Origin of the sequence: Candidatus Chloroploca mongolica, assembly GCF_004762035.2 — a bacterium.
GTDB classification, from domain to species: Bacteria; Chloroflexota; Chloroflexia; order Chloroflexales; family Chloroflexaceae; genus Chloroploca; species Chloroploca mongolica.
Genome location: NZ_SIJK02000014.1, coordinates 1 through 115,343 on the forward strand (window position 1 = coordinate 1; position 115,343 = coordinate 115,343).

Below are 115,343 nucleotides of genomic sequence, written 5' to 3' on the forward strand. Positions count from 1 at the left end.
CCGCCTGCACGAGGATGCGTATGATCACCTGACTACTGTGATGGCCACTCACCCCAACCCCACTCACCCCATCATAGTCCTCATCCAATCACATCAATCCTAGTCCAGACAACCCGCCTACACGAGAGGGCATCTGCACAGCAACAAACGCCAGCTTCGCTGGCGTTTGTTGCCCAACTCCCTAACGCCTCACGCAGGGCAAATAGACCATGGGAGTCAGCACGTAGGGTTCGACCTCTAGCGGAACCTCCACTATCGTGGCTGAAACACGCCGAGGACGTTCACGCAGCGGATCATCAAGCCCCAGCAGATACACCACCTGGGCCAGAGCTTCAGTCTGCACGAGACTCGTCGGGGTGGCAACACTAGTCACCGTGACGATATAAGAGCCTGGCAGCGCATCGGCCACTGTTTTGAGCAATACGCGGAACTGCCCATCGCCACCAACGATGATCGTCTCGCTCAGCAACTCACCGTTGATCTGCAGCCGTATCGTGTGCCCCACCGGGAACGACGTGCCCGTCAGCAGAAAGTAGCTGTCAGGAGCACCGTCAGGATAGTTGAGCGTCAGGGTTACGCCAGGCTCAGGGGTGCTAGTCGGTTGTGCGGTCGGTTGCGCGGTCGGTTGCGCGGTCGGCTGCACGGTCGGCTGTACGGTCGGCTGCACGGTCGGCTGTACGGTCGGCTGCACGGTCGGCTGTACGGTCGGCTGTACGGTCGGCTGTACGGTCGGCGTTGGTGTGCCACCCGGCGAAGGTGGGGTGATACGGATCGTACTGGCACGCGCCGCCGTGAATGTCCCCATCGGAGCAGCAATGTCTTGCCATGAGCCACTGCTATCAACGCCTTCATAGGTCCAACCCATCGCCCCGGCATAGCAGTTGGCGTAGATCGACTCGAGCAATTGCAGTGGCGTCATCCCCGAACCATCGGCATTCGCGGGAAACTCGCCAATCACGACCGGCTTATCAAAGCCACCTTCCTGCCAACCCAACCGCATCGGCGAGAAAGTCCAGTTATCATCACCATTAGCCCAGGGGTAATAGTGGATCTGATAATAATCCAGATAGCCCTCAGCATCATAGCGGGTCAGCGCAGCATCACTGTACCAGTTGCCCTCGGCCCCGGGAATAGTATCGCTATTCCACTTCATTGCTGCAGCCCCAACCGTAATCAACTGGTTCGAGTTGCGCCGGATCGCCCCCGTCACTTCGGCAATAAAACGCTGCATCTCAGCAAGCGACACCGGGTTGTCAATATTCCAATGGATCGACCCCGACTCCCGAATGCCCCACTCGGGCTCATTGATAATCTCCCAGGTGATCACATTGGGATGCGTCCCAATGGTATAGGAGGTGCCAGCGATCGGGTAGCGCAGCATGGGAATGACGGCGTTGTCAATGAAGGCCTGGCGTTTGGTCGTATCAACCACCAGGTCACGCTGATTCTGGATAATTCCATTGGGGCGGGCCAACATATCGAATGACCAGAGGGTAAAGACAATATAGATGTCATGTTTGGCGGCAAGTTTGATCGCATCAGCCATGCTCGGGAGCGTATCGTCATCAAACCCGGTCGTCATGCCATTGGCAATCTCAGGGGCACCACGCCCATCCGCAAAGACCCACCAACGCACACTGTTGACCCCCCGTGCTTTCAAGGCAGCAAACATCTGATCAGCACTCTCGGTCGTGTACGTGTGCTGCCACCATTCCTCCACCGTGCCAAAATCAGCGCCGAAGCCCCCATCAAGCCAGGGCACATTCATTCCCGCCAAAAACCAGTGCCCATCAAGCCAGGGCACCAGATGGCTCTGATCAGCTGGACACGCAGTAGCAGCACGGGCTGTGCGTGTGACAGGACTCACTCCTGGGCTCAGGCTCACGATCAGAAGCGCAAGCATCATGCAACATGACAGGCCGAGCATGACGGTACGGGTTGTACCAGAAGGGCTACGGCTCAACATATTCTTACCTCCTCGTTTGAAAGATCATAAATGACATTTTTGTCATCGAGAGACAGTAGATCAGGCTTGTTCATCCGTCAAGTATGACAATCCTGTAATATTTGCAGAGTAGCACGCTGCAATTACGAGCGTATTACCAGTCGTTCCCCCCCAAGAGCCCTCAACCTGAACATGTTGTGGCGAAAAGCTAAGTTTGTGATCGTAATTTTCCATCTTGTGGAAAGCTAAACCACCAGGTGGATTTTGTAACCCTGATGTAACTAAAACGGTATATAATAGGTTTCGGCGGGGTTGTGAATGACCCTCATTGATGGTGACAGGTTGTCGAGTGGAGTTGGGAAAGTAGTTGCGGACTCATCGTCGAGGAAAGGATCTGAACGTATGAATCGTGAGCAGCAGATCGCTCAAATTGCCGAGGTTTGGAATTCGCCACGTTTTGCCGGAATTGCACGTGGCTACAGCGCCGAGGAAGTCTATCGTCTACAGGGTTCGGTACAGCCCGAGTCAACCCTGGCCCGCATGGGTGCCGAACGCCTCTGGAATCTTTTGCATAGCGAGCCCTTTGTCAATACCCTTGGTGCGCTCACCGGCAATCAGGCCGTGCAGCAGGTCAAGGCCGGGCTCAAGGCGATCTATCTGTCAGGGTGGCAGGTTGCCGCTGATGCCAACCTCGCCGGCCAGATGTACCCCGACCAGAGCCTCTATCCCGCCAATAGTGTGCCGATGGTCGTCAAGCGGATCAATCAGGCGCTACAGCGCGCTGACCAGATCCAGCATTCCGAGGGCACCGGCGATACCTACTGGTTCGCGCCGGTTATTGCCGATGGTGAGGCTGGCTTTGGTGGCCCGCTCAATGTCTTTGAGTTGACCAAGGCGATGATCGAGGCGGGTGCCGCTGGTGTCCACTTCGAAGACCAGCTCGCCTCTGAGAAGAAGTGTGGGCACATGGGCGGCAAGGTGCTCTTGCCAACCCAGCAGGCCGTCCGTAATCTCGTGGCCGCCCGGCTCGCCGCTGATGTGATGGGTGTGCCAACCCTCATTATTGCCCGCACTGATGCCAATGCCGCCAATTTGATCACCAGTGATGTGGATGAGCGCGACCATCCCTTCCTCACCGGCCAGCGCTCCCCTGAAGGCTTCTATTATGTCAATCCAGGCCTCGACCAGGCAATCTCACGCGGTCTGGCCTATGCTGAATATGCCGATATGGTCTGGTGTGAGACGGCTGAACCGAGCATCGAGGAGGCGCAGCGCTTTGCCGATGCGATCCATGCGAAGTATCCCGGTAAGCTGCTCGCCTATAACTGCTCACCAAGCTTCAATTGGAAGAAGAAATTGAGTGATGCCGATATCGCTCGCTTCCAGCGTGCGATTGGCGAGATGGGCTATAAGTTCCAGTTTGTGACCCTCGCTGGCTTCCATAGCCTCAATTACAGCATGTTTACCCTCGCCCACGGCTATAAGGATCGTGGCATGGCTGCGTACTCTGAGTTGCAGCAGGCCGAGTTCGCCGCCGAAGATCAGGGCTATACCGCCACCCGCCATCAGCGCGAAGTCGGAACCGGCTACTTCGATGAGGTGAGCATGGTGATTTCTGGAGGTACCTCCTCCACCACTGCCCTCGCTGGCTCAACCGAGGCCGAGCAGTTCCACTAGGCTCGGAAGAAGCCGCACAGCCCTCAAGAAAAGATTTCTGCTGACGCACGATGCAAGCAATGCTTGCATCGTGCGTCAGCAGAAATTTGAAAACTATTTCCGTATCATGAAAAATGAAAGGACGGATCAATGGCCGATCTGAAATTGCCCGCCGGGATGCAGATCACCGGGCATGTGACACCGGAGTACACTGAGATTCTGACTCCCGAGGCACTTGAATTGGTTGCCCTGCTCCATCGCCGTTTCAATGGGCGCCGCACGGCGTTGCTGGCCCAGCGCGCCACGCGCCAGGCTGACCTCGATGCCGGCAAGTTGCCCGATTTTCTGCCCGAGACCGCTGATCTCCGCGCTGGCGACTGGAAGATTGCCCCCTTCCCTGCCCATATCAATGATCGCCGCGTCGAAATTACTGGCCCCGTTGAACGCAAAATGGTGATCAATGCCCTCAATTCCGGCGCAAAGGTCTTTATGGCCGATTTCGAGGACGCCAATACCCCCAACTGGGATAATCAGGTTCAAGGTCAGATTAATCTCCGCGATGCCCTGCGCCGTACCATTGCTTTTACCTCACCCGAAGGCAAGGCCTATGCGCTGAATGACAATCCGGCCATCCTCTTTGTCCGCCCCCGCGGTTGGCACCTCAACGAGAAGCACGTCCTCGTTGATGGCGAGGTCGTTTCCGGTGGTATCTTCGATTTTGCCCTCTATTTCTTCCACAATGCCCGCCAGGCGATCGAAATCCAGGGCGGACCCTATTTCTATCTGCCCAAGCTCGAAAGCCACCTCGAAGCGCGCCTCTGGAATGAGATCTTTCTCGCTGCCCAAGAGTATGTCGGCCTCCCCGTAGGCACCATCAAGGCGACCGTCCTGATCGAGACGATCCTCGCCGCCTTCGAGATGGACGAGATCCTCTATGAACTGCGCGAACACTCCGCCGGGCTCAATTGTGGTCGCTGGGACTATATCTTCTCGTGTATCAAGAAGTTCCGTACCAATCCCGATTTCTGCCTCGCTGACCGTGCGCTGGTTACGATGACGACCCACTTTATGCGTTCGTACTCGTTGCTCGCAATCAAGACCTGTCACCACCGGGGCGCCCACGCGATGGGCGGTATGGCGGCCCAGATTCCGATCAAAAATGATCCCGAGGCCAACGAGGCGGCTATGTCCAAGGTGCGCACCGATAAAGAGCGCGAGGCGACCGATGGGCACGATGGAACATGGGTTGCGCACCCTGGGTTGGTGCCCATTGCCCTCGATGCATTCGATACCGTCATGAAGACGCCGAATCAGATTAGCCGCACGCGTGATGACATTGCGGTCACTGCCGCCGATCTGCTGACGTTCCAACCAGAAGCCCCCATCACCGAGCAGGGCCTGCGCCTCAATATCAATGTCGGTATTCAGTACCTCGGTTCGTGGCTGGCTGGCAATGGCTGTGTGCCGGTCTTTAATCTGATGGAAGATGCCGCCACCGCCGAGATTTCACGGGCGCAGATCTGGCAGTGGATCCGGAGTCCCAAGGGGGTTCTTCAAGATGGACGCAACGTGACCGTCGAGCTCTTCCGGACGATGTTGCCCGAAGAGTTGGCGAAGATCAAGGAACTGCTTGGCCCGGCATATGCCGATGGCAAGTACGAGGAGGCTGCCGAACTCTTTGATCTGATTACCACCAGCGATGACTTTGTCGAGTTCCTGACGCTGCCGGCCTACGATCATATTGATTAAGGCATCCCTATGAAGACCGAAAACATGCTTTTGCTGGTCTACAGTTTCACAAGCGCCAGTCGGGCCGAAGCAGTTCGCTATGTCATCGAAACCCTCGATCGGCAAATTGGTGAACGCACCGGGCACTTTGCCGTGGTGATGAAGCGTGAGGATGGCTCGATCAGCCTGCGCGAGCCACGCGATTTCGGTGAGGAACTGGCCGATTTGACCACGTCATTGGTCGGCGGTCTCGCTTGGTTTGCCTATACGTTCGTTGGCCTGATGGGCACCCAGCCTGCTGCGTTTGTGGAACGCGTGACCAGTGAGGCAACCCGCCGGATGGTGCGCGAGACGGGCTTTCCCGAGCAGTCGCTTTATGAGATCGGGGCGGAACTTGATACCGGCTCAGCCGCGATTGTTGGTCTGATCCCGGCTGAAGAACGCGATGTCCTTGTCGCTGAACTCGAACGACTCGGCGGCAAGCTCTGGGAACATCCAATCCCACCCACTATTGCCGCTGAATTACACAGCGCTACGTAGCCATGAATCACCCCGGGGGGCCACTGGCCCCCCGGAAGCATCAGGCCCGGTCGTACGCCCGGACTCAGACACGCGCCTGGTGTTCGCGATGTGTGTGAACGAGCGAGCAGATTGCATGCGCTGCACAACGCGGGCATGTCTCACTCATCAGCACCGGTGCGGCACCACCCTCCGACGCAATCGCGCCAAAATCAAGGGCGAGTACGCGCTGCACGGTTACCCCCCTGATCTTCGCCAGCGCATGATCAACCTGTTCCATCAATGACTCATCCAGCGTCCCCGCTACCGTGATGCCGTCAAGGGCAAGCACCAGTTCAATCACCGCTTGATCAAGCGCACCACACCCTACCGTCGATAGATCAAGGGCAACGCGACGAGCAAGAGCAGCAAAACTCCGAATGGCGGCAAGACTCCACGCCCCACCCGCAATCGACTCCCACGCGACGGCGATCGACCGAAAGGCTTCCACCGAGCGGTAGAGATCGTTGATCTGTGCCTGACGAAAGCCTTGGTCTTGATTGGTTGCAGAGGTTATTCTGCGAACTGCCATAATTCGCCTCCACGCTGGGCTTCTGCACTCAGTCAAGCTGTTGCGACCGATGTAACCATTGTCAGCAGCTCGCCAAAGCAACAGGAACGATGTCACTAGTTCTGGCAGAAGAACTGTCAGCCCCATTGCAGACAGTTCTTCCACTCATAGCCCTAGCATACCATGCGACAAATCCGAGCGCACTACGTAGCAATACGGAATGGTGCTCTGTAGCAATGCGGAGATGTGTGCGCCACGTTAGCTATCGAGGCTCACGATGCCACGGCGCACGGCATAGCGGATGAGATCAAGTGGGGTATGCAAGCCCAGTTTGCGCATCATGCTGGCACGATGGGTGTCAACGGTGCGCACGCCAATCATCAGGCGCTCGGCAATTTCGGCGCTGGTCATGCCCTGGGCCGCCAGGTAGAGGATTTCGCGTTCACGGGCAGTCAGCGTTTCATAGAGATCCAGCGTCGTCTCGGCTGTCTGCGAGGCATAGGCATCCAGGGCTTTCTCTGACAACGGTGGGCTTAGATAGCGCCGACCGGAAGCAGCCTGGTGCAAGGCATAGAGAAAATCATTCGAGAGGGCTTCTTTGAGCACATACGCGGTCACGCCGACCCGTAAGGCCTCACGGACATACGATTCATCAGAATGCATCGAGAGAATAATAATCCGTGTGCCTGATGAGATCTGACGCGCCTGACGGGCGACTTCAAGGCCGCTCAACCCCGGCATCATCAAATCAACCACCAGCAGGCTCGGTTGCAAGCGCTCAACGAGCGCGAGCGCCTCGGGGCCATTGCCAGCCTCGCCGACCACCGAACAATCCATTTCATTCTCTAACAAGGCTCGCAAGCCTGCCCGTACGACTGCATGGTCATCGGCAAGCACAATGGTCAACACACCCATCAAAAGCGCTCCTCTGGCGGCGTGAGTGGAATCTCAGCCAGTACCCGAACACCCTCGCCCGGTGCCGATTCAACCGTCAGGTAGCCACCCGCGAGGCGCACTCGTTCTTGCATGCCGATCAGTCCACTTGAGCTATACGCGGTCAAGGCAAGCTCCACATCAAAGCCAACCCCTTCATCCATCACCTGCACCGCGAGGATCGCATCGGTCGCCCAGACTTGCACCAGCGCCCGCGTCACCTTGGCGTGACGCGCCACATTCGTCAGGGCTTCTTGTACGACACGATACGCGGTGGCCCCGACCGAGGGGGTGATCACCTGTTGATCGAGCCCGGCATGCTGCAATTGCACCTGAATGCCAGTCTGATCGCCATAACGCCGGGTAAACCAGACCAGCGCCGGTAAGAGCCCCAGATCGTCAAGCATCGCGGGCCGCAGATTCAACGAGAGCGTCCGCACCTGGGTGGTGAGTTGATTCACCTGTCGTTGTACCTGGGCGATCCGTTCGCGCAGCATCTCGACCGGCATCCGATCCGACACGGTCAACGCAAGGCTCAGACTCGTCAACATCTGGCCGATCTCATCATGGAGTTCGCGGGCCAGATGGGCGCGCTCGGTCTCTTGCACCGCCACGAGGCGTTCAGAAAGAGCCCGCATCCGTGCCCGTCCACTAGTCACCTCGCCAAAGAGCCGCGCATTTTGCAACGCAATCGCCGCAGGCATCGCCAGCAATTCGGCCATGTCAACGTGTTCCGGGGTAAAGAAGTTGGCTTCGGCCTTATCAAGACAAAAGACCCCGATCACCGTTTCGCCCGCCAGCAATGGGACGCCAAACCAGTTGCGGATATGCCCAAACCCCGGACGAACCTGCCAGCGGGTTGCATTGGCCGTGTCCATCACCAGAAAACTCCGCCGACGTTCAACAATTGGCTTGAGCACGGGATCAGCCCCAACATCCACCGACAAGCCGACGATGCCTTCGGCCGTCCCAAAGCGTTCATAGCCTCGGGCAGCGCGAAAGACGAGCCGATCATCGCCTTCCAGCAAGAGCACCGCCGCACTATCGTAGGGAACCAGGCTACTCAGATGCTCAAGCAGGGCGGCCATCACATGATCGGCATCGAGACTCCGCGTCAGTGCAAGATTCGCCGAGTGCAGCACTTCGGCAACATGGCGCGCATGGCGTTCTGCCTCCAGCGCCTGGATCAAGGCCTCTTCGGTACGACGACGATCCGTTACATCGCGCGCAATACCCTCGATCGCGACCGGTCGCCCAAGCGTATCGCGGATCAGGCGGTTCCGTTGCTCGGTCCAGACCAGGTTTCCATTGCGGTGCTGCCAGCGCAGCATGACTGGATGTCCGCTATGAGCCCCCGACAAAATGGTCTGCAACAAGAGCCGATCACTCGGATGGACGATCTTGCTGCTCAGATGAGGATCGTGATAATGCTCTTCAGGGGTATAGCCGAGCATCGTAGTTGCTGCCGGGCTGACATACTCGAACCCCGGATCAGGCGTAATCCGGTAGCGATAGATCATATCAACCGCATTTTCGGCGAGCAGACGAAAGCGCTCTTCACTATTGATCAGAACCGAGGGGGCCTCACTCTCGGCGGTGCGTCTGCTTTCCGTTGCCAACAGGCCATATCCAGGCACGGTCTGCCCATCAAACAAGGGGTAGGCATGCAAGACCCAACGGTGTGAGTGCCCTGGCACCAGGATATCGAACTGGACTTCGCGTTTGCTCACCCCAGACGAGGCGGCCTGGGCAAGCAACTCAAGCACAACCGGGGCGTGCTCCCGAAAGACCTCACTCGCATGGTGCCGCACATACTCCAGTGACGTTAACCCGATGAGTTCGGCCATCAGGCTATTGAGCTTCAACACTCGCATTTCGGGATCGAGCAACGCAATGCCCACTGGCGCATCCAATAACAGTGTCCAGAGCATCGGCATCGTCTCGGTCGAGCCACCCTGTGGCAGGTGCGAGTTCATGAGGGTCCCTTCCTTGAAGCTTATGGCTGGACTATAGTATACGATACTCTACGAGCGTACGTACAGTGTATAATACATGTATGACACTCTCGATTGACTATCTCTGGTGGGCCGAATGCCCATCACACGAAGAAGGGCTGGCGCTCCTCCGCGCTGTGATTGCCGCCGAAGGGATTGATGCGGTCATCCGTCGCGTTGAGGTGTGCGACGAAAGCGACGCACAACGCCTGCATTTCATTGGTTCGCCTACAATTCTGGTCAATGGACAGGACATTGACCCCCATCCCGTTGCAAGTGGTGCGGCCTCGATCTATGCGCTTACCTGTCGTGCCTACCAACGCGACGATGGACGCATGGCACCCTTGCCAACTCGTGAATGGTTGCGCAGACGCCTGTCTGCGCTCAATACCTCCTGAGACGATCCATGTGATCTTTATCATCGGGAGCATTGCAAAGGAGCAACAACTATATGAGTCGACTGCCAATTGGAGCCAGCGCCATCCCCTTTGAATTGCCTGGTATTGATGGACGCCACTATAGTCTCGAAACGTTCGCCGACCATCAGGTGCTTGGCCTGATCTTTAGTTGCAATCACTGCCCCTATGTGCAGGCCTGGGAAGAACGTATGATCGATGTGCAGCATGAGTATGCCGAGCGTGGGGTGGCTCTGGTCTTGATTAATGCCAATGACCCGCAGAAGTATCCGGTGGATAGTTTCGAGGCAATGCAACAACGGGCACAAACGTTCAAGTATCCGTTCCCGTATCTGCATGATCAGCCGCAAACAACCGCACGCGCCTATGGGGCCGAACGCACCCCGGAGGTGTTTCTCTTCAATCAGGCCAGAGAACTCGTCTATCACGGGGCCGTCGACGACAACCGCGAGCCCGAGCATGTGCAGCAGCACTATCTGCGCAACGCCATTGAGGCAGTGCTGGCTAATCAGCCACCGCCAATCAGTGAAACGCCCGCAGTTGGCTGCACGATCAAGTGGTCAGTCTAGGTTTGGAGTGGCGGGGAGAGGGAGATTCGAACTCCCGAGGGCTTTTTACACCCTACTCGTTTTCGAGACGAGCACGTTCAACCGCTCCGTCATCTCCCCGAGTGTCTGCTGTATTATACGCTGATGTGCGAATGCGTCAAGTAAAGGATGAGTACGATGTCACACCAACAAGAACGAGGACTCTTCTTACAAGGTGAAGATCTTGGCCGTGCGCTGGTCTTTTCGAGTTTCTGGGGTTCGATCTTTTATCTGCTTGCCTTTGTGAGCCAGTTGCTCGCCTTTCGTCGGCCACCAGCCGAGGTGCAGAGCAAGCCGACACTCACAGGGGCGGGCATCTTTGTGGGTGGCTTTGTTGGGTTGGGCACGCTTGGCATCGCTATCGTCTCCCTCCTCAAAGGGAAATCGCCCGCCGAACAGGCCCGTGAGCAGCTTGGCACCGCCGGTGAAGGCGGAAGCAATAGTGTGTTTGGGACGGCCCTCGGGGCAGGCCTCGGCTCGGTTGTGCCGTTCAGTGTTGCCGTCGGCAGCATGCGCCTCGCCGAGCGAATCACCGGTGTACCCGCAGTGGGGCCGCAGGAACATGTGGATCTGCCGCGTGCCGCTGCGGTGAATGCGCTGCTAACCGCCCTGATCGCTGCCGCAGTAACCCGGATTACTGGCTGGGTCGCTCGCGATGCCCGGGCCGCCGAACGGACACGGATGTAACCATCTCGGGCTGGCTGTGGCCCCGCCTGGCCAGCCCTCTTGCCTTGATGTTGATGTTGTTGAGGAGTGACCAATGACCTGGGATCAGGGCCTGCACAAAGGTGTAACCACCCTCGCCGCCGAGGACGGCACCCAAACCGTGCGCGAATTGACCTATCTCGAAGCGATCCGTGATGGCTTGCGTTTTGCCCTGCAACACGATCCGTCAGTGGTGTTACTCGGTGAAGATATCGGGGCGTATGGCGGTGCGTTCAAAGTGACCCAGGGCTTGCTTGATGAATTTGGGGCCGACCGGGTCATTGATACGCCGATGGCCGAACTGGCGATGATCTATGCCGCCGTCGGGATGAGTTTCCAGGGTTTTCATCCGGTGGTTGAGATGCAGTTCGCCGATTTTATCTCGACTGGCTTTGATGCGATTGTCCAGTTTGCGGCGACAAACCATTATCGCTGGGGGCAATCTGTCCCGATCACGATCCGCGCCCCTGGTGCGGGTGGTCTTCGGGCTGGCCCCTTCCATTCGCAGAGTAACGAGGCCTGGTTTGTCCACACGCCCGGCCTCAAGGTGGTTGCCCCGGCAACGCCTGCTGATGCGCGTGGCCTCTTGCTCAGCGCGATCCGCGATCCTAATCCGGTGATCTACTATGAAACCAAGTACCTCTATCGTTCGCTGAAGGGTGCCGTGCCCGAAGGCGAGGTGACGATTCCGCTTGGTGAGGCGGCGCTCCGTCATCCAGGTGAAGAGTTGTCGATCATTACCTATGGCGCCATGGTACACGAAGCGATCGCCGCCGCCACGCACCTCGAGCGTGAAGGCCACAGCATCGAGGTGCTCGATCTTCGTACCCTCAAACCCCTCGATGAAGCGGCGATCCTCGCGACGGCTCGCCGTACCGGCAAAGTGCTCATTGTCCACGAAGCGAACCGTACCTGCGGCGTCGGGGCCGAAGTCGCGGCGCTGATTGCCAATGAGGCCTTTGCGTACCTCGATGGCCCGATTAGCCGCCTCGCTGGCCCCGATACCCCCGTCCCCTATAGTCCACCGCTCGAAGACGCCCATCGCCCCGGGGCTAGTGCCATCATCACCGCTGCCCGTGAATTATTGGCGTATTAGCAGGGGTAGCCCCCCAGACTACACGGGTTGCGTTCGGGCACACGGCACGTGTGCCCGAACCAACCCGCAAGAGAACGTAACCAGACTGTCACGCTCAAGCTCTTGACGAAAACGAACCCACTGTGCTAGCATCACCATAACCGCGAAAAGCGCCGTGCCTCGGGAGCCACCATTGTGCGTTATCTGCTTGCAATCCTCTGTCTCGTGAGTCTGCTGGTGAGCCTGGTGACGCCTGGAGAGGTCGCCGCCCAACCCGGCGATGGCGGTGTCCAGCGTCTCCTTGAGGCGCAGCCCGGTCCGCTCAAGCAACTGCGAGAAGATGGACGTACGGCGGCAACCATCATCGAGAGTGCGGCCTTCTACTATGGCCTGAGCCCGCAGATCCACCTCGCCCTGCTCGAAACAACCGCTGGCTTGCTCAGCCAGACCGCTCCCGGCGATGAGGCATTGCAGTTCCCTTTTGGACGCACTGGGCCTCCGGGCTTTGCGGCTCAGATTGATTGGGCCACCCGCGAGTTGCGGGCCGGCCTTGGCCCCTACAGCCGCCCGCCCACCCTGCGCTTTACTGATGGTGTTACCCTGACGCTCACCCTTGACCAATCCCCCGAGGGGGTCGCTGTCCAACGCTTTCTCGCCAATGGCCGCACCTCAACCGAATGGCGCACAGCCGTGGAACGGTTCGGTGAGGTCTTTGCTGCCTACTTTGACAACCAACTGGTGCAGAGCGACCCCTCGCGTCCCCCTGGACAAAACCTCCCGGCACCGACCGAGAGCACGCGCTATGGGTTCCTTTTGCAACCCTGGCCTGCCGGAACACGGGTCGAGCATCTCGCCTATTTTGACCATGTCTATCCTACAGTTGATGCCGGCTTACCCGGCAATGGCTATGTAGTGAATTATCTGGGGCAGGGGGGTGTACAGTATGATGGGCACGACGGGCACGATTACCATTTCCCTGATCAGCCCATTGGCTCACCAATCCTTGCGGCAGCCTCGGGGATCGCCTATGCGCGTACCCATCGCGGCAATGGGGTCGTTATCCTCCACGACCATGGCTACGAGACGGTCTACTGGCATCTCGACGGCTTTGCCGAGATCTTTGCTGATCTGATTGATCGCAATACCGGCGTTCCCGTCCAGGCCGGTGATTTCATTGGGACAAGTGGGCGGAGTGGGTTTGTCCGCGGCACGCCGCACCTGCATTTTGAAGTGCGCCGCTATGGGCGCCAGGTCGACCCCTATGGCTGGTATGGCCCTGGCCCCGATCCTTGCACTGCGTATGCCGGCTGTCTGCCGAGTGTCTGGTTATGGCATGCTTCGCTCATCGGCACCTACAATTTCACGCCGCCCGATCTCCGCTCTGCCGTGCCACAACCGATGCAGGCGAACCACGAGCAGCATGGCCCACCGGCAACCGTGACGCTCAATCCTCCCGCCGACCTGCTCTTCGCCGCGACGTTTGATGGTCACATTGTGCAGGAGGTTGGGCGAGGGTTCGCCGCCACCACGGGCACAGCCCGGTTTGAGCAAGGACGGGGGAACGATCAGGCGCTGCTACTCAATCGGTTCGAGCTCGACTATCCCACCGAAGGCAACCTGAACCTCGCCCAGGGCACCATGAGCCTCTGGGTCAACGTGCCAGACAGTTACCCTCAGGGCACCATCCCGCGGCACTATCTGCTGGCGACGAGTGCCAACCCCGGCACAGCCCCGGTCTACCCAGGCACCCTGGCCCTCCGGCGTGATCAGGTTGGGCCCGAAGGCGAGCCGGCCTGGATCTTCTGGACAACAGCCGACGACGAGGCGAGCCGCGATCTCCTGACCGCCCCAGATACACTGGCCCCAGGGTGGCACCATCTGGCCATCACCTGGGATGCCACGACGGGCAGCAAGGCGCTCTATCTCGATGGAACGCTTGCTGCCGCCACAACCGGCATCACCCTGCCGACCCAGGTTGGCTCACGGCTCCACATGGGTCGCTTCACAAATGGTGGCGGCCCGAGCAATATGATCCTCGACGAACTACAGATCTTTGACCACGCAATGGAAGCTGAGGCGATCGAGCACATGGCAACGGCGCTGCCTGAAGACCGGACAATGCCCGTCGTGCTCTCCGAACGCACGATCCGGCTTGACACCAACGCCCTGTCCGCTGATGGCGGCATCGTCGCCGTTCAGCTCGGGCTCAATGACCAGTTGGAAGACCCGCAGCCCTACTACGACGCCTATCGCTGGACGCTCGAAGCCGAACCTGGCCTGCATGAACTCTCGGTACGCTATACCGACCGGCTGAATCGCACGACAATAATCACGCGCACGGTGCTGATCGAAGCCGAAAATCGCTATCGTATCTTGATCCCGCTGATCGTGTGGTAGGATACGGTAGCTTTGGCATTGAGGGCAAAAGGAACACCGTGAATATCGCATATCTGCAGCGCATTCTGACCAGCCGGGTCTATGACGTCGCCATTGAAACACCACTCCAGGCCGCACCCCGGCTAAAGGCCCGCCTCGGCAATGAGGTCTTTTTCAAACGCGAAGATCTGCAGCCGATCTTCTCGTTCAAACTCCGCGGAGCCTATAATCGCATGGCGCATCTCTCGCCCGCCGAGCGCGAGCGGGGCGTCATCACGGCGTCGGCGGGCAACCACGCCCAGGGGGTTGCGTTCTCGGGGCAGCATCTCGACGTACGAACGGTCATTGTGATGCCCGTGACGACGCCTGAAATCAAGATCCAGGCGTGTCGCGCACGTGGGGCCGAGGTGGTACTGCACGGCGACAGCTATAGTGATGCCGAAGCGCACGCCTATCTGCTACAGGCCGAGCTTGGCCTCACCTTTATCCATCCCTACGACGACCCGCTAGTCATTGCGGGGCAGGGCACGATTGGGCTGGAGATCTCGCAGCAGATGCGCGCTGAAAACTATTATGTTTTTGTCCCCATCGGTGGCGGCGGCCTGGCTGCTGGCATCGCGGTCTTTCTCAAGAGCATCAACCCAGCCATTCGCGTGATTGGGGTTGAGCCCGACGATGCCGATGCGATGTATCAGAGCGTGCAAGCTGGCACGCGGGTGACCCTGAGCCAGGTTGGTATTTTTGTTGATGGCGTCGCCGTGCGGCGCGTTGGTGAACACACCTTCAAGATCGTGCAAACCTATGTTGACGAAATTGTGCGCGTCACCACCGACGAAGTCTGTGCCGCCATCAAAGATGTCTTTGACGACACACGAGCAATCCAGGAGCCAGCCGGGGCGCTCGCCGTCGCCGGCATGAAGCATTATGTCAACGAACGAGGCGTCCGCAACGAGCATCTCGTCGCCTTGACGTGCGGGGCCAACGTGAATTTCGGGCGACTGCGCCATGTTGCCGAGCGAGCCGAGCTTGGCGAGCAGCGCGAAGCCCTGATTGCAATCACCATCCCTGAGCGTCCGGGCTCTTTCAAGCGTTTCTGTCGTGATCTGGGCAACTACAACATCACCGAATTCAACTACCGCTATGCCCCGCGCACCGATGCCCGCATCTTCGTCGGCATTGAACTGGCGCATCCCGAGCAACGCCTTGCAATCATCGAGCACCTTACCGAGGCGGGCTACGAACTCTTTGACCTGACGAACAACGAACTGGCGATCGTTCACCTGCGCCACATGGTCGGAGGGCGCGCCCCAGAAGCCCTCAATGAACGGCTCTTCAGCTTTGAATTCCCCGAACGGCCCGGCGCCCTGCTTCAGTTTCTCGAAGCGCTCGATGCGTCGTGGAACATCAGCCTCTTTCACTATCGCAACCACGGCAGCGCCCACGGGCGCGTGCTCGCCGGCATCCAGGTACCCGACAGCGACCTCGCGCGCTTCCGTGCTTCCCTCGCCCAACTCGGCTACCGTCATGCTGATGAGAGTGAGAATCCGGCCTATCGGGCCTTTCTGACGTAAGGATGGGTGCTCTGCTTCATTGACAAAAAAGCCAGCTACGCTGGCTTTTTTGTCAATGAAGCAATGACACTCACCCAAAGGCAGAATAATGGCGTTGCGAGAAGATCGTATCCACCGACACCCCACTATGAATGCGCTGGATCACTTCGGCAAGCATCGTACTTACACTCAGCACCGTCAAGCCGGGCCAGCGCTGCTCGGGGGTCAGGGGCAGGGTATCAGTGGTCACCAGTTCGCGGAGACCACTCTGACGGAGGCGCTGAACGGCGTTGGCGGCAAAGACCGGGTGGACACAGCACGCATAGATTTCGCTCGCTCCTTCGCGGTTGAGCAGGTCAACGACTTCGAGGATCGAGCCACCCGTCGCGATTTCGTCGTCAACAATGATGCAGCGTTTGCCAACCACATCACCGATCAGGTTCATAATCTCGGGTGAAGAGTAATTCCCATTATTGTCCCGGCTCGCGAGGTGTTGCACCCGGCGCTTCTCGGCAATCGCCAGGGGCGCACCAATTGCCTCGGCAAAGTTGCGCCCACGCTTGGCAAAGCCCACATCAGGCGAGACGACAATCACATTGTCCCAGCCCTTCTCAGACCAGTAACGCACCAGCAGATGCATCGCCGTCAATTCGTCCATCGGGATGTTGAAGAAACCCTGGATTTGCCCGGCGTGCAAATCAATCGTCAAGACCTGTTGCGCCCCGGCAGCCTGGATCATATCGGCGAGCAAACGCGCCGTAATCGGCACCCGCGGCTGATCCTTCTTATCGGTACGCCCATACGCATAGTATGGAATAACTGCGGTCACGCGCCCGGCGGAAGCACGGCGGCAGGCATCAAGCAGGATCAGCAACTCCATAATCCGGTCACTCAGGTTTGGTGTAGAGAGCGACTGGACGACAAAAACGTCCTTCTCACGCACGCTCTCGTTCAGTTTGGCAAAGATGTTCTCGTTGCTGAACTTGACAATCGTTGCGTCACCAAGCGGGACGTTTAAGCGGTCACAGATCAGTTCAGAGAGCGCATGATTGCCATTCCCTGAAAAGATCCGCATTTCGTCGAAGCGACTCCCCACAGCAAACTCCTTTCAATCACGAGGCAAGACTCGTCAGACGTTCAATCAATTCGGCCCGTTCAATCCGAATCCCAAGGGGCAACGCACTGCCACGGAGGGCTTCCTGGTCTTCACTGGCGATCAACAGCATGCTGATCCCAGGGCGTTGCATGAGGGCAGCCAGCATCTGGCTTAACGTCAGCGCTACCAGGCGTGGTGAACGGCCAAGGCCATGGGTCTGTGCAAAGACCAGCGCCGAATCAGCACTCTGGAAGGCTACGAGCACCCGGGGGCGCGTCGTCTGAGGGACTGGCGTCTTGTCACGTTCAGGAACCGCAGGATCGCCAGTACGATAGAGGTAGAAACGATGCGTCTGATACCGGGCTTCCTGCAGCCGTGTACGCACCATCTCAAGGGTATCCTCGGCAGCCTCGCTGCGATACCCCTCCTGTCGAGCTACGTCAATGAAGAGTGTTTCGCGCATCTTGATCGCTCCTTTTCACGGCAAGGGTACCGGGGTAGGCACAGGCTGAAGCGTTGTCGGACGAGCCGCATTACTCAGCAAGGCCGAGCCAAGCAAACCTAGCTGGACTTCATACGGGGAACCAGCATACTGCGGATGGTACTCCATGCGCACGCGCTCGAAGTATTGTACTCGATAGGCCAGACCATCAGGCATCACCTCATCAAACTCTTCGCTAATCGGCAGACCAAAGGCCATTCGATCGCCATTCTCCTCCCAAAAGCGTAAAAATCGTCCGCCAACTCCATAGCCAGTCTCAGGAAAGTAGCGCAGATCGGGGCGGCTGACAAAAAACTGCTGCCGGGCAAAGGCACGGCCCTGGGTAAATTCGACTCCAAGCAAGCCCAATTGAACCTCAAAGGGCGTCCCGGTATGTTCAGGCCAATGTTCGAGGCGCGCCCGTTCAAACCACTGGATTTCGCGCCCATTGACCCAAACCGGCCCGGTGATGGGCAAGCCGAGGATGCGCAGGCCACCAGCGCGTTCATACGTCTGCGCAAAGGTCGCACCAGGCACCAGCGCTGGATCACCCGGCACCCCCAGCGGCGGGATGTTACCGCCTGGATCAAGGTTTCCAGGGAGCCACCCCGATCTCCCGGTATCGCCAAGCGGCGTAGAACTCAGGATCAATTCACGCGTTGGGATAGCCCCAGGCGAGCCAGGTAAGTGCCAGAGCCCCAGGGTGCTGTTGAGCAGCGCCAGAATGAGTAGGGCCAGAAAGCCAAGCAGGATCAGCAAGGGAAGGTGCCAGTGGCGAACATCTTGGGAAGCATCGTCGGCATCAATGACTGTCTGAGACGGTTCCAGGCGAATCGTTTCCAACGTGTCATCACCTGCAACAGCGGCCCGCGCAGCCGTACCTGCCGGGGAACCCTGGTGGGCACCTGGCACCTGATCAACGACCGTACCTTCGACAACCTCTGATGGTGACGCGGGAGCTTCTGGCGATAGGGCGGCGTCTGCTGCCTCGGGGGTCGGCGTAGCGGCAGAACCTTGCCTAGGAGATGACACGGCATCGTGCCCAGCCTCTGATGATGGCACAACAACCTGAACCGCCTCGTTCGGCTCAGCCGCAGATGATGGCACGCCGGATTGGACAGCAACCTGCGCATCTGCAGCGGGATCCACCGCACCATTGGCAGGCGGCCCATCATCTACAATCGCATGAGCTTCAGTTTCATCACCAGAGCGACCGTCGCTCATTGTCATTCCTTGCTAACCTGAGCCGCAATGAGGGCAGCCGTGTCACGGAGATCAGACGGTGACGCCGAACCAGGGTGCCACGGGGTCAATACCCGATCACTATTCCAACGCGGGATAATATGGACATGGTAATGAAACACCACCTGACCGGCGGCACTTCCATTATTTTGCAAAATATTGAAGCCATCGGGCTCAAGGGCAGCCATCAGCGCCCTGGCTACCAGTTGGGTGGTGCGAGTTGTTGCGAGCAAGAGATCCGGGGAAAGATCGAGCAAGCTCGGGAGCTCTGGCTTGCAAATAACGAGGGTGTGACCAAGTGAGGCCGGATTAATATCCAGAAAAGCAAGCGTCAGGTCATCCTCATACACCTTGGCCGACGGAATTTCGCCATTGACGATTTTCGTAAAAATTGATGTCATCCTGAGCCCTTTCAGCTATGCAACACTACCCACACTTGCTTCGTGGTCGTGAGCAGGATAACGGCGGCCAAACCATGCGAGCGCCAGGATACCGAGCAAGACACCAAACCAGAGCGTCCCAAAACGGATCAGTAGCGTCGCCGTTGTTGCCGTTGCCACACTCACCCCAACAAGCGCAACCAGCAGACCAACACTGGTCACCTCACTCACCCCAAGCCCACCAGGCAAAAACGAGACCAGCCCAAAAAGCGTGCTGGCCGCAAAAATAAATGTGGCCTGAAGCAAGAGTAACCAGGTACCCTCAACACCCAGACCCACAAGCACATAGTAAAACGCAAGACACTCAAACCCCCACGAGACGACACTGATCAGGGTCGCGATCAGCAATACACGCCAGTCAAGCAACTGGATCGTGCTCTCATAGATCGTCGCCAGGCGAGGCGCGATGCGTTCGCCCATGGGCAAACGACCAATGAACGCAATGAGCCACAAAGACCAGGTGCGTTGCTGCAAAATCAGGATCCCTACGAGCGTGCCAACCACCAGCAAGGCAAAGACCGGGCGGGCAGGCGGATAGAGCGTCAGGCCAAGGCCCATCAGCAAAAGCATCGCCAGGCCATCGGTGAGCCGCTCGGCAAGCACAATCGGGGCCGAACGCGAGACGGCCGTACCATTGACGCGGCGTAACAGATACGACTTAAAGACCTCACCAAGCTTGCCAGGGGTGACGGCCATCACCATGCCTGAGGTAAAGATCAGCCCGCTATCAAATGCATTAACCCCATCACCACAGCGCAAGAAACGCAGGTAATACTCCCACTTCGCCCAGCGAAGGAGATAATTCAAGAGGGTGAGCCCAAGAATAAGGGGCATCAGCGCCCACTGAAAACTACCCAGATCGCGGGCAACCTCACGCACATCGCTCACCAGGCCAATCACGATCATCACCGCGAGGCCGATCAGCAACGATGCAAGCAATTTGCCCTGGAGCGTTTTAAGTGACATGGAGAATATAACCTGCGTGAAACAAGATCCTATGGCGATTATACTCTTCTCATCGCATCTCTGCAATTGAGCTTTGTTCACCCACAGCGTAGCCGCAAGCGGCACGTTCTTGTACATATGCACCCCACCAGGGCACCCGCAAGGGGTGCCCCTACACCGGATGCGGCCTGGCCCCGGTAGGGGCACCCCTTGCGGGTGCCCGCCCGTACACCGGATGCGGCCTGGCCCCGGTACGGGCACCCCTTGCGGGTGCCCGCCCGTACACCGGATTCTGGCCCCGGTACGGGCACCCCTTGCGGGTGCCCGCCCGTACACCGGATTCTGGCCCCGGTACGGGCACCCCTTGCGGGTGCCCGCCCGTACACCGGATTCGGCCCCGCCCCGGTACGGGCACCCCTTGCGGGCACCCCGTTGTATCCGATTTCGTATGATGCAATCGCCCTGGGCATAAGCCCTCACCGTGAAGCACAGACGCAGAAAAGTGGTAAGATAACCCCAATTTCTCTGCCTAATGGATGGGAGACCGTAATGGGTTTGATGGATGGTAAACGGGGGCTCATTCTCGGCGTGGCGAACGAGCGTTCAATTGCGTGGGGCATTGCGCAAGCACTCCACCGCGAAGGGGCCGAGCTCGGGATCACCTATGTTGGTGAGACCCTGGAAAAACGGGTGCGCCCTCTTGCCGAGAGTCTGGGGGCACCACTGATCGAGTCATGCGATGTCAATCGTGATGAAGACATTGAGGCCCTGATGGCCAGGACGACCGAGGTGTTTGGCAAGATTGATTTCTTGATCCACGCGATTGCTTTTGCCAATAAAGAAGAGTTGAGTGGCCCTTATCTCAATACGACGCGGGCGGGGTTCCTCCTGGCGATGGAGGTGAGTGCCTATTCGTTGACGGCACTGGTCAAAGCCGCCGATCCGTTGCTCAATCCGGGGGCTTCGATTATCACCTTGAGCTACCACGGCGCACAGAAGGTAATGTCCAATTACAATGTGATGGGTGTCGCCAAGGCGGCCCTCGAAGCAAGTGTACGCTATCTGGCTGCCGACCTCGGGCCGCGTGGCATCAAGGTCAACGCGATTAGCGCAGGCCCCATTCGTACACTCGCCGCAAGTGGCATCACCGGGTTTCGTCAGTTGCACAAAGCCTTCGCCGAAGTTTCGCCAATGCGTCGCCATATCACCATCGAAGAGGTCGGCAATACCGCCCTCTGGCTCTGCAGTGATTTGAGCTCTGCCGTGACTGGCGACATTATTTATGTTGATGGCGGCTTCCACGTGATGGGTGCCCCCTCACAAGAGGATTGAACTGTCCTGACGAAAACGACCATTTCTCCTGGTCGTTTTCGTCAGGACGAGCAATCGGCTAGCGGGGGACTTCGACGCGGGCGAGGACGCGAGGACGAGCAATCGGCTAGCGGGGGACTTCGACACGGGCGAGGATGCGCCCGAGCGCGGTATCGGGGCTCATGCCTTCGATTTCGGCTTCGGGGCGCAAGATGATGCGGTGCCGGTAGACGGGCCGCACCAGGGCTTTGATATCGTCGGGGGTGACATAGGTGCGCCCTTGCGCAGCAGCATAGGCTTTGGCGGTGAGCAAGAGGGCAATGCTCGCCCGCGTCGAACCACCCATGATCAGATCCGGGCTGCGCCGACTCTCCAGCGTGATGGCCCCGATATAGCTAATAATGCCGTCTTCAACCGTGACCGCCCCGATCTCTTCGCGGCACGAGGCAAGATCCGCCGGGGCGATCACGGGTTGCAGATGGGCTGCTTCGAGCCGCCGGGCATCAAAGCCACGATGGTAGCGCCGTAGGATCTCCAACTCTTGCTCGCCCGGCGGATAGTCAATCACCAGCTTGAAGAGAAAGCGGTCAAGCTGCGCCTCGGGCAGCGGGTAGGTGCCCTCGTATTCAATCGGGTTCTGCGTGGCAATCACAAAGAAGGGATCGGGCAAGGCCAGCCGTTCACCCTCAATCGTCACCTGGCGCTCTTCCATCGCCTCAAGCAACGCACTCTGGGTTTTGGCCGGGGCACGGTTGATCTCGTCGCCGAGCAGCACCTGGGTAAAGACCGGGCCACGACGCAGGCGAAATTGACCGGTCGACGGCTCGAAGATCTGCGTCCCAATCACATCCGAGGGCATCAAGTCGGGGGTAAACTGCACCCGCTTGTACTCGGCCCGTACGAGCAGGGCCAGCGTTTTTGCCATCAACGTCTTGGCTGTGCCCGGCACACCCTCGATCAAGACATGCCCGCCAGCGAGCAAGGCAACAATCAACAGCGTAAAGGGTTCTTCCTGGCCAACCAGCACTTTACGGGCTTCAGCACGGACAGCTTCGACCACGGACTGCGTTTTCAAAACGGACTCCTCAATTTGCAGGGAGGGACGAGCAAGGGATGACGCCCTACGGCCCAATTAGGATCGCAAGGGCAGCGGTCAGGGCGAAGGTCTCGCGTGTTGGGCGCAGAGGTGAGCCCGCCCCACTCACCACAGCCCCATCAGTATCACCACCAATTGTCTGGCGCCCCGGCAGATCTTCGCCGCGTATGCCAGCGGCCAGGGTGACGTCACGGGCGAGCGCCGCAGCGTCATTGTGATCGCAGGGCTTGCCCGCGAGTACCTGCAACGCAAGCACTACAGCCGCACCTGGTTCACTACGGGCCGCCAACCAGGCGAGCGTACGCGTCAACTGGGGCCGAAAATCTCCGGTACGTGGCGTATGCCCGGCCAGGACAAACGCAATCGCCGTCAGCGCCGTCACAACCTCGTCGCCGGCCCAGGCCCCATTGACCTCCTGCGTACGGGCAAGGAACCGCAACGCTGCCTCACGACGCATGGCCGGGCTAAGCGGCGGTGCAGGTTGCCCCACCGAGGTCGCGTGCGCACCGGCTCGTTGCGCGGTACGGCTAGGCCGAGGGGGTGCGGCCTTCATCTGGAAATACGGTGACGCGCCCAACGACAATGGCTGTATGCTTCCTAACGCTCCCCCAAAAGTATGGGCCCCGCCGAGCATCGCATCAACTGGCTCAAAGGCTTCACGCCGGGTTCCCGCCGGGAGGTGGACAGGTACCAGGACACGCGCCGTAGCGCGGCGACCTTCGGCATCAACTGGTGCCTCTTCCTCGGCGAGAAAGGCCGTATGGGCAGAAAGCAAGCCATACTCTACTGCCAACGCACGTGCCTGGGCGTCGAGCGCTGGTGCCCGCCGTGGATCGAGCCGGGCCTGGCTCGCGAGGCGGGCAAGGTAGGCGCGTGCCCAGAGGCGCGGCAAGGCCTTCCAGACCCCTGTGCGCTCGGGGGTCGCCGCCGAAAGATCAAGCTCAAGACGCTCACTAAAGAGCCCTCGGGGCGTACGCCCGCGCACCGTCACCGTCACCTGCTGTGTCCGTGGGCCATGGTAGCGGAGCATCAAGATCAGTGGCTGGCCGGCATACAGATCGGGAAAAGGATCGGGAAAAAGATCGTCAATTTGAGCACCACCCCAATCAATGCTCAGATCACAGATCAGTGGCAGAGCCGCACGGCGCTGAAAGCGCTGCACGGCTGGCTCAATCGCCTCACCAGGCACAATATACTCAACACTGCCCCGCCCCACAGAGGCCAGTTCATCAAGGAGAAAACGATTGACGGCACTGCCCACGCCAAACGCAAAGACCCGCGCCTCATTGAGCCGACTGGTAAGACTGCGTAACACCTGATCCTCATTGCCCACCGCACCATCGGTGAGAAAGACAACGATCCGCAGGCGTAACGGATCACGCGGCTGATCGAGCGCCGCAGTGAGTGCGGCCACAATCTCGGTGCCGCCACGCGCCTGGATACCCGCAATGAAGGCATCGGCGGCATCAACCGAAGCCTGGGTAAACGGCAGAGGCACGGGGGCAAGCCGTTCGACATGATCATCAAAGGGAAAAATATTGAACGTATCACCAGCATTGAGGGCACGCAAACATGCCCGTAACGCATTGCGAGCCTGTACAATGCTATCCCCCCCCATCGAGCCGCTTCGATCAAAAACAAAGAGGAGTTCGCGAGGTAAAACCTCATCTGGGGCCGGGGCAACCTGCGGCGTCAACATGATCAATGCCGCACCAGGATGCCCAGCCTCGCGATAGGCAAAAGCTGCTGCACGATATTGCTCACCAGTGGGCCGATAGCGGATTACCAGATCGCGATCAGGCACCGCCGTAGCGGCCTGCAAGCTCGCCATCACCCGGCCACCAGGCTCATGCGTCAGGACAAACTTTGCCCCCTGGGTCTCAACCTCAGCAAGACGGCCAACATCAAGGCTGATGCGCAGATCGAGCGTATGATCGGCCCCTCCTTCAGGCAACAGCGGCAAGACCCCATCCTGCGGACGGGCCATGTGACCCGTCGGCACATAGCGGGGCAAGACAACCGTTGGCATCGCCAGGCTAAACCAGCCATCATCAAAAGGCACCTGGCTAAAAAAGACAAGGCAAGCCTCGACAAGCTCACCCGGCTGCAGATTCGCCAGTTCAATCGTAAAGAGATTTGGCCGCTCCTGAGTCAGTAGCGCCGCATCGTCCCCGCGTGCTGCTGCGGCACGATACGCAGCCTCGGCCTCGGCCCGTTCATGCACCATACTCCGAATAATGCGCTCACCAATGCGCAACTCAAAGCTGCTCACCGCAGCCTCGGTGGGCAAAGGAAAGACGTAGAGTGCATCAAGGGGCGACGTATGACGATTACGGAAGCGTTGTGCCACCTTCGTCTCAGCCAGAGGACCAACCACATCAATCATGATCGTCGTATGCTCAAGGGGGACAGGCAACATGTCAGGATCGCGGGGTAACAGCATCCCACCACGAACAGGCGCATCAGGAGCAAGCTCAGGGCGAACCATCGCAGACCTCCTCTCCATCTTGCCAGGCAGGCTTCCACTGCATTATTGCACGTCAGGACGATCGTTTCAAGAGCGAGAAATTCACGGTACAATAGGGCCTATGTTGCCAACACCACGCCTACTCACGCTGCTGTTGCTTGCCGCTCTGCCGATTGCGCTGAGCGCATTTGCGCCAGGGTTGCTCTGGATTGCGATGCTCTACCTGGGGGTCGTTGGGGTCGTCGCGATCAGCGATCTGGTGCTCATGGCGCGGCCACAGCAGATCGAAGTAGAACGCCTGCACGATCCACAACTCTCACTAGGGGCCGAAAACCTGATCACCCTGTTGCTCGCCAATGCTACACCGCGACCAATTGTCTTTACCTTACGGGATGAAAGTCCGCACGAGTTTCCTGCGGATACACCGTTTCTCAGGGGAACAATCCCGCCCTACGATATCCACGAGGCACGCTACCATGTGCGGCCCCTGCGGCGTGGTGACTACCAGTTTGGGGCGGCAGTGATGCGGATCACCGGGCCAATGGGAATGCTCGTGCGCCAGATCCGCTATCCGCTCGCAGCAACGGTGCGCGTCTACCCGAACGTGCTCGAACTCAAAAAATATGACTTGCTGGCCCGCAAAGGGCTGTTGCACGAACTCGGTTTACGGGTCTCGCGGGTACGCGGGCACGGGGGCGAATTCGAGCGGCTACGTGATTACACGACCGACGACGAATTTCGGCGGATCAACTGGAAAGCCAGCGCACGGCGGGGCAAACTGATCGCTGCCGAGTATGAAATCGAACGCAGTCAACACGTTGTCTGCGTCATTGACTGTGGACGGCTCATGGCCCCGCCTGTCGGCGAACTGATGCGCCTCGACTATGCTGTCAACACCGCGCTGATGTTGAGTTATGTCGCAGGCCTCCGCGGGGATCAAGTCGGCCTACTTGCCTTTGCCGACCAGGTACGCAAGTACGTGGCCCCGCGACGGGGCAAACCCCACTTTCAGCAGATCCTCGAAGCGCTCTACAACCTCCAGCCTGAACCAGTCGAGGCCGATCACGGGGTTGCCTTGAACTACCTGGCACGGCGGCAGCGGCGCCGTGCCCTGATTGTGGTCTTTACCGATCTTGCCACCCCCGAAGCGACCGGGCCACTGGTGACGCACCTGACCCGCCTGGCGCGCCACCACCTGCCCCTCTGTGTCACCGTCAGTGACCCCTTCATCACCGGGGCAGCCGGACGCCCGGCGAACGACAGCAGCGCCCTCTACGAACGCGCCGTCGCCGAGGGCTTGCTCGACGAACGGCGCGCTCTGCTTGATCGCCTCCAGCGCAGTGGCGTGCTGACCGTTGATGTCCCTGCTGATCGTCTCAGCGCCGGGGTGATCAACACCTACCTGCGCCTAAAAGCCCAGGGACGCCTCTAAGACGGGATATTTGACGCAAAAGCGCAGAGGCGCAAAGGTTTGATGGATCTGTATGCGCAGCTTTGCGCCTCTGCGCCTTTGCGTCAGCCCTACCGTTTGAGCGCCTCGAGTTGCTGCTTCTGCAGATCACGAATCTCGGTCAAGAGCACAACGTCAGCCGGGGTTGGGGCCGGCGGAGGCGGGGCAGCGGCAACCCGTGCGGCAAGGGCCGAGAACGGACGCACAATAAAGAAATAGATGACAGCAGCTTTGAGAATAAAGGTAATAACTGCTGAAAGAAAGACACCAACTGGAAAAACCCCAAACTGGATCAACGCAAGATCATCCCCTGCACTGCCGAGGATGATCGCCAGTAGGGGATCAACAAACGCAACAATGAACCCATCCACCACACTGTTAAATGCCGCTCCGATCACCACTGCAACCGCCAGATCAATGACATTGCCCCGCAACAAAAAATTCCGAAACCCCTGCCACATAGCGTATCATCCTCCCAAACAGCTTCGCCTCGCTGGCTTGTGCGACCAGCGAGGCACCGGGCACCCTAACGTCCATGAGTGGCCTGTCGTATGGGCCGCAGGCCCAATGCTCATCATATGTCCAATCTCGCAAGCAAGCAAACGCAGAGCGAACAAATCTTAACGCATGGTTGTGGGCAGTTTTCACCGTAGTGACCTTGCTTCTGGTATTATGAGCATAGTTTCACAATCTCAAAGTGTGAGAGCAATCCTGGACGGAAAGGCAGTTTCATGGCCCGCCCGAAACGACCGCCACACCCAATGCTTAAAGTGGCACGTGACCATCTCGACAAGCTCGACGGCGAGCTACGTGATGAACCTATCCACTTGCGGATGCTTGACGGCCCCCCTGGTGCGCCACGCTATGCTGTCTACGTTGGTGCTTGCGAGCGCGAAGGCCCTTGTCCCTTCGGTGTTGAACATCAACATCCCTGCCCGGTACTTGATTGTAGTTTGCGTCACTCGCTGCGGATGCTCCTTGATCGCGAAGGCAATCTGGTGGAAGTGTTACGCAGCGGTGTGCAGTGGACCGCGTGATCGGAGAAAGTACATATGGACAGCGTTCGCGTCTGGATGAGTGCGCCCCCGGTGCTTGCCCGTGATACCATGACCCTGCCGGAAGCACGACAGTTGTTGACTGAACTCAATATTCGGCGACTTCCCGTTGTTGATAGCGAGGGTGATCTGCTGGGGATTGTGACGGAAGGGGATATCAACCGTATTTCCGATTCGGCTGAGGGCGATCTCGCCGAGTACAGTATTTACTACCGCGTCAAGGATCTACCGGTACGTGAGTTTATGCGCCGCCCGGTGTTGACCGTGACACCCGATACCTGTTTACGTGATGCTGCGGAATTGATGATTACGCACCATATTCATGGGGTTCCCGTGGTCTTGGGCAAACGGGTGATTGGGGTCATTACGGTGTCCGATCTGCTGCGGTGGATGGTCAACTCCGAAGAAGATTGCGACACACCACCGCTGACTCCGAAGTCGCACGGACGTGACTAGATCGTCTGTGCTGCGCCATCCTCGCTAATGACAATGAGGGTGGTGTAAAGAGGTCTATTATGTATAACCACATTCTCGTTCCACTTGATGGCTCACCCCTGGCCGCGCAGGTGCTTCCGCATGTTCACGAACTGGCCGCCAATACGGGCGCAACCAGAATTACCCTGCTCCGAGCCGTTCCGCCTATCTTTACCACCAGCGTTGATTATAGCGGTATGCTCGCTACGACCACCACCGATACCCTCGAAACAATGGAGAACGAAGCCCGCGATTATCTCGAGCGCATTGCCACTCAGTTTCGCGCCGAGGGCTATAAGGTACAGATCGAGCTTAGCTCACTGCCCGCCGCCGAGGCGATCCTTGACTATGTCGAGAATCAACACGTCGATCTGATTACCATTGCGACCCATGGCCGCAGTGGGCTTAGCCGCTGGGTCTTTGGAAGCGTGACCCAGAAGGTTGTGCAGGTCTGTCCTGCGCCGGTGTTTGTCTTCCGTCCCCAACACGACGATTAGACCTGGCTCTTTGATGATCACCGTGAAGCGGCCCCTGGCGTATGCCAGGGGCCGCTTCACGGTGATCATCAATATTTACCGACGCAGTTTGGGGGCCTGCGACAAAACGTCGCATCCGCCATCGGTGATGAGAACCAGATCCTCGATCCTCACACCACCCCAACCTTCCAGATAGATGCCTGGTTCAATGCTCGTAACCATCCCCGGGCGCAGCGGTTGGCTGGGCACCAGCGGATTTTCGCGCCGCAACCCCGGACCTTCGTGAATATCCAGGCCAACCCCATGGCCGAGGCCATGCCCGAAATGATCGCCATAGCCTGCTTCCACAATAAGATCCCGGGCAAGGGCATCGGCCTCGTGAGTCAAGAGCCCTGGACGAAGGCCCAGAAGGGCCGCTTCCTGCGCTTTCAGTACCGTCTCGTAGATCTCCCAGAAGCGCGCATCAGGCTCACCAAGCACAATCGTCCGGGTCAGATCAGCGTGGTAGCCATCGATCCGTGCCCCCATATCAATCACAATCGGCTGACCAGTGCCCAACGGGGCGTCACCGGGGGTTGCATGGGGCAGGGCGGCGTTGGGGCCAGCCGCGACAATGATCGGGAACGAGACCGCCTCGGCCCCGCCCACCCGCATCGCCATCTCGAGCATCCAGGCTGCCTGACGCTCGGTGGTGTCAGGCGTGAGCCGCTCGATCACGGCCGTAATGGCCGCATCGGTCAACGCAATCGCCCGCTTCAGCGTATTGATCTCGGCACTATCTTTGATCTCGCGCAGCGTCTCAACCATCCCTTCAACGGGCACCAGTTCACACGCAGCCCCAACTTCTTTCTGCAGACTCCGGTATTCAGCCACATGCATGTGCGCAGCCTCGACACCGAGTTGCGTCAAGCCAAGCTCAACGATGGCATCACGCAACAGCGTTGGAAACGGGCTGCCAGGATTAACGACTTGACGTACCGCAAAGGCCGGGGCCTGCTGCCCAGCTTGCAAAAGATACCGGCTATCGGTAAACAAGAGCGCCGTGGTTGGTGTGACCAGCAACCAGCCGTACGTTCCCGTGAAACCACTGAGATAGCGCCGATTCGTTGGCGCACTGATGAGCAATGCTGGCAGCTTCCGTTCTACAACCATCGCCCGCACACGTTCGAGGCGGTGCTGCATACAACCTCCGTTGATAGCGTGCTGATGGTGCGCAAACGACCAGCATTGCTGGTCGTTTGCGCACCATCAGCACGCTTGTTTGTCATCGATAGCGTTAGGGGGTGAATGGATTGGACTCAGGGATCTGATCGGTCAGCAGATCGCCACTCGCCGGATCAACCCCCGTATTCAGGCTGCCGTCGGCCAGTGACGCAAAAATCTCGTCGAGCTTGGTCTGCATCGCCGGGGTCACCGAGTCAGCTGCCATGTGGAAATCAGCCAGGCCCACACCATCGCCAGCGGCATCGAAGAGTGCGATACCGTTACCCTCGAAGGTCCCGTCCACCACCGCCTTGACTTCATTGTAGACTGCTACGTCCACACGCTTGATCGCACTCGAGAGGATGCGGTCAGCCCCAGGCGACGCGCCGTTGGCAAACGTGGTCACAAACTCGTCCTGGTCAACGCCGATCACATATGCGCCACGCTCAGCCGCAGCCTTGATGGCACCCGTTCCCGTCGGGCCACCGGCACCAAAGATGACGTCGGCGTCATCACTGATCATCTGCTCGGCCGTCGAAGCGCCAAGCGCCGGGTCAATAAAGGTGGGCAGATAGACACCCAGCAAGTTGATGTCGGGGCGGACATAGCGGGCACCATTGTCAAACCCGTGGCGGAACTTCTTGACTGGAGGAATCTCCTGGCCAGCCACGATGCCAATCGTGCCACTCTCGCTCACCATCGCCGCCAGGGCGCCGGCCAGGAAGCCGGCCTGGTCTTCACGGAACTGCAGACCAACCAGGTTGTCCGTCACGCTCCCAGGGACATAGAACTGGTCAACCCCGATGAAGACAATCTCGGGGTGGGCCGCTGCCGCCGCCTGGGTTGCATCGGCAATCAAGAAGCCAACGGTGATGATGACATCAAAACCCTCATCAACAAAGGTCTGAATGTTGGCTTCGTAATCAGCCTGCGCCTGAGTCTCGATAAAGCGATACTCAAGCCCAAACTCCTGAGCAGCTTGCTCAGCACCCTTGTGGGCAAACTCGTTGAAGGTACCGTCGTTGACTTTGCCCAGGTCAGTGACGAGAGCAATCCGTAGAGAATCTGCTGGGGGCTCAGGGGCAGTCGCTTCGGTCGCAGTCGGCGGAACGGCCGTGGGTTGCGTGGCAGTCTGACCACCACATGCAGCGAGCAAGGGAATGATCAAGAACAGCACTGCCAGCATCGAAACAAACGATTTACGCATGGTTTTTTGTGCCTCCTACATTATCAACGATGGCAAGAACAGTGCCTTGCCTGCCCGATTATAGCATACCCTCACGACCCGCACATCATGCGGCCTGTGGCTCTTCTTCCCCGTGGAACTGGCTCATATAGAGCGCATAGTAGTCACCACGCAAGGCAAGCAGTTGTTCGTGCGTGCCTCGTTCCACAATCTGGCCGTCTTTGACCATCAAGACCAGGTCGGCGTTGCGGATCGTGCTGAGGCGGTGAGCGATGACAAAGCTGGTGCGGCCTTCCAACAATTGGTCAAAGGCCCGCTGGATCATCCGCTCGGTGCGTGTATCAACACTGCTCGTCGCTTCGTCTAGAATCAGGATGCGCGGATTGGCAAGCGCCGCACGGGCAATCGCGATCAACTGGCGCTGCCCCTGACTCAAGCCGCCCCCTCGCTCGCCAAGCACGGTCTGATAGCCATCGGGCAGGCGTTCGATAAAGGTGTGGGCCGAGGCAAGTTGTGCCGCTGCGATCACCTCTTCATCAGTCGCTTCAAGGCGCCCGTAGCGAATATTATTCATCACCGTGTCCGAGAAGAGAAAGGCATCCTGCAACACAATGCCAATCTGCGAACGCAGACTCGCTGCGGTCACGTTGCGGACATCGTATCCATCAATCGTCACCCGCCCCTTCAGCACATCATAGAAACGCGGAATGAGATTGATGATCGTCGTTTTGCCTGCGCCTGTTGGCCCGACAATCGCGACCATCTGCCCCGGTTTGGTCACAAAACTGACCCCTTTGAGTACCAGGGTATCGGCTTGATAGGCAACCTGCACATCTTCAAAGACGACCCGTCCCTCGATCGGCGGCAAAACAACGGCATCAGGGGCATCAACAATCTCAGGTTGTTCATCAAGCAGGCCAAAGATGCGCTCACCACCAGCAATCGCACTCTGGATATTCGTCCAGAGCACGGCAATCTGTTGGATGGGCTGGTTGAAGCGTTGCACATACTGGATAAAAGCAAAGATCAGGCCTACCGAGATGATCGTCGTACCAAAAAGGGGCTGGTTGCGGAGCAAACTGAGGCTGCCGACAACAACAACAATCGCAATCGCGACATAGCCGAGGGCCTCAAGTACCGGGTTGAGGGCGCTGGTGAAACTCGCGGCACGAACATTGGCATCACGGTTGGCCGCGTTGGCCCGCCGAAACGCCTCGATGCTCTCGGCTTCACGACTGAACGCCTGTACCTCACGTGCCCCCGAAATGCTCTCTTGCAGCCCGGCATTGACACTGCCCATCTCGCGGCGGCTCTTCCGAAACGCCTTGCGCGCCTCACCCGAGAAGTAGAAGGTCGCCCAGGCCATCAACGGCACAATGCTCAGGCTGACCAGCGCATACGGCACATTTGCGAACAGCATTGCGCTCATCGTAAAGACAATGCCCATGATGCCGCTCACCACGCTCAAGAGGGCAAAGCCAAGCACCTGCTGGATCGTGTCGGTATCGCTCGTGATCCGGCTCATGATATTGCCCGCTTCGTTGCGCGTGTAGAAGCCAAGAGAGAGCCGGTGAATCTGGGCGAAGGTGTCCTCACGCAGGCGGCGCAGGGCGCGCTGCCCCGCCCAGTTCATCGAGTAGAAGGCCAAGCCCTGTAGCAACGAACCACCGACAAAGAGCCCGGTCAGCAACAACACGATCACGCCCAACCCTGCCGCACGGTCTTCGAATGTCGCCGCCGGATCGACGGTGCCATACCAACACGCGGTTGCATTGGGCAGCAAATAGCAATCAACCGCCTGCCCAATCAGGCCAGGCGTCAACACCTGCATCACCGTGCTGAGCACCAGCAGGATCATGGTCAAAACCACCGCATACCACCAGGGCCGAAAATAGACCCAGAAACGTGCCAGGGTGACGCCAACCCGTTTTGGTCTCTCGGTTTCGGTATTGAGCATCCGTCCAGGGCCACCTGGTCCACCCATCATCATAGGTTTGTTTCCTTGACCAGCTGCGAATGATAAATCTCAGCGTAGATCGGGCTATGTTCCATTAATTCGGCATGCGTGCCAGCCGCAGCAATGCGCCCCTGGTCAAGCACCAGGATCTGATCGGCACGCAAGACCGTGCTGATGCGCTGGGCAATCACAACGCTCGTGCGACCTTCCATCAGCGTATCCAGCGCCTGCTGGATCGTTGCCTCGGTTTGGAGATCGACACTGCTCGTCGAGTCATCCAGAATCAAGAGGCGCGGATCGAGCAACAGCGCACGCGCAATCGCAATGCGTTGCTTCTGACCACCCGAAAGCGTCACGCCCCGCTCGCCAACCTTCGTTTGATACCCTTCAGGCATCGCCGCAATAAAGCTATGCGCCGCCGCTGCACGCGCTGCCGCTTCAACTTCGGCCTCAGTCGCCTCAGGCCGTCCAAAGGCGATGTTATCGCGCACCGTCCCGCTAAAGAGGTTCGTCTCTTGCAGTACAATGCCAATCTGCGAACGCAGACTATCAAGCGTTACGTCACGCACATCGTGGCCGTCAATGAGCACCGCCCCCTCAGAGGCATCGTAAAAACGCGGCAACAGGTTGATAATCGTCGTCTTGCCGCTGCCCGTTGCCCCAAGCAGCGCAATCGTCTGCCCAGGTTCCGCCACAAAACTGACCTCCTTGAGCACCGGATCACCTGTCCCAAGATAACGAAAGGTCACGTTGCGAAACTCCACCCGCCCGTTGAGCAGCGGCAACGGCAGGGCACCTGGTTTATCTTCAATCTCGCTCTGCGCATCAAGCACTTCGAAAATGCGCCTCGCCGAGGCACTCGCCTGCGCAACAAGCGTAATAATGAACCCAAGCTGACCGAGCGGGACAAAGACGTAGGTCAGGTAGAGGCTGAACTTCTGATACCCCCCCAGTTCAAGCGTTCCTCCCAGAATCTGACGCCCTCCAAAGTAGAGAATCGCCACCTGCCCAAGTTGCGCCACCAAAAAAATAACTGGAAAGAGAAAAGAAAAGACCTGGTTAATCCGCAACTGCTGTGCCATCAAATTCGTGGCTGCAACATCAAAGCGCTGCTCTTCATACGGCTCACGGGCAAAGGCCCTGACCACCTTCAAGCCCGCGAGATTCTCTTGCAGGATCGTATTGAGGGCCGATAACCGCTCTTGCACGACCGCAAAGAGTGGCTGGCTCACCCGCCCAAAAAAGATAAAGAGGGCCAGGGCAATCGGCAGCAGGGGCATCACCACAAAGGTCAAGCGCAGATTGGCAAAGGCCAGGATGATCAACGCCCCGGTGAGCAACAGAAACGACGAGGCAGCCAGCACAAGGCCTTGGGCAATGAAGGTACGGAGGCGTTCGACATCATCAGTCGCCCGAATCATCAACTGACCAGTTTGATTGCGATCGTAGTAGCTAAACGATAGTCGCTGGATCTTGGCAAAGATCGCGTTACGCAAATCAAAAGCCAGCCCCTGCGACGTTGTCTCAGCCATGAACGCCTGCACAAACGAAAAAGCCCCGCGCAAGAGGGCAAAGAGCAAGATCAAGCCCGCTGCATTAAAGACGAGACGCTCAGCAGTACCAATATCGCCTCCCGTCTGGCTGGCCAGGGTCACCGTATCAATCATGTTTTGAACCAGCACAGGCACGACGAGTTGGGCCAGCGTTGCCACAATCAAGGCACTATAGGCAATGGCGGTTGTCCGTTTATGTCCGCCAAGAAAGCGGATGGCACGCATCAATGCCCCCGGTGCTCGTGGACGAGCAGGGGAGCCCTGTTTCATCATCTGGCCTTGCACACAAAATCTTTCTTGACCGTGGTGATGCGATCAATCACAACTGTCATCAGCGAAGGTACGGCCCGAAGTCGCTTGCTTCGAGAACTATCTAACATGCCATTGTAGCACAACAACGCATGTAGAAATAGTGGTATGCTGCATATATGGCCTCTTGCTCGGAGCCTGGGGCGATACACACCTATGCTGGATGCTGGCTGTTTGCGCCAGCCTAGAGAACACCTGCTCTATGTCCCCTCTCTTGTGGCGCACGTCGCTGCGCTATTTGCTCCGCCATCCGTGGCAATTCGGGCTCTGCCTGCTCGGGGTGGCCCTGGGCGTCGCGGTGGTGGTTGCCATCGATCTGGCCAATGCCAGTGCCTCACGCGCTTTTGCGTTGAGCACCGAGAGTGTCACCGGGCGGGCTAGCCATCAGATTATCGGTGGCCCCTCAGGGCTTGACGATGAGCTCTATCGGCAACTCAGGGTTGACCTTGGCATCCGCACCTCGGCACCGGTCGTCGAGGGCTATGCTCAGTTACCTGCGCTGGACGATCAGACGGTGCAATTGCTGGGGATTGATCCGCTGGCCGAGGCCCCCTTTCGGTCGTATCTGGCCCCTGACGGCGGGACTGCGGGCGATGGCACGTCACTGGTGGGCTTGCTTGCGACGCCCAACGGCGTACTGCTCGCGGCAGAAACAGCCCAACGCGCCGGCCTTTCCCCCGGTGACACCCTGGTCATGCGCATTGGGTCGCGTACGGTCGATCTTCAGTTGGTCGGTGTCCTTGAACCTTCCGATGACCTAAGCCGTCGGGCGCTCGAGGGTCTTGTTGTGGCTGATCTTGCGACGGCCCAGGAATTGCTCGGTGTCGTGGGTCAACTCAGTCGGATTGATCTGATTCTGGGTGAAGAAGATCCGGCCTTCGCACGCATCGAAGCTATTCTGCCACCAGGGGCCGATCTGGTGCCCGCAGCCTCCCGAACCAACGCCCTCGAACAGATGACCCGCGCTTTTGAACTCAACCTGACGGCGTTGAGTCTGCTGGCCCTGATTGTTGGAATGTTCCTGATCTACAATACGATCACCTTTAGTGTTGTCCAGCGCCGGATGCTCTTGGGTACGCTACGGTGCGTCGGCGTCACACGGGGCCAGGTCGCGACCCTGGTGCTCGGCGAGGCGTTTGCGATCAGCATCATCGGCTCGCTCGCTGGCCTGGTGCTGGGCACCATCCTGGGGCGTGGTCTGGTCGGCCTAGTGACCCAGACGATCAATGATCTCTATTTTGTGGTGACGGTACGCAGCCTCAGCCTTGATCCGCTGGTGCTGCTCAAGGGATTTGTGCTCGGCGTTGTTGCGACGCTTGCGTCGGCGGCGGTGCCTGCCTTCGAGGCGATGCTGACCCCGCCACGCACCGTCTTGCGTCGCTCAAGCGTCGAAGAGCGCGCCCGTCGCATGGTGCCCCTGCTCGCCCTGATTGGCCTGGTGATGCTTGCCCTTGGCACAGCTTTGCTCTTCTGGCCTGCCGGGATCAATCAGCAACTTGGCGGGCTCTATCTCGCCTTTGCCGCCCTCTTTACGATCATCATTGGCACGGCCCTGTTGACCCCCTTGCTGACGGTAGCAATGATGCGGCTCGTGCGTCCTGCACTCGGCAGGGTCTTTGGCTTGCTCGGGCGGATGGCCGCCCGCGATGTAGAGGCAACGCTCTCGCGTACCGCAGTGGCCGTGGCAGCGTTGATGATTGCCGTCAGCGTAACCATCGGGGTCGGTCTGATGGTCGGCAGCTTTCGCCAAACTGTCATCGTCTGGCTCGAGCAGAGCCTCGGGGCGGATATCTACGTGGCCGCCCCAGGTGCCACCGCCAATCGGGTTGATACGGCGCTCGAGCCAGCCCAGATTGCCTTGCTGACTAGCGTCGAAGGGGTCGGAGCAGCGACGCGGATGCGTAGTGTGCAAATTGACACCCCAACCGGGCCGACGACGGTGATCGCGATTGATGCTGAAGGTGAGCGCGGACGCGACTACCTGCGCTTCAAAGTCGGGGGCGATGCCGCGACCTGGTTCGCCTGGGAAAACGGGGCCATCCTGATCTCTGAGCCACTCGCATTTCGGACGGGCCTGAACCGCGGCGATCAACTGAGCCTCCGCACGGATCGTGGGCTACGCGACTTTCCGATTGCCGGCGTCTACTATGACTACACCTCGGATCGTGGCGTCATTCGGATGCACTACGCAACCTATCAAGCCAACTGGGACGATACGACCATCTCGTCGCTAGCGCTCTACGCCGCACCGGGCGTACCGGTTGACGAACTGGTAACCCGGCTCCGCGCGGCCGTCGCCACACCCAATCCCGATGGTACGGCACCGCCCTTACTCAATATTGGCTCAAACGTGAGCCTGCGCGAAGGCACGCTCGCCATTTTCGACCGCACCTTTGCGATCACCGCCGTGCTGCAAGTACTCGCCACAATTGTCGCCTTTATTGGCATTTTGAGCTCGCTGATGGCCTTGCAACTCGAACGCGCCCGTGAACTGGCCGTCTTGCGCGCCAACGGCCTGACCCCAGGGCAACTCTGGGGGGTCGTTTTGGGGCAAACCAGCCTGATGGGCCTCACCGCGGGCCTCTTTGCCGCCCCGCTTGGGTTTATCCTGGCGTTGATCCTTGTCTATGTCATCAACCAGCGTTCCTTTGGCTGGACGCTTGATCTCGCGGTCGACCCGGCCTTATTTCTCCAAGCCCTCTTCGTCTCACTGATCGCCGCCATCCTGGCCGGAATCTACCCCGCACATAAAATGAGTCGTACCAACCCGGCTCTCGCCCTCCGTGAAGAGTAGCAAGTCTGGCCCATCCTGCTATAATGCAGGGTGGGCCTCCGGCCCCCAAGGATTGCTTGTACGTTGGTGCTATTGGCCAGTTTCGCTGGCCAATAGCACCAACGTGACAACCCGGTTGAAGGGCTGCCGCCCTAAAAAGGCCGGTCTTAGTTGGAGCAGAACGTATGACCACATCCACCACCATCCGTATGTTCGTGCTGACGTTGCTTGTGCTGGGTTTGCTCACAGGCTGTGGGCAGACGGCCACGCCTGCGAGCAACCCAACAACCCCTTCGCGAAGTCAGGGGGCGATGGTACCAGTCCTGGCGCTGTCAGAACTAGCCCCCGGGCCAAACCGTATCGCTGTGGGAGTGTTGCAGGATGGCAGCCCGATCAACGATCCCGAACTGAGCCTTCCGATGCGGTTCTTCTACCTCGATGGCGACAACTCGGCGGAAGTGCGCAGCGAGTCAACCGCTGTCTATCGTGGCGAGGGCCTCCCCTTTGGTCTCTATGTAGGCTACGCGACCTTTGATCAGCCCGGAGCATGGGGCGTCGAGATTACGCTACCTCAGGCTGAAGGTGAGCCGATTGTCTCACGGTTACGCCTCGATGTGCTCGCCCAACCACAGGTACCTGCGGTCGGCATGGCAGCTATCCCGACCAACAACCTGACGATCCGCGATCAACCCGATCTCACCCGCTTGACGTCAGATGCGCGACCTGACGCCGATCTCTACCAGATGACGATCAGTGAGGCGATTGCAGCCGGACAACCCTTTGTCGTCGCCTTTTCGACCCCTGGTTATTGCCAGACAGCCGTCTGTGCGCCCAATCAGATGGTGCTCAAGCAACTGAAAGACCAGTATAAAGGCAGCATCAATTTCATTCACGTCGAAGTGTATGCCTATCCGTTTGGCGAAAACTTCCAGGCCCAACGGTTTGTCCCATCGATGCGCGACTGGAAGCTGCGTACCGAGCCGTGGACGTTCCTGGTTGATGCCAATGGCATCATTCAAGCCCGGTATGAAGGTGGCCTCACGTTTGCCGAACTGGAACCCGCCCTGGCTCAGCTTGTTGCTGGAGAACCGATTACCCCTCCTAGTGAATAGTCGCCCTGTGAAGAACGCAGCCTGAGGTAGCGGCGTTTTTCAGGTAGCCCAAGAAAAGAAGAGAATCCCTATGATCGACCTGCGGAGCGATACCGTCACCCTGCCCAGTCCTGCGATGCGTGCCGCGATGAACGTCGCCGAGCTTGGTGATGATGTCTATGGTGAAGACCCGACGGTGAACCAGCTTGAGACGCTAGCTGCCGAGATGGTCGGCAAAGAAGCGGCCATGCTGGTGCCCAGCGGAACAATGGGCAACCTGGCCGCGCTGCTTGCGCATGCGCAGCGCGGTCAGCGGGTGATTTGCGGCGATGAGAGCCATATTTACTACTACGAAGCTGGCGGGGCCTCGGCACTCGGCGGGCTTATCTATCATACCCTGCCAACAGCACACGACGGCAGTCTGCCGCTCGACGCCGTTCAGAAGGCCCTGGTCACGCTCAACGATCCCCACCGTGCCCCGCCCGGCGTCTTTTGCCTGGAAAATACGCACAATCGCTGTGGAGGCACGGTTGTACCAGTCCATGCTATGGAAGCCGCATACCAGGCCGCACAGGCGGCTGAAGTCCCTTTGCATCTTGATGGTGCTCGTATCTTTAATGCCGCCATTGCGCTAGGTGTTGAAGTTCGTACACTTACCCGCTATACTGATAGCGTACAATTCTGCCTTTCAAAAGGTCTTGCGGCACCGGTTGGCTCAGTTCTTGCGGGAACAACCTCTTTCATCAGCAAGGCACGCCGGGTACGAAAAATACTGGGAGGCGGTATGCGTCAGGCAGGGGTCATTGCCGCCGCCGGGCTAGTTGCGTTGACCGAGATGGTCGATCGCCTTGCCGAAGATCATGCCAATGCCCGCCTCCTGGCCGAAGGTCTTGCTGATCTCCCCGGGCTGACACTTGATCGCAGCCTGGTTCAGACCGCGATTGTGCGCTTTGAAGTGACGGCGATGGATGCGAGTAGCTTCCTGAAGAGCCTGCGTAGCCATGGTGTGTTGATGATCAGTATGGGTGGCACGACCATTCGTGCCGTCACCCATTATGGTATTGGCGAGGAAGATATACACACAGCGATCAACGCTGTTCGTGCCGTACTCAAACCGTAACCCAGGGTGTATATCGATGACCATGACAGGTTCCGCCCAGATCTGGGCTCCCGTTGTCGCGCAACTCTCCGAGGCTGCGCTGCTACTTGATGCTGACGATTGCCTGATCACGGCAAGTGGCGTAATCCAGACAGCACTCGACCCTGACAGCCTCTTGCCTGGTCGGCCCGTGCGTCAGATCCTCGGGTTGCCCGAACAAGCAACCCTGAGCGGAACCATCACCTTTTCATTTGGTGATTGCGAGTGTGAATTAGCGCTCCAGCCAGTACCACTCTATGATACTCAGGGTAACTTTGACGGCACCCTGCTGATCCTCAAGGGATGGCTGGTCGAGCAAGCAGTCTATGCCCGTGAGCATAACCTTCGTGAAGTCTCACTTATTATCAGTAGCGCCCTCGATATAGACCAGATCCTCGAACAGGTTGTCTGCCTCTCGATTGATCTGCTCAAGGCTGATGCAGGCTCGATGCCGATCTATGATCGCCAGCGCGATCGGCTATTGCCAAGCTATGTCTTTGGCATCACGGCACCTATTCTCAAGCAACCGGTGCATCGTGGCACCGGGATCATCTGGGAGATGATTGATACGGGCCAGCCCTTCCTCAATAATAGATATGCCGCCGAGCCGCGAGCTATTCCTGAATTGCTCGCCCAGGGCGTCTGGAGCGTGATTGCAGTGCCCATTATAGCCAGCAATCAGATCATGGGCACCCTAAACCTTTATCGGACGACCAATAAAACTCCTTTCAACGAACGTGATCTCGAACTACTCGAGATTATTAGCCGCCAGGCAGGGGTTGCGCTGCAAAATGCACGCCGCTACCATGCCGTGGTGCGCGAGTCCGAGCGGCGTGCCCTGCTCTACAAGGCAAGTCTCAGTTTCGGCGCAGCCGCCGATCTTGAACAACTCTATGTTGCCATCCACGAAGCGATCACCGAGCTGGTTGCCTGTGATATCTGTACCATCGTGCACTTTGATCGGGCCACACGCGAACTAGAGTATGTCTATCTTGTCCAGCAAGAGGAACGAGTAGCGGTCTTTCGCCAATGCCTCGACCAGAGTCTGCTCAGCTATATCGTGCAAACCGGCATGGCCTTGCGCATTACCAGCAGTGCCGCGATGACCGAGCAGGTACCGCTCACCGAGCCAAGAACGGTCATTGAGCATCCCTCGGGTTCGTTGCTTGCGGTGGCCTTGCAGGTTGGGGAAACAACCATTGGGGCCCTGAGTATTCGTTCACTCGAGCCCAATATGTATGATGCGAGTGACCTGACCACCATCGAGACACTGGCCGCCACTGCCGCCATCGCGATGCAAAAGGCCTATCTCTTCAACCAGGTGGAAGCGCTCGCCACCATTGATGAATTGACCGGGATCGCGAATCGACGTTACTTTTTTGAAGAGGCTCGCTACGAGCTTGAACGAGCGATGCGCTATAAACGCCCGGTGAGCCTGCTGATGCTTGACGCCGATTATTTCAAGCAGATCAACGACACCTATGGCCATAGCATAGGCGACGAGGTGTTGCAACATATTGCGGCACGCTGCAAAACAACCCTGCGCGAGGTTGATGTCTTTGGACGCTATGGCGGCGAAGAGTTTCTTGTGCTGATGCCCGAAACGGATCTCGCCCATGCGGGCATCGCCGGTGACCGCTTGCGCCAGGTTATCGCCAGCCAACCCATTCTGACCGCAGCCGGGCCAGTCGCAACCAGTATCAGTGTCGGCGTCGCCTCATTTGACGTTGGCATCACCGGAACCATTGAACTCTTGCTTGACCAAGCCGATAAAGCCCTCTATGAAGCCAAAAATGCCGGGCGCAACCAGACCTACTATTACCGCGACGCCTGATCGTACGTGTTCACCCTTCTCCAAGGAAACGCAAGGTGTCCGTATCATCCATCAGGTTCGTAGACCTTCATTCAACGTAAGCAGATCTTCACCGAACAACGCGCTGTAGGTCGTATAATCACTGCCAGTGTGTCGCCTACCGAACGTGTTACGACATCATATCTTTACGTGCCGTAGTGTGCGGCATAACAGATGATCAGGAGTTGCAACGATGCACAATTTTCTTCGCAAAGCTGGCTATGTCCTCGCGAATATGGTCGTCATGGTCATTTTGCATGGCAACAGCAAGCAGTTCTGGCCAAAAATTCCCTACCTCAGCCTCCGCAACGAGGGTACTCCCGAGCATATGCGGCTCCTCTTGCATACTACGACTATCGTTACCGCAGGCGAAGCCCTGATCGGCCAGATGCCACGCGAGCGGTGGCTCCCACGCGCAATTGTGCTCGGGTTGATCCCCGCTTCACTCCCCCTCTTGCTCTTCTTTGGGCAAAAGGTTCTGCGCCTGCAGGGTCAGGCCGCCGAGGTCTACAATCTAGCCCTGGTGCCGATCCTGCCCATTGCTTCAACCCTCCTCGAAGATGCGATCACTGGCTCGCTCGCCACGATTGACCACGCCCCCGAAGATCAGGCTGATTATTCACACCTCGTATAAGCTATGGCGGTTCAGATCACAGAAGGACAGCAGGGCTGTCCTTCTGTGATCTGAACATCTGTGATCTGCGGTAGCCCTGCTCAAGTCGAGACCGCCGCCTGCACGGCGGCAATGATCTTGCGATACCCGGTGCAGCGACACAGATTGCCACTCAACGCGGCCTGGATCTGCGCCAGATCCGGGGTAGGATGTTCGTTGAGGAGTTTCGCCCCGGCCATCAGCATCCCCGGGATACAGTAGCCACACTGAACCGCACCCTCGGCAATAAAGCTCGCTTGCAAGGGGTGAAAAAGCTGGCCGTCAGGGGCTGTCGCCGCCAACCCTTCGATCGTCGTGACGTGACGCCCATGCGACTGACCGGCAGGCACCAGGCAACTCATCACCGCTTGCCCGTCAAGCCAGACGGTACACGCACCACATTCGCCTTCGGCACACCCCTCTTTGGTGCCTGTTTGCTGCATATCTTCCCGCAAGGCGTCAAGCAGGGTTTTGTGCGGCGAGAAGCGCACCGCTCTTCCGTTCACGATCGCCTCGACCTGCGCAAGCGGAACCAGCGGTTCCCCGCTGGTCGCCACTGGTTCTGGGGCCACGGTGCTCAACAAAACCGGCGAGGCAGGCCAGTCAGCCGCATGCGTACCGGTCGCTAGCCGCTCCAGCGCACGCTCAACGAGGCCGACCACGACGGTGCGGCGATACGCAGCCGAACCACGGACATCGTCAATCGGAGCCATCGCCTGCAAGGTCAGCCGAGCCACGCCTGGCATCTGGTCACGCTGCAATGGTTGACCCGCAAGCGCTGCTTCGGCGGCAGTGGCCCGCACAATCGTCGGGGCGACACAGCCGAGCGCGATCTTCGCGCTGGTAACAACTAGCCCTTGCTCATCAAGCGGGGCCACCAGGTCAAGCACAACCGCCACATTGACCACGGCTATCGCTTGCGCACGCCGCAACCCAAGCTTGAGAAACACGCCCCGCTGATGCGGCGCGAGCATCGGCACGCGCACTTCGCGCAGCAGTTCACCGGGACGCAACACGGTGCGTCGGACACCGGTATAAAACGCCTCGATTGGGATCAGACGCTCGCCATCACGTCCACATACCACCAACTCAGCCCCAAGGGCCGTCAGCGCCGTAATCGTATCATTGGCCGGCGAAGCCGTGACCAGATTGCCGACAACCGTCCCACGCGCCCGGATCTGCGGCGCACCAACCTCAAGACACGCCTGCGCCAGCGGCAACGCCCTGTGCACACAAAGCGCCGAAGCCACAATATCGTTGTGCGTCGCCAGGGCACCGATCCGCACCTGGCCCGCCTCTTCGCGCACGTAACGCAGCGCCTCGATCCGGGTCAAATCAACCAAAGTTGTCGTCGGGCGCACCCCGTGATCCAGTTCAACCAGAACATCGGTGCCACCGGCAATCACCCGTGCCTCGGGCAGCGAGGCGACCAGGGCCAGCGCCTCATCAAGCGTGTGCGGCTGATAGTAGGTCTTCCACATAAGCTTTGTCTCTACGCATGGCTGAGGGCAGCCAGGCTATGGGCAAGCACCGCCACGCCCTGGCCAATCTGATCAAGATCGCTATACTCGTCAGAACGATGGCTAATACCGCCACGACTCGGAATAAAGATCATCGCCGTCGGGCAGATGCGGGCCATAAAGAGGCTATCATGATAGGCACGACTGATCATGATCAGCCGGGGGAGACCGATGCGATCACACACCTTGATGATCGTCTCGACCACCGCCGGATCACAGGTAGCAGGCGGGTCGGCATTGAGTTCAATCAGATCATAGGTGACGTGACGACGGGCACAGATTGCTTCGGTCGAAGCCTTGATCGCCTGCAATACCTGGTCGCGGCGTTCAAGGTCAATATCGCGCACATCAATCTCAAGGGTCGCCACATTCGGGATCGCATTGACGGCACCAGGACCAATCGTAAAAATGCCAGTGGTTGCAACCGTATCGCGGCTTCCCGTGCCAAGGGCGGCAGCTTCAACCGCCAGCGCCAGTTCAGCCCCGGCCAGCAGCGCATCGCGCCGCTCGAGCATCAGGACAGATCCGGCATGACCACTCTGCCCTCTAATCACGACGCGCAGCGCTGCTGGTGCGGCGATCGCCCGTACCACCCCGATCGGCAGGCCCTCAACTTCCAACAAAGGCCCCTGCTCAATATGCAATTCAACAAACGCACCATAAGCCCCAGGTGCCAGCGCAACCACTTCGAGCGGTGCTGTAAAACCAGCGCTGGTTCGCCATTCATCGAGGCTCCGTCCCTGCCCATCACGCAACTGGCGCAACTGGTCAGGCGTAAGCGCCCCGATCATCGCCCGACTGCCCAGACATCCCAAGCCAAACCGGGTCGGTTCTTCACTCGTAAAGAGGATCATTTCCAGCGAGCGCCGAGGCTGAAAGCCCGCCCGCCGCAGCGCGCGCAAAGCTTCAAGCGCCCCAACGACGCCCACGGTACCATCAAAACGGCCTGCATGGGGCAGCGCATCAATATGCGAACCACTCGCGACCGCAGGCAAGTCGGGGTCACTCCCGGGCCAGCGGGCAAAGAGATTGCCCAGGCCATCTTCGCGCACAACCAGACCGGCCTCGTCACACTGCTGACGCAGATAGGCCCGCGCACGCAGATCAGCCGGGCCATAGACCAGACGGGTCACACCCGGAGGTTCATCATCTGAATAGGCCGCCAGCGCGTCGAGATCAGCCCCGAGCGCCTGTGCATCAATAATCAGTTCCATATGGCTACTCGAAAAAAGGTGATGCCAGCGCTATTGTAACACAGGCTTCTACTTTGACCTAGCGCACCGCATCGGTTCCCAGCACCACCACCACCGGCGCAGTGCTCGCCACACCTTCGGGCAGTGGCCCATTCACCAGACGCGCCTTGAGCGTCTGAGCCACACGACGGCTTGTTGTCGGCGCACCGCCTGTATGATACACCCTGGTCTGTTCACCAACAAGGGGGGCATTTGCTGCGGGAAGCATACGGAAGCCCGCTTGCTCGAGATCGAGGCTGACCAGACGAGCCAGGCCAGGCACATCAGTGCCATTAAAGACCTGCACATCGACTTCTTCGACCACTTCAACTGGGCGTTGCTGCCAGGCATCAAGCAAACCTTGAACCGCCGCCTGATCCCAGATCAGGTTCGTCCCATTGGTTGCGGCAAGGTGCGCAGGGCCAAGCCCAAACTGCCCAATTGCGCCAGGCTCAACCGTCGCCGCCAGACTCGCCAGCGCAAACAATACATCGAGGCGCGCCACCGGCAACGTTGTCACCACTGGCGGAATCCCATCACCGCTGCCATCAACCGCGCGCACCAGGGCCGGCAACGTCACGACCTGCCCAAGCACACCGCGCTCACGCACTTCCTGCAGGATCGCCTGCACAACCTGCTGTTGGCGCTGCGCCCGGCCAAAGTCGCTATCCTGATGGCGCGTACGCGCATAGATCAGCGCCGTGGCTCCATCCATCTTTTGCGGCCCCGGGGCAAACTCGACGCGCATCACCCCAAAATCATCAGTTGGATACGCTTCATCAACCAGGCGCGCAGGGACATCAATCATGACCCCACCGAGCGCATCAATGATCTGGGCAAAGCCAGCAAAGTTGACCGTCGCCACAAAATCAACCCGCATGTTGCGCTCACGCAACTGCAACAACGCCTCGACTGTCTCGGCGGCCAGTGCCATCCCGCCCTGCTGCGGCGTGGTGGCGTCACCGTAGAGACGGGTCGCCCCGGCGTAGCCCTGTCCATAAGCGGCATTGATCTTGGTGACATCGAGGCCCACCGCCGGAATGGCAACCTGACTATCACGCGGTATCGAGAGCAATGATACCCAGCGCCCCGCCGGATCAAGCCGAGCCAGCATCAAGGTATCGCCACGAACCCCCTCTTGCGGGAAGCCTGGGCGCTCGTCGGTGCCAATGATCAGCAGATTCGCCCCCATCAGCGGTGAGGCAAGCGGCGCATTGGGGCGGGCATCGGGCACCGTTATCGCCTGCGACAGGCTGAAAATCTGCCAGTAGATCACCCCGACCACCAGCAGCACCAACCCAAGCCCCAGACCGAGCCACAGCCGCACACGCGACCAGAAGGTAGGGCGAGGTGGACGCGACTGCGCCGGTTGAGCGACACGTTGCTGGCGTTCGGGTAACACTGTTGTTTGCTTGCTCATAGGTGCTATTGTAGCAGATCCATGCTGAAGGCAAGCCAACAATCAGGTGATAGTGCCCTGCAGAGCCTGCGCAACATCAATCGTTTCGCCCCAGATACGCCACAGGGCCGGGCGGATCAAGGCGGGGTCACCAGTGGTAAAGGCCTGCACCCGCCCCGAACCAGGCGCAAGATCGAGCTTTGCCACCACACGGGCCGTCTGGGCTGCCACGGCCGGGCCAGTATCAATCAGCGTAGCCTCAGGGGCCACCGTCGCGATCACCGGGGCCAGCGGCGGAAAGTGGGTACACCCGAGGACAAACGTATCCACCCCATCAGCAAGCAAAGGGGCCACATAGCCGCGCACAACTGCCTCGGCATCATCGCCGCGTAATAACCCTGCCTCGACCAGATCAACCATCGCCGGACACGCGACGGTACGCACCGTTACCCCATGCGCAAATTGCTCGACGAGGCGGCCAAAACGGTCGCCCTGCAGCGTCCCACTCGTCGCCAGCACAGCCACCTTGCCCGTCCGGGTAGCCGCAACCGCCGGCTTGATCCCCGGTTCCATGCCCACAACCGGCACCTCAAGGGTCGTGCGCAACACGTCGAGGGCCGCCGAACTCGCCGTATTGCATGCCACAACGATGACTGCCGCCCCGTGGGCAACAAGCCAGCGGGCACAAAACAACGCCCGTTCGCGCACCTGCGCGGTGGCAAGCGGACCATACGGGCAATAGGCACTATCGGCGAGATAAATGAGATCGTGCCTCGGCAGCACCGCACGCACCGCACGAGCCACCGACAGGCCACCCAGACCCGAGTCAAAGAGACCAATCATCGCCATCAGTTCTGACAGGCAGCCACAAAACCCTCAAAGAGACGCAACCAACGTGGCTCGGCCTGCTGCCAGAGATGCTCGGGATGGCACTGCACACCAACAACAAAAGGCTCACCGACCCCTTCGACCGCTTCGATCACCCCATCAGGCGCATGCCCAACGATCCGCAGGTCAGGCGGCACGACCTTCAACGCCTGATGATGCATCGTATTTGCAAGGACCTCGGTCGTTTGCAATTGCCGGGCCAGCCAGCTATCGGTGGCAAGGTGCAACGGATGTCCAAGGACATCATAGGTTCGCAGGTGGGTATTGTAGCGATGGTCAAGGCTAGCGGGCAACTGACTCGGGATATCCTGGTAGAGCGAGCCGCCAAAGGCCACGTTCAAGACCTGAATGCCCCGGCAGATCCCCAACAGCGGTTTGCCATCTTCGCGGCACCACCCGGCGAGCGCGAGTTCCACCGCATCACGCTGCACATCGACCAGGCCAAGCTCGGGGAGCGGCGACTCACCGTAGCGCATGGGGGCGACATCCTCCCCACCCGGCAACAGAATGCCGATACACTGCTCGTAGAGTATCCGCACCAGATCAAGGTTATCGGTGAGATGAATCAGCAATGGCACGGCCCCGGCAGCCTCCAGCGAACGGAGGTACTGTGGGCGCACGGCCATCAGCGGGCCACCACTGGCAGCCGTATCATTCATACATGTGACGCCAATGATTGGTCGTCTCATACCATGCAATCCTTATGTTCAGGCAGCAAGCGCCGGCACCTGGCGCGTAGCACGACAACGAGCGACAAACGCCGCAAAAACTGCCTGCCAACGCGGATCAGCGTGCGCCTGCAGCGCCTCGGGGTGACACTGCACGCCAAGGACAAAGGCCTCCCCGGTACCCTCCAACGCCTCGACCACCCCATCGGGTGCCCAGCCAACCGGACGCAAGCCCGCGCCAATGGTGCGCACCGCCTGATGATGCAACGAATTGATCGCCAGTTGCTCGGTGCCAAGCAGATAGGCCAGTTGCGAATCAGGGGCCAGGTGCAACTCGTGGGCCATGTGGGTCCAATCTTCACGCGCATACGAGATATCGTGCTGCAAATCCGTGATCAACTCCGAGGGAATATCCTGATAGAGCGTCCCACCACGGGCGACATTGAGCACCTGAATACCCCGGCAGATCCCGAGCACCGGCTTGCCCTCGGCGAGCGCCCAGCGAGCCAGGGGCATCTCGGCCCCATCACGGAGCGGATCAAGCAAGCCCAATTTTTCATGGGGCTCGGCACCATACAACGCAGGTGAGAGATCGCCCCCACCAGCCAGAAGCAATCCATCTAACTGATCGTACAGGGTGCGCAAGACGTGCTCGTCTTGCACGGGCGGAATCAGCAGCGGAGCGCCACCCGCCTTAAGCACCGCATCAACATAGGTCTGACGATGGCCGAATGACGGCGGGCACCAAGCCCGGTCGTGAAACGTGCCACACGAAATGCCAATGAGAGGCTGCATACTGCTTGTTCCTCCTCCATCTGCCACAGCAGATAACGCTGCCCCACAGGGCGGAATAGATCAATATCTGCTTATTATACCATTTTATGCGTAGCAGCAACGGCAGGCAGGATAAAGCTAAACGTTGAGCCAACCCCGACCTCACTCGTCACCCAGATCTGCCCCCCGAGCAATTCAACCAGTGGGCGTGTCAACGCAAGGCCGAGACCCGCGCCCCCTACCTCGACTTTCAGCGGATTTTCGGCACGGTAAAACCGGTCAAAGATCCGGGGAAGATCGGTGGGGGCCATCCCCACCCCGGTATCGGTAATGCGCAAGAGATTATACGGTTGCGCCTGGGGCACGCGATCACGCACCTCGACAGGAAGTTCGGCAAGCGTGGCTTCCAGGGCTTCGACATGGATCTGCCCACCAGGGGGCGTGTATTTAATCGCATTGTTCAAGAGGTGGTACAACACCTGGTGCAGGCAATGCGCATCAGCACGCACCAGCGGCAAGTGCGGGGCAATCGTAATCGTCAGGCTATGCCCACGCTCACGGAGCGGCTCCTTCAACTCGGCCATCACCCCACTCAAGACCTGGGCCAGATGCAACAAACGCCACTCGAGCTCGACACTCCCCGCTTCAATCCGGGTCAGATCGAGCACGTCATTGATCAGATTGATCATATGCTGCGTATGTTTATCAACCGTCGTGACAAACTCGCGTTGGGTCGCATTGAGAGCCCCGATTTCATCCATTGCGAGCAACTGCGTAAACCCCTTGATCGCGGTCATCGGGGTTCGCAACTCGTGTGACATCGTGCCAATGAACTCATTCTTCATCTGATCGGCTTCGACCTCACGCGTGACATCACGCAGCACCAGCAACGCCCCGATCAACGTATTCATCTCGGTCAACACAGGCCCGAGCAACAGGTGCAGCGTACGTACCCCGAGTTTGATACTCGCCATAAATCGTCGCGGCTGCGCATCCTCGCTCAACGGATGTTCGAGCAACTCAATCAGCGGCAATTCGTGGGTTCGTTCGCCCATATAGCGCATCAGGATCTCGTGCAGATTCCAGAGCAGCAGTTCTTCAATACTCCGATGCAACATCGCCGCCGCCGCTGGATTCGCGACCAGAATCCGGCCAGACAGGTCACAGACAATCACGCCATCACTGAGACTCTGCAGGATCGCCTGAATCTGGGTCGCTTCTTTCTCCTGGCGATCAAGTAACTCAAAGCGGCGAGCGGCTTCCTCACTAATCATTGCAAAGAGATTGGCATTCTTGACGGCAACCGCAATCGAACCGGCGGTTGCATTGAGCATCCGCAAATGATCTTCCTGGAAAAAGCCCACCTGGCGGTGCGACAGACTCAGCACACCCAACACCTCATCCTGAACCACCAGTGGGACAGCGATCATCGCACCTTCACGTCGCCGTGTAAACAACCCCGGAACCGAAACCCAGCGTGCATCCTGGCTAATATCATCAATCACCACCCCGGCACAATGTTCGGCGACCCAACCTGCAATGCCAACCCCAATCGGGAAACGCAAATAGTTTTTGGGGTCACCAATAACCCCGAGCACGGCCCGCGTCACCATCAAACTACTATCATCGGGCTCCACCAGCATAATCGATCCATGCTCGGCATGCGTCAACTCGGCCAGCAGTTGCAACGACGTTGCCAGCAACGCATCGAGGTCGAGGGTCCGACTCACTTCGGTCGAGATTTGATAGATCGTCGCAAGGCGATTCTTCTCGTCTTCCAGTTCACGGGTACGGTCAGCCACCCGTCGCTCGAGATCCTTGTTCAGGATCCGTAGTTCACTATAGAGCATCGCATTTTGCAAGGCAATCGCCGTCTGGCTGACAATGCTCTGGATCAGATCCTGTTGCATACGGATCTGATTAAATGGATCGGGATCTTGCAGCACAACCAGTGCCACAACCTGTTCATTGGCGATCATGGGCAACACCAAGACGCCACAAGCCGGGTGTAACCATCGGCATGGGCAACCGACCTCGGGCACGGGCAGAAACTGATTCTGCCGTGTCTGCCAGGCCTGGACGATCAGATCGTCTGATTGCGTCACAGCAACCTGATGATCCTCCCCAGCCTCGGCCAACGGTTCAGAACGCTGCCGCAACACGAGCATCGTGCCATACGCATCAGTCACAGGCTGCCACAGAGCAATATGGGCAATTGCCGTCAAGTGCTGAAGATTCTGGATCAACCGATCAATCAACTGATGCTCTTCAAGCGTCAGTGAGAGTTGACGTGAAATAACATTCAGCGCCTGGAGTTGCAGCGTCTGCCGATCAGCAGACGCCGAGGCTGCATCGAGGCGTTCGGCAATAAATTCGTGCTCATGGATCAACTCGCGCTTGGTCGCTGACCACTGCTCAGTCGCACAGAGCAGCACATCGTCAAAGAGCGCATCGAGCGCCGCGAAGAGATCAAAGACCATCTTTAGTTCTGCGACTGTGGCCCGCACCCGCTCAGACGTGATCCGGCGCACCTGCTGCACAAACTGAAGCACCGTCGTCAGTTCAAACGACGTCTCGTTCTGCGTAAAGAAGGCCGTCAGTTGTGCCGTAAAGGGTGCCCGGTCACCAGTTGCGGCAAGCACAGCTGTTGTGTAGAACGTCGCCAGATCAAGCTGTTGAGGAGAGGAAGCAGCCCCCGCAACCGGGTTCTGATCAACGGCCCCTGTGTCTTCAGGTGGCACCAGATGCGCCAACACCTCATACCAGCGTGGTAACAGGGTATCACGCTCTTGCTCAAGCCAGGTTGCGAGGGTACCATCCATGTCAACTTACTCGGTGATACGAATGACAACCACCGTTACATCGTCATTCTCTTTGCCATACTTCGCGAGAATCAGATCAGCCAACTGCTGTGACGGGCGATGGCGCTCAACACAGGCATCAAGCTGAAAACTATTCTCTACCCCATCACTATACAGAACGAAGGTGTCGCCGAAATTGTAGGTATAATCGAACCTGAGCAACGTAGGGAGGCGATGACCAACAATGCCATTTTTAGAGATTGGCTTGATAGGGGTCTGACTATCCACCTGCACACCAATGTTGCCAACCCCCACAAAGCTCAAATGGCGTGCGAGCAAGTCAAAGGTCACCAGGGCCATCACGACCCCACGTGTACCGTGAATAGCCGTATGCACCTGCTTGAAGAGCGTGATCGGATCGCTTCCAGGTTTAGCGCAAAGCACTGCTGCAGCGCCAAGCGACGCGGCAGAAGCATGCACACCACCGCCCAGCCCATCAATCACCGCAACCTGCAAACCGTGAGGCTCAAAGGTTTCAAGCACATACGTATCACCACTCACGCTCTGACCAAGCTTTGGGCGCAGCGCAGCACCCCAATCTACTTGCATGCACGTCTTCCTTGCCAACGCATCCCGGCGCAGCACACAATTCGCTCTCTATGCCATTATAACACCCGCTGTGACGAGTGCCGATAGCCGGCGGTGCGCTAAAAACCCTTGTATGTGCTGACGAAAACGGCCAGCGAAGCTGGTCGTTTTCGTCAGCACATACAAGATTCTTAGGGCTTCAAGATACCGCAACAGGCGCTTCAAGCATAATCGTCACGGGGCCATCGTTCACCAGGGCCACCTGCATCATCGCACCAAAACGCCCCATCGCGACCGTCAGACCAAGCGCACGCAGCGCTTCGGCATAGACATCAACGAGTGGTTGCGCTATCTCAGGGGGAGCAGCCCGCACAAAACTGGGGCGACGCCCCTTGCGCGTATCGGCATAGAGGGTAAACTGCGAAACGACGAGCACACTCCCGCCGATCTCCTGCACCGAATGGTTAAACTTCCCTGCGGCATCACTGAAGATACGCAGGCCTGCCGTCTTATCGGCAAGAAGGTGCGCCTCGGCGGGGCCATCGCCTTGCCCAACCCCAAGCAAAATCAGCAAACCGGGGCCAATCGCCCCAACTACGCTTCCTTCCACCGTCACCGAAGCCTCTGAAACCCGTTGAATCAGCGCGCGCATAGTCTCTTCTCATCTAGCTTGCGGTTGTCTCCTCAACCACCGTCGCAAAGACCAGCCGTCCCGACTGGGTTTGATGCAAGCGGGTCACAAGCACCTCGGTCGTCTGGCCGATCAAATGGCGAGCATCTTCAACAATCACCGGGGTACCATCATCAAGATAGCCCACCCCTTGTTGCCGAGAATTGCCTTCATTGCGGATCAGCACGCGCAGGCGCTGATCCTGGATCACCAGCGAACGAACCGCTTCGCTCAACACATTGAGGCTGAGCACCTTAACCCCCTGGAGGGCAGCGACCTTATTCAGATTGAAATCATTGGTAATAATAGGACAATTGTACTGACGAGCGAGGGCAACCAGCTTATCATCGACTCGCTGCAGATCTTCGACATCGACATTGACAACCTCAATGGGCAAGGGCGCGTGGTGTTGCATCTCATTGAGCAACTCAAGCCCACGACGACCCTTGCTTCGCCGCAGATCGTCGGCCGAGTCGGCCAGTTGCTGCAATTCAGCGAGCACAAAGATCGGTACCAGCAGCGTCCCATCAAGAAAACCAGTGCGCGTCACCGCATCAATACGGCCATCAATAATCGCACTCGTATCAAGGAGGAGCCGTCGCTGGGGAGGCGCTTCAGGGGTTGTTGGCAATGCGGTTGACGCAATCGAACGACGCCACCCCTCTTTGAGCAACTCGCCCAGATCGTGACGACGGGCCGCAAAGACAGCCCCCCCAAGATAGGCCAGGAGCGACGCTGAAATCACAGGCAAGATCTGATTAAAGGGTGATGGCAAACTCGCCAGCGGAAAGGTCAGCAGAGCCGCAATAAAGAGACCAAGCACCACCCCAGTACCCACAGCAAGGAGATCTGGCAACGGAACGTAGCGCAACCGACGCAAAAGATCTTTCAAAGGGTCGATCGTCAGACGTGGCGTCACCAGCAGGCCCAACCCTGCCCCGGCAAGGGTGAGCAACTGGGTGGCAAAGATCTCCGATTCATTGGGCACTGGGCTAGAGAGCGACGTACCCACGTACCATCCGAAATATCCGAGCCCCAGCATGCCAACAATGCGTACCAGGAAATTCAAACTGACTTTCATCTGGAGCGATTCTACACCCGTATCAGGCGTGTGCAAGCAAATCAACCACCTCGGTCAACGAGCGTGCAGGCGTCACGGTCAGGCCACTTACCTGACCAAGTTGGGCCGTAGCGGGAACAATTGCCCTTGTAAACCCGAGTTTGGCCGCCTCAACGAGACGACGTTCGAGTTGACTAGAGGTGCGCAATTCGCCAGACAAGCCTATTTCACCCACCAGCACCAGATCGGGGTCAATCCGCTGATTACGATACGACGAAGCAATTGCCAGCGCAACGGCGAGATCGGCGGCAGGCTCGGTAATCCGCAACCCACCGACCACATTGACATAGAGATCCTGATTAAAAAGGGGCAAACCCACCCGTTTGGTCAAAACGGCGGCAAGCATCAAGAGACGATTCAGGTCAAACCCATTCGTCGTCCGGCGCGGTTGCGCACTCCCCGTCGTCGACGTTAACGCCTGGATCTCGACGAGCAGCGGGCGCGTCCCCTCCATCATCACGGCCACGGTCGAGCCAGGGCTATTGAGGCTCCGCTCGGCAAGAAAGATCAGCGAGGGATTCGGCACCTCTTGCATGCCCTGGCCGCCCATTTCAAAGACCCCGACTTCATTCGTCGAGCCGAAGCGATTTTTGACCCCACGGAGGAGGCGGTACTGATGAAAACGATCACCCTCAAGATAGAGCACGACATCAACAATATGTTCGAGCACACGGGGACCGGCAATGGCCCCCTCTTTCGTCACATGGCCGACAAGAAAGATGGGCACCCCCAACTCTTTCGCCAATTGCATCAAGCGCAGCGCCCCCTCGCGAACCTGGCTCACACTCCCGGCGGCACTGGTCAACGCTTCGAGGTAGACCGTTTGAATCGAGTCAACAATCACCAGACCGGGGCGCAGAGTGCGGATCTGGTCAAGAATGACATCGAGCGACGTCTCCGAATAGACAAAAAGTTCATCCCCCTGCAACGCGAGGCGTTCGACGCGCAATTTAATCTGCTGAGCCGACTCTTCGGCACTGACATAGAGCGCCGAGCCGGTGGTCGCCGCAAAATGGGCCGCCACCTGGGTCAACAGCGTACTCTTGCCTACTCCTGGATCGCCGCCAATCAAGACGATCGAACCAGGCACCAGGCCGCCACCGAGCACCCGGGAGAACTCTTCGGCGTAGACCGGCAAACGCTGGAACCCTCCGGCGGGCACATCACGCAAGCGCACAGGGCGCACCCCGGCACTGCCACTCTCGCGTCCACCGCTACGATTTGTCGATCTAATTTCAGTCTGCTCAACAAGGCTATCCCAGGTGTCACAATCAGGACATTTTCCCATCCACCTTGACTGCTGCGCACCACACTGTTGACAGACAAAAATGGTTCGTGGTTTTGCCATAGGTCGATTATACCACGCACTATCGTGTGTTGAATTGAGTTCAAAGTTTGTTTGAAACGACTTGAGATGCGACAAAACCCGCCAGCAACGCTAGCAGGTTTTGTCGCACCCCAGGTCGTTTGCCGAGGTACAGCTACTCAACCAAGGCCGGGCTCTCTTCGGGATGGGCTTCAGTGGCACCATTTTCCCCATCGATCTGGCGCTGCGAGCGAAGGCGCAACTCCTCGTCGTGGACATCGGCAATAATCGTATCACCTTCGGTGAAGCGTGCATCAAGCACACCCTCGGCAAGGGGATCTTCGATCAGGTTCGTAATAATGCGGCGGAGTGGTCGTGCGCCAAACGCGGGATCATAGCCACGGCGGGCGAGCAAATCGAGCGCATCCTCACGTACCTCAAGCACCATCTGGTGCTCATCAAGCTGGTTCTGCACCCGGCGAAGCATCAACGTCGTAATCTGATGGATCTCTTCGGTGGTCAACGGATGGAAGATGATCGTCGCATCAATCCGGTTCAGGAACTCGGGGCGGAAGAGCACCTTGAGCGCATCATCAACCTTGCGCCGCATATCCATCTGGTCAATCTCATCGGCATTGCCACCGAAACCAATCCGGCTTGCGCGGCGGATATGCTCGGTGCCAACATTCGAGGTCATGATGATGATCGTATTGCGGAAGTCAACCTTGCGGCCCTTGCCATCAGTCAGATTGCCATCTTCGAGCACCTGGAGGAGCAGGTTAAAGGCATCGGGATGGGCCTTCTCGATCTCATCAAAGAGCACCACGCTATAGGGTTTGCGACGCACCGCATCGGTCAACTGACCACCCTCGCCATACCCGACATAGCCTGGAGGCGAGCCGACCAGACGCGAGGTCGTATGGCGTTCCTGGAACTCGGACATATCAATCTTGATGAGACTCTCTTCCGAGCCAAACATAAACTCGGCGAGCGTCTTGGCAAGTTCGGTCTTGCCCACCCCAGTCGGCCCGAGGAAAATAAAGCTCCCGATGGGACGCTTGGGATCTTTGAGGCCAGCGCGGGCACGGCGCACCGCCTTGGAGATCGTCACGATCGCCTCTTGCTGCCCAACAACCCGATTATGGAGGAAATCCTCCATCTGCATCAAACGCATCGTCTCATCGCCCTTGAGGCGCGTCACGGGAATGCCCGTCCACATCCCAACAACTTCAGCAATATCTTCATCGGTGACATAGGGGCGTTCCGCGACCCGCTCATCGCCGCCAGCGGCACCGATATCAGCCTCAATCTGGACAATGCGGTTCTGCATACGCTCTTCGCGCTCGCGGAGATCGGCGGCCAGATCAAACTGCTTATCTTCGAGGGCGGCCTCTTTCTCCTTGCGGAGCGCCTCAAGGCCACGGAGGGCATCACGAAGCTGAGGAGGCGTCGCCGAGCGATACATGCGCACCCGACTGGCAGCCTCATCGATCAAATCGATCGCCTTATCGGGCAACTGGCGGTCGGGCACATAGCGGGCCGAGAGCGCAGCAGCGGCCTTAATCGCCTCATCGCTAATCTGGAGTTGATGGAAATCCTCATAGCGGGACTTGATCCCACGGAGAATCTGCACCGTATCTTCGAGAGACGGCTCATCAACCATCACGGGCTGAAAGCGGCGTTCGAGGGCCGCATCACGCTCGATATACTTACGGTACTCATCGAGCGTCGTTGCCCCAATGGTCTGGAGCTCGCCACGGGAAAGAGCGGGCTTGAGAATATTGGCGGCATCGAGTGTACCCTCAGCCCCACCGGCACCAATAATCGTATGAAATTCATCAATAAAGAGAATGCAGCGGGTCTCTTTAATCTCATCAATCACCCGTTTGAGGCGTTCTTCAAACTGACCACGATATTTCGTCCCAGCGACAAGTGCCCCCATGTCGAGGGTCACCACGCGTTTGCCCTTGATGCTATCGGGAACATCGCCTTGAATAATGCGCTGAGCGAGACCCTCAACAATTGCCGTTTTGCCAACACCGGGTTCACCAATCAACGCCGGATTATTCTTGGTACGGCGCGAAAGGATTTGGATCACGCGCTCAATCTCGTGCTGACGGCCAATAATCGGATCAAGGCGCCCAGCCTCGGCCATCTCGGTCAAATCGGTACCAAGGGCATCGAGGTACGGCGTCTTGGACTGGCGCTGGGCACCCGACTGACTCCCGCCGGCTCCGCGCTGCTCAGGAGCGGTACCAGTGGTTCCGTGCCGCAGGACGCGCATCACCTGATTGCGCACCTGTTCAAGGCTCACGCCCATAATATCGAGCACACCAGTAGCCACACCTTCGCCATTGCGCACGAGGCCAAGGAGCAAATGTTCGGTGCCAATATAGTGATGATAGAGGCGGCCTGCCTCTTCAATGGCATACTTAATCACTTTCTGGGCGCGGGCGGTCAACTCCTGATCGGTAACGGGCGTACCCTCACCTGTCCCAACAATAAACTCAACCGCGCTACGGGCCTGGGCGAGTTTGACCCCCAGATCATCAAGAACGCGTGCGGCAATGCCCTCACTCTCGCGAATCAAACCGAGGAGGATATGCTCGGTCCCGATATACGGGTGGTTAAACGAGCGGGCCTCTTCGTGCGCAAGCTGGAGAACCTGCTTGGCGCGCTTGGTAAACTTACTATAGAGGTCAGACATGGTATTCTCCACTAGCTATCGCTGGCAAGTCACGAGCTTGCCTTGCTCACTCGCCTTGCTCACCGCTCTCATCAACGTCTTCACCAGACTCACGGTTCACACGCAGGCTCAAGCCCATTCGCTTGCGGGTTGGATCGATGCGAATAATGCGTGCCTGCACCACAGCCCCTTCCGCAAGAAACTCGCGAGGATGTTGCATCGGCTCATCGCCCATTTCTGAAATATGGATCAAACCCTCGACCCCATCTTCAATGCGGGCAAACGCGCCAAATGACGTAAGCTGTGTAATAACCCCTTCAACCACCTGACCCAGTTGATAACGTTCACCGACACGGGACCAGGGTTCATGCTGTGTCCGTTTAATCGACAGCGCAATACGTTTACGCTCGTGATCAATGCTTAAGATCATCACCAGCAAGTGATCACCAACATTGAGCACCTCACCGGGATGTTTCACCCGGCTCCACGAAATTTCGGACATATGGACAAGGCCATCAGCACCACCGATATCAACAAATGCCCCGAAATCACAGACCGAGCTAATCGTCCCCTCACGCACATCACCTTCGCGCAACGATGCAAGCAATTCATCTTTCTTGCTCTCGCGCGATTCTTGCATAGCCTGGCGCTCGGAGAGGATCAGGCGATTGCGATTACGGTTCAGTTCAATCACTTTCAGCCTCAGGTCAGTATTGACCATCCGCGCCATATCAGACTGCTTCTGGGTATCGGGGCCACGACTAATGCCCGAAACCTGCGAAGCCGGAACAAAACCACGGACGCCCTCTAAATTGACGAGCAACCCACCCTTATTGTAATTCACAACCCGGGCCGAGATGACCTCGCCCTTCTCATAGGCAGCCTGAAGCAAGCGCCAGCTTCGCTCTTGACGCGCCTTATCAATCGAGAGGATTGCCCGCCCCTCTTTATCTTCAGACTGGACAACAAAGACCAGCAAAGGATCGCCGACCTGCAAAGCAGCGCGATCTTCTGCCGCCAACGATTGCATCTCGCGTGACGGAACGATTCCTTCAGCCTTTGAACCGATATCAACGAGGATTTCATCACGTTCGACACGCATGATCAGACCATCCACCGTATCGCCATATTTGAGGTTACGGTAGTCGTGAGCCGGATCATTGAGGAACTGCTCCATCAGAGCAAGATCCTCAGCCTCGAAGTCGTTGCCATTCTCAACGTGTGCGGGTGTGGGTTGTGCCTCAGACTCGGCAGCGTTCCCCTTCAATTCTTCCATGCGCCGTCCTTGAGTACACAGTGAAAGACTCTACCGAAGATGGGACAGGAAGCAGAAACAGTCGTTTGAATTATACGCCCGTACTGCACAAAGCGCAAGGGTATGCTTGCTGATCACGTACGGGCTTGTTATACTACAAGAGCAATGTGTACCCCCACCTAATCCAGCCAGAGGCTGATATGACAACGCAGGATGTGCCATCCGAAGAGACCGTTGAGCTATTCACGAACCCTAATTCGCGCTATTTCAACCGCGAGTTGAGCTGGATCGAGTTCAACCGCCGTGTGATCGAAGAGGCGTTCGATGTTCGGAACCCCCTGCTTGAACGGATAAAATTCCTGTCGATCTGGGCCTCGAATCTTGACGAATTTTTTATGATCCGCGTGAGTGGCATCAAGCAGCAAATCAGTGCGGGTGTCCAGAAATTATCACGCGATGGGGCAACGCCGACCGAACAACTCCATCATATTCGCCAGGCCTTGCTACCCCTTCTCGTTCAAGAGCGTGATCTGTTGCTCAATGATTTGCTGCCGAGTCTCCGTGAACAGCATATCCATTTATATAATTATGACAACTTAAATCGTCAGCAAAAAGACTGGTTGCGCACGTATTATCAGCAACAGATTTTTCCAGTCCTGACCCCTCTAGCCTTTGATAGCAGCCGCCCCTTCCCTTTTATCTCTAACCTGAGTCTCAATCTCGCGGTGGTCATACGTGATCGTGACAAGGGCGAACTCTTTGCCCGTGTGAAGGTGCCCGAGGTACTGCCACGCCTTATCGCTTTGCCGCAAGAGCTCTGCGAAGTGGTACACGACCAGCCGGCAGGCCGTCAGGCATGTTTTGTCTGGATCGAGCAGGCGATTGCCGCCCATCTTGATCTGCTCTTTCCCGGGGTCGAGATTGTAGAGCATTACCCGTTTCGCGTGGTACGCAATGCCGATATGGAGATCGAAGAGGACGAAGCCAACGATCTGCTCGAAACCATCGAGCAGGGGGTGCGCCAGCGGCGGTTTGGCGAGGTGGTACGCCTGACCATTGACTCGTCGATGCCTGAACGCATTGCGACGATCTTGTCGACCAATCTGAAGATCGAGTCCAATGATATTTATACCGTGCGCGGCCCCCTCGGGCTCGCCGATCTCTTCAATCTCTATCGCCTCGATCGACCAGATCTCAAGGATCCGCCCTATGTGCCGGTTGTGCCCCTTGTTTTGCAAAACAATTCCGATATCTTTGAGACGATTCGTGGCGGCGATATTCTGCTCCATCATCCCTACCACTCGTTTTCACCCGTGATTGATTTCATTCACGCCGCCGCCGAAGATCCCCATGTGCTCGCGATCAAGCAGACTCTGTATCGCGTCGGGAGTAACTCACCGATTGTGCGTGCGTTGATGCACGCTCGCGAGCTGGGCAAGCAGGTGACGGCGGTGGTCGAACTCAAGGCACGTTTTGATGAAGAGAATAATATTGTCTGGGCTAGAGCTCTTGAGCGTGCCGGCGTCCATGTGGTCTATGGTCTGGTCGGCTTGAAAGTTCATGCCAAGCTCGCGCTGGTGGTGCGGCAAGAAGCCGACCGGTTGCGTTGTTATGCGCATCTTGGTACCGGTAATTACAATGCGACCACAGCGCGCATCTATACCGACCTGGGGCTCTTTACATGCCGCGAGGATATTACCGCTGATGTTGTCGAGCTCTTCAATTCGCTGACCGCCTATGGGCGGCGTGACCAGTATCGCAAGCTGCTGGTTGCCCCGGTCACCATGCGCCATCGCCTGCTAGCGATGATTGAACGTGAAATGCAACGCCAGGCGACGACGGGCAACGGGCGGATCATTATTAAAGTCAATGCGCTGGTTGATCGCCAGATGATCGATGCGCTCTACCGTGCCTCGAAGGCTGGTGTCCAGATTGATCTCATTGTCCGCGGTATGTGTGCCCTCCGCCCTGGACTGCCCGGTGTGAGCGAGAACATCCGCGTGCGCAGCATTATCGGCCCGTTTCTTGAGCATCACCGGATCTACTATTTCGGCAATGGCGGTGAACCCGAGATCTACCTGGGCAGTGCTGATCTGATGGAGCGCAACCTTGATCGACGGGTCGAGGAACTCTTTCCCGTGGAAGATCCGGCGCTCGCCCGCTATGTTCGCAAGACGATGCTCGACACCTATCTCAATGATAATACCCGCGCCCACGTGCTCCACGCCAATGGAACCTATGAACGGCGCACTCCTGGTGAGGATGAACCAGTTGATAGTCAGGTGCCAGCATGGATGCTTGGTGAGTAGCATATCGGTGAAAGGATAGGAATGAGTCTCAAGGTACGATCCGGAGGAGGTGTCCACACTTCTCCTGGGAGTGAAGGCGTCCCGCCCTCGCACGGAACCCGAGGGCGGGACGCCCTCGCTCCCAGCCCCAGGTGGGGACAGCTACGAGTCGGATTGCTCAGCCTCGTGGTGCTTCTGGCAATGCTGCTGATGGCAACCCCAACGCAAGCGCAGGAGAGCCTTGACTGGCGCGAGCTACAAACCGACTATTTTCGGATTCTGTACCGCGCTAACGGGGAAGAGGAAGCACGCCGTTATGAGGCATGGGTCGATGTGATCTATGACGATCTGGCTGCGGCCTTCAATTATCGTACCACTCCCCCCCTCACATTGCGGCTCTATCCGGGGAGTGCCGACTACTTTGCGGTCAACCCGAGCGCACGCAATGTGCCAGGCGTGATCGCCCACGCCGACTTTCGCCTCCGCGAACTGGTCGTGATTGTCGAACGGACTGCGGCGCAGAGTGAAGAGGGGGTCAAGAATAATGTGCGCCATGAACTCACGCATATTATTGCCGCCGATCTCAGCAATAATCAGCTCAATACCGGGTTCCACGAGGGCATTGCCCAATATATGGAACGACCTGCTGATGAGCTGGAACAGCGCATCCGAGCGCTCCGTCAGGCCTATGAACGCGGCCTGTTGATGCCCTGGAGTGCATTTGACGACCGCGAGCGCATCTATGGGCAACCTGAAATTGGCTACCCACAGAGTCTCTCGGTGGTGGCGTTTCTCATTGAGCAGTACGGCTTCACGCGCATGCGTGAGTTTCTGATTCTGAGTGGACGTACACCGAGCTTTCGCGAGGCGCTGGTGCAAACCTATCAGCGTTCGGCAGCTGAACTGGAACTGGCCTGGCGCGACTGGTTACCCGAGTATCTCGAGGGGGGCTACCAGCGCAACGCACTGGTGGCGTATGATCTGAGTTTTGTGCGCAGTCTGGTCAACCAGGGCAGTTACGCCGCCGCCGAGCAGGAGTTGCGGACAACGGTCGAGTGGCTCAAGAATCATGCCGACACCCAACCAGCCACGGTGGTGGCCGAAGCCGAGGCCTTGCTTGCACGTAGTGCGCAAGGCATGCGGGCCGAACAACTGGCCGAGAGTGCGCGGCAAGCGCTGCAACAGGGGGACTACGAGCGTGCCATCCGGCTCGTTGCTGATGCCCAACACCTCTACGCCGAGTTGAATGACGCACGACAGGCCGAAGTACTGGCGATCTACGCTGCACGGGCTACGCGTGGCATGCAGGCCACCAGTGTCCTGGCTCAGGCGGTTGAGTTGACGCGCGGCTTCAACTATCCACAGGCGCATCTGCAAGCCGACCGGGCCGCCGCCGAATTTGCGGCCCTCGGTGATACGCTACGGCGGAGTAACGCCGAACGGCTCCGTGATAGCCTGGCAACGCAACAGCGCCTGGTTGGGTTCGGCTTGCTGATCCTCGGAAGCTTCGGGGTGGTGCTGAGTCTGCTTGGCTGGGCTTTTCGGCGACCTGCCGAGATCTGGTAATCATGTTCCCCTCTTCGCCCAGCTATGCTGGGCGAAGAGGGGGTGTAGAACTGATCTGTTTAGACTGGCACGCTATCGGAAGGCACGGGGAAGCCCGTGCAAAGGCTTTCGACCTCACCGGCAATGCGCGTGATCAGGGCTTCATCGGTAGCATGATGGAGTACCTGCGCAATCCAGTCGGCGATCTGCGTCATTTCGGCCTCACGCATCCCCCGCGTTGTAACAGCGGGCGTTCCGATGCGAATCCCGCTTGTCCGCACAGGCGGCTGCGGATCATCGGGGATGGCATTCTTATTGACCGTCATATGGGCACGGTCAAGGGCCTTTTGCGCCTGGGCCCCAGTAATGCCAAGTGAGGTAAGATCGAGCAGCATCAAGTGATTATCAGTACCGCCGCTGATCAGGGTCAGGCCACGGTCCATCAAGCCCGTCGCGAGGGCATGCGCATTGCGACGGATCTGGGCGGCGTAGGCTTTGAACTCGGGGCGCAGCGCCTCGCCAAAGGCGACCGCTTTGCCGGCAATGACGTGCATCAGCGGGCCACCCTGCGTACCGGGGAAGACACTTGAATTGATCACCTTCGCCAGATCTTCTTCCATCAAGATCAACCCACCCCGTGGACCACGCAGCGTCTTGTGCGTCGTGGTTGTCACCACCTGAGCGTGACCAATCGGCGAAGGATGCTCACCTGCGGCGACCAGGCCGGCGATATGGGCAATATCGGCCATCAACAAGGCCCCGACCTCATCGGCGATCTGGCGCATCCGGGCAAAATCAATCTGGCGAGGATACGCACTTGCCCCCGAGGTAATCAACTTGGGCCGCACCGTCCGGGCTTTTTGCATCAGATCATCATAATCAATCTGGCCACTAGCCAGATCAACACCATAGAAATGGACATCGTACCAGCGCCCCGAGAAATTAACGGGGCTGCCGTGGGTCAGGTGGCCGCCGTGGTCAAGGCGCATCCCGAGGATGGTATCACCGGGCTTCAAAAGAGCATTGAAGACCGCGATATTGGCCTGAGCGCCACTATGGGGTTGCACATTGGCCGCCTTGGCCCCAAACAATTCAAGGGCGCGATCAATCGCCAATTGCTCGATCTGATCAACAAACTCACAGCCACCATAGTAGCGTTTGCCAGGCAACCCCTCGGCATACTTATTGGTCAAAATCGAACCCTGGGCCTCCATCACGGCCAGACTCGTATAGTTTTCACTGGCGATCAGTTCAAGCCCTTCACGCTGACGGCGAGCCTCGTGCTCAATCGCAGCGGCAACGGCCGGATCGACCTGGCGAAGATGTTCCAGCATTGCGCTCAACTCCTTTTCTCAGGGTACAGGATACGGGCCAGGGGTACCGGCAAAGACATTCACCTGTGCCCGCGCCAAGACATCACCACGGGCATTGATATCAACGACCTCCACCGTCACCAAGCGCCCACGCTGATCAGGGATCGTCACATCAACAAAGAAACTGGCGGGCTGATCGGGTGTCCCACCAACCGCAAAAGCAAAATTGGCGATCAAACGACCACTGCCATCAATCACATTCAAGAAGAGATCGCCTTCTGACGGGAAGATCGCGGTACGACCGGCGACTTGCAACCGCGTACCAATAGTGGAGCCACTGGAAGGGCGATCAATCGTGATCTGCTGCGCACCAGTTGGGGCATAGCGGACGGAACGCTCGGTACGGGCAATGATCGCACCGGTGGTGGGATCAATTTCGGCCAATTCGAGCAAAACGCGCTCGCCATTCGGGGCACGATAGGCGAGGCGGGTGCTAAAGTTACCGGTACCGTTGGGTTGCGCAATGACGGGAATCGTCCCTCGCGCCAATTCAAAGCCATTCGGCTCATAGAAGCGATAGCGCAACGTATTGCCAGCGGGCATCCGCGTGGTGGAACCACTCACACGAATCGGACTACTGATGACGGCATTATCAGCCGGTTCACTGATCGCAATCTGCTGGCTGATTGGTGGTGGAGGCGGGGGTGGCGGTGGGATGACAAGGGCACTATCACGCACCTCGCGACCAAGCAGACCGAGCAAAATATCGAAGGGCGGGCGATTCTCGGGATGGTACTCCATGCGACGGCGCTCGAAATACTGCACCGTATAATCACGGCCATTGAGGTTCTCGACGATGAGATCAGTCACCGGATAGCCAAACCGCTCGAGGCCACCATTGCGCTGCCAATAGGTGAGGAAGCCCCCACACATATAGTAGCCCGTCTCGACAAACCCGCGGCAACCCGGCTGCGGAGGCGGGCCGAGGGGGCGGAACTGCCAAGGGCGACCCTGTTGAGCAAGCCGCTCAACACCGAGACGACCAGCGAGCACACCCTGACGTTCGCGGGAATGATCCTCAAGGCGATCGCGCTCGAACCACTGCACCGGCCCGGTCCAATTCTCAACCGTCTCGGTCTGCACTGGCGTAATCGGAAAACCAAAGACCATTAGGCCACCGTTGCGTTCCCAATACTGACGGATCGGCCCGGAGATACAGAAGCCAGTTTCAGGGAAACAGCGAGCATCGCTCTGAGCCTGGGTATTGCCAGCGGGCAACAGCGCAAGCAGAGCGGCCACGAGGACGAGCATCATCAATACACGACGCATCATACACCTCTCTTAATATCCAGCCGCCTTATCCACCAGATTCAGCAATGGTTGTCCACGTTGAAACCGCTGCACATTATCAAGGAAGAGGGCCACCTGGCGTTCGTGCATCCGCAGTGAATTGGCCGTGGCGTGAGGTGTAATCATCACATTGGGCAGGTGCCAGAGCGGGCTTGCGGGGGGCAGAGGTTCCTCGGCAAAAGTATCAAGGGCAGCGCCGGCAATACGCCCCTGTTGCAGCGCTTCGATCAACGCCTGTTCGTCAACAAGCGGGCCACGCGCCACATTAACGAGAAACGCTGACGGGCGCATCATCGCCAGCACCTCGGCATTGATCATCCCCCGTGTCTCGGGCGTCAACGGAGCCGCCACGACGACATAATCAGCTTCAGGCAAGAGGGCGTGCCAATCATTGCCCGTCACCACCCGCTCGGCATACGGTGACGGGCGGTTCGTTCGTCGGCTCCCCCAGACCCGCATGCCAAAAGCGACCGCACGTTGGGCAATAGCTTCACCGATGCCACCGATCCCAAGGATAAGCATCGTTGCGCCATACAACTCGTGCAGATCGAGCCCACGAGCCCAACGGCACTCAGCCTGTGCGGCTTGATAGGTAGGCAACTGCTTGACGCGACTCAGCAGCAGCGCAAAGACAAACTCGGCCATCGGGATCGCATGGACACCAGCGCTATTGGTAAGGATGAGATCGCGTTCAAAAATCTCTGGAACGAGCAGGTGATCAACACCTGCGCTGGGCGTATGCACCCAGCGCAGGTCGTGCGCCACCCGGATCACCTTCAGAAAGGCTTCTTGCTCGCCCCACCAGCGAAAATAGGCGACCGCCCCGGCGGGATCACCGTCAAATTCACCATCGCCATTGACCCAGACAGCGGTAAAATCATCAGTGAGCAGAGGAACGAGCAGATCCCGAATCTGGGCAGGAAGAATAAGTTTCATCAGCACAAAACCTCAACGGTCACGAGACAGCCTCTCCAGGCTTAAGGACAATGACACGCGTAGCCACACCGAACTCTTCACAGGCCGCCTCGAGGGCCTCGGGGGTACCGGTAAGGATCGGGAACGTACCAAAATGGCACGGGATGGCGTAGGGTGAACGAATCAACTTGAGGGCATAGCCAGCCTGGCGGGGATCCATCGTAAAATGATCGCCAATCGGCAGAATCGTCAGATCAGGCTTATAGAGATCGCCGATGATCTGCATATCCATCGTTGCACTTGTATCGCCGGTATGATAGACCGTGAAGCCATTGCTAAAGCGCAGCACAAAGCCAGCCGGGGTACCAAGGTTAATCAACTGACCATTCTCGAAGGCACTGCTCGAATGGTGGGCATTGGTCATCGTCACATGCACATCGGCGACTCGGATCGTCCCACCCTTATTAAAACCGATCAGTTGTTCACCAGTAATACCCTGACCCTCAAAATAATCAAGCAGATCATACTGACAGGCGATAGGAGCACCGGTACGCTGCGCAATCTCGACCAGATCGCCAATATGATCAAAATGGCCGTGGGTCACCAGGATCGCGCCCAAATTCTCGGTAACCCGAGCCTTGGTAACTTCTGGACAGACAGGATTCGCGGCGACCCAGGGGTCAATTAAAACACCTTTGCCTTCAGGTGTCTTCAGGTGAAACGTACCGTGGCCGACCCAGGTAATCGTTACATCTTTCCCGAGGATGGTCACTTGTTACCTCCTTATTCCATTGCTTACCGATCGCGTATGTGACGATCGTAGATGCTGTACGAGCATACAGGGCTACTCACGCTACCCGCATGCAGTATAACATAAGGCGCAGAGGGCGAACACGAGGGGGGAAGTGACCTAAACACCCTTTGCGCCTTTGCGTCTTTGCGTCAAATCATCAGAACCCCACCAGCACGCCGCCCAATCACATAACACCGCCCGCCTTCCCTGGCAATGTCGGTGAGCAGGTAGCGCCCCTCGGTAAAGCCGAGGTACTCGGTCAAGATGGTATCGGTGACGGTGCGCCAGCGCAAGGCAAGAGCAAGATCGGTGTGTTGCATTGTCGTCCAGTCGGCGGGAATTTCGATGGCAATGGCCGCAGCGTTGCCCGGGGTGGCGATGGGGGTGAACCCGTCGTTGAGAATAGCAAGGTCGGGGAAGTCGGTCAGCGCGGCGACGGCTGAACGCTCTGGGTGATCAACGAGACCACCTTGCCCATGGGCTGAGCGGGGTAACCAGACGAGGCCGAGCCGCGAGGCGGGCACGAGATTCAAGCTGTTCCGAAAGGGGTAGTAGGCTGGATAACAGGCCCCGGCGACCGCTCGCAGGCGCCCAAAGTTGAGCCTGGCATTGCCAAATTGGAGGGGATCGACGGTCCAGTGGATCAGGTCAAGCCCCTGGGCCAGCACCTGCCGGGCCTGGTAACGCTTGAGCATGACGGCAAGGCCCATCCGCCGTACCTCGGGCGCAATGCCCATCACCTGCGATTCGACGGCGAGATCGTGACGGTATGGCAGATCGACGTGCTTCAGGGCAGCTAGGCCAAAGCGGTAAAAGCCAAGCAGGAAGCCAACGACCCGATGTTCATAGCGTGCCACCAGCGAGGTGGCGGGCTGAAACGATGAACTGTGCAGATCATCCGGGTAACGCGCTGCCGCTGAGCCACCCCAGATTGCCTCGTGCAACCCACGGATCGCGGCGAGTTCGTGGGGTTCTGGGACGCCGAGGTCAAAGGGGCCATCAAGATGGTGCGAAGGAACCCCACGCGAGGGGCGAGTGGGATCATGCCAGATGAGACGATCAGGGGCAAGCAGCGCCTCGATCTCCCCCCGCGCAAGCGCGCCCGGATCAGGCATCCGTGCCGTATAGAGACGCTGACCCTCGTGCAGGCCACGCGGGAAGAGCAGGGCATATGCGCCGTTCGCCTGGTTTATGAGCAAGCGCCCGCCCATCCTGGCAAAGGTCGTTTTGACAAAATAATCAGGGAGCAACTGACCAGCAGATGGATCGGCCTCGGCATAGAGTGTGTCGATCAGGGTTGACCAGGTGGTGGCCTCAGGCTCAACCAAGTGCCAGGTGGTGCGCATCAGGCTTCACTGCTCCGCCGACGACGCCCAAGAATTTTGCCCGAACCACCGACACTGAGGATCGAACCGGCACTGCCGATGCTCAAGATCGAACCGGCACTGCCCACGCTCAAGATCGAACCGGCGCTACCAATGCTCAAGATCGAGCCAGTGCTAAAGGCACTCAAGATTGACCACGAACTAAACGCACTGATAATTGACCAGGCGCTAAAGGCACTGAGGATTGACCACGTACTGAAAGCACTGCGGATCCCATCGCGGAGTGAAGAACGCTGCATTGATCTACCTCGCTGATGTCATATGCTATACTCACCCTATTCTATCGCGAACAAGACGGAGTTGTGATGTCAATCCTGCCCTCTGACGTACTTGAGGCTGCGCTCAAGCGTCGTGATGAACTCTTGACCCTGGCCGAGACGCTGGTTGCCTATGATACCCCAAGTGGCGACAAAGTGCGCTGTGATGCGCTGGCCGATGAACTGGCCGCAAGGTATGCCACCCTGGGAACCGTTGAGCGCATAAACAACCCCCAGGGCGGCGACCACCTGCGCATTCGGGTCGCCGCGCCTGGCGTCACCAGCGAGGTGAAACCTGCCTTGATCCTCTGCCACTACGATACCGTCTGGTCAGCCGGAACCGTTGCCCAACGCCCGATGTATGTCGAAGGCGACCGCGCCTTTGGGCCAGGTCTTTATGATATGAAGATCAGCCTCGCGATGGCTGAGCTTGCCCTGCACTTAATCAAGGAGCATGCATGGCAACTGGCACGTCCAGTCATTCTGTTGCTGACCTCCGACGAAGAGATTGGTAGTCCAACGTCGCGGGACTTGATTGAAACGACTGCCCGTGAGTGCAATCACGTCCTGGTGCTTGAACCACCTGTCGAGCCCGACGGCGAGCTCAAGACGGCCCGCAAGGGCATCGGGATGTTCAATGTGACCATCACGGGACGGGCAGCGCATGCGGGCGTTGAGCCAGAAAAGGGGACGAGTGCGATCAGCGAACTTGCCTACCAGATCCTGGCGATCCACGCGCTCGCCGATCACGCTGCAGGAACGACGACCAATGTTGGCATTGTACAGGGAGGGACGCGGCGCAATGTGGTGCCCGCCGAGGCTCGTATGGAAGTGGACGCCCGCGTCTGGACAAGCGCCGAGGCACGTCGCCTGGAGCAGGCCTTCCAGAACTTGCGGCCTGTGACCCCCGGGGTGCAAGTCGAAGCCACAGGGAGTTTCAGCCGACCGCCGATGGAACGCACCCCGGCCTCACGCCAACTCTTTGCCGAAGCACGCCATCTTGGGGCCGCCCTGGAATTGAACCTCGGCGAAGGTGCAACGGGTGGCGGCAGCGATGGAAACTTCACCGCAGCCCTGGGCATTGCGACGCTCGATGGCCTGGGTGCCCCGGGCGCAGGGGCCCATGCCGAACACGAACAGATTAGCATCTCAGGGGCACTCGAACGCATGGCGTTGTTGATTATGCTGTTGACTCACATGTAGAAATAAACCATACAAACTTTGCGCCTTTGCGTCTTTGCGTCAAAAAAGGCCTTCTTTGCAAGGTCTTGGAACTAGATCCCTTCTCTCCGCGTCTGATCTATAAAGAGGCGTCGTGCCTACCAACACGTTTCAGTTCAGCAGGGGAGTATCACTATGCGATCGCCCATATTCATCACCATGTTGATCATCATGTTTGCCCTCGCTGGTTGTGGCGGGCAGACTGTTTCGTCTGAGTTTGAGACCATCAATGAATCGCTTATCGTAGGTAGCGCAGATAGCGGGGCCCCGATGGGCATGCCACCTGCGGCTGCCGAGCGTGGCATGGCTGATGCAGCTACAGCCCAGGAGATCGGTGCGCCGCTCCCTTCTGGCGAACGTTTGGTGATCAAGAACGGGTCGCTTTCACTCCAGGTTGAGCAGGTTTCCGAGGTAGAGGCACACATTCGCACCCTTGCCGAGCAACAGGGTGGGTATATTGTCAGCATTTCGACGAGCGGAAGTGAGGAAAATCTCTCATCTTCGATTACCCTGCGGGTTCCCGAAAATCGCTTTGATGAGACGCTGACGGCCATCGAGGGGTTGGCCCTGAAGATCTTTTCGCGTAGCGTCAGTGGCGATGATGTCACCGAAGAGTTTGTTGACCTCGAGTCGCGTCTGCGCACCCTTGAGGCCACACAGGATCGACTACTCGAACTGCTCACCCGCGCCGAAGATGTCGAGGCAGCCCTGCAGGTCAACTACGCTCTGCGCGATATTCAGAGCGAGATCGAACAGATTATGGGCCGGATGAAGTATCTGCAGCAGAGTGCAGCGATGTCAACGCTCTTTGTTGATCTGCGCCCAGTGCCACCACCACCTACGATTGTTGAAGAGGGCCAGTGGCAACCATTACGCGTCGCCCAGACGGCCCTGCGCGACCTCGTCATCTTTGGGCAGGGCCTGCTGAACTTTGGCATTGTGCTGCTCATCTGGAGCCCGCTCTGGTTGCCGCTGCTGCTGATCGTGCGCTGGGGATGGGGGCGGCTCCGTTCACGCCCACGCAAAGCTCCAGCAGCCAAAGCGACCGCCGGAACGCCGACGGGTCAGGGCGAGTGATGGTTGAAAGCACGTACGGCCAGCGTCTGCTGGCCGTACGCTTTGTTTGAGGTGACAAGGATGATCGCGGCTTACGCCTCGACGCGCACCCCACGCCAGAAGGCGACGTACCCAGCGATCTCTTTGGCGGCATCTTTGGGTTGTGGGTAATACCAGGCCGCATCCTTGTTGGTAGACCCATCAACAACGACGTTATAATAACTCGCCGTGCCCTTCCAACCACACACCGTATGGTGTGAACTCTCGCTCAGATACTCTTGCTTCACCGCCTCGGGGGGGAAGTAGTGATTGCCTTCGACCATGCGGGTTGCCTCACTCTCTGCAATGACAACCCCATTCCAGATTGCACGTGCCATAGGTCTTTTTTCCTTCAATATACTCGGGGTGTCGCCCCGCATTATCTTCTCCTTGCTGACAAAAAAGCCAACAAAAGTAGTATAACATCGTTTGCATGGCGTATAATGGAAACATGAAACACTACGTGCTTTTGCTGATCTTCACGCTTATCCTGGTGGGGTGCGGGCGGGCCGAGACCACTGCGTTGCCCCCTGATCTCCTTGAGGGGAGCACGGCCATTATTGCCGTCGAGAGCCGTTTGCTTGATCGGGGCAGTGGCAAACTCGTTGAGGGAGATCGTGCACCTGATTTTAGTTTTACGCTGCCTGATGGAACAACGCAACGCCTCAGCGATCTGCAGGGGCGTCCGGTCGTACTGAATTTCTGGGCCTCGTGGTGCCTGCCGTGCATCGAGGAAATGCCAGCCATCGAGCAGGTCTACCAGGACGCCGAGGGCGATCTGGTCGTTCTGGCGGTCAATCGCAACGAACTACCCGCCGCGATTGCGCGCTTTGCCAACACTGTTGAGGTAAGCTTCCCGCTGATTGCCGATGTCACCGGGACGATTGGCACGCGCTACAGCATCACGAGCCTACCCGTAACCTATTTTATCAATCGCGATGGGACAATTCGCGCCCGTCATATTGGTGCGCTCTCTGAAACAATGCTTGCCGAGCGTATCCAGGCTTTGGAATGAAGAAGACACATCCTGACCACCTGAACGATCCCCTCGAGGCCGTCGCTCTGCCAGGCGAACTGCGCACCGAACGGCCATGGATCTGGCTGTTCGGGGCTTTTTTTGGGGCGCTGATGCTTGCGCTCTTCTTCTGGCCAAGTGCGCCGCTTGAGTGGAAGATGTATGCGGTGGTACACGGAGTCTGTGCGCAGCAGCATAATATTTTTTTTGGCCACCTGCAATTTCCGATCTGTGCGCGGAATGCCGGGATCTATAGCAGCTTTCTGCTCACCCTGGTCTATCTTTATGCGATCGGGCGTGGGCGCGCTGGTGGTATCCCGCCGCTGCCGATCAGCCTGACGCTCATTGCCTTTGTGCTGATTATGGCTGCTGACGGCTTCAACTCGTTCTGGCTCGATCTCGGGCGCACCAACCTGTACACGCCTGACAATCGTCTGCGTACGATCACCGGCATGGGCATGGGCATCTCGATTGCGGTGATGATGCACCTGATCCTGAACAATTCATTGCGCAAAGATGTTGACAGCAATCAGCCAATTCTCACCAACTGGTTCGAGCTTGTAGGCATTATCGGGGTCAATTTTGTAGCTCTGGTTGGCATCTATAGCAACCTGAGCCTGATGTTCTGGCCGCTCGCCTTCATTGCCTTCTTTGGATTAACGGGTGTGCTCTATCTTGTCAGTCTCTTGCTGACCAGCCTGGTACTTGGCTATGAAGGGCGGGTGACTCACCTCACCCAACTCGCTCGTCCGGCGACGATCGCGCTGGTACCAACCCTGCTGATTCTGGGCACGATGGCCTCGTTCCGCTTCTGGATCGAATCGCTGGGCTTCATGTAAGAGGCTGCCTGAAAAGTCGACGGGTTGCTCCGGAGTGCCGGCTTTAGCCGGCTAAAGCCGGCACTCCAACGATCCTGACACGCTTTTCAGACAGCCTCTAAACAAGCGAGGGCTTGCTGAAGATCGGCCAGAAGATCATCAATGGCCTCAATGCCAAGCGAGAGCCGAACAAGGCCATCGGTAATGCCACGCTCAGCGCGTTGTTCGGGGGTCAGTTCGCGATGGGAAGCAAGCGCCGGCACGCTCACCAGGCTATAGAGATCACCAAGGGTTGTCGCGGGCAAAAAGAGCCGGAGCGCGTCGACAAAACGAGGAAGCGCCGTACGATCGGCAAGTTCAAAACTCACGAGGCCACCAAAGCGCCCGCCAAAAGCCGCCGCCGCCAATGCGTGGCCGGGATGCGCGGCAAGCCCCGGGTAATAGACGTGCGCCACGGCTGGATGCGTGGTGAGATAGGCGGCGACCTGGGCCGCATTGGCACACTGGCGTTCCATCCGCAGGGCCAGCGTCTTCATCCCGCGCTGCAGTTGCTGGGCCTCGTATGGGCCAAGGGTCGCCCCAAGCAGCCGTGACTGCTGCACCAGGGTTACGTGGAGCAGGCCAGTACGGGCGGCAACAATGCCGCCGGCAGCATCGCCGTGCCCGCCAAGATACTTGGTTGCACTATGCACCACCAGATCAACCCCGAGGGTCAGTGGACGTTGCAGCACCGGCGTCACCAGGGTCGCATCAATCACCAGACGCGCACCACACGTGCGGCACTGCTCCACCAATTTCGCCAGGTCAAGCACATGCAAAAGCGGATTTGAGAGCGATTCGGCCAAAACAACGGCAGGTGCATACGCTTGCATCGCCGCAGCGGTAGCCTGGGCATCGCAGAGATCTACATAGTGAACCTGGGCTCCACGCGCCCGAAACAACTCTTCGAGCAAGACAGTCGTCGAGCCATAGAGATCGCGAGCGGCCAGGATTGACGTCGGGCGAGGTGCCGTCTCGCCCCGGGGGGTCGAGGCTGCCAGCAGCGCCGCATGCAATGCCGCCATACCCGAGCTATAAGCCACCGCACCACGCGCCGCCTCGGCCTGGGCCAGGGCCTGCTCGAACGCAGCCACCGTCGGATTGCCATAGCGCGTATAGAAGTACCCCTCACCGGAGACAAAGGCAGCATCTAGCTCGTCCAGCGTCGGATAAAGATAGGTCGTCGAGGTATAGATCGGCGTCACTGTTGGCGTCGCCACCGGTGGAGCGGTGCGTTCGCCGGCATGCACCAGGCTCGTCTCGAGGTGCCAGGAGGCTTGATCCTGCTGCTCGCTCATGAATAGACTCCTCATATGCGAAAGCCCGGAGGTGCATTGCACTTCCGGGCTACTTGCGCCTGACGAGTGATCAGCTAGTAGCGATCGCGCCGACCACCACCACCACTACCGCCACCATACCCACCCCGGCTGCCGCCGCCGCCGCCGCCACCTGAGCTACGGCCACGCGCGGGCTTATCTTCAGCCTGATTGACGCGCAGATTGCGACCATCAACCTCGTGACCATCAGTGGCCCGGATCAACTCACCAATATCGGCGGCTTCCATCTCGACAAAACCAAAGCCACGCGACCGGCCAGTATCACGGTCGGTGATCACACGAGCACTCTGAACTTCACCGTGGGCACCAAAAATTTGGTTCAGCTCGGCGTCGCCAACACTCCACGGCAAATTACCAACAAACAACTTGACTTGCATTCCAACACTCCTCTGCGCAGGTACGCAGGATTCAGGGATGGCGACAGCAGCGCTGTCTCCGCTACAGTGAACCGATCGAACTCGAACAGCCGGTGGCCTGGAGAGTACCTGGCACGCTCGCTCCGGCGAACACAACAACATGCTTCGAGCGACGAAGGCTCACCGTGGAATCAGAGTGGAAATGCAGTGATGACACAGTGTATGATGTTGGCTTACGGAAGAATTGTAGCATACTTTGTCCGATCTGCAAGCGTCTTTATGCTCCCATTTTTCCAATCAGTTCACGCAACCCATTGAGCCATGCTATCCCCGTCAGCGGACGGCGTCCGGCGGGATGCAGTTCAGTCACCTCAAGGGCACCTGAGCCAGTCAGGATCAGGGGTGCCCCCGAGTCGGCACGGCCAAGCAAGGTGCCAGGGGCTTGCTCAGCGCGCACATCGGGATGGACAACCGCATTGCGTAAACGCAGATCCTGGCCTCGCCAGGTTGTCACGGTACCAGGCCAGGGATCATAGGCACGGATCATCCGCTCGATCACCAGGGCCGGCTTGCTCCAGTCAACGTGTCCATCGGCTTTCGTCAGCATCCGGGTGACCGTTGCGAGCGCATGCTCCTGTGGGCGCGGCGCAAGGCGGCCGGCGGCATAGGGCGGGATTGCTTCAACCAGCAGGCGTGCGCCAAGTCGAAAGAGTTCATCGGTAAGGGAGGCAGCACGAGCATCGGCAGGAAGCGGCACCACCGCCTGGGCCAATATTGGGCCACTATCCATCCCGGGGTCAAGCCGGATAATGGTCACCCCGGTGAACTCGTCACCGGCAAGGATTGCGCCGGTAACCGGCGTCGGCCCCCGATAGAGCGGCAGCAACGAGGGATGGATGTTGAGAAAGCCAAGCGGCGGGAGAGCAAGCACATTACGGCGCAGGATCTCGCCATAGGCAGCCACCACGCCAAGATCAGGCGCACAGGCCGCGATGGTTGCCACCACCTCGGGATCACGCAGGGTTGCAGGTTGCAGCACCGGCAGACCAAGGGCGAGCGCCGCCGTCTTGACCGGAGGGGGCGTCAACTTGCCGCCACGGCCTGCGGGACGGTCGGGTTGGGTGACAACCGCAACCACCTCGTACCCGGCAGCAACCAGCGCTTCGAGGGGATGCACGGCAAACGTCGGGCTGCCCATAAAGATCACACGCATCAGGCATCATCCTTCAACGTAGCAGACAACTCAGGAAAGCGTGTCCGTTCAGCCAGCACCACCAGGGAACGAGGCTGAACGACATAGACTTCGCTGGTAGGTTGGACGGTGCCATCGGCATCGACCGGTGCCGTGTCAACCAGCACTTCCCACGACGGATCATCAGGCCAATCGGGCAAAATGAACGGAATCGGATCATGGCCCGCATTGAAGAGGATCAAGAGGACATCGTCATGTACCGGCTGACCCTGCTCATCGACCTCTTTCATCACGCGCCCGTTGAGCAACAGACCGATACAGCGCAACTCGCTATTATTCCAGAGCCCGGGGCCGATTTCTTGACCATCGGGGCTGAGCCATTCAACATCATACTCGGCACTACCAGGATGCAACGGCCCCTGGAAGAAATTCCGGCGGTGAAGCAACGGATGCTTACGGCGCAGCGCAATCAGACGACGTGTAAAGGCCAGCAGAAGATCGGCTTCGGGATCGGGGGTCCAATCGAGCCACGAGATCGGATTATCCTGGCAATAGGCATTATTATTGCCACCCTGGGTACGACCGCGCTCATCACCAGCGACAAGCATCGGCGTGCCCTGCGAAAGGAAGAGCGTCGCGAGGAAATTGCGCATCTGGCGCAAGCGCATCTCACTGGTGACGGGTTCTTCGGTTGGACCCTCGACCCCACAATTCCAGGAATTATTGTGGTTATCGCCATCGCGATTATCTTCGCCATTGGCGCTATTATGTTTCTCGTTATAGCTAACAAGATCGCGGAGGGTAAAGCCATCGTGGGCCGTCACAAAATTGATGCTATGGTACGGGCGACGCCCATTATGCCGATAGAGATCCATCGAACCCATAATGCGCGACGCAAACTCGGCGGCCTGAGCGCCGTCACCCTTCCAGAACTTGCGCACATTATCGCGATATTTGCCATTCCACTCGGCCCAGGGTGAGGGGAAACGCCCGACCCAATAGCCATCGGGACCAACGTCCCACGGCTCGGCAATCAATTTGACCCGTGAAAGCACCGGATCGAGCTTGATTACATCAAAAAAAGCACTTGGCCGATCGCCCTCGCCACGCACGAGGGTTCGCGCCAAATCAAAGCGGAAGCCATCGACATGCATCTCCGTGACCCAATAGCGGAGGCTATCAATCACGAGCTGCAAGACACGAGGATGGGTTGTATTGAGACTATTGCCGGTACCGGTGTAATCCATATAGTACCGGGGACCATCGGGCACCAGGCGATAGTACGAGGCATTGTCAAGCCCACGGAAAGCAATCGTTGGGCCAAGCTGATTGCCCTCACCGGTATGGTTATAGACCACATCGAGGATCACCTCGATCCCGGCAGCGTGGAGTTGCTTGACCATCTGCTTGAACTCGGCGACCTGTTCACCGCGCCCACTCTTGCGGGCATACCGGGGATCGGGCGCAAAAAAACCGAGGCTCTGATAGCCCCAGTAATTGGTCAGTTCACGCTCAACGAGAAACTGATCATTAAGGAAATGATGGATCGGCAGCAACTCCACCGCCGTCACCCCAAGATCTTTGAGATACGCAATGGCCGGTTTGCTCGCCAGGCCAGCGTAGGTACCACGCAACTCTTTCGGCACATCGGGATGCTGCATCGTAAAGCCCTTGACGTGCAGTTCATAGATGACCGATTCGTGGAGCGGGATATTAGGATGGCGATCATCGCCCCAATCAAAGCGTGGATCAACGACCACCGAACGAGGCACATACGGCGCACTATCGCGTTTGCCGATCGTCAGATCGGTGTACGGACTGCCCACCCGATAGCCATAGAGCGAATTATCCCAGGCGATAACACCAGAAAGCGCATAGGCATACGGATCGATCAAGAGTTTATGCGGATTAAAACGATGTCCGTGGGCAGGCTGATAAGGGCCATAGACACGATAGCCATAGAGTTGACCGGGGGCAAGACCGGGGAGATAGCCATGCCAAATATCCTCGGTGCGTTCGGGCAAAACGATGCGTGTCAACTCACGAGGGGATGCAGGATCGGCAAAGAGACAGAGTTCCACCCTAGTAGCATGGGCCGAAAAGAGGGCAAAATTGACGCCCTCGCCGTCCCAATGAGCCCCAAGTGGATAGGGTTTTCCAGGCCAGATCGAGGACATAAGCTATGAATCCTTATCCTTCTTCTCACGCGAGCGAAAGACAATCACAATTGGCGTACCGCCAAAACCATAGCGCTCACGGAGGCGATTTTCGAGATAGCGGCCATACGACCAATGGACAAGATTGCCATCATTGGCAAAAAAGAGGAAGACCGGCGGTTCCACCTGGGGTTGCACCGCATAATAGAGCCGGAGATGGGCGCCTTTCTGCACCGCCATCGGAGGCATATCGAGGACAGCCTGGCGGAGAAAGGCATTGAGTTCACCGGTGGGCACGCGCTTGAGGCGTTGATCCTGGATTTCATGGGCAAGCTGAACAATGCGTCCGGTGCGTTGCCCATCGAGCGCCGAGATAAAGAGCAACGGCGCATACGAAATAAACTTGAAGGCCTCGCGCACGCGGGCCTCAAACTCATAAAACGTCTGATTATCCTTCTCAATCGCGTCCCATTTGTTGACCAGAATAGCGACGCCCTTGTTCGCATCAAGGATCATCCCGGCGATATGGGTATCCTGGGCGGTCACGCCTTCTACCGCATCAATCAGGAGCAGGGCGACATCACAGCGCTCGATCGCCCGGAGGGCACGCAAGACCGCATACTTCTCGATCCCCCATTCGATCCTACCCGAACGCCGGATCCCGGCGGTATCAATAAGCGTCACCGGCTCGCCATCAACCATAATCGTCGTATCAATGGCATCACGGGTTGTGCCGGGAACCTCCGAGACAACACTGCGCTCGGTGCCAACCAGGCGATTGATCAGACTCGACTTGCCCACATTTGGGCGCCCAACAATCGCAATGCGCAGATGGCGCTCGGTCTCTTCTTCGGGTGGGCGCTCGGGCAACAACTCAACGAGGCGATCAAGCACATCACCCGTTCCGAGGCTATGAAAGGCACTCATCGGAATCGGATCACCGAGGTTTAGTTCATAAAACTCAACCGCATCGAGCGAACGTTCGACGCTATCACACTTATTGACCGCAAGCACAACCCGCCTGGACATCGGACGCAAAATCTCGGCAACCTCACGATCAGCCGTCGTCAACCCATCGCGTCCGTCCACCATAAAAATCATCGCATCGGCCTGATCAATCGCCAGTGTGGCCTGTTCACGCGTCCGGCGAGCCAACTCCTCACTGGGAAGCTCAGGATCATCGCGGCCAAAGAGCAAGCCTGCGGTATCAACAACCGTAAAATCGCGTCCATTCCAGAACGTCTCGCCATAGAGGCGATCCCGGGTGGTGCCGGGTTCATCTTCAATAATTGCGCGTCGCTCACCAATCAACCGGTTAAAAAAGGTTGATTTACCGACATTTGGCCGCCCGATGATCGCGACGATTGGTTTTGCCATAAGAACCTCCATGCGCCCGTCTGGCGCACCATCTCGTGGCATTATACCAAAGGCGCTTGATCTGTGCGGCGAGGGGGGGTTGGGGCCAGCGGTTCCAAAGAAAAAAGGTTCTTCTGGGGAAAGATGCCAGCTTTGCTAGCATCTTTCCCCAGAAGAACCCCGGATTTGAGGGCGACAGCCCTAAAACAAAGCATTCGCCAGTTTACGCCGGTAGGCGGGCACCAGTGGATGCTCATCACCGAGCAACGCAAAGAGACCAAGCAACGCTTTGCGGGCCCCATCGTCGTAGAACGTACGGTCACGCATCACAATCGCCAACAGATCATCCATGGCACTGCTGTAATCACCACGCCGTACCGCCTGAGACGCCTGCTGGTAACGCAAGACCAGTTCGGAAGGCGGGATATCGGCAGGCATGTCAGCGAAAAAATCCTTCAAGGGGAGTGCGGCCTGCGCTCGTGCAAAAAACGGCGAGCCGGCTGGCACCTGGCGGAAGGTTTCGACGCCCTCGGGTTCACCCTGGAGCATCAACAATCGCCCGAGGGCAAACAGCGCCTCGGCATCATCGGGATCATCGCCAAGAATGAGGCGATAGCGCGCAATCGCACCCTGAGGATCGGTCGTTTCGAGTTCGCGGGCCGCCTCAAGCAACGAACCACCCGGAGTGCTCTGCTCACCAACAAAGCCCTTGAGCCAGGTTCGCACCTGTGACTCGGGCAACGCGCCAACAAACTGCTCGACGACCTGACCATTGCTGACCGCCATCACCGCCGGAATGCTCTGCACACGAAACGCCTGCGCAAGCCGCTGGTTCTCATCAACATTGACTTTGGCGAGAATCCAGGCCCCCTTTGCTTCAGCAGCGAGCCGTTCGAGGGTCGGGCCAAGCGTGCGACACGGTCCACACCAGGGTGCCCAGAAGTCAATCACGACTGGAACTTCGCGTGAGCGCTCGATCACTTCCTGTTGAAAATTACGCTCATTCACCTCAACAGTGCCCGCCTTGCCTGCCTCGCCGGGCTGCTTCGTCATACCGCTCAACATAAAACTCCCTCCGCAAATCTTGCTTATCTTCCTTTTATGATCGAGCCAGCGCTCTCATATCTATACCACATGCTGACTCATCGGCTAACTTCGTTGGCCTGTTGGTCAGCATGGCCGATACCCCCCCCTAGTATAGCAGATTTTCCGCTCGACGGCACACGTCTGCGGTGAAGCACCTGATCACCGCAAGACATCGATCCGTGGACGCACCCAGTAGATGCCTTGCGCTGTTGCAGGATCACTGGGGACGATGCGCATCGTCAACCGCCCCGGTTGTCCCGCAAAGGCCGAAAGGTCGGCAAAGATAGGCAACAATTCACCATCGGGTTCTTTGCTCGCTTCAAAGATAAGTTCGTCGTTGAAGCGAATCGTCACCGTGATCGGTGAACTGGTGATCTCTTCGGCAAAACCGAGGCTACCCACCAGGATCTGGCCGCGGATGAGGGCCGGGATAGCATATTCGCCCTGGATAAAGACGTTTTCACCCGGCTGAGGACGCAGTAACCCGCCGCTCAGCGGGGGCACGGTGTAGAGTAAACCGCGATACTCAACGCCATCTTCCAGGGTCGCATCGAGCAGATCGACCCAACCCCCTTGACCCGAGCCGAGCAAAGGGCGTCCGAAGCGAACCGTGCCTTGATCGGTGCTCCAGGCCGCATCACGGGCCAGGCCTGCCAAATCGATCGTGCCAAACGAAGGCGGGACTTCGGTCGTCGCCGTCGGCAACGGCACGGGGGTAGCAGTTGGGGGCGGCACCGCCGTTGGCGGGGGCAGCGTGGTCGGCACCGCCGTTGGCGGGGGCAGCGCGGTCGGCACCGCCGTTGGCTCGGGCAGCGCGGTTGGCACCGCCGTTGGCTCGGGCAGCGCGGTCGCGGTCGGCTCGGGCAGCGGGGTTGCCGTCGGTGGTGCAACCGTGACATAGATGATCGCAACCGTCTCTTGCGCCCCAGCAAACGCCCGCAGCGTAAAATCGGTGCTCTGTTCAGGGCGAAATTCGCGCTGGCCTTGCGGTGGGACATCACCGAAGCGATCAATCACAATGCGCTCGGCCCCAATGACGCTCCACGTCACAACGACCACTTCCCCTGGCGCAGTCAGATCGGGGGTTACGGTAAATTGTTGAATCGTCGGCGCACCAGGTTCAGGCGTGGGAAGCACGGTCGGCGGGAGAACAGGGAGGGTCGCCGTGGCAGGTGGCAAGGTAGCCTCGTCGTCGCCTCGATTGGCGAACAATAACCCGGTGGCGAGCAGGCCAACGAGCACAATAGCCGCAAGTAAGGCGAGCGGCAACCAACCCGGCAGGCTCGCGAGGTGCACAAATTCAGCCTCGCTTACGAGCGGTGCGCCCTCTTCGCGTTCAGCGCGGATGGTGAAACGCCGTGCCTGCGGCCCCCCAAAGAGCCGCCCGGCAGCTTCAACCGTCAGATTGATGCGTGCAGTCTCACCTGGATCAAGCCGAATTTCGTCGCGTTCGAGCACAAAACCGAGGGTTTCGTCTTCATCGGCAAAATTGAGCAGATAGACAGCGGAGGCATTGCCAGTATTGCGAACCAGAATCTGATACCGGGCTGCTTTACGACTCTCGTCACGAGGTGGCGTAATGCGCAGATCGCCCCCCGTATAAGGCAAGACGGTCCACCACATCCGGGTGGTACTCGATTCACCCGTGCCACTGAGCGCACGAGCACGCAAAATAACGGTATAGTCCCCCGCTGGCGCCTCGGAGGAGCGTGGCACACTGATCAGCAAGGACGTCGTTGCCTGTGATCCAGGATCAAGCCGAAGAACCACCGCCTCACCGTCGCGCAGCCAAGCCCCAGGAGCACCCTCAACGGTCAGCCGCACCTCTTCGCTAACCCGTCCAGTATTGGTCAAACGCACCGGCAGCACGACCGAGCTCCCCGGGGTCAGGGTGATCCGCTCTTGCTCAACGCGCACCTCAATGCGTCCCCCGCCGGTTGCCAGCGTTGGGGCCGTACCTGAAGCAACTGGCGCGGGCGGCACAACTGGCACCTCACTCAACAGCGTCGGTTCGGGTTGCGACGCGATCCGCAGGGTAAATGGCCCCACCCGCAACGGAGCCTTGCCATCCCAGGGAACGGGGGTCTGCGGCGGCAGGCGCACATCGTTGAGGCTCGTTCCATTGCTTGAGCCAAGATCCGTTATGGTATACCCGACATCCGTACGCTCGATGCGGAGATGATCGCGTGAGACCTGCGGATGATCGAGAAAGAGGCGGTGCTCGGGCGCGCGACCGGCAACCATTGCGCCGATTGGCACCTCGATTTCGCGGAGCACGCCACCCTGCGAGCCAATAATCTGCAAACGCGGGAGGGGGGCATCTTCAAGGGGTGCGGTAATCCGTACGGTTGGCGCATCCGCCCCACCAGGCAGCGCATAGCGCCCCGGCTCGGTCTGCGCCTCGGAGGATCGAGGCGCAGCCGCCGGCGCCGAGCCAACGGCACGGAGCGTCGCCGCAAGGGCGATCGCGTCGGGGAAACGATCCTCGGGGCGTTTGGCAAGACACCGAAGCACAATTGCCTCGACATCAGCGGGAAGTTGCGGACGCACCATCCGTGGTGGCACAGGCTGCGTACGCAGATGTTTGGGAATTGCCGCCTCGACCGTATCAACCCGGAAAGGCGGCACGCCCACCAGAATTTCGTAGAAGATCACCCCAAACGTATAGATATCCGAGCGCCCATCGAGCACCTGGCCGCGACACTGTTCAGGAGAAAGATAGGCTGGCGCAACAAACGCCTCTTCGGGCAACACCGCCGCCAGGCCAGCCTCAGCCACTTTGAGCAACGTGGGCGGCCCGGTCTCCCCCACGTCAACCAGCAGACTCTCCGGCCTGAGCGCACCGTGCAGCAGGCCATTGGCATGAAGATGGGCAAGGCCATCAGCGACCTGAGCCATCAAATGCAACCAGACCTCAAGTGGCAACTGATCGCGGAGCGGAGAGCCAAGCAAGTCGCGCAGACTCCCACCGTTCAGCATCTCACCAGCGAGGTAGACGCGGTCAAGCGCCTCATCAATATCATAGATCGCGGCCAGGTTGGCATGGCCTAGCGCAGCCACTTCACGGAGCACTGCCAGGAGGCGGGGCTGCAAGCCGGGACGGGCAAGCGCCGCCGGGTCAAAGATCTTGAGCCGGGCGGGTCGCCCGAGGCGAAGATGACTGGCACGATAGACCGGGCCCGTTGCCCCAGCAAAAAGCAGTTCCTCTACCTGATAACCACCAAAAATTTGCCCAACCAGATCAGTCATGCTTCTTCCTTCTTCAGCGCATTTCGCTCCAACCAGAGGTGACAAGGTCATAGCAGCCAGGCGCGACAACCGACGGACTTGTACAGTTTAACTTGCGGCACGCTCAAGCGTCAACGCACGATACCGTACCAGATGAGCAGGCCGATCAATATCGAGGGCGAGCGTTGGTGACTGATAGATCGTGACGTGCAACCCACGTGCAGCGGCCTCGGCCTGATGGCGCATCGCACTTGCGAGGCCAAAAGAGAACGGAATGAGCGCCTGGCGGCGCAAACCGAGCGCATTGGTACCCTCGTTAGCGGCATCGGGGGCAATGACGGCATCGGCTCCAGCGGCCAGCAGCGTCGTCATTGCCACGGCATCCTCGGGCGTCATCAGCGGCACATCGCCCGGAACGACCAGCACCGCCTCGGCACCAGCGGCAAAAGCCGCAGTGCGCGCCTGCTCAAGCGCCAGATTGAGTTCGCCCCCAATCTCGTGGAGCACCGACGCACCCCAGGCTGCGCCAGCCTCAAGCACCACCGGGTCGGCACTGACCAACCAGATCACCTCGAACCCGATCGCAGGATCGCGCAGGGTACGCAAAACACGCTCGAGCATCTCGAGCACCAGGGCATGGCGCGCCGCCGGGGTCAGCACCTCGGCCAGGCGACTCTTGGCCTGATAGAGCGTCTTGACGGGCACGATCGCGTGGAACTTCATCCGGCACCAGGGTTCGCATCAGGTGCAGGCCCATGCCTCGCCTGGCGCACCTGATCCGCCAGTGCAAGCGTTACCGCAGCAAGATGGGCCTTTTCGGCGGGGCCACGCATAATCGTATCCGTGACCGCAACCTGAAGACCGAGGGCCGCAATCGCTGGCGCAAGGTCAGCGTCAACCTGGTCAATCACGATGCCATCAATCAAATCGGCGTAGGCGCGGGCCACCCCAAGGGCCGAGACCTCCATCCCCATGGCTTGCATCAGTGGTGCAGCTGGCCCCTTGATAGCCGCGCCACCGACAATCGGGCTCACCGCGACCACCGGCACCCGCGCCGAGCGGATGGCCTCGCGCATCCCGGGGAGGCTGACAATCGGGCCGACACTGACGACCGGATTGCTTGGCGCAATCAAGATTGCCTCGGCCTCGGCACATGCCGCAAGCGCATCAGGGCTAGGCAACGCCCGGCCGGCGGCGTGGAGGCGCACCCCGGTCACACGATCCTGGGCACGACGGCGGACGAAATACTCTTCAAAATGCATCTCGCCCACGGGCGTCAGAATATGGGTTGGCGCGGGATCATCGCTCATCGGCAGAAGCTTGACCGCCACCCCGAGCGCCTGGCAAAACTGATCGGCGATTGCGGTCAACGACTCCCCTTCACTCAGCAGCGCCGTACGCCGGATATGGAGGGCAAGATCGCGGTCGCCGAGCTTGAACCAGGTCGGCCCACCAAGGCGGCCAAGCCACTGCATGCACTCATCGGTATCACCAGCAATGCCCCAGCCCTGCTCACGATCAATCAGATCGGCAAGCGTACACGTCACAATATCAAGATCGGGCGAAATCACCAACCCGTGCAACACAAAATCATCACCTGTATTGACAACTGCCGTCACTGTCGCGGGTGGCACCACCTGCACCACCCCCTCAAGAAAACGTGCTGCGCCCACCCCGCCAGCGAGCACTGTGAGCATACTGCTTCCTTTATCTCTAAAGCGAGCCACTGCTTCGCTCTGTTCCGAAGACAAGGTTTCAGGGAGCTTTCCAGTTTACGCTCATCGTAGTGCCGACTTCAGTCGGCTTCCGGCTCAGCCGACTGAAGTCGGCACTACCGTCGAGTGTAACGCTGATCCGGCCCTTCTGAAACCATGCCTAAGCAACAAAACCCGCCTGAGACCTCACAGGTCTTGAAGACCTGTGAGGTCTTACACCCTGTTTTTGGCCCGCAGGCCATGTAGTACTCAGGGTGACACAACCCCAGAAAACGTCGTTCACCCACCACTGAAGTCTGTCAACATGGTACAGGAGATATGCATCAGGCGCAACCACACTTCCCCTCAAAACATGCGCAAACGACGCAGCCAGCGCAAAGGGTAGCCAAACGCCCGCGCCCCCAACGCGCCGCCATCAAGCATCAGACGCACCCGGCTCAACGCAATTGCATCGGTCTCGCGACGCAGCGTCAAGCGGGTAGGTAGATCGGAGGTATTGACAATGGTGATCGCTTGGCTCCAGACATCGGTGCGCCAATTGCGGATCAAGCGGGCCGTACACCATTCGTCAAGCGGGCCAGCAGCAAGATCAACGAACTGCATCAGGCGGGCATAGGGGGCAACAACCTCGTCTTGCACACGATCAATCGTCTCACCAATCACCACATTGACCATGGCATGATCGTCAAAACGCAACCTACGCCCGGCGGGTGACAGATCCGACCACTCTGGTTCAAGCATATCGGCGATTACCTGTACCAGATCATAGTTAATATGGGCATTGATGCCAAGGAGCAGATGTTTAATCAAAGGGGTTGTCGGTTCTTTCGCCAGATCAAAGGCATACTGCCAGACCACCGGGAGATCGACGGCAGCGTGATCATACGCTTCAATAGCCGTGAAATAGTAGCCCGCAAAATTATGGATCAGATCCCCGACCCAGGCTGGATCGTGAAAGCGCCCGTTCGCGACACCCAGGATCATATTATCGGTCATCCGCAGATAGCACGCCAGGAAAACCGCACGCTGATCGCCAACGCTTTCCCAGGCGGCAATTTGCGTAGTCATACTTGCAAGAAGCTCACCATCTCTCGTCATCGCCAGGCACTCCCTCCAAACTATTCCCAATGCACCACGAGTTCATCAAGCGAACGCCGTGGACGGCGGACAGGATCGCGGGCGGGATACCCAAGCGGGATCAGCGCATGGGGCGCAAGGTCATCGGCAAGGCCGAGGGCCGCCCGTACGGTCGCCTGGCAGAAGAGGGGCGCACACATCCAACCTCCATCAAAGCCCTGGGCATAGGCCGCCAGGAGCAAATTCTGCACCGCGCACCCAAGGCTCTGGATCGCCATGATATGCTCGGCGTCCTGGCGTTCAGCATCGGGATAGACATCAAGATCGGCGAGGTAGAGGCAGGGCACAATCACCACGGGCGCGCCCGTAATGCGCTCGTGGGATTTACGAAAACGCAGGTCAATCGTCGCCGCATCCTGCCCATCGAGAGACAGTTGGCGTCGCCACTCGGCCCCCATCGCATCGGCAAGGCGCAGCTTGGCCTCAGGCGTGGTCAGCACCACAAAACGCCAGGGCTGGCGGCCATGCGGCGACGGGGCCCAGCGAGCCGCTTCGAGGAGAAGCTCAATCTGCTCACGCGTCAGTGGATCAGGGCGAAAGGCGCGCACACTGCGACGCCCACGGATCAAGGTTAACCATTCCATAGCAGCAACCCTAGCGAAAGAGATCAAACCGTGGCTCGCGGATCAATTGTTGCGCACGGGCCTCGTCATCGCGGGTATAGCTATACCCACGCACGAGAGCCACCGGAACGCGGTCAATCTTGCCCATCACCAATTCGGCGGCACTGGCAAGCTCGTCGGCAACCGCGATCACCGAGGCATGCATGGTATAGCCATAGGGATCATCGATGCCACCGTAGTCGCTGAGCGGCTTGAGGCCAGCGCAGCCAATGGCAACATTGACCTGGCCTTCGCGCCACGGTCGCCCGAAGGTATCCGAGATGACGACGGCGACTTCAGTGCCCGTCGCCTCGCGCAGCGCGGCTCGCAACGCACGGGCACTGGCATCAGGATCAACTGGCAACAGACAGACGATCTGCCCACCGGCAACATTCGACTCATCCACACCACTATTGGCGCAGACGAGACCGTGGTGCGTCTCGGTGATCAAAACCCCATTCGCCATCCTGACAATGCGGCGGCTCTCGCGCAGCACCACCTCTTGAAAGTTGGCCTCTTTGCGACCCTGGGCCGCAATTTGATGCGCAAACGCTGAAGGCTCGATGGTCGCCGGATCAACCAGACGACCCTCGGCCTTCGAGACAATTTTGTGGGTCACGACAAGCACATCGCCATCAAGCAAGGTCAGCCCACTGGTTTCAAGTGCCGTAAGTAGAAGCGTCGCCAAATCATCACCGGGGGCAACCTCACCGATGCCGTGAACAGGAAGAATGCGGATCTCAGACTGCATAGCGAACCTTATAAATAACGACCGGCAATCAGCTGCAGACGCTCGCGGGCTTCAGCAGGGATGCGTGTACGGTCAGTCAGAATAGCCGTTGCCAGCGCACTGTGGGCAGCGCTGACAAAACCATCGCCGATCAGCGTGACCGCATGGGCGACAATCTGTTGGGCCAGCGTCGCGTTGGCAAGCAGCACAGCAACAACCGCATCAACCGTCACCGCATCGTGGTTGGGATGCCAGACATCGTAGTCGGTGACCATCGCCATCGTTGCGTAAGCAATTTCGGCTTCGCGGGCGAGCTTGGCCTCGGGCAAAGCCGTCATGCCAATCAATGCATGCCCACGGCGGCGGTTCTCTTCGCTCTCGGCGATCGTCGAAAAAGCCGGGCCTTCCATCACCACCAGCGTCCCACCGCGATGCACCGTCGCCCCGGCTGCTTGTGATGCCTCGTACAGCCGCTCGCAAAGCAATGGGCAGAAGGGTCGCTCAAAGCCAACATGCGCTACCACGCCCCCTTCAAAGAAAGTGGCCGGACGAACGCCTTTTGTTCGATCAAAAATCTGATCAGGGATCACAACCTGCCCGGGGGCATAGTCTTCGCGCAGCGAGCCAACCGCACTCACCGAGATCAGGTATTGCACCCCGAGTTGCTTGAACGCATGAATATTGGCCCGTGCGGGCACCTCAGATGGATTCAGGCGATGGCCGCGACCGTGACGCGGCAAAAAGGCGACCCGTTTGCCAGCGATCGTGCCAAGCACAAACTGGTCACTTGGCTCACCATACGGCGTCGTGAGCGCGACTTCCTCAACGTCAGCCAACCCCTCCATCCCATACAGTCCACTGCCACCAATGACGCCAATCATTGCCTCAGGCATGAAATGCTCCTCTTCCAGGTTAGAATCTACCATACCAAGAGTATACCCGATCTCCAGGCAGACAGCTTTGCGCTACAATACCCGCAGAGAACTTCTACGTAAAGGAGCTTGTTATGCGTGCTGTTGAACTGCATTACCAGGCGCATGCTGGTGGTGAACCAACCCTGCTCTTGATGCATGGCTTGACCGCTAATTGTCGCTGCTTTGATGTCGTGGCCGCACACCTGGCGCCGACCTTCGGCGTCATTGCGCCTGATCTGCGTGGGCGCGGGGCGAGTCCCAAGCCAGATGAGGGCTATTGTATGGCAGATCATGCCGCTGATATCCTGGCGCTGCTCGACCAACTGGGAATCGAGCGTAGCATCATCGGCGGGCATTCATTTGGTGGCTTGCTTTCGCTCTACCTTGCGGCCAACTATCCCGAACGGGTTGCGGCTGTCATCCTGATTGATGCCGCGATCAGCGCGGCAAGCGAACGAACCCGCGAACTGATCCGGCCTGCGCTCGCCCGCCTCGAACGCTCGTACCCTTCCTTTGAAGCCTTCCTGGATCTGATCCGGGCCGCACCCTACTATGACGGGTGGATATGGGATCCAGCGGTCGAGAGTTATTATCAGGCGGATGTGGCGACCGAGGCTGATGGCAGCGTCCATCCTCGGGCGCGTCCTGCCCATATTGCGGCGGCTGCCGATGGGGTCATTGCCGAACCCTGGCGCGAACACCTGGCACAGGTTAGCTGTCCCGTCTTGATGCTGCATGCCACGGGATCATACGGCCCTCTAGGTGCCCCACCGATCTTCAGCCAGGAACAGGCCGACGAAACGCGCAGCCTGCTCAGCAACTGTACCTACATCCATGTTCCCGGCAATCACCAGACCATGCTCTATGGCACAGGCGCAGAAGCCCTTGGCGCGGCGATCAGCCGCTGGATCTTTGAAATGTAGTATTTTTAGGTAGGATGACCTGGATACATAAGCAAATAGTGATGACCATACAAAAGCCGGAGGAATAGTCATGTTTACAGGTATTGTCGAAGAGGTAGGACGGGTAATCCAGATTGTCGGTGATCAAGAACGTGACAACATCCTGACGATTGCGAGCCGCGTCGCTCGCGAGGGAGCGCGTCTCGGTGACAGCATTGCCATCAATGGGACGTGTCTCACGGTGACGGATCTCGCGACGGATCAGTTTCGTGTGGGGCTGAGTCCTGAAACCCTGCGCCGTACCAATCTCGGACAACTGCAGGTCGGCGACCCAGTCAATCTCGAACGCTCGCTGACCTTTGGCGGACGGATGGGAGGGCATTATGTCCAGGGCCATGTGGATGGCATCGGCGTAATCGTTGGGGTTGTCCCCGAGGGTGATGCAAAGCGCATCCGCATTCAACCACCAAGCCAATTAATGCCCTATATCGTTGAGAAGGGCTATATCGCGGTTGATGGGGTAAGCTTGACAGTGGCGGATCTGGACGAGACAACGTTTACCATCGCGATGATCGCCTACACCCAACAGGCCGTCATCATGGGGCAGCAGACCGAGGATGCCATCGTCAATCTGGAGGTCGATATCATTGCAAAGTATGTCGAGCGCCTGACCCAGGCGTACCGTGGCGAGGCATCCTAGTGCCTCGCCACGTGCTGTACCTGCGGTAGCGTTGCGTTCCTGTTCGTCGGAGGTGATGCGCATCTACTTGGGCGAGCCCACTCATACGATCGGCCCGTCAGCTATGACGAAGCGGTGCGGGGACTTGCCCAGGGCACATCAGGTTTAGCAGCGCGGGCATTCGCAGCGCGGGCGGCGACAAAGAGGAAATCTGAGAGCCGATTGAGATAGATCAGGATCTGTGGATTGACATCTTCATCTTCGTGCTGAATAAGACTCACGACCCAGCGTTCTGCACGGCGACAGATCGTACGAGCGAGATGAACATGGGCAGCCGCAGAGGTACCACCGGGCAGAATAAACTGGCGCAGCGGCGCAAGTTCGGCTTCCAACTGATCAATTGACGCCTCAAGAAACGCAATCTCGGCCTCAGAGACACGCGGAACAAGGGCATGTTCACCAGGAGTGGCAAGATCGGCACCCACAACAAAGAGTTGATTTTGAACTTCAGACAGCAACGCATCTAACCCGGCATCGAGCCCCGAGGCACGGGCAACACCAACAGCAGCATTGCACTCATCGGTCGTACCATAGGCATGGACACGCAGGTCATCTTTTGGCACGCGCTGACCACCAAAAAGGCCTGTTTCGCCGCTATCGCCAGTTCGTGTGTAGATTTTCATGTTTTTCTTTTCATCACTGAAACACAAAGCCAGCAAAGCTGGCTTTGTGTTTCGTAACATAGACATCCTCTAGAGTCATTGTACAATGAGGCCCATGCTTTGACAAGACAGCGATTTCCAAACCTCAGAGCTCTCCGATGGTTGGCAAGCTATGCTATACTGCCTGTAGGATCAGTTGTACCTGTTTCACAGGCGAACCGCTTCGGCAACTTGCGAATCTATTCGTGCGAGCGGGTTGGACAGATGACCCGCCGATGACGCGGAATGGTCTGTCGTTCCGCACCGATGGGTGCTATCTTGTACATGCTTCAGGATCACGATGATAAGCCCGCTCATGAGTGCGGGGTTTTTGGCATTGTTGCCACCGACGCTGATGTCGCACGCTTGACCTTTTTTGGGCTCTATGCGCTGCAACATCGCGGGCAAGAGAGTGCCGGAATCGCGGTAGCAAATGGGCGTACGATCCGTTCGCACAAAGCAATGGGTCTGGTTTCCCAGGTTTTCAATGAAGAGAATTTGCGCCCACTGACCGGTCATCTGGCGATTGGACATACGCGCTATTCAACAACCGGGTCGTCACGCCTCGAAAATGCCCAGCCGTTTGTGGTCGAGAGTGTGCTCGGGCCACTGGCAGTGGGGCATAACGGCAATCTGACGAATGCGGCAACCTTGCGCCAGGAGTTGCTGACGCGTGGCGTTGGGCTCACCGGGTCGAGTGATTCTGAGGTGATTACGCAGATGCTCGCCGGTGGTGAAGGACGTACCTGGGAAGAGAAATTTAAGGTTTTTATGGTGCGCGCCCAGGGGGCCTACTGTCTGACGGTCTTGACCCGCGATGCCCTTTTTGCTGTCCGTGATCCGCTTGGTCTCCACCCGATGTGCCTTGGTCGTCTCGGTGAGCGAGGGTGGGTGGTTGCCTCAGAGAGTTGTGCGCTGGGCACGATCGGTGCATCGTTTGAACGGGAGATCGAGCCGGGCGAGATCCTGATGATCACCACGGAAGGACCGCGCACAATCGCGCATATGCCGGCGCATAAACCCGCCGAGTGCCTCTTTGAGTATATCTATTTTGCCCGCCCTGATAGTCTGTTGCACGGCAAAGCGCTGCACGCGGTTCGCGTCGCGCAAGGGCGTGAGTTGGCTCGTGAGGCTCCCGCCGAGGCTGATGTTGTGATCCCAGTACCCGATAGTGCCACCCCAGCGGCGATTGGCTATGCTCAGGCGTCGGGCTTGCCCTATTCAGAAGGTCTCATTAAGAATCGCTATATCGGGCGGACGTTCATTCAACCTGATGACCAGTTGCGTCAGGTGGGCATTGCCCTGAAATTCAATGCCCTGACCGATAATCTGGCTGGCAAGCGCGTGGTCATGATTGACGATAGCATTGTGCGGGGCAATACCAGTGGGCCGATTGTCCGGCTCTTGCGTGAGGCAGGGGCCAGCGAGGTTCATGTGCGGGTTTCGTCACCTCCCATCCGCCATCCCTGTTTTCTTGGGGTCGATATGGCAACTTATCCCGAATTGATTGCCCATCGCCTGACCATTCCCCAGATTTGTGAGCATCTTGGGGCCGATAGCCTCGCCTATCTGAGCCTCGAAGGGCTGATCAATGCCAGTCGTCACGGGGATGACACGTTCTGCCGTGGCTGTTTCACCGGCAAATATCCCGTTGACATTGAGCTGGTCAATAAAGAAATTTTTGAGTTGCGCTAGCAACATGAGGTGGAGCGACAACCTCGGATGCAGATACACGAACTTCATATAACGATCGAGGGCATTGCTCAAGGCGGGGATGGGGTAGGGCGGAGTGACGGGATGGTGGTCTTTGCGCGTGGCGGTCTGCCCGGTGAAGAAGTCCGTGTCCGTCTGACCGAACGCAAAAGTAGTTATGCCCGTGGCGAGGTCGTTGAGGTGATCACCGCTTCACCCGACCGCGTCCAGCCTGTGCTTGCCACCAGCAATCACGCGCCCTGGCAGCACATTGCCTATGAGGCGCAGGTGCGCTTCAAAGAGACCATCTTGCGCGAACAACTGGCGAAACTAGCCGGCGTGGATCGTGCCCCGCTTCGTCCGATGCTTGTTGCCCCGCATCCCTGGGGCTACCGTAATGCGGCGACCCTTCACTGCGATGGAAGCGCCTGTGGCTATTATGCCAGTGGGAGTCGTACGGTGATCGATTTGCCGCATGACCCGCTGTTGCTGCCTGCCCTCAATGAGGCGCTCGTTGGGCTGCGCAAGGTTGTCGCTGAATCAGACGCGGTAATAGGTTCGCGGCTACGTCTGGTGCGCGAGGTCAGTCTGCGGACGAGTGGAGCTTTTGGGTATAGCCTGGGCACCCTGCATCCCGCGCCGGGGGCCGACCCTGCCGCCCTGCAGCGCCTGGCTCACGCCTGGTTCGACGAGGTAGCGTCGCTTGCCGGCGTGTGCCTCGATGACGCCGAGTTTCACCGAACCCACAAGGCCATCGTGGGGGTCGCATCGTTGCACGATACCCTGGACGAGATTGTCTTTTCGCTAAGCCCAACCAGTTTTTTTCAGGTGAATCTGCCCCAGGCCGAGCAAATGTTGGCACTGGTCAAACAAGCCCTCGAGCCAGCGCCAGGGCAGCATCTGCTTGATCTCTACAGTGGGGTTGGCACCTTTGCTTTGCCCCTGGCAGCAGCAGGGGCAAAAGTGACAGCGATTGAAGATCACTGGGATGCCGTGACTGATGGTGAACGTTCAGCTGCACTCAATGGCATTGGCGGCGTGAATTTTCTGCGGGCCTCGGTGGAACGAGCCCTCGTGCGGATGGAGGAACGGTTCGATGGCGTTGTGCTCGATCCGCCGCGCCGCGGGTGCCATCCGAGTGTGCTTACCGAACTGATCCGCCTGGCCCCCCCATGCATTGTCTATATCTCGTGCCACCCAGGAATTCTTGGGCGCGATCTGATGCCTCTGCTCCGCGCCGGGTATCAGATCCAACTGCTGCAACCGATTGATCTCTTTCCGCAAACGCCGCATATCGAAACGCTGGTCGTATTGCAACAGGCTGCGTTGCCCGATCCGCAGTAAGCCAGCAAAACATGACGCTTGTGCCCACGAAAACGGCCAGTGAGACTGGCCGTTTTCGTGGGCACAAGCGTCAGCCCTAAATCATGGGCAAAAAGAGTTGCCAGCCCTGAGTTGGTGGGGCAAAGGGGGTCTCGCTCGCCCAGTGACGGCTCGGGTCGTTCTGGATCGGGTTGAGTATGCCAGGACTGGCGTTGCCTAGTGCATCGGTGATCGTGCGCTCTTCCCCTTCATCAAAGCGATAGAGCGCAACACTGTGCTGATCAGCTTGATGAGGTGCATCTGGCCGCTGGAATGCACTGGTGTAACGCACCACGCTGGAGAGATGAATGTCGTCCAGGTAACCAGCAAACCCGAGGCTCCCAGGATAGTCGTGCTTTTCGGCGGCGAAGACGAGATATGGATCACTGAGCGGCCAGTCGGTTGTACGTCCGAGGGGATAGGCCAGATCGCCCGCAGGCCCGTTGGTCGAGCCATCGAGTTGCCCATCAACAAAGATGCGCATCTGACCTGTCATATTCCGTGTGACCGCAACGTGATGCCACTGATTTGTCGTGACAACGGTTTCACCAACGAGCAAGTGATCATTGTTGCCCGTATTGACGCCAAAAACAATGCGCCCAGCACACAGAGCTATGCCATAGTCAGGAATATCGTCACCAAAGACATCACGGTCAATGATGATGTTGCCATAGTACCATCCCTGCCCCGTACAATCGCCGGCGCTATTTTCAGCGGCTTCGGCTTTCATCCAAAATTCAAGCGTAAAATCACCACCGATGTTCACAGGATTTGAACTAGTGAGACGACCCTGGGCGTCAAGTGGCCCAAGAGGGATCTTGACGCGATCACGGTCATTGGTATTCGTACCAAAAAAACGCAGGGCAAAGCCGCGCTGTGTCGCGGGGACAGGCGCGGCAGCCGCTGTCGGTGTGTCCGCCGTCGGTGCGGTAGCCACCGTCGGTACGGTGGCACCACAGGTATTGAGCAGCAGCAAGACCAGGGGCAGATAGGCCATGAGTCTTGTCAGATGGCGCAACGATGGCATGTTCAACTTCCTAATTGAACGGAACGGTCGAAGCTACCCAGGTCGGGTCGTCATTCTCGGCGTTCCCTGTGGCCCCGAGGGTCAGGGTATAGGGACTCTGCGCATCAGCCACCGTCTGACCAGCGCCTTCATTGAAATTAAAGAGCGCGAGCGTGTTCGCGTCGGGCGCAAAAGGTGCGGTTGGGACGCCAAAGTTGGCCGCGTAGCGCACGTTATTCGAGAAGCGCAATTCATCGAGTTGCGCATTCACAAAACCGTATGGGGCCAACCCGCCGACCCGTAAGCGAGGCCCGGCGGTGATCGCCCCTAGCGTCGTCGCCGTGCCGCCCGTGCCATTGACGAAGATCTGCGCCACCCCCGCATTGTACGTCGCCGCCACATGGCTCCAGGTCCCGGCGGGCAACGCCACCGGGTGCGTCACGCTCTGCCATTGCCCGGCGGCGGTGTAGATCCACCAGGTAATCCGCCCGCCGTCCAGTTCGAGCGACCAGCCACTCGCATCGTCGGTCGTCGCCACAATGATCCCATTCTGCCCAGCCACATTCGGGCGGAGCCAGAACTCAACCGTCTGCGTGCCATTCAACCCGGCAATGGCAATGCCGCGCAGGTCATCGTTGGCCCCGTCAAACGCCAGCGCAAAGTTGGTACCAGGCACCGGCGTACTGGTTGGTAGCGGCGTATTCGTCGGGATGGGCGTATTGGTTGGTGTCGGTGACGGGCCAGGGGTCGCCGTTGCCTCGGGGGTGGCGGTGTTCGTCGGCGTTGGAGCCGCACCACTTCCTTCGGTTGGGGCCGCTGAGGCAAGCCAGGTCGGGTCATCATTCGCTGCATTTGCCGAAGCGCCCAGCGTCAGTACATACCCATTGCCACTGCGATCCGTGGTCGTCTGACCGTTCGCCTCATCAAAACTGAAGAGCGCGAGGGTGTTGGCGTCAGGCATAAACGCGGCGGTCGGCACGGTGAAGTTGGTCGCATAGCGCACACTGTTCGAGAAGCGCATCTCATCGATTTGCGCATTCACAAAGCCGTACGGGGCCAACCCACCGACACGCACCCGAGGCCCGGCAGTGATCGTCCCGACTGTCGTCGCCGTCCCGCCCGTGCCATTGACGAAGATCTGCCCGACCCCCGCATTGTACGTTGCCGCCACATGGCTCCACGTAGCGGACGGTAGCGCCACCGGGTGCGTCACGCTCTGCCATTGCCCGGCGGCGGTGTAGATCCACCAGGTGATCCGCCCGCCGTCCAGTTCCAGCGACCAACCGCTTGCATCGTTGGTCGTCGCCACAATGATCCCATTCTGCCCGGCTGCATTCGGGCGGAGCCAGAATTCAACCGTCTGCGTGCCATTCAAGCCACCAATCGCGTCGCCCCGCAGGTCATCGTTGATCCCATCAAACGCCAGCGCAAAGTTGCTTCCCGGTACCGGCGTATTCGTTGGGATCGGCGTGTTCGTTGGAATGGGCGTATTGGTTGGCGTCGGTGACGGGCCAGGCGTCGAGGTCGGCGCAGGCGTAGCGGTGTTAGTCGGCGTTGGCACGGCACCACTTCCTTCGGTTGGAGCCGCTGAGGCAAGCCAGGTCGGGTCGTCATTCGCCGCATTCGCCGAAGCCCCCAACGTCAACACATACCCATTGCCACTGCGATCCGTGGTCGTCTGACCGTTCGCCTCATCAAAACTGAAGAGCGCGAGGGTGTTAGCGTCGGGCATAAACGCGGCAGCTGGCACGGTGAAGTTGGCCGCGTAGCGCACATTGTTTGAGAAGCGCACCTCGTCGATTTGCGCATTCACAAAGCCGTACGGGGTCAACCCACCAACCCGCACCCGAGGCCCAGCGGTGATCGTCCCGACCGTCGTCGCCGTGCCGCCCGTGCCATTGACGAAGATCTGCGCGACCCCCGCATTGTACGTTGCCGCCACGTGGCTCCAGGATCCGGCCGGTAGCGCCACCGGGTGTGTTACTCCCTGCCATTGCCCGGCAGCGGTGTAGATCCACCAGGTGATCCGCCCGCTCTCCAACTCCAGCGACCAGCCGCTTGCATCGTTGGTCGTCGCAAGAATAACCCCATTCTGCCCGGCCACATTCGGGCGGAGCCAGAACTCGACCGTTTGCGTGCCATTCAAGCCGGCAATCGCGTCACCCCGCAGGTCATCGTTGATTCCATCAAACGCCAGCGCAAAGTTGCTTCCCGGTACGGGCGTATTCGTTGGAATGGGCGTATTCGTTGGAATGGGCGTATTCGTTGGCGTCGGTGACGGACCAATCGTTGGCGAGGGCAGCGGGATCGAAGGCAACTCGACCTCGGCATACCCAACAACCTCACGGGTATTGAAGGCCTGGATGAGCGTCGTACCTTCGCCGGGCACCGGACCAGTCAGGCTAAAGCTCAGCCCCTTTTGACCCGCCGGTGCACCATTCGGCAAGCGCACCAGCAACGCCCCACGGGCCGTACCAGCAGCATAGGCATCAGTCACCGCCCCGGGTTCGGCAACAAAGGTTGCGCCTTCACCAAAACCGCCAAGCCCGGTCACCGTCACGGTTGCAATATCCACCGTGGGCGGCAACGTGACGAGGACACTGCCACCAACCGGGAGGCTCGGGGTCGTAAAGAAGATCGTATGGTCATTGCCTGCCGAGGTGAGACTCACGTCGGTCAAGGGAGCCCCGGGCTGCATCTCGGCGAGCGCAAAGCGGCGTGAATTGGGGCGGGTGCTCGTCGTGTAGTAGAGACGATACCGCGAACCCTCTTTCAACATTCGCACCGCCCAGACCTCATCGGGTGAACCGGTGACAATTGCATCATTGGCCCCAGTCCAGACTGGCTGATTCGGTGATGGGCGCACCCAGTTGATGCCATCGGTTGAAACAATATAGCCTGTGGTATACCCGGCCGTATACCCCGCGGCTTCATACCACATCCGATAAAAGACTCCATCCTTCATCACCGCCGGCACACCGATGTTGTTATCATCAAACGTGCCGAACGTGCCCGGAGCAATAATTGAGCCATCGGGATTGGTGGCAATGCGGGTCCAGATCACACCATCAGGCGATACGGCATAACCAATCCGGAAGGTATAAGCCGGGCTCGTGCTCACCCCTTCAAACCACATACGATGGCATGTCCCAGTCGTCCGCCCATTTTCACAGGGGGCAGCGGTGCTTGCCTGATCGATCAGCACCGCAGGCGCGACGATATAGGTTCCATCAAATTGACCAGGCACACCCGAGGCGCGCAAGACAGCGCCACCTGCCAGATTGCCCGGCACACGAGTCCACGTAATCCCATCTTGCGACTCGGCGAGGCCAATGCCATCAATGCTAGAGGCATCACGAAAACCGGTGTAGTACATCCGATAGGTCGCGCCGAAACGAATGATATTCATCGTCGAAACACCAGCCGCATCGAACGTCCCGTTCTGACCTGAGGCCTCAAAAACACTGCCTCCCGTCCCATTGCCTGGCACACGTGTCCAGGTAATGCCATCAGGTGAGATGGCATAGCCAATGCGCCGCTCTTGCAGCGGGGCCGGGCCAGTGCCGACATACCACATACGATAACAGAGACCACTGGTACGGCCATTTTCGCAGGGGGCACCGACACGGGCATCATCACGCAGTACCTGAGGCGGGAAGATCTCGGTCACATCAAAACTGGTTCCATTGCCGCCACAATTGTCACCGGCCAGCCCAAAGATCGCCCCATTCAGACTTTCGGGACACGTTCCGGGCACGCTCTGCCAGGGCTGGTTGTTAGCGGCTGGCCCAGGTGTTGGGAGCGGCGTGTTGGTGGGGAGTGGCGTATTTGTCGGTGGTGTAGTCGGCGTACTAGTCGGCCCTGGCGTGCTGGTGGGGCCAGGAGTATTGGTGGGGAGCGGCGTACTGGTCAGCGTCGGCACAGGGGTACTGGTAGGAATCGGGGTTGGTGTTGGCAAGCCCGAGCCAACGACGGTCGCATTGCCATATTGCAGCACCTCGCGAGCATCAAAGGTCTGCACCAGCACCGCACTATCGGCCGACGGCTGCACAGCGAGCGTAAAGGCAATCGTTTTCGCGCCAGCCGGCGCACCATCGGGCAAGCGCACCAGCAACGCCCCACGGGCTAGGTTGCCCGAGGCAGCATCCGTAATAGCATCGGCCTCAGCGACCAGCGTGGCCGTTGCCCCAAAGCCGGTCACATTGCCAGGCGTCACCTGCGCAAACGGCACACTAGCAGGGAGCGTGACCAGCACACTTCCCCCATCGGGGATCGCCTGACTGGTAAAGGTGAGGGTATAGGTTGTAGCGGTATTCGTCAGTTGGAGATCGGCAAACGACGTACCGGGAGTCATCGTAGCATAACTAAGCCGACGTGCATTGGGGCGGATCGTGTGGTTGTACCAGATGCGGTAGGTCGCACCATCTTTGACCACGGCTGGTGCCCAGAGGTCATCAGGGCTCAGGGTGCCAGGATCATCACTCCCACGCCAGACCGGATCGTTGGGCACAGGACGCACCCAGTTCACCCCATCGGTCGAGACAACGTGACCAATGGTCGCCTGACCACCCGTTGAGCGGGCATCGTACCACATCCGATAGAGCGCACCATCTTTGATCACTGCTGGCACCGCTGCATTGGCTGCATCAAACGTGCCTGCCGGCCCGCGATCAATCACGGCGCCACCATACCCCGTGCCAGCAATCCGCGTCCAGTTGAGGCCGTCGGGCGACACAGCGTGGCCGATCAAGTAAGTATAGACAGGCCCCAGATCAACACCCTGGTACCACATGCGATAACAGGCACCACTGGTACGCCCATTCTCACACGGGGCCAGCGTGCTTGCCTGATCAACAATGACACGGGGGGCCGCAACAATATCTTGGTCAAAGGCGCCATCAAGGCCCGTGGGGCGCAACACACTTCCGCCGGTCAGCGGCCCCTCCACGCGGGTCCAGTTCAGGCCATCGGTTGAGGTCGCTATGCCAAGGCTAAAGAGACTACCGTTGCCGCCAACGTACCACATGGTAAAGCCGGTAGCCGTGCGTACCACCGTCGGGAATGAAACCTCGACGCTATCAAAACGACCGGCTGGCCCGGCCCCAAGCACACTCCCCAACCCGGCGAGACCAGGCACCCGCGTCCACGTACGGCCATCAGGCGAGATCGCATACCCAATCCGCCGCAGGCCGCTCGTCGCAACCCCGGTATACCACATACGATAGCAGGTCTCGCCTTCGGCAATACCAGGGCAGGGCGCAATGCTCGTCGCTGTATCCTGCAAAATCACCGAAGCATAGGTTTCATTCGCATCAAAGCCTTGTCCCGGGCCACCACAGTTTTCATTGGCACTGGTGAAGACCGCGCCCTGAACCGCAGGGTCACAAGTACCCGCAACATGAACCCACGGCTGGCGATTTGGCACGGTCGCACTTACCAGGGTGGCAGCAAAACTGCTCAACACTAGCAAGAGACCAAGGAACAAACCACCAAAGAAAAAGGGTGAAGAGACTATCCGACGCATACTCTCGCTCCTATGCTCCGCATTGCCAAACAGATAACAGGAAAATCATTGTGGTCGGTGGAAAGCACCCGTGTTGAGCGTTGATGACTGCGGATCACCAGGGCAATACCCAGGCCAACCTTGCAGCCACAAAGTTGCATCCAACCAACACCAACCGACATGACACCACAATGTCTGATAATAATAGCAATTGTTTATAAATTGTTCCTAAACTTTCGCCCGAGTGAGGTTGCGAGGCATTTAAGTTGGCATACGTGCTACATGGCATAGCAATGCAGTTTAAGAGGGATCAGCGCGTGCACTTACACGATCTAAACCGATGGTAACGAAGGTTCAACAAAGGTTCGCCCGAGCCCTGACCCACAACACCTGGGGCGTCCCGTTCGGCCCCCTATAGCGCGGTGAGCGCGACGGGATGACCCGCACACTCAGCCGCCTGCGCCCTCCAGGATGACCGAGTCCACTGGCATGAGCCCCTGGATGTCCGCTTCCGCGGGCATGACATCCGGTTCGCTTGTCGTTCCCGCGTACGCGGCAACCCAAGCATAGGCCGCCGGGACGACAACACGCTTCGTTTTCTAGCTCCTCCCTCCCTTTCGTTATCCATCTGGATGTTATTTACGCCGCTGGCGAGCCGCAAGCAGGGCCGCTAGGGTCTCGTCGTCAGGCGCAGGTGCGTTACGCGTCGGCCTTGATGGCGGAGGCGCGGTTTGTTCACGCGGGTCAGGGCGCGCAGGTGCGGTTGACCTCGGCGGATCTGCCACGTCGTGCGAGGAGGCAGTTGGTGTCGGATGCTGCGTCCGTGCCGTACGCAGGCGAATCAGGGCCGGGTCAAGACCCACCTCTGCCCCAGATGATGTCGAGCGTCGCCGTCGCTTGAAGAACGCGGGCAGTTCGATCTGACGCAAAAAGAGTCGCCGCAGAGCAATATCAAACGGCAAGAGCACCAGGGCAAGCCAGAGCAAGGGCAAGCCGATCTCATTGACCCGCCCGACCCGCTGCCCTGCCGGTTCAAAGAGACTCGCTGGAGGCGGGGCAACGCGCCCGCCCGTCACTGCGGCCAGATCATTGAGCAGAACCTGGCCATCAATACTCGGCGCATACTCAGGCGAATAACTGACCGCGACGCCAGCACTGGTCGTGGCAAAAACCTCGCCTTGCTGATCAAACGCCCTCACCTGGGCCAGATAGACCCCAGGATCAGGGGCGGGAACAACGGCGCGAAACCGCCCCGGCCCGACCTGGCGAAAAGCGACCGGCGCTCCTCGTTCCGCAGGATCAAGCAGACGGCCCGTTACCTCACCCGTCAACGCCATGCGCCCATCCTCACCAAAAACAAAGAGATCGAGCAGGATTTCGCTACCTTCGGCGCGTGCTTCAAGACTCATCCGGCCCGAGGAGACCGGTGGGAGCACCGCATCAACCAGACCGGTCGCAAAAGGCGCAAAGCCCTCCCAGGCGAGCCAGTCGGTCGCCCACTGGGCCTTGAGATCGCTGGTCCAGGCGAGCACACGCCCGAGCCCAACCTGCCACACCGCAAGCAATGGTTCACCGTCGGGGGCTACGAGCAGCGTGCGTGCAGCAGGGCGAGCAGCGGTCGCGTTGTAGCCATTCAACGGCGGCAGCGGGCCAAGGCCACGGATGGGGGGCGCATTGAGCACAACGGCAGGCAAAAAGCGCTCCTCCACAATATCACGCCCGGCAACACGGATCGTCTCATTCAAGAAGATCGCAGGCACATCCTGGGCCTGCAACACCCGATAAAACGCGCCCCCACCCCGTTCCGCCAGCCCTTCGAGGCTTGGATTGGCATCGCCGCCAATCGAAACAATCGTGATGGTCGCCCCATCGGCGCGCATCCGGTCGATCAGGTCAGCATAGTTGCTACTATCGAGGCCATCGGTCAGCAAAATCAAGTGCTTGACCCGCGCATCAACGTCGGCGAGCGCATCGGCCCCCAGGGCAACACCGGCGCGAATATTGGTACCGCCACCAGTGCTGATACGCCCGAGCGCCTCTTCAACGATCAGCAGATCGCTGAAGGGCTGAAGCGGCAGCACCGTCTGGGCTACATCATCAAAAACAACAATGCCTAGCTGATCCTGTTCGGCCAGGCCTTGCGTTGCCAAGACAACGGCATCCTTTGCCAAATCGAGGCGATTGCGCCCAGGGCCAGCCGTATCTTCCATGCTGCCACTGCGATCAAGCACCAGGACAAGGGCGAGATCGGGGCGTTCTTCCTGGCTACGTGGATTCAGGTCAACCGGCAGGATCTCGGCCAGTGGCGTGCGGCGCCAACCACCAGCGCCAAATGCTTCGGTGCCACCGATCATCGCCAGACCACCGCCCTGCTCACGCACATAGGTTGCCAGCGCACGCTGCACCTCAGAGGCAAGCGCGGGAGCGGGCACATCAACAAGGAAAACAGCTGCAAACTGGCGCAACTGAGCCACCTGGGCGGGCACCTGGGCCGGCGCACGCACCTCAACCCGCACCTCGCCAGCCTCGAGAGCCGCGCGCAGCGGCGCAGCACGATCCTCCGCTGAAGCAACGATAAGCACGCGTGGCGGCCCCTCGACCTCAGTAAAAGCCGTCGCCCGATTATTGAGCGCCTGCGTATCAACCGGCGACGTCATGCGCACCTCAAAGCGCCGGAAGCCCGCCTCGCCAACCGGCAGATTGAATTGCAACGAACCTGCACCGACGGCAACCGGCAACGCCTCTTCAACCGCAACCAGCTCGCCATCAGCCAGGAGCTCAACCCGCGCCGTCGTCGCAACATTGCTCTGAAAACGCACCGTCAGCGGCAGTGACTGACCCTCACGCGCTGTCGCAGGCACATCAAGGGCCGTCACCAGCAGATCGGGGCCACTCGTAGCGACAAAGGGCACCACCTCAATCGGCACCCCACGCAACGCAGCGATGCGAGCAGCCTCGACCGCGCGCCCCGTGTTCTCGACCCCGTCCGAAAGCAACACAAGGCGTTTCTGCGCATCAGCAGGCAAAAGAGCGAGCCCAAGCTGAATCGCCTCGGCGATATTGGTACGACTCGGCGTCACAACCGACGTTACACGATTGAGCGGAGCCACCGGCACGGCGGCCCGCTCGACAGCGGGATCGGCACCAAAAACAACCATAGCCGCCCGATCCGTCGGCTCACCGGCCTCCATCGCCTGATTGACATAGGCCAGCGCCTCTTCGCGCAACGCCGGGGCAAACGAATCGCTGCCATCAAGCAAAAAAACTACCGCCGTCTGCTCGCTCGGGCGGACAAGCTGCGTGCCAGCGAGCGCCAGCACAAGCGCCAGCAACATCAGACTGCGCAACACCAGCAACGCCCCAAAACGGCGACGACCGAGGCGCGCCAGATTAGGGGCACGCGTCGCCCAGGCAAAGAGCCAGAGCAACGGAAGCAAACCCAGAAGCAGCAATGCTGCCGGATAGATAAAGCTCAGTGTTATCATCATATACACTGTAGCATGGATTGCCTTGGGTTGCGCTGGAGAGGCAGCGAGCGGGGGTCTGAAAGGCCGAAGTGCTGAGACGTCAAAACGGCCAGCTTCGCTGGCCGTTTTGACGTCTCAACCTGATCCTTACGCCGGTGTCTGAGCGGTCGTTTCGCCCTTCTGGCGGGCCTTCTCTTCTTCGATCAAGACCCGGCGGAGGATCTTGCCGACCATGGTCTTGGGCAATTCGGTGCGGAACTCAACCTCGCGGGGGATCTTGTAGCTCGCAAGATGGATCTTGCAAAACTCCTTGATCTCATCGGGCGTTGGGTTCTCACCGGTCTTCGGCACAATAAAGGCCTTGACGGTATCATCACCGCGCTTGGGGTTCGGAATGCCAACCACGACGGCCTCCATGACTTTGGGATGCATATAGAGCACCTCTTCCACGTCACGGGGCAGCACTTTGAAGCCACTGGCGATAATCATATCCTTCTTGCGGTCAACCACATAGAAGTAGCCTTCGGGGTCAACCTTGCAGATATCGCCGGTGCGCAGCCAGCCATCGGCATCAATGGTCTGGGCCGTCTCTTCGGGGCGATTCCAATAGCCCTGCATAATCTGGGGGCCACGGACACAGAGTTCACCTTGCGCCTCGTTATCAAACGGCAGCGACTCACCGGTCTCCAGATCAACAATCTTGGCATCGGTATCAGGCACCGGAATGCCAACACTGCCGCCTTTGCGTGTCCCAAAGACCGGATTGCAGTGCGTCACCGGGCTGCACTCGGTCATGCCAAAGCCCTCGACCAGGCGCCCGCCGGTAATCTGCCCAAACTTCTCCTGGACTTCGATAGGCAATGGAGCCGAGCCAGAGATACAGGCCGTGACGCTTTTCAGGTCATACTTGGCGACATCAGGATGATTGATAATGCCAATATACATCGCCGGCACACCCGGATAGAGCGTACAGCGCTCTTTCTGGATCACCTTCATCACATTATCAATTGGGCGAGGATTGGGCACAATGACAATTTCGGCCCCCATCGAGATCGAATAGATCATCGCCACGGTCATGCCATACACGTGGAAGAAGGGAATGGCGGCCATCATCTTCTCGGCGCCACGTTTGCCCTTGGGGAGCCAGGCCTGAATCATCAGGGCGTTGCCAATCAGGTTACGGTGCGACAGCATCGCCGCCTTGGGCAAGCCGGTCGTGCCACCGGTATACTGCAAGAGCGCCGTATCCATAGCGCCGACTTCAGCGCGTGGTGGCGTAGGGGCATACTTCTCAAGCAACCTCGCGAAAAAGAAGATGTCAGACTCGGGTTGCACATCAACCCACTCGGGGGTTCGTTTCTGCTTGCTTTTCACCAGGAAGTTGGAAGGAAAGGAGAGCGTATCAAAGACATAGGCAATAATCGTACGTTTGACGGGCGTTTCAGCACGAATTTCACGCAAACGGGGCCAGAAAAGGTTGAGCATAACGATCGTTTCGGCCCCCGCGTCAACCAATTGATGCTGCAACTCACGGCTCGTATAGGTTGGATTCACATTCACAACCATCGCCCCGATGCGCATCGCCGCAAAGAAACTAATAATGTAATGGGGCGAGTTGGGCAACATAATGGCGACCCGCTCACCTTTGCGGACACCAAGCTGGTAGAGGGCCGTCGCCATGCGGTCAACCTGCTCGTTGAGTTGACGATAGGTCATGCGCCCACCGACAGTAAACCGCTCACCGAGCAGATAACTCAGCACAAAATTGGTCGCGATCTTGTCAGGAAAGGCACGGGCAGTCTCATTGAGCAGATCACTCAACGATTGATCGGGGTAGGTGAGGGTTCGGACTACATCCGGCTCATAGCTTGCAAACCAGGGTCGTTCCATGCAGGCACCTCCTTGTGCGGTAGATACAAAGACCGTAGCTGGTCATCAGCCTTGCACAAGCTGTGCGCATGCATTTCCGACAACCAACTACGGACAAAGGTTTGAAACTACTTATACGTCGTCACGCAACCAACCGCGCTCACGGGCAATGAATTTGATCGTCGCGTCATCAGGTGGATAAAGGCCAGCCGCCTGATAGGCATAGGCCAGAAGTGCAGCGCCACCAATGAGCCCGAGCACCAGCCCGAGCACAAAGGCAAACGCACTCATTACCTGTTTCATTCTTCCTCCAGGTATTTCGTGTGCAATCACAGGGTACAATGTAATGCTATTGTACCATGACTTCAATCCCTGGTTAACACAATGTGACCTTTGTTTTGCCCCTATCTTCGGGTATAATAGACGCGGTTTATGGTTTGAGCCAAGACGCAGGTAAAGTTCTCTGCAAAGGAGCGAGTACGATGGGGAAAGTACAGATCACAAAGGGAAAATTCGCAGGCATTCAGGCGTGCGCTGACGACAAGGGGATCATTGCCGCTGCCGCGATGGATCAGCGCGGCTCCCTCAAGAAGGCGATCGCGAAAGCACGAGGTTCTGAAGCTTCCGACAGTGACCTCACGGCGTTCAAGACGTCGATTACACGGGTGTTGACCAAACATTCGACCGCGATCCTGATGGATCCCGAGTATGGTCTGCCGGCCCTCGAGCACAAAGCACCCGGAACCGGGGTTCTGCTGGCCTACGAGAAGACCGGCTACGACGCGACCGTGCGCGGTCGTCTGCCTGACCTGCTTGGTGAGTGGAGTGTGCGACGTATCAAGGCTGCCGGTGGCGATGCCGTCAAGATCCTGCTCTACTACAATCCCTTTGATGACAAAACGGTCAACGAGATCAAGCATGCCTTCATTGAGCGTATCGGCGCAGAATGTGTCGCCAACGATATTCCGTTCTTCCTTGAGCCCATTGCCTACGATGATGCCATGGACGAGAAGTCGCTGGAGTATGCCAAGGCCAAGCCAAAGTATGTTACCGCCTATATGGCCGAGTTCTCGAAGCCACAATATGGCGTTGATGTGCTCAAGGTTGAGGTGCCCGTCAATGTGAAGTTCGTTGAGGGGATGCAGGTCTTTGCCGGCGAGAAGGCCTACACCCGCGCCGAGGCGGCCGAGCTCTTCCGTGAGGCGGCCAGTGTTTCAACCAAGCCCTTTATCTACCTCAGTGCTGGCGTCACTGACGAGGTCTTCCGCGAGACGCTTGAGCTCGCCGCCGAGGCCGGGACACCTTTCTCGGGTGTGCTCTGTGGCCGGGCGACCTGGCAGGATGGCATTCCAGTCTATGGCGAGAAGGGCGTTGAGGCCCTCGAAGAGTGGCTCGAAGACCGCGGCGTCGCCAATGTCAAGGCGCTCAACGCGATCCTCGCCCAGGGTGCCAAGCCCTGGTGGACCGTCTATGGCGGCAAGGATCAGATCGAAGTCGTCTAACTCTTATCCCTCGCCCGAAAACAAGTACGAGGGCCAGCAATGCTGGCCCTCGTACTTGTTTGTCGTAACGTACCTTATTGCGTGCGCAAGGTAAAGCTATAGGTTCCTACCTCGTCTTCATTGGCTTCGCCACCAACCACAAGGCGATAGGTTCCTGTTGCATCGAGCGTCAAAGGCCCGCGGTTGCCCGTAAAAAGTGCGGCGTCAAAGATGATGGCACCATTCGGGTCTTCCAGCCTCCAGTTGAGTTGCGTCAGCCCGTTGCGCGCCAGCAGATCAAGAAAGATCACTTGTCCATTGGTCGCGCTAAAGGTGTAGATGTCTTGCACCCCCGGCGTCTCGATGTTGCCCGCACCAACGGCAGGATCACCGTCGGCAATAGTGTCGCCAAAGGCAATGGCAAACGTTTGTGGGGCAGGCACTGCCCAGAGTTGGAAACGATAGGTGCCGACTTCCTGCTCGTTGGCTTCGCCGCCCACTTCAATCCGGTAGATCCCCGTCTGCGGCAAGGTCAATGGGCCGCGATCTTCCGTAAAGAGCGGATGGTCGAAAATGACCGTGCCATCAGGTGCCAGGAAGCGCCAGTTGAGTTGGGTCAAGCCGCTGCGCGCCTGTACATCAAGGAAGATGACATCCCCCGTCGTTGCCGTGAAGGTGTAGATGTCTTGCGCCCCCGGCGTCTCGATGTTGCCCGCCCCAGGCCCGGGCTGCCCATCCGCAATCACATCGCCGATAGCAATGGCAAACTCTTGCGGCGCGGGTACCTCCCAAAGTTGGAAGCCATAGGTGCCGACTTCGTCCACGTTGGCTTCGCCACCAACCTCAATACGATACGTTCCGGTCTGCGGCAAGGTCAACGGGCCACGATCTTCCGTAAAGAGCGGATGGTCGAAAATGACCGTGCCATCAGGCGCCAGGAAGCGCCAGTTGAGTTGGGTCAAGCCGCTGCGCGCCTGCACATCAAGGAAGATGACCTCCCCCGTCGTTGCCGTGAAGGTGTAGATGTCTTGCGCCCCCGGCGTCTCGATGTTGCCCGCCCCAGGCCCGGGCTGCCCATCCGCAATCACATCGCCGATAGCAATGGCAAACTCTTGCGGCGCGGGTACCTCCCAAAGTTGGAAGCCATAGGTGCCGACTTCGTCCACGTTGGCTTCGCCACCAACCTCAATACGATACGTTCCGGTCTGCGGCAAGGTCAACGGGCCACGATCTTCCGTAAAGAGCGGATGGTCGAAAATGACCGTGCCATCAGGCGCCAGGAAGCGCCAGTTGAGTTGGGTCAAGCCGTTGCGTGCCTGTACATCAACGAAGATCGCATCTCCCGTCGTTGCCGTGAAGGTATAGATGTCTTGCGCCCCCGGTGTCTCGATATTGCCCGCGCCAGGGCCAGGTACACCGTCATCAACTGCATCGCCAATAACAATGGCGAACTCTTGCGGGGCAGGCACCTCCCACAATTTGAAGCGATAAGTGCCGACTTCAGTCGTATTTGGTTCGCCACCGACGGCAATGCGGTAGGTGCCCGTTTGCGTGATGGTCAACGGGCCACGATCTTCGGTAAAGAGCGGAGCGTCGAAGATGACCGTGCCATCAGGGGCCTCCATGACCCAGTTGAGTTGGGTCAGCCCATTGCGCGCCTGCACATCGAGGAACACAACCTGTGGGCTCGTGACCGTGACGGTGTAAATGTCCTGAACATAGGGTTCTTCAATGTTGCCTGCCCCTGGTCCAGGCACCCCATCATCAACAACATCGCCAATGTTCAGCGCAAAACGATCAGGGAGCGGTACGCCAATCAGCTGGAATGAATAAATGCCACTGCCACCGCTTGTATCATCGCCAACGGTCAGCCTGTAGGTGCCTGGGTTGCGCAACATGATATTTGTGGTTGAGCCAAGCACACGATCAAAGACCGTTGCGCCTTGTGGGTCGGTCAACTTCCAGCGCGTATTGCTCAACTCAGGCGCAGCACTGAGCAGGTTGAAGATGACCTGACGGTCGGCTTCGGCCTCAAAGGTATAGATATCAAAAGCACCAGGATTCTCGAGATTGCCGGCCCCTTCTGCGGGCACACCATCGCTCACGGTATCACCAAAGCTGATGGGGAACCGATTATCTTCAGCCCCGGCAAAGTTGAAGAACATCAAGACCGATGCGCCTGTCGCCGGGCCAAGGCCATCAAACGAGGCGGTAGCCCCAGTCACGGTATCAACCGCAACGGCACGGAATGGCTCGCCCTCGGGGATAAAAGGCAGGAAGAAATAGCCAGCGGGATCAGTCGCCCCAGTAAACGGCGTGAGCGCCCGCCCACCTGCCTGGGGAAAGACTTTGATCAGATAACGTCCCGCCAGATCAGAGCCGCCTGTCTGCGCCAACGAGGTTGAAGGCCCATTGCTGCCACCCCCGGCACTACCACAGCCATTGCCCCCAGGAGGAGGCGCACCACCAATGCCACGGCTGCCACCACTCTGCGCGAGATCTGCTGACGTTGTGCCAGGTTGACGATTGCTGCCACCACCAGGCGAGCCACCCGCGCTCGGTGAAACGGTACATCCGCCACCTGGTGAAGATGGCGGATCACCAAAACACGAGCCTCCACGAGCCAGTTTACAGGCAAAATAGAGCGTGGCAGCAATGCCAAGCCCAATCGCTGCACCAGCAGCAAAGGCTGCCAGCGCGGTTGTTGCGGTAGCAAGAGCCGCTGCCGCCCCGAGGGTGCCAACGACACCGCCTAAGAGACTTAAAAAGTCATTAAACTTGGCATCAGCATCATACTGAGCCAGGGCAGCATTGACCGTGAAAATATCTGAATTCTGGATCAGCAAGGCGACATCATTCAGCGCTTGCCGTTCAACTGCATTTGGCCCGGCAGCAACCAGGGCCGCAAGATCATTGCGCATCTGACCAAATTGAACCATCACCTGATCAAGGTTTGCACGCTCTTCTGCACTCGCAGTTGGCACATTGCCCAGATAGGTTATTGAGGCAGCAAGCCACTGATCAATGATTTCTGCGGCAGGTCGGATAAGTGGTGTAGCCGCTTCAATGACCACCTCAATCGGGTCACTGCGCTGGCCGCTACTCACATTCAAAAGCGTCAGGGTAGCTGGGCCAGCAGGCAAGGCAGGGACAACCACACGCAACGTCTGCTCGCCGGTCGCACGTGACTCGGACACGATGGCCGGAACGGCAGCGACGGCACCGCTACCTGTCGAGCGGAAGGTCGCCACGTTGCCATTGATCGAAACAGGATTAAAACCCGTACCACGGATTGTAAGCAATGTGCCTGGGGTTCCACTGAGGGTTCCGCCTTGGGCAAGTGAGGACGAGCCAGCATCTGGTGTAACTTGTTGTACCGTGACGGCACTGGCAGGCGTGCTAATGATCGCCCCATTTGGCGCAACTTCGGCGGTGCTGACCACAACAAGTTCGCCGATACCATCACCATCCTGGTCGGGCAGCAGATTGTAGGTCACGACTGCCTGTCCAGGTTGAATGCGATTGGCAAAGCCGACCGTGCTAATCTCCACGGGAAGCTCGAGCGGTTGATCTGACGTGACGACAATATCGCCTAGGAAAGTGACACCGATATCGTCCCACGCAATGCCCGACTCGGCGGTCACCTCTGCTTGCGAGCGCTCACGAATAGCAATGGTGGCACTACTGCTCACCGCGCCCGGTGGAACGGTAATGGTTGCACCCGAAGCGCTGCCAAAAACACCTCCCTGAGCATCAACCGTGCCAGTTGAAGGTGGATTGGGCTGAGCCGTCACTGCAACGCTTTGGCTTGCTTCGCCCTGCGGCCCTTGCGCCGTCGCCGTGATGGTGACAGGCCCGGCAGGTAATTGGCTGACATCAAGGAAAGCGGTAAAACCATCAGCGGGGGTTGTGTCGGTGCCAAGATCAACGCCACCAGCCTGAAAACTGACTTGGCTGACCGAGCCAGGTGACAAGACCTGCACAGCAACAACCACATTGCCACCAATCGTCGCACCATCAACCGGGTTGCTGAGCAGAAAACTCGGTGGCCCCGGCGGGCGCACCATGACCGGCAGATAGACCCGACGAGAACCACTTTGCGCTGGTTGCGCCACGGGTTGCCCTGGCGACGATGCCTGTGCATAGACGGCAATGGGTGCCGGTGGCAATGCGCTCAAAAGCACCGCAAGAATGAGCACGAACGTGGTCATGGTTGAACGGGCGATTTGATTCATAAGGCTTGCCTTTCGCTAGCATCAAAAAGACTCTAAAGATACTGGCAGGAATGGACTAAGAGGCTGTCTGAAAAGTCGCCGGTTTGCTTCGGAGTGCCGGCTTTAGCCGGCTAATGAATATTCAATATTAAATCCGGTATATGGTAGTGCCAACTTCAGTCGGCTGAGCTGGAAGCCGACTGAAGTCGGCACTACAGTTGTAGGTTGTGCTTAGCTATCCTCAGATGGGCCACAAAAGAACACAAAACGCACAAAAGACCGCCGCAATCCGTCCACTGTGCATACCTTTTGCGCTCTTTGTGTTCTTTTGTGGCAAACATATGTACGGAACATTGTGATGTACAACTGTAGTACTATAGAATATTGCAGAGTACTTGGCTTACGTCTTCATTTTACAGGTGAAATCGCATCATCTATCGTAAGCAAAAACGCAACCAAAGCATCGCGCTCGGCAGGAGAGAGTGGACGTGAGCGGACGAGCCCTGGCGTGGGATGCCCTGAGTCGAGCACCGCGGCCAGGGTTGGCAGCGAACCATCGTGCATATATGGAGCCGTAAGCCCCACGCCGATCAGGGAAGGAACATCAAACCCGGTTTGTCCACGGACATCAGCGGCAGTAGCCGTACCAACATCACGCAAGACAGCATCAACCATGCCATTGCCATCAAGGTCAAGCGTACCTGGCAAACCAGGCAGGGTACTGATCGACCAGGTCGGGCCGCCATGACAACTGACACAACCAAGCGCATCAAAGAGCGCACGCCCCGCTTCGCTTGCGGCAGACGGCGCAACTGCACGCGGTGTGCGGATACCTTCTACCAGGAAAGCCGCCAGCGCATCGAGGTCAGCCGAGCGCCCGGCATTGGTGCGCCCAAGCAGCGGCGGGTCAGCCCCTGGGGCAAGCCCCAGCCCAAACTGCAACGTATGGATCGAGTCTTCAACATCGTGTGGTTCATCGAGGGCTGCTGACCAATGCCAGGGCAAGGTCGCCCCGGCTTGCCAGATCCCCGGCGTCTGGCGCGGGCCATCAGCCATCATCCATGTCACATTGTCGGTACCGCCATCAGCATGGCAACTTGCACACGACACCCACGACGATTTTGCCATGCGCGGATCAGTCACGGTATTGAACAGGATCTTGCCGCGCAAGAGAGTCGCATCAAGTGTTTCGGGGGCAACAGTGATGGTGGCAACAACACGGCGCAGGTGCAGATCAAGCACCGTAACGGCACGTGAGAGGTAGCTCATGACATAGCCATACCGACCATCAGGACTCAGCACCATGCCACGGGGATTACGGCCAGCCGGCAAGAAGCCAAGCAAGCGCGGCTGGGTTGGCTCGGTCACATCGACGAGTTCAACCAGGTCGCTACCGGCCAGCACAATATAGAGGATGCGTCCATCAGGCGAAGGCACCACCGCCACCGGATTATTGACTGGCGAGCCAAACACCGCCTCGTCATTCAAATTGAGCTGTGCAGTCGGATCCTCTTGCTGCGTCGCAAGATCAAGCGTTGCAACCGCCGCAAAGACGGTCGTGCTGAGTGTATTCGGCAGCTCAGGGGCCGCCCGAATAAGCGGCACCCAGGCCCGTGAGCCAGCAATGGCAATGCTCGCAAGTTGGTTGGCAAAGCCGTGCTGGTCGGGTGAGAGATAGATAGTGCCGACATGATCGCCCTGCGCATCAAGCACACTGACCAGGCCTTGCGCACCATCATCGCGTCCCATGCCCGCAGGCATAACCGACTGGGCATAGAAATGCGTCACATAGACACGGCTGCCATCCGCACTTACGGCGACTCCATAGGGATGCGCAGACAACGGAACACGGCGCAAGAACGTAAAGTCATTGAGATCAACAATGATCAGCATATGCATTGCCTGAAGCGTTACATATGCTCGCTCACCATCTGGACTCACAACCACCTGTCCCGGCTCAGGCCCCAGGGCGAGTCGCGCGCGTACGGTTGCCTGTCCTGGATCAAGGACGACCAACTCACCCCTGGCGCGATCAAGCACGAGGAGGCTCATTCCATCAGGCGTAAAAGCGAGCGACCATGGCTCGACGCCCACCGGAAGGGTCTGCACGAATTGCAACTGATCTGGATCGATTGCCGCGACACTGCCCGCATCGGGATTGACCACCCAGATCAGGCCACGCTGCGGATCGCGGGCAATTGGTGCGCCCCAACGTGCAGCATTCGGCAACGGAGACGCACCGTGCAGAACCAGAGGAAGAAAGAGGTGCCGCTCATCAATGCTATGCTGGCTCGCTGCATTGGCAAGCATCGCCAGGCCAAACACCCAGCAGACAAGCCCCGCGAGAACAAGCGACATACGGCCCCGATACCAAATCTTCATGCACCACTGAACAGGAACTGCTCCTGAACGCAGGAAACGTCGAAGCAAAGACGGGTATCAGGAGCGCCCCCTGCCCCTAAAACAACATCACAGTATGCTAGCGCGAAAGTGTGGATGCAGTATACCACATTAGGCAAGCACAAAGCCCATCATGATTGCCCGATCCCGGATTTCCTCAACCGCCGCCTCAACATTGCGTCCGTCGGCAGCAGCGACCCGGATCTCACCCGCCATGGCGTGCAACAGGGCAAGCGCCGCCGGGGTATTCAAATCATCCGCCATCGCCGCATCGAATTCTTGCAGCACCGGGTTCAGATCAAGCTCGCGGCCACTTCCGCTGATCACCGTCGCGGCCTCGATGAAATCTGCGGTCAACTGGACATAGTGAGGCATCGCGGCAGGACTATAGTCAAAATCCTCACGGTAGTGCTGGGAAAGCAAATACCAGCGGAGCGCATTCGCGCCATGCTCGCGCAGCGCATCACGGGCAAACACAAGATTGCCGAGCGACTTGCTCATCTTTTCGCCATCGAGCCAGACCAGGCCGGCATGCATCCAGATATGGACAAAAGGCCGTTTCCCCGTGACTGGCTCGGTCTGGGCGATTTCACAGGGATGGTGCGGAAAGAGCAGGTCGGCCCCGCCCCCGTGAATATCAATCTGGTCACCAAGGTAGCGCGTTGACATCGCGCTACACTCGATATGCCACCCGGGGCGCCCGATCCCCCACGGGCTTGGCCAGGTGGGATCATCGGGCTGGCCGCGTTGCCAGAGCACAAAATCGAGCGGGTCGCGCTTCTTGGGATCGTGGGGCTTATTGCCCCGCTGATTCGCCAGAGCGAGCAACTCTTCGTAGCCCATGCGGGCCATTTTGCCAAACTCAGGGTCAGTCTTGATACTAAAGTAGACTTCCCCCTCAACCTCATAGGCATGGCCAAGCTCGATCAAGCGCTGGATCATCGGCAGCATTGCCTCGATTTCCTCGCTGGCGCGCGGGAAATAGGTCGGCATCACAACATTCATGCCAGTGTAATCGGTGAGCAATTGATCAATC

88 protein-coding genes and 1 tRNA gene (1 of these 89 running past the window's edge) are annotated in these 115,343 nt (G+C 58.6%); 30 read left to right on the forward strand and 59 right to left on the reverse strand.

The window, feature by feature from the left end; translation table 11 throughout:
- Positions 1 to 181: 181 nt before the first annotated feature.
- Complete coding sequence (locus tag EYB53_RS09645; RefSeq protein ID WP_205712620.1) at positions 182 to 1,966, reverse strand: PGS family Ig-like domain-containing protein; 1,785 nt, start codon at positions 1,964 to 1,966, stop codon at positions 182 to 184.
- A gap of 381 nt (positions 1,967 to 2,347) precedes the next feature.
- On the opposite strand from EYB53_RS09645, the gene aceA reads away from it, so the two are divergent.
- The 3 genes from aceA (at position 2,348) to EYB53_RS09660 (ending at position 5,869) form a co-directional block, all read left to right on the forward strand.
- The gene (gene aceA, locus EYB53_RS09650) at positions 2,348 to 3,622 is read left to right on the forward strand and encodes an isocitrate lyase (RefSeq protein WP_135477985.1); all 1,275 of its coding nucleotides are present in this window, start codon (positions 2,348 to 2,350) and stop codon (positions 3,620 to 3,622) included.
- A 129-nt stretch (positions 3,623 to 3,751) separates the two neighbouring features.
- Positions 3,752 to 5,350 (forward strand): malate synthase A, encoded by a 1,599-nt coding sequence (aceB, locus tag EYB53_RS09655; protein WP_135477986.1) that lies wholly within the window; start codon positions 3,752 to 3,754, stop codon positions 5,348 to 5,350.
- Between the two features lie 9 nt (positions 5,351 to 5,359).
- On the forward strand, positions 5,360 to 5,869 hold the full coding sequence (locus EYB53_RS09660) for an amidohydrolase family protein (RefSeq protein WP_135477987.1): 510 nt from the start codon (positions 5,360 to 5,362) through the stop codon (positions 5,867 to 5,869).
- A gap of 64 nt (positions 5,870 to 5,933) precedes the next feature.
- On the opposite strand, the gene EYB53_RS09665 is transcribed toward EYB53_RS09660, so the two are convergent.
- The 3 genes from EYB53_RS09665 to EYB53_RS09675 all read right to left on the reverse strand — a co-directional run bounded on the left by EYB53_RS09665 (position 5,934) and on the right by EYB53_RS09675 (position 9,307).
- Positions 5,934 to 6,419, reverse strand: coding sequence for a hypothetical protein (locus EYB53_RS09665; RefSeq protein ID WP_135477988.1), 486 nt, complete (start codon positions 6,417 to 6,419; stop codon positions 5,934 to 5,936).
- Between the two features lie 237 nt (positions 6,420 to 6,656).
- Positions 6,657 to 7,313 carry a response regulator gene (locus tag EYB53_RS09670; RefSeq protein WP_205712621.1) on the reverse strand — a complete coding sequence of 219 codons (657 nt, stop codon included), beginning with the start codon at positions 7,311 to 7,313 and terminating at the stop codon, positions 6,657 to 6,659.
- Positions 7,313 to 9,307 (reverse strand): PAS domain S-box protein, encoded by a 1,995-nt coding sequence (locus EYB53_RS09675; RefSeq protein WP_135477989.1) that lies wholly within the window; start codon positions 9,305 to 9,307, stop codon positions 7,313 to 7,315. The genes EYB53_RS09670 and EYB53_RS09675 overlap by 1 nt, the downstream gene beginning before the upstream one ends.
- An 80-nt stretch (positions 9,308 to 9,387) precedes the next feature.
- Between EYB53_RS09675 and EYB53_RS09680 the strand changes: the two genes are divergently transcribed.
- The gene (locus EYB53_RS09680) at positions 9,388 to 9,723 is read left to right on the forward strand and encodes a DF family (seleno)protein (protein ID WP_135477990.1); all 336 of its coding nucleotides are present in this window, start codon (positions 9,388 to 9,390) and stop codon (positions 9,721 to 9,723) included.
- A 53-nt stretch (positions 9,724 to 9,776) separates the two neighbouring features.
- Positions 9,777 to 10,310: a thioredoxin family protein gene (locus EYB53_RS09685; protein WP_135477991.1), complete on the forward strand. Its 534-nt coding sequence runs from the start codon at positions 9,777 to 9,779 to the stop codon at positions 10,308 to 10,310.
- Positions 10,311 to 10,318: 8 nt separating this feature from the next.
- Here the strand turns inward: EYB53_RS09685 and EYB53_RS09690 are convergent.
- A tRNA-Ser gene (locus EYB53_RS09690) sits at positions 10,319 to 10,409 on the reverse strand.
- Between the two features lie 57 nt (positions 10,410 to 10,466).
- Between EYB53_RS09690 and EYB53_RS09695 the strand changes: the two genes are divergently transcribed.
- From EYB53_RS09695 to ilvA, 4 genes are all read left to right on the forward strand, one after another.
- Positions 10,467 to 11,015, forward strand: a complete 549-nt coding sequence (locus EYB53_RS09695; protein ID WP_135477992.1) for a hypothetical protein — start codon at positions 10,467 to 10,469, stop codon at positions 11,013 to 11,015.
- A gap of 73 nt (positions 11,016 to 11,088) precedes the next feature.
- Positions 11,089 to 12,129: an alpha-ketoacid dehydrogenase subunit beta gene (locus EYB53_RS09700; protein WP_135477993.1), complete on the forward strand. Its 1,041-nt coding sequence runs from the start codon at positions 11,089 to 11,091 to the stop codon at positions 12,127 to 12,129.
- Between the two features lie 174 nt (positions 12,130 to 12,303).
- Positions 12,304 to 14,505 carry a LasA N-terminal domain-containing protein gene (locus EYB53_RS09705; RefSeq protein WP_135477994.1) on the forward strand — a complete coding sequence of 734 codons (2,202 nt, stop codon included), beginning with the start codon at positions 12,304 to 12,306 and terminating at the stop codon, positions 14,503 to 14,505.
- Between the two features lie 38 nt (positions 14,506 to 14,543).
- Entirely contained in the window at positions 14,544 to 16,055 is a 1,512-nt protein-coding gene (gene ilvA, locus EYB53_RS09710; protein WP_135477995.1) for a threonine ammonia-lyase, biosynthetic, read from the forward strand.
- 70 nt (positions 16,056 to 16,125) lie between these two features.
- On the opposite strand, the gene EYB53_RS09715 is transcribed toward ilvA, so the two are convergent.
- From EYB53_RS09715 to EYB53_RS09735, 5 genes are read right to left on the reverse strand one after another with little or no spacing between them, the layout of a single operon-like run.
- Positions 16,126 to 17,130, reverse strand: coding sequence for a ribose-phosphate diphosphokinase (locus EYB53_RS09715; RefSeq protein ID WP_135477996.1), 1,005 nt, complete (start codon positions 17,128 to 17,130; stop codon positions 16,126 to 16,128).
- A 16-nt stretch (positions 17,131 to 17,146) separates the two neighbouring features.
- The gene (locus EYB53_RS09720) at positions 17,147 to 17,593 is read right to left on the reverse strand and encodes a hypothetical protein (protein WP_135477997.1); all 447 of its coding nucleotides are present in this window, start codon (positions 17,591 to 17,593) and stop codon (positions 17,147 to 17,149) included.
- A gap of 15 nt (positions 17,594 to 17,608) precedes the next feature.
- A complete protein-coding gene (locus tag EYB53_RS09725) occupies positions 17,609 to 18,835 on the reverse strand; it encodes a hypothetical protein (protein WP_135477998.1) in 1,227 nt (408 codons plus the stop codon).
- 2 nt (positions 18,836 to 18,837) lie between these two features.
- A complete protein-coding gene (locus EYB53_RS09730; RefSeq protein WP_135477999.1) occupies positions 18,838 to 19,254 on the reverse strand; it encodes an HIT family protein in 417 nt (138 codons plus the stop codon).
- Positions 19,255 to 19,269: 15 nt separating this feature from the next.
- Complete coding sequence (locus tag EYB53_RS09735; protein WP_135478000.1) at positions 19,270 to 20,259, reverse strand: lysylphosphatidylglycerol synthase transmembrane domain-containing protein; 990 nt, start codon at positions 20,257 to 20,259, stop codon at positions 19,270 to 19,272.
- Between the two features lie 537 nt (positions 20,260 to 20,796).
- Between EYB53_RS09735 and EYB53_RS09740 the strand changes: the two genes are divergently transcribed.
- Positions 20,797 to 21,570 (forward strand): enoyl-ACP reductase FabI, encoded by a 774-nt coding sequence (locus EYB53_RS09740; RefSeq protein ID WP_303646658.1) that lies wholly within the window; start codon positions 20,797 to 20,799, stop codon positions 21,568 to 21,570.
- Between the two features lie 106 nt (positions 21,571 to 21,676).
- Here EYB53_RS09740 and EYB53_RS09745 read toward each other — a convergent pair whose 3' ends face one another.
- Positions 21,677 to 22,624 (reverse strand): AAA family ATPase, encoded by a 948-nt coding sequence (locus tag EYB53_RS09745; protein WP_135478002.1) that lies wholly within the window; start codon positions 22,622 to 22,624, stop codon positions 21,677 to 21,679.
- 46 nt (positions 22,625 to 22,670) lie between these two features.
- Positions 22,671 to 25,133, reverse strand: a complete 2,463-nt coding sequence (locus EYB53_RS09750) for a VIT domain-containing protein (protein WP_167857329.1) — start codon at positions 25,131 to 25,133, stop codon at positions 22,671 to 22,673.
- 100 nt (positions 25,134 to 25,233) lie between these two features.
- On the opposite strand from EYB53_RS09750, the gene EYB53_RS09755 reads away from it, so the two are divergent.
- Positions 25,234 to 26,544, forward strand: a complete 1,311-nt coding sequence (locus EYB53_RS09755; protein WP_135478004.1) for a DUF58 domain-containing protein — start codon at positions 25,234 to 25,236, stop codon at positions 26,542 to 26,544.
- 89 nt (positions 26,545 to 26,633) lie between these two features.
- Here EYB53_RS09755 and mscL read toward each other — a convergent pair whose 3' ends face one another.
- A complete protein-coding gene (gene mscL, locus EYB53_RS09760) occupies positions 26,634 to 27,023 on the reverse strand; it encodes a large conductance mechanosensitive channel protein MscL (protein WP_135478005.1) in 390 nt (129 codons plus the stop codon).
- 300 nt (positions 27,024 to 27,323) lie between these two features.
- Between mscL and EYB53_RS09765 the strand changes: the two genes are divergently transcribed.
- From EYB53_RS09765 to EYB53_RS09775, 3 genes are read left to right on the forward strand one after another with little or no spacing between them, the layout of a single operon-like run.
- Positions 27,324 to 27,599 (forward strand): hypothetical protein, encoded by a 276-nt coding sequence (locus EYB53_RS09765; protein WP_254151000.1) that lies wholly within the window; start codon positions 27,324 to 27,326, stop codon positions 27,597 to 27,599.
- A gap of 15 nt (positions 27,600 to 27,614) precedes the next feature.
- On the forward strand, positions 27,615 to 28,073 hold the full coding sequence (locus EYB53_RS09770) for a CBS domain-containing protein (protein ID WP_254151001.1): 459 nt from the start codon (positions 27,615 to 27,617) through the stop codon (positions 28,071 to 28,073).
- A gap of 59 nt (positions 28,074 to 28,132) precedes the next feature.
- Positions 28,133 to 28,588 carry a universal stress protein gene (locus EYB53_RS09775; RefSeq protein WP_135478006.1) on the forward strand — a complete coding sequence of 152 codons (456 nt, stop codon included), beginning with the start codon at positions 28,133 to 28,135 and terminating at the stop codon, positions 28,586 to 28,588.
- A gap of 75 nt (positions 28,589 to 28,663) precedes the next feature.
- Here the strand turns inward: EYB53_RS09775 and EYB53_RS09780 are convergent, their stop codons facing one another.
- The 4 genes from EYB53_RS09780 to EYB53_RS09795 all read right to left on the reverse strand — a co-directional run bounded on the left by EYB53_RS09780 (position 28,664) and on the right by EYB53_RS09795 (position 34,739).
- Complete coding sequence (locus EYB53_RS09780; protein WP_135478007.1) at positions 28,664 to 29,749, reverse strand: M24 family metallopeptidase; 1,086 nt, start codon at positions 29,747 to 29,749, stop codon at positions 28,664 to 28,666.
- Between the two features lie 94 nt (positions 29,750 to 29,843).
- Positions 29,844 to 30,977, reverse strand: coding sequence for a BMP family lipoprotein (locus tag EYB53_RS09785; protein ID WP_135478008.1), 1,134 nt, complete (start codon positions 30,975 to 30,977; stop codon positions 29,844 to 29,846).
- A gap of 85 nt (positions 30,978 to 31,062) precedes the next feature.
- Positions 31,063 to 32,946: an ABC transporter ATP-binding protein gene (locus EYB53_RS09790; protein WP_254151002.1), complete on the reverse strand. Its 1,884-nt coding sequence runs from the start codon at positions 32,944 to 32,946 to the stop codon at positions 31,063 to 31,065.
- Positions 32,943 to 34,739, reverse strand: coding sequence for an ABC transporter ATP-binding protein (locus tag EYB53_RS09795; protein WP_135478009.1), 1,797 nt, complete (start codon positions 34,737 to 34,739; stop codon positions 32,943 to 32,945). Before EYB53_RS09795 ends, EYB53_RS09790 begins: the two co-directional genes overlap by 4 nt.
- A gap of 238 nt (positions 34,740 to 34,977) precedes the next feature.
- Between EYB53_RS09795 and EYB53_RS09800 the strand changes: the two genes are divergently transcribed.
- From EYB53_RS09800 to EYB53_RS09820, 5 genes are all read left to right on the forward strand, one after another.
- Positions 34,978 to 37,569: an ABC transporter permease gene (locus tag EYB53_RS09800; RefSeq protein ID WP_135478010.1), complete on the forward strand. Its 2,592-nt coding sequence runs from the start codon at positions 34,978 to 34,980 to the stop codon at positions 37,567 to 37,569.
- Between the two features lie 164 nt (positions 37,570 to 37,733).
- Complete coding sequence (locus EYB53_RS09805) at positions 37,734 to 38,660, forward strand: thioredoxin fold domain-containing protein (protein WP_135478011.1); 927 nt, start codon at positions 37,734 to 37,736, stop codon at positions 38,658 to 38,660.
- Between the two features lie 70 nt (positions 38,661 to 38,730).
- Positions 38,731 to 39,759 (forward strand): low-specificity L-threonine aldolase, encoded by a 1,029-nt coding sequence (gene ltaE / locus EYB53_RS09810; RefSeq protein ID WP_135478012.1) that lies wholly within the window; start codon positions 38,731 to 38,733, stop codon positions 39,757 to 39,759.
- Between the two features lie 16 nt (positions 39,760 to 39,775).
- On the forward strand, positions 39,776 to 41,611 hold the full coding sequence (locus tag EYB53_RS09815; protein ID WP_167857330.1) for a sensor domain-containing diguanylate cyclase: 1,836 nt from the start codon (positions 39,776 to 39,778) through the stop codon (positions 41,609 to 41,611).
- Between the two features lie 211 nt (positions 41,612 to 41,822).
- Positions 41,823 to 42,263: a hypothetical protein gene (locus EYB53_RS09820; protein WP_135478014.1), complete on the forward strand. Its 441-nt coding sequence runs from the start codon at positions 41,823 to 41,825 to the stop codon at positions 42,261 to 42,263.
- 80 nt (positions 42,264 to 42,343) lie between these two features.
- Here the strand turns inward: EYB53_RS09820 and EYB53_RS09825 are convergent, their stop codons facing one another.
- The 13 genes from EYB53_RS09825 to rpsA all read right to left on the reverse strand — a co-directional run bounded on the left by EYB53_RS09825 (position 42,344) and on the right by rpsA (position 59,209).
- A complete protein-coding gene (locus EYB53_RS09825) occupies positions 42,344 to 43,762 on the reverse strand; it encodes an FAD binding domain-containing protein (protein WP_135478015.1) in 1,419 nt (472 codons plus the stop codon).
- Positions 43,763 to 43,773: 11 nt separating this feature from the next.
- On the reverse strand, positions 43,774 to 45,015 hold the full coding sequence (locus tag EYB53_RS09830) for a M20 family metallo-hydrolase (protein WP_135478016.1): 1,242 nt from the start codon (positions 45,013 to 45,015) through the stop codon (positions 43,774 to 43,776).
- Positions 45,016 to 45,073: 58 nt separating this feature from the next.
- Positions 45,074 to 46,453, reverse strand: coding sequence for an LCP family protein (locus EYB53_RS09835; protein WP_135478017.1), 1,380 nt, complete (start codon positions 46,451 to 46,453; stop codon positions 45,074 to 45,076).
- 42 nt (positions 46,454 to 46,495) lie between these two features.
- The gene (murI, locus tag EYB53_RS09840) at positions 46,496 to 47,275 is read right to left on the reverse strand and encodes a glutamate racemase (RefSeq protein WP_135478018.1); all 780 of its coding nucleotides are present in this window, start codon (positions 47,273 to 47,275) and stop codon (positions 46,496 to 46,498) included.
- 5 nt (positions 47,276 to 47,280) lie between these two features.
- Positions 47,281 to 48,009, reverse strand: coding sequence for a gamma-glutamyl-gamma-aminobutyrate hydrolase family protein (locus EYB53_RS09845; protein WP_135478019.1), 729 nt, complete (start codon positions 48,007 to 48,009; stop codon positions 47,281 to 47,283).
- A gap of 18 nt (positions 48,010 to 48,027) precedes the next feature.
- Positions 48,028 to 48,783: a gamma-glutamyl-gamma-aminobutyrate hydrolase family protein gene (locus EYB53_RS09850; RefSeq protein ID WP_135478020.1), complete on the reverse strand. Its 756-nt coding sequence runs from the start codon at positions 48,781 to 48,783 to the stop codon at positions 48,028 to 48,030.
- Between the two features lie 74 nt (positions 48,784 to 48,857).
- Positions 48,858 to 51,584, reverse strand: a complete 2,727-nt coding sequence (locus EYB53_RS09855; RefSeq protein WP_135478021.1) for a GAF domain-containing protein — start codon at positions 51,582 to 51,584, stop codon at positions 48,858 to 48,860.
- A gap of 6 nt (positions 51,585 to 51,590) precedes the next feature.
- Positions 51,591 to 52,172, reverse strand: a complete 582-nt coding sequence (locus EYB53_RS09860) for a SpoIIE family protein phosphatase (RefSeq protein ID WP_135478022.1) — start codon at positions 52,170 to 52,172, stop codon at positions 51,591 to 51,593.
- 178 nt (positions 52,173 to 52,350) lie between these two features.
- The gene (dtd, locus tag EYB53_RS09865) at positions 52,351 to 52,803 is read right to left on the reverse strand and encodes a D-aminoacyl-tRNA deacylase (RefSeq protein WP_135478023.1); all 453 of its coding nucleotides are present in this window, start codon (positions 52,801 to 52,803) and stop codon (positions 52,351 to 52,353) included.
- 13 nt (positions 52,804 to 52,816) lie between these two features.
- Entirely contained in the window at positions 52,817 to 53,902 is a 1,086-nt protein-coding gene (locus EYB53_RS09870; RefSeq protein ID WP_135478024.1) for a PIN/TRAM domain-containing protein, read from the reverse strand.
- Between the two features lie 22 nt (positions 53,903 to 53,924).
- Positions 53,925 to 55,289, reverse strand: a complete 1,365-nt coding sequence (gene radA, locus EYB53_RS09875; RefSeq protein ID WP_135478025.1) for a DNA repair protein RadA — start codon at positions 55,287 to 55,289, stop codon at positions 53,925 to 53,927.
- 133 nt (positions 55,290 to 55,422) lie between these two features.
- Positions 55,423 to 57,954, reverse strand: a complete 2,532-nt coding sequence (locus tag EYB53_RS09880) for an ATP-dependent Clp protease ATP-binding subunit (RefSeq protein ID WP_135478026.1) — start codon at positions 57,952 to 57,954, stop codon at positions 55,423 to 55,425.
- Positions 57,955 to 58,000: 46 nt separating this feature from the next.
- Entirely contained in the window at positions 58,001 to 59,209 is a 1,209-nt protein-coding gene (rpsA, locus tag EYB53_RS09885; protein WP_135478027.1) for a 30S ribosomal protein S1, read from the reverse strand.
- A 179-nt stretch (positions 59,210 to 59,388) separates the two neighbouring features.
- On the opposite strand from rpsA, the gene ppk1 reads away from it, so the two are divergent.
- Together ppk1 and EYB53_RS09895 are read left to right on the forward strand one after the other, a co-directional pair.
- A complete protein-coding gene (ppk1, locus tag EYB53_RS09890) occupies positions 59,389 to 61,497 on the forward strand; it encodes a polyphosphate kinase 1 (protein WP_135478028.1) in 2,109 nt (702 codons plus the stop codon).
- 180 nt (positions 61,498 to 61,677) lie between these two features.
- On the forward strand, positions 61,678 to 63,042 hold the full coding sequence (locus tag EYB53_RS09895) for a peptidase MA family metallohydrolase (protein ID WP_135478029.1): 1,365 nt from the start codon (positions 61,678 to 61,680) through the stop codon (positions 63,040 to 63,042).
- A 59-nt stretch (positions 63,043 to 63,101) separates the two neighbouring features.
- On the opposite strand, the gene glyA is transcribed toward EYB53_RS09895, so the two are convergent.
- The 6 genes from glyA to EYB53_RS09925 all read right to left on the reverse strand — a co-directional run bounded on the left by glyA (position 63,102) and on the right by EYB53_RS09925 (position 69,016).
- The gene (gene glyA, locus EYB53_RS09900; protein WP_135478030.1) at positions 63,102 to 64,355 is read right to left on the reverse strand and encodes a serine hydroxymethyltransferase; all 1,254 of its coding nucleotides are present in this window, start codon (positions 64,353 to 64,355) and stop codon (positions 63,102 to 63,104) included.
- An 18-nt stretch (positions 64,356 to 64,373) separates the two neighbouring features.
- Positions 64,374 to 65,666 (reverse strand): Gmad2 immunoglobulin-like domain-containing protein, encoded by a 1,293-nt coding sequence (locus tag EYB53_RS09905; protein WP_135478031.1) that lies wholly within the window; start codon positions 65,664 to 65,666, stop codon positions 64,374 to 64,376.
- Between the two features lie 9 nt (positions 65,667 to 65,675).
- Positions 65,676 to 66,620, reverse strand: a complete 945-nt coding sequence (locus EYB53_RS09910; protein ID WP_135478032.1) for a D-2-hydroxyacid dehydrogenase — start codon at positions 66,618 to 66,620, stop codon at positions 65,676 to 65,678.
- 19 nt (positions 66,621 to 66,639) lie between these two features.
- Positions 66,640 to 67,371 carry a metal-dependent hydrolase gene (locus EYB53_RS09915; RefSeq protein WP_135478033.1) on the reverse strand — a complete coding sequence of 244 codons (732 nt, stop codon included), beginning with the start codon at positions 67,369 to 67,371 and terminating at the stop codon, positions 66,640 to 66,642.
- A gap of 170 nt (positions 67,372 to 67,541) precedes the next feature.
- Positions 67,542 to 68,738, reverse strand: coding sequence for a GNAT family N-acetyltransferase (locus EYB53_RS09920; protein ID WP_135478034.1), 1,197 nt, complete (start codon positions 68,736 to 68,738; stop codon positions 67,542 to 67,544).
- Positions 68,738 to 69,016: a hypothetical protein gene (locus EYB53_RS09925; RefSeq protein WP_205712622.1), complete on the reverse strand. Its 279-nt coding sequence runs from the start codon at positions 69,014 to 69,016 to the stop codon at positions 68,738 to 68,740. Before EYB53_RS09925 ends, EYB53_RS09920 begins: the two co-directional genes overlap by 1 nt.
- A 66-nt stretch (positions 69,017 to 69,082) precedes the next feature.
- Here EYB53_RS09925 and EYB53_RS09930 point away from each other — a divergent pair, with 66 nt between their 5' ends.
- Positions 69,083 to 70,237 carry a M20 family metallopeptidase gene (locus EYB53_RS09930; protein WP_135478035.1) on the forward strand — a complete coding sequence of 385 codons (1,155 nt, stop codon included), beginning with the start codon at positions 69,083 to 69,085 and terminating at the stop codon, positions 70,235 to 70,237.
- A gap of 153 nt (positions 70,238 to 70,390) precedes the next feature.
- A complete protein-coding gene (locus tag EYB53_RS09935; protein ID WP_135478036.1) occupies positions 70,391 to 71,332 on the forward strand; it encodes a DUF4349 domain-containing protein in 942 nt (313 codons plus the stop codon).
- A gap of 71 nt (positions 71,333 to 71,403) precedes the next feature.
- Here the strand turns inward: EYB53_RS09935 and EYB53_RS09940 are convergent, their stop codons facing one another.
- The gene (locus EYB53_RS09940) at positions 71,404 to 71,688 is read right to left on the reverse strand and encodes a DUF427 domain-containing protein (protein ID WP_135478037.1); all 285 of its coding nucleotides are present in this window, start codon (positions 71,686 to 71,688) and stop codon (positions 71,404 to 71,406) included.
- 113 nt (positions 71,689 to 71,801) lie between these two features.
- Between EYB53_RS09940 and EYB53_RS09945 the strand changes: the two genes are divergently transcribed.
- Together EYB53_RS09945 and EYB53_RS09950 are read left to right on the forward strand one after the other, a co-directional pair.
- Complete coding sequence (locus EYB53_RS09945) at positions 71,802 to 72,365, forward strand: TlpA family protein disulfide reductase (protein ID WP_135478038.1); 564 nt, start codon at positions 71,802 to 71,804, stop codon at positions 72,363 to 72,365.
- A complete protein-coding gene (locus tag EYB53_RS09950) occupies positions 72,362 to 73,204 on the forward strand; it encodes a DUF2085 domain-containing protein (RefSeq protein WP_135478039.1) in 843 nt (280 codons plus the stop codon). Before EYB53_RS09945 ends, EYB53_RS09950 begins: the two co-directional genes overlap by 4 nt.
- 86 nt (positions 73,205 to 73,290) lie before the next feature.
- Here EYB53_RS09950 and EYB53_RS09955 read toward each other — a convergent pair whose 3' ends face one another.
- The 13 genes from EYB53_RS09955 to mtnP form a co-directional block, all read right to left on the reverse strand.
- Positions 73,291 to 74,520 carry a trans-sulfuration enzyme family protein gene (locus EYB53_RS09955; protein ID WP_135478040.1) on the reverse strand — a complete coding sequence of 410 codons (1,230 nt, stop codon included), beginning with the start codon at positions 74,518 to 74,520 and terminating at the stop codon, positions 73,291 to 73,293.
- Positions 74,521 to 74,594: 74 nt separating this feature from the next.
- Complete coding sequence (locus EYB53_RS09960; protein ID WP_135478041.1) at positions 74,595 to 74,936, reverse strand: RNA recognition motif domain-containing protein; 342 nt, start codon at positions 74,934 to 74,936, stop codon at positions 74,595 to 74,597.
- 256 nt (positions 74,937 to 75,192) lie between these two features.
- Complete coding sequence (fmt, locus tag EYB53_RS09965; protein WP_135478042.1) at positions 75,193 to 76,128, reverse strand: methionyl-tRNA formyltransferase; 936 nt, start codon at positions 76,126 to 76,128, stop codon at positions 75,193 to 75,195.
- Positions 76,128 to 78,284: a glycogen debranching protein GlgX gene (glgX, locus tag EYB53_RS09970; RefSeq protein ID WP_135478043.1), complete on the reverse strand. Its 2,157-nt coding sequence runs from the start codon at positions 78,282 to 78,284 to the stop codon at positions 76,128 to 76,130. Before glgX ends, fmt begins: the two co-directional genes overlap by 1 nt.
- Positions 78,285 to 78,287: 3 nt before the next feature.
- Positions 78,288 to 79,640 (reverse strand): ribosome biogenesis GTPase Der, encoded by a 1,353-nt coding sequence (gene der / locus EYB53_RS09975; RefSeq protein ID WP_135478044.1) that lies wholly within the window; start codon positions 79,638 to 79,640, stop codon positions 78,288 to 78,290.
- A gap of 180 nt (positions 79,641 to 79,820) precedes the next feature.
- Positions 79,821 to 80,672: a thioredoxin gene (gene trxA, locus EYB53_RS09980; protein ID WP_254151003.1), complete on the reverse strand. Its 852-nt coding sequence runs from the start codon at positions 80,670 to 80,672 to the stop codon at positions 79,821 to 79,823.
- A gap of 192 nt (positions 80,673 to 80,864) precedes the next feature.
- Positions 80,865 to 83,954 carry an FHA domain-containing serine/threonine-protein kinase gene (locus EYB53_RS09985; RefSeq protein WP_167857332.1) on the reverse strand — a complete coding sequence of 1,030 codons (3,090 nt, stop codon included), beginning with the start codon at positions 83,952 to 83,954 and terminating at the stop codon, positions 80,865 to 80,867.
- Between the two features lie 87 nt (positions 83,955 to 84,041).
- The gene (cofC, locus tag EYB53_RS09990) at positions 84,042 to 84,656 is read right to left on the reverse strand and encodes a 2-phospho-L-lactate guanylyltransferase (protein WP_135478047.1); all 615 of its coding nucleotides are present in this window, start codon (positions 84,654 to 84,656) and stop codon (positions 84,042 to 84,044) included.
- Entirely contained in the window at positions 84,653 to 85,630 is a 978-nt protein-coding gene (gene cofD / locus EYB53_RS09995) for a 2-phospho-L-lactate transferase (protein ID WP_135478048.1), read from the reverse strand. The genes cofC and cofD overlap by 4 nt, the downstream gene beginning before the upstream one ends.
- A gap of 363 nt (positions 85,631 to 85,993) precedes the next feature.
- Positions 85,994 to 86,746 (reverse strand): DUF5995 family protein, encoded by a 753-nt coding sequence (locus EYB53_RS10000; protein WP_256439695.1) that lies wholly within the window; start codon positions 86,744 to 86,746, stop codon positions 85,994 to 85,996.
- A 20-nt stretch (positions 86,747 to 86,766) separates the two neighbouring features.
- Positions 86,767 to 87,369 (reverse strand): nitroreductase family protein, encoded by a 603-nt coding sequence (locus EYB53_RS10005; protein WP_135478050.1) that lies wholly within the window; start codon positions 87,367 to 87,369, stop codon positions 86,767 to 86,769.
- 10 nt (positions 87,370 to 87,379) lie between these two features.
- Entirely contained in the window at positions 87,380 to 88,138 is a 759-nt protein-coding gene (gene cofE / locus EYB53_RS10010; protein WP_135478051.1) for a coenzyme F420-0:L-glutamate ligase, read from the reverse strand.
- Positions 88,139 to 88,146: 8 nt separating this feature from the next.
- A complete protein-coding gene (gene mtnP, locus EYB53_RS10015) occupies positions 88,147 to 89,010 on the reverse strand; it encodes an S-methyl-5'-thioadenosine phosphorylase (protein WP_135478052.1) in 864 nt (287 codons plus the stop codon).
- Positions 89,011 to 89,123: 113 nt separating this feature from the next.
- Between mtnP and EYB53_RS10020 the strand changes: the two genes are divergently transcribed.
- A complete protein-coding gene (locus EYB53_RS10020) occupies positions 89,124 to 89,954 on the forward strand; it encodes an alpha/beta fold hydrolase (protein ID WP_135478053.1) in 831 nt (276 codons plus the stop codon).
- 70 nt (positions 89,955 to 90,024) lie between these two features.
- A complete protein-coding gene (gene ribE / locus EYB53_RS10025; RefSeq protein ID WP_135478054.1) occupies positions 90,025 to 90,633 on the forward strand; it encodes a riboflavin synthase in 609 nt (202 codons plus the stop codon).
- 101 nt (positions 90,634 to 90,734) lie between these two features.
- Here ribE and EYB53_RS10030 read toward each other — a convergent pair whose 3' ends face one another.
- Positions 90,735 to 91,295: a cob(I)yrinic acid a,c-diamide adenosyltransferase gene (locus tag EYB53_RS10030; RefSeq protein ID WP_135478055.1), complete on the reverse strand. Its 561-nt coding sequence runs from the start codon at positions 91,293 to 91,295 to the stop codon at positions 90,735 to 90,737.
- Between the two features lie 303 nt (positions 91,296 to 91,598).
- Between EYB53_RS10030 and purF the strand changes: the two genes are divergently transcribed.
- Together purF and rlmD are read left to right on the forward strand one after the other, a co-directional pair.
- Complete coding sequence (gene purF, locus EYB53_RS10035; RefSeq protein WP_254151004.1) at positions 91,599 to 93,008, forward strand: amidophosphoribosyltransferase; 1,410 nt, start codon at positions 91,599 to 91,601, stop codon at positions 93,006 to 93,008.
- A 27-nt stretch (positions 93,009 to 93,035) separates the two neighbouring features.
- Entirely contained in the window at positions 93,036 to 94,349 is a 1,314-nt protein-coding gene (gene rlmD, locus EYB53_RS10040; protein ID WP_216863628.1) for a 23S rRNA (uracil(1939)-C(5))-methyltransferase RlmD, read from the forward strand.
- Positions 94,350 to 94,425: 76 nt separating this feature from the next.
- Here the strand turns inward: rlmD and EYB53_RS10045 are convergent, their stop codons facing one another.
- The 5 genes from EYB53_RS10045 to EYB53_RS10065 all read right to left on the reverse strand — a co-directional run bounded on the left by EYB53_RS10045 (position 94,426) and on the right by EYB53_RS10065 (position 106,515).
- Entirely contained in the window at positions 94,426 to 95,394 is a 969-nt protein-coding gene (locus tag EYB53_RS10045; RefSeq protein WP_254151005.1) for a LamG domain-containing protein, read from the reverse strand.
- Positions 95,395 to 95,404: 10 nt separating this feature from the next.
- Positions 95,405 to 100,897, reverse strand: coding sequence for a LamG-like jellyroll fold domain-containing protein (locus EYB53_RS10050; RefSeq protein WP_135478057.1), 5,493 nt, complete (start codon positions 100,895 to 100,897; stop codon positions 95,405 to 95,407).
- 614 nt (positions 100,898 to 101,511) lie between these two features.
- The gene (locus EYB53_RS10055; RefSeq protein ID WP_254151006.1) at positions 101,512 to 104,364 is read right to left on the reverse strand and encodes a VWA domain-containing protein; all 2,853 of its coding nucleotides are present in this window, start codon (positions 104,362 to 104,364) and stop codon (positions 101,512 to 101,514) included.
- A 126-nt stretch (positions 104,365 to 104,490) separates the two neighbouring features.
- Positions 104,491 to 106,233, reverse strand: a complete 1,743-nt coding sequence (locus EYB53_RS10060; RefSeq protein ID WP_135478058.1) for a long-chain-fatty-acid--CoA ligase — start codon at positions 106,231 to 106,233, stop codon at positions 104,491 to 104,493.
- 111 nt (positions 106,234 to 106,344) lie between these two features.
- Positions 106,345 to 106,515 (reverse strand): hypothetical protein, encoded by a 171-nt coding sequence (locus tag EYB53_RS10065; protein WP_097651311.1) that lies wholly within the window; start codon positions 106,513 to 106,515, stop codon positions 106,345 to 106,347.
- A 179-nt stretch (positions 106,516 to 106,694) separates the two neighbouring features.
- Here EYB53_RS10065 and EYB53_RS10070 point away from each other — a divergent pair, with 179 nt between their 5' ends.
- Positions 106,695 to 107,714: a tagatose 1,6-diphosphate aldolase gene (locus EYB53_RS10070; RefSeq protein ID WP_135478059.1), complete on the forward strand. Its 1,020-nt coding sequence runs from the start codon at positions 106,695 to 106,697 to the stop codon at positions 107,712 to 107,714.
- A gap of 74 nt (positions 107,715 to 107,788) precedes the next feature.
- On the opposite strand, the gene EYB53_RS10075 is transcribed toward EYB53_RS10070, so the two are convergent.
- The 3 genes from EYB53_RS10075 to cysS form a co-directional block, all read right to left on the reverse strand.
- Positions 107,789 to 111,928, reverse strand: a complete 4,140-nt coding sequence (locus EYB53_RS10075) for an Ig-like domain-containing protein (protein WP_135478060.1) — start codon at positions 111,926 to 111,928, stop codon at positions 107,789 to 107,791.
- 387 nt (positions 111,929 to 112,315) lie between these two features.
- A complete protein-coding gene (locus EYB53_RS10080) occupies positions 112,316 to 114,265 on the reverse strand; it encodes a beta-propeller fold lactonase family protein (protein WP_167857333.1) in 1,950 nt (649 codons plus the stop codon).
- Positions 114,266 to 114,418: 153 nt separating this feature from the next.
- A protein-coding gene (gene cysS, locus EYB53_RS10085; protein ID WP_135478062.1) for a cysteine--tRNA ligase crosses the window boundary here: on the reverse strand, positions 114,419 to 115,343 show its 3' portion. It continues 272 nt past the right edge of the window; only the last 925 of its 1,197 coding nucleotides appear in the window; the start codon falls outside the window, past its right edge — the gene reads right to left on this strand; the stop codon is at positions 114,419 to 114,421.

What these genes read in the sequence shown, in the direction of transcription:
- EYB53_RS10005 (WP_135478050.1), bottom strand. Translation starts at nt 87,369, where the DNA reads ATGGAATGGTTAACCTTGATCCGTGGGCGTCGCAGTGTGCGCGCCTTT.
- EYB53_RS10020 (WP_135478053.1), top strand. Translation starts at nt 89,124, where the DNA reads ATGCGTGCTGTTGAACTGCATTACCAGGCGCATGCTGGTGGTGAACCA.
- EYB53_RS10055 (WP_254151006.1), bottom strand. Translation starts at nt 104,364, where the DNA reads ATGATGATAACACTGAGCTTTATCTATCCGGCAGCATTGCTGCTTCTG.
- EYB53_RS09665 (WP_135477988.1), bottom strand. Translation starts at nt 6,419, where the DNA reads ATGGCAGTTCGCAGAATAACCTCTGCAACCAATCAAGACCAAGGCTTT.
- EYB53_RS09750 (WP_167857329.1), bottom strand. Translation starts at nt 25,133, where the DNA reads ATGGTTCGCCCTGAGCTTGCTCCTGATGCGCCTGTTCGTGGTGGGATG.
- EYB53_RS09770 (WP_254151001.1), top strand. Translation starts at nt 27,615, where the DNA reads ATGGACAGCGTTCGCGTCTGGATGAGTGCGCCCCCGGTGCTTGCCCGT.
- EYB53_RS09795 (WP_135478009.1), bottom strand. Translation starts at nt 34,739, where the DNA reads ATGATGAAACAGGGCTCCCCTGCTCGTCCACGAGCACCGGGGGCATTG.
- rpsA (WP_135478027.1), bottom strand. Translation starts at nt 59,209, where the DNA reads ATGGAAGAATTGAAGGGGAACGCTGCCGAGTCTGAGGCACAACCCACA.
- EYB53_RS09815 (WP_167857330.1), top strand. Translation starts at nt 39,776, where the DNA reads ATGACCATGACAGGTTCCGCCCAGATCTGGGCTCCCGTTGTCGCGCAA.
- EYB53_RS09960 (WP_135478041.1), bottom strand. Translation starts at nt 74,936, where the DNA reads ATGCAAGTCAAGTTGTTTGTTGGTAATTTGCCGTGGAGTGTTGGCGAC.
- EYB53_RS09835 (WP_135478017.1), bottom strand. Translation starts at nt 46,453, where the DNA reads ATGAGCAAGCAAACAACAGTGTTACCCGAACGCCAGCAACGTGTCGCT.
- EYB53_RS09695 (WP_135477992.1), top strand. Translation starts at nt 10,467, where the DNA reads ATGTCACACCAACAAGAACGAGGACTCTTCTTACAAGGTGAAGATCTT.
- EYB53_RS09940 (WP_135478037.1), bottom strand. Translation starts at nt 71,688, where the DNA reads ATGGCACGTGCAATCTGGAATGGGGTTGTCATTGCAGAGAGTGAGGCA.
- EYB53_RS09860 (WP_135478022.1), bottom strand. Translation starts at nt 52,172, where the DNA reads ATGCAAGTAGATTGGGGTGCTGCGCTGCGCCCAAAGCTTGGTCAGAGC.
- EYB53_RS09675 (WP_135477989.1), bottom strand. Translation starts at nt 9,307, where the DNA reads ATGAACTCGCACCTGCCACAGGGTGGCTCGACCGAGACGATGCCGATG.
- EYB53_RS09730 (WP_135477999.1), bottom strand. Translation starts at nt 19,254, where the DNA reads ATGACATCAATTTTTACGAAAATCGTCAATGGCGAAATTCCGTCGGCC.
- EYB53_RS09775 (WP_135478006.1), top strand. Translation starts at nt 28,133, where the DNA reads ATGTATAACCACATTCTCGTTCCACTTGATGGCTCACCCCTGGCCGCG.
- ltaE (WP_135478012.1), top strand. Translation starts at nt 38,731, where the DNA reads ATGATCGACCTGCGGAGCGATACCGTCACCCTGCCCAGTCCTGCGATG.
- EYB53_RS09755 (WP_135478004.1), top strand. Translation starts at nt 25,234, where the DNA reads ATGTTGCCAACACCACGCCTACTCACGCTGCTGTTGCTTGCCGCTCTG.
- EYB53_RS09850 (WP_135478020.1), bottom strand. Translation starts at nt 48,783, where the DNA reads ATGCAGCCTCTCATTGGCATTTCGTGTGGCACGTTTCACGACCGGGCT.
- EYB53_RS09680 (WP_135477990.1), top strand. Translation starts at nt 9,388, where the DNA reads ATGACACTCTCGATTGACTATCTCTGGTGGGCCGAATGCCCATCACAC.
- aceB (WP_135477986.1), top strand. Translation starts at nt 3,752, where the DNA reads ATGGCCGATCTGAAATTGCCCGCCGGGATGCAGATCACCGGGCATGTG.
- EYB53_RS09725 (WP_135477998.1), bottom strand. Translation starts at nt 18,835, where the DNA reads ATGAGCGACGGTCGCTCTGGTGATGAAACTGAAGCTCATGCGATTGTA.
- glyA (WP_135478030.1), bottom strand. Translation starts at nt 64,355, where the DNA reads ATGCTGGAACATCTTCGCCAGGTCGATCCGGCCGTTGCCGCTGCGATT.
- EYB53_RS10050 (WP_135478057.1), bottom strand. Translation starts at nt 100,897, where the DNA reads ATGCGTCGGATAGTCTCTTCACCCTTTTTCTTTGGTGGTTTGTTCCTT.
- EYB53_RS09920 (WP_135478034.1), bottom strand. Translation starts at nt 68,738, where the DNA reads ATGCGCACCACCTGGCACTTGGTTGAGCCTGAGGCCACCACCTGGTCA.
- EYB53_RS10060 (WP_135478058.1), bottom strand. Translation starts at nt 106,233, where the DNA reads ATGGAACGACCCTGGTTTGCAAGCTATGAGCCGGATGTAGTCCGAACC.
- EYB53_RS09905 (WP_135478031.1), bottom strand. Translation starts at nt 65,666, where the DNA reads ATGATGCGTCGTGTATTGATGATGCTCGTCCTCGTGGCCGCTCTGCTT.
- EYB53_RS09700 (WP_135477993.1), top strand. Translation starts at nt 11,089, where the DNA reads ATGACCTGGGATCAGGGCCTGCACAAAGGTGTAACCACCCTCGCCGCC.
- EYB53_RS10080 (WP_167857333.1), bottom strand. Translation starts at nt 114,265, where the DNA reads ATGTCGCTTGTTCTCGCGGGGCTTGTCTGCTGGGTGTTTGGCCTGGCG.
- EYB53_RS10000 (WP_256439695.1), bottom strand. Translation starts at nt 86,746, where the DNA reads ATGACGAGAGATGGTGAGCTTCTTGCAAGTATGACTACGCAAATTGCC.
- EYB53_RS09845 (WP_135478019.1), bottom strand. Translation starts at nt 48,009, where the DNA reads ATGAGACGACCAATCATTGGCGTCACATGTATGAATGATACGGCTGCC.
- EYB53_RS09720 (WP_135477997.1), bottom strand. Translation starts at nt 17,593, where the DNA reads ATGCGCGAAACACTCTTCATTGACGTAGCTCGACAGGAGGGGTATCGC.
- EYB53_RS09645 (WP_205712620.1), bottom strand. Translation starts at nt 1,966, where the DNA reads ATGTTGAGCCGTAGCCCTTCTGGTACAACCCGTACCGTCATGCTCGGC.
- ppk1 (WP_135478028.1), top strand. Translation starts at nt 59,389, where the DNA reads ATGACAACGCAGGATGTGCCATCCGAAGAGACCGTTGAGCTATTCACG.
- EYB53_RS09780 (WP_135478007.1), bottom strand. Translation starts at nt 29,749, where the DNA reads ATGCAGCACCGCCTCGAACGTGTGCGGGCGATGGTTGTAGAACGGAAG.
- EYB53_RS10030 (WP_135478055.1), bottom strand. Translation starts at nt 91,295, where the DNA reads ATGAAAATCTACACACGAACTGGCGATAGCGGCGAAACAGGCCTTTTT.
- EYB53_RS09800 (WP_135478010.1), top strand. Translation starts at nt 34,978, where the DNA reads ATGTCCCCTCTCTTGTGGCGCACGTCGCTGCGCTATTTGCTCCGCCAT.
- EYB53_RS09880 (WP_135478026.1), bottom strand. Translation starts at nt 57,954, where the DNA reads ATGTCTGACCTCTATAGTAAGTTTACCAAGCGCGCCAAGCAGGTTCTC.
- EYB53_RS09870 (WP_135478024.1), bottom strand. Translation starts at nt 53,902, where the DNA reads ATGAAAGTCAGTTTGAATTTCCTGGTACGCATTGTTGGCATGCTGGGG.
- EYB53_RS09805 (WP_135478011.1), top strand. Translation starts at nt 37,734, where the DNA reads ATGACCACATCCACCACCATCCGTATGTTCGTGCTGACGTTGCTTGTG.
- EYB53_RS09855 (WP_135478021.1), bottom strand. Translation starts at nt 51,584, where the DNA reads ATGGATGGTACCCTCGCAACCTGGCTTGAGCAAGAGCGTGATACCCTG.
- mscL (WP_135478005.1), bottom strand. Translation starts at nt 27,023, where the DNA reads ATGTGGCAGGGGTTTCGGAATTTTTTGTTGCGGGGCAATGTCATTGAT.
- EYB53_RS09670 (WP_205712621.1), bottom strand. Translation starts at nt 7,313, where the DNA reads ATGGGTGTGTTGACCATTGTGCTTGCCGATGACCATGCAGTCGTACGG.
- EYB53_RS10070 (WP_135478059.1), top strand. Translation starts at nt 106,695, where the DNA reads ATGGGGAAAGTACAGATCACAAAGGGAAAATTCGCAGGCATTCAGGCG.
- EYB53_RS09895 (WP_135478029.1), top strand. Translation starts at nt 61,678, where the DNA reads ATGCTGCTGATGGCAACCCCAACGCAAGCGCAGGAGAGCCTTGACTGG.
- EYB53_RS09955 (WP_135478040.1), bottom strand. Translation starts at nt 74,520, where the DNA reads ATGAGCGAGCAGCAGGATCAAGCCTCCTGGCACCTCGAGACGAGCCTG.
- mtnP (WP_135478052.1), bottom strand. Translation starts at nt 89,010, where the DNA reads ATGCCTGAGGCAATGATTGGCGTCATTGGTGGCAGTGGACTGTATGGG.
- EYB53_RS09950 (WP_135478039.1), top strand. Translation starts at nt 72,362, where the DNA reads ATGAAGAAGACACATCCTGACCACCTGAACGATCCCCTCGAGGCCGTC.
- EYB53_RS09910 (WP_135478032.1), bottom strand. Translation starts at nt 66,620, where the DNA reads ATGAAACTTATTCTTCCTGCCCAGATTCGGGATCTGCTCGTTCCTCTG.
- EYB53_RS09985 (WP_167857332.1), bottom strand. Translation starts at nt 83,954, where the DNA reads ATGACTGATCTGGTTGGGCAAATTTTTGGTGGTTATCAGGTAGAGGAA.
- radA (WP_135478025.1), bottom strand. Translation starts at nt 55,289, where the DNA reads ATGGCAAAACCACGAACCATTTTTGTCTGTCAACAGTGTGGTGCGCAG.
- EYB53_RS10045 (WP_254151005.1), bottom strand. Translation starts at nt 95,394, where the DNA reads ATGCCATCGTTGCGCCATCTGACAAGACTCATGGCCTATCTGCCCCTG.
- cofD (WP_135478048.1), bottom strand. Translation starts at nt 85,630, where the DNA reads ATGCTCACAGTGCTCGCTGGCGGGGTGGGCGCAGCACGTTTTCTTGAG.
- cofE (WP_135478051.1), bottom strand. Translation starts at nt 88,138, where the DNA reads ATGCAGTCTGAGATCCGCATTCTTCCTGTTCACGGCATCGGTGAGGTT.
- cofC (WP_135478047.1), bottom strand. Translation starts at nt 84,656, where the DNA reads ATGAAGTTCCACGCGATCGTGCCCGTCAAGACGCTCTATCAGGCCAAG.
- EYB53_RS09790 (WP_254151002.1), bottom strand. Translation starts at nt 32,946, where the DNA reads ATGATGATGGGTGGACCAGGTGGCCCTGGACGGATGCTCAATACCGAA.
- EYB53_RS10075 (WP_135478060.1), bottom strand. Translation starts at nt 111,928, where the DNA reads ATGAATCAAATCGCCCGTTCAACCATGACCACGTTCGTGCTCATTCTT.
- purF (WP_254151004.1), top strand. Translation starts at nt 91,599, where the DNA reads ATGCTTCAGGATCACGATGATAAGCCCGCTCATGAGTGCGGGGTTTTT.
- EYB53_RS09785 (WP_135478008.1), bottom strand. Translation starts at nt 30,977, where the DNA reads ATGCGTAAATCGTTTGTTTCGATGCTGGCAGTGCTGTTCTTGATCATT.
- EYB53_RS09740 (WP_303646658.1), top strand. Translation starts at nt 20,797, where the DNA reads ATGGATGGTAAACGGGGGCTCATTCTCGGCGTGGCGAACGAGCGTTCA.
- murI (WP_135478018.1), bottom strand. Translation starts at nt 47,275, where the DNA reads ATGATTGGTCTCTTTGACTCGGGTCTGGGTGGCCTGTCGGTGGCTCGT.
- rlmD (WP_216863628.1), top strand. Translation starts at nt 93,036, where the DNA reads ATGCAGATACACGAACTTCATATAACGATCGAGGGCATTGCTCAAGGC.
- EYB53_RS09685 (WP_135477991.1), top strand. Translation starts at nt 9,777, where the DNA reads ATGAGTCGACTGCCAATTGGAGCCAGCGCCATCCCCTTTGAATTGCCT.
- der (WP_135478044.1), bottom strand. Translation starts at nt 79,640, where the DNA reads ATGGCAAAACCAATCGTCGCGATCATCGGGCGGCCAAATGTCGGTAAA.
- EYB53_RS09660 (WP_135477987.1), top strand. Translation starts at nt 5,360, where the DNA reads ATGAAGACCGAAAACATGCTTTTGCTGGTCTACAGTTTCACAAGCGCC.
- EYB53_RS09925 (WP_205712622.1), bottom strand. Translation starts at nt 69,016, where the DNA reads ATGCAGCGTTCTTCACTCCGCGATGGGATCCGCAGTGCTTTCAGTACG.
- EYB53_RS09935 (WP_135478036.1), top strand. Translation starts at nt 70,391, where the DNA reads ATGCGATCGCCCATATTCATCACCATGTTGATCATCATGTTTGCCCTC.
- ribE (WP_135478054.1), top strand. Translation starts at nt 90,025, where the DNA reads ATGTTTACAGGTATTGTCGAAGAGGTAGGACGGGTAATCCAGATTGTC.
- dtd (WP_135478023.1), bottom strand. Translation starts at nt 52,803, where the DNA reads ATGCGCGCGCTGATTCAACGGGTTTCAGAGGCTTCGGTGACGGTGGAA.
- EYB53_RS10065 (WP_097651311.1), bottom strand. Translation starts at nt 106,515, where the DNA reads ATGAAACAGGTAATGAGTGCGTTTGCCTTTGTGCTCGGGCTGGTGCTC.
- aceA (WP_135477985.1), top strand. Translation starts at nt 2,348, where the DNA reads ATGAATCGTGAGCAGCAGATCGCTCAAATTGCCGAGGTTTGGAATTCG.
- trxA (WP_254151003.1), bottom strand. Translation starts at nt 80,672, where the DNA reads ATGACGAAGCAGCCCGGCGAGGCAGGCAAGGCGGGCACTGTTGAGGTG.
- EYB53_RS09765 (WP_254151000.1), top strand. Translation starts at nt 27,324, where the DNA reads ATGCTTAAAGTGGCACGTGACCATCTCGACAAGCTCGACGGCGAGCTA.
- EYB53_RS09930 (WP_135478035.1), top strand. Translation starts at nt 69,083, where the DNA reads ATGTCAATCCTGCCCTCTGACGTACTTGAGGCTGCGCTCAAGCGTCGT.
- EYB53_RS09825 (WP_135478015.1), bottom strand. Translation starts at nt 43,762, where the DNA reads ATGTGGAAGACCTACTATCAGCCGCACACGCTTGATGAGGCGCTGGCC.
- fmt (WP_135478042.1), bottom strand. Translation starts at nt 76,128, where the DNA reads ATGCGTGTGATCTTTATGGGCAGCCCGACGTTTGCCGTGCATCCCCTC.
- EYB53_RS09945 (WP_135478038.1), top strand. Translation starts at nt 71,802, where the DNA reads ATGAAACACTACGTGCTTTTGCTGATCTTCACGCTTATCCTGGTGGGG.
- EYB53_RS09830 (WP_135478016.1), bottom strand. Translation starts at nt 45,015, where the DNA reads ATGGAACTGATTATTGATGCACAGGCGCTCGGGGCTGATCTCGACGCG.
- EYB53_RS09735 (WP_135478000.1), bottom strand. Translation starts at nt 20,259, where the DNA reads ATGTCACTTAAAACGCTCCAGGGCAAATTGCTTGCATCGTTGCTGATC.
- glgX (WP_135478043.1), bottom strand. Translation starts at nt 78,284, where the DNA reads ATGTCCTCGATCTGGCCTGGAAAACCCTATCCACTTGGGGCTCATTGG.
- EYB53_RS09820 (WP_135478014.1), top strand. Translation starts at nt 41,823, where the DNA reads ATGCACAATTTTCTTCGCAAAGCTGGCTATGTCCTCGCGAATATGGTC.